We start from the raw sequence: 115,343 nt of genomic DNA, 5'->3' as shown, positions 1-115,343 counted from the left end.
TTTGAATATGCTTTCTGAGATGGGGACAGACGGATTTTAACCATACAGGTTAAAGAACTTTAACTTGGACCTTTAGCTCAGCTGGTTAGAGCAGACGGCTCATAACCGTCCGGTCGTAGGTTCGAGTCCTACAAGGTCCACCATTAGTTTCATATTTTATGGAGGAATACCCAAGTTTGGCTGAAGGGATCGGTCTTGAAAACCGACAGGCGGGTTAAACCGCGCGGGGGTTCGAATCCCTCTTCCTCCGCCATAAATACATTTTATACTTTTTATTATCGCGGGGTGGAGCAGTCCGGTAGCTCGTCGGGCTCATAACCCGAAGGTCGCAGGTTCAAATCCTGCCCCCGCAATCCGGTCTGGTAGTTCAGTTGGTTAGAATGCCTGCCTGTCACGCAGGAGGTCGCGGGTTCGAGTCCCGTCCAGACCGCCACTAAAGTGGCTCAGTAGCTCAGTCGGTAGAGCAAAGGACTGAAAATCCTTGTGTCGGCGGTTCGATTCCGTCCTGAGCCACCTTTATTTTTTAAAAACATCACGGCGGTTGTGGCGAAGTGGTTAACGCATCGGATTGTGGTTCCGACATTCGTGGGTTCGATTCCCATCAGCCGCCCCATTATAATGCGGGTGTAGTTTAGTGGTAAAACCACAGCCTTCCAAGCTGTTGTTGTGGGTTCGATTCCCATCACCCGCTCCATTATGGGCCTATAGCTCAGCTGGTTAGAGCGCACGCCTGATAAGCGTGAGGTCGATGGTTCGAGTCCATTTAGGCCCACCATAGTATTATTCCGCAGTAGCTCAGTGGTAGAGCTATCGGCTGTTAACCGATCGGTCGTAGGTTCGAGTCCTACCTGCGGAGCCATATAGAGAAGTACCCAAGTGGCTCAAGGGGCTCCCCTGCTAAGGGAGTAGGTCGCGTAAGCGGCGCGAGGGTTCGAATCCCTTCTTCTCTGCCATTTGGCCCCTTGGTCAAGCGGTTAAGACACCGCCCTTTCACGGCGGTAACACGGGTTCGAATCCCGTAGGGGTCATACGAAAAAGCTGATGACAATATGTCATCAGCTTTTTTGTTGTTTTTGAACATGCAATTCATTATATTAATATAACCTCTTTGCTATCTCTGCAATGCAATAAAGTGTTGAAATCGCTTGCAAGACTTCAATTTTCCGCAAATAAAGTTATCTATTTTTTCAAAAATTGAATAACTTTTCAAACTACTTTAACAAAAAAATCACAAAAAAACTTAATAGATTCCTGTCGAAACACGAGAGATTTTTTGTCGTATCCTGGTGACAGCTGTCAAAAAACATCTAATAGTGGAGCCATTCCCCGCTTGCTGTCAGAAAAGATAAAAAAGTTTTACAAGGAATATTTGTTATTTGCACTTATAATTGGTTTTTGAAATACATAATTTCAGATGAGGATGAGGAGAGCCATGGCAGTGAATACATTTTTTCCGACTGATTACCAGCTTCACTTATTTCACGAGGGAAATCTTTTTCAAAGTCATCAGCTTTTTGGCGCTCATATCTTTAAGGATTCCGCAGAGACTTATACACGATTTTGCGTTTGGGCTCCGAATGCCCTCCAAGTAAGGCTTGTGGGGGATTTTAATCACTGGAATGGTGATGGATATGAATTACAAAAAGTAAATGGTGAGGGTGTATGGATTATTGTCATCAAGCAAAATCTAGATGGCTGCAATTATAAATATGAAATCACCACAAAATCAAAGAAACGATTGTTAAAAGCAGATCCCTATGCTTTTTACTCAGAATTAAGGCCAAATACAGCCTCTGTCGTTTATTCGCTTGAGGGCTATAAATGGCAGGACACTCAATGGATGAACCGCAAAGCACAATCGAACTTCCTGGCGGAACCAGCCGTCATTTATGAGGTTCATGCGGGCTCATGGAAGACCAAGGATAATGGTGATTTTTTAACCTATCGAGAACTGGCGGAAGAACTTGTCCCTTATGTATTGGAGCTTGGCTTTACGCATATTGAGCTGCTGCCGCTGGTTGAACATCCACTTGACGCTTCTTGGGGATACCAAGGGACTGGGTACTTCTCCGTAACATCGCGGTACGGGACTCCGGATGATTTCCGCTATTTCGTCGAACAGTGCCATCAGCATGGCATAGGGGTCATCCTTGACTGGGTACCCGGGCATTTCTGCAAGGACGCTCATGGGTTATACAATTTTGACGGTACACATCTTTATTCCTATTCCCATCTAAATGATAGGGAAAACCACATCTGGGGCACAGCCAATTTTGACCTTGGAAAAGGAGAGGTGCAAAGTTTCCTCATTTCAAACGCCCTATTTTGGATGGAACATTATCATGTCGATGGCTTCAGAATGGATGCTGTTGCCAATATCATTTATTGGCCGAATGCCTCAAATAGACAAAGTGAAAACCCCTTCGGTATTGCTTTCTTAAAAAAACTTAATCAAGCAATAAACGACTATAATCCATATTTTTTAATGATAGGGGAAGACTCCACCGATTTTTCGAAGGTAACGACCCCAGTCCGTTATGGCGGTCTTGGATTTGATTACAAATGGAATATGGGTTGGATGAATGACATGCTTGAATACATGGAAACGCCGCCGTTTGCAAGGTCACAGGCCCATTCAAAGGTCACTTTTTCACTTTTATATGCGTTTTCAGAAAACTTTATGCTCCCGTTTTCACATGATGAGGTTGTCCACGGGAAAAAATCATTATTGGATAAGATGCCCGGTGATTATTGGGAAAAATTTGCCCAGCTAAGGCTTTTACTGGGCTATATGTTTGCCCATCCCGGGAAGAAGCTGCTATTTATGGGATTTGAACTGGGGCAGTTCGCGGAATGGAAAGATAAAGAACAGCTAGATTGGCATCTTTTGGACTACGAGCTTCACCGAAAACTGAATGCCTATGTGAAAGTCTTAACGAAAGTTTACAAACGCACCAAAGCCCTCTACGAACTCGATCATCTGTGGGATGGATTTGAATGGATGGATGTTAATAATAACGAGCAGTCGATGTTTTCCTTTGTTCGAAAAGGGAAGAAGGAAGAGGATGCGATCATCATCATTTGCAATTTTACGGGCATTAGCTATCAGGATTATCAGATAGGTGTGCCTAACCCTGGTGAATACCGTGAAATTCTTAATAATGACGACCTAGAATTTGGTGGTGCCGGCCACATTAATAAGCACACCATTCCGGCTTCAGATGAGCCGTTCCACGGAAGACCATATTCTATCAAGCTCACAATTGCCCCGTATGGGTTTCAGATGATAAGACAAGTGAAAAAACGGAAGGAGAGAAAAGGCAATGGAAAAGAAAAGGTGCGTAGCCATGCTGCTGGCAGGAGGGAAAGGGAGCAGGCTTAATGCTCTTACAAAGGACCTTGCAAAACCTGCTGTGCCATTCGGAGGGAAGTATCGGATCATAGATTTTACCTTAAGCAATTGTGCAAATTCCGGAATTGATACTGTCGGCGTCTTAACGCAATATCAGCCGCTCTTGTTAAATTCATATATTGGAATAGGCAGTGCATGGGATCTTGACAGTAAAAATGGCGGGGTTACCGTGTTACCCCCTTACAGTGAATCCTCAGAAGTGAAGTGGTACACCGGTACGGCAAGCGCGATCTATCAAAACCTTAATTACTTAAAGCAGTACCAGCCGGACTACGTTTTAATCCTTTCTGGTGACCATATTTATAAAATGAATTACGAATCCATGCTGGAATACCATATTGAAAAACGAGCAGATGTAACGATCTCCCTAATCGAGGTACCTTGGGCGGAAGCCAGCCGGTTTGGGATTATGAATACAAACGATGAACTAAGAATCCTGGAATTTGAGGAAAAGCCAAGTGAGCCTAAAAATAATCTTGCTTCGATGGGCATATATATTTTTAGTTGGAATATATTGAAAGAATATTTGGAAATGGATGCACGCAATCCGGACTCCAGTCACGATTTTGGGAAAGATGTCATTCCAAGGCTTCTTGAAGAAAATAAAAAATTATATGCCTATCCGTTCAAAGGCTATTGGAAGGACGTTGGCACTGTAAGAAGCCTTTGGGAGGCCAATATGGATTTATTGGAGGAAGATTGCGAATTAGATTTATTTGACCATGACTGGAGAATTTATTCTGTTAATCCTAATCGTCCTCCGCAATATATTTCCCCGGATGCCATAGTAATGGAATCACTCATTAATGAAGGATGTACAATTGAAGGGGAAATTGAGAAATCAGTACTCTTCCAGGGTGTAACAGTAGGGAAGGATTCCACTGTTAAGGAGTCTGTGATCATGCCGGATGCAACAATTGGCAGCAATTGTTTTATTGAAAAAGCGATTGTGCCTTGTGACGTGAAAATACCGGACGGAACGGTCATTCGTTCCTTCGATGATGAAATCATCCTAGTCACAGAGGAAATGTTAAAAGCATTGTACTCTGCCTATTAAAAATAGAATAAAAGCCCAGTCGGACTGGGTGTTACAGATATTAGGTGATAAGAAACTGGAGGGGACTTTGGCGTGAAAAGAAAGCTTTTAGGTATTATTGATGCAACTACCTATCATGAGGATTTGGATGACCTATTAACACATCGTTCTTTGGCGGCGCTGCCTTATGCAGGCCGTTATCGTATTATTGATTTTGTCCTTTCAAATATGGTCAATTCCGGCATTCGCAGTGTCGCAATTTTTCCAAAAATGCAGTACCGTTCCTTGATGGACCACTTAGGGTCAGGGAAGAATTGGGATCTAAATCGAAAAAGGGATGGCCTTTTCTTTTTTCCTTCTCCAGTCGTAGGCAGCAATCCTAAAGGAATAGGTTCCTTTGATCTTTTCGCGGCAAATATGGATTATTTTTATCGCAGCACTCAGGAATATGCGATTATCTCAAATTGTTACACTATTTTAAATATGAATTTTAAACCCATGCTAGAATGGCATATGCATGCAAACTGCGATATTACCGAAATCCATCATCAGGATGGAAGATCATTAGAAATGTATTTAATCAAAACCTCTCTGTTGATGAAGCTGATTGAAACTAGATTTGAGACTGGGTACAGCTGTATGAAAGATGTCGTCAGCGATATTCATAATGATTACACTGTTTGCCAATATGATTATGATGGATATGCCGTCAAGATAGATTCAATTGAGAATTATTACTCGACCAGCATGAATTTGCTAAAGCCTAACGTTTGGAAAAATCTTTTTAATAATGACCAGCCTATTTTGACAAAGGTTAAGGATGAGCCGCCTGCTAAGTATTTAAAAGGATCATCCGTAAAAAATTCAATGATTGCAAACGGCTGTTTAATTAGCGGCACTGTTGAAAACAGTATTGTCTCGCGCGGAGTAAAAATAGGAAAAGGTACAGTTATTAAGAACTGTGTCATCATGCAAAAATGCCAAATTGAGGACAATTGTTACTTGGATTCGGTTATTTTGGATAAAGATGTCCGGGTTGAATCAGGGACACATTTAACCGGCACAGCGGGGGCACCGTTTGTAATCAGAAAAGGTACAAAGCAAGGAGCGTTGATGAATTCGTGAAAGTATTATTTGCAGTGTCAGAGTGTGGACCATTCGCAAAGTCGGGAGGCCTTGCTGATGTAGCCGGATCTCTACCAAAAGAATTAAAAAGTCTGGGTACGGATGTAAGGGTCATTCTTCCCAAATATGGAACCATTTCGGACGAATATAAAAAAAGAATGAAGAAGATAAAGGAATTTTCCGTTTCTGTCGGCTGGAGAAAGCAGTATTGCGGGATTGAGGAACTAGTCCATCAAGGTGTTACGTTTTATTTTGTTGATAACGAATATTATTTTAAACGTGAAGGATTTTACGGTTATTACGATGATGGAGAAAGATTTGCCTTTTTTAACCGTGCGGTGCTAGAGGTCATCGAAGAGTTGAACTTTTATCCCGACGTACTGCATTGCCATGATTGGCATACGGCGATGATTCCCTACCTGCTTCGAAAAGAATATTACAAGAAAACAGGTTATGGTCAGATAAAAACTGTATTTACCATTCATAATCTGCAATTTCAAGGGGTTTTTTCAAAAGAGGTTTTGAGAGACCTGTTCGATCTTGATGAACAATCCTTCCATTCTGGACATTTAGAGTTTTTCGGAAATGTCAATTTCATGAAGGGTGCGCTTGTTGCGGCGGACACCATCACAACCGTGAGTCCAACCTATCGAAATGAAATTCAAACAGTGAACTACGGAGAAAAGCTTGAGGGCTTGTTGAAGGCAAGAGATGAAGATCTTTTGGGAATTTTAAACGGAATTGATGATGAATTTTATAACCCTGAACATGATCCATTTCTTTTGCAAACTTATTCAAGCCAAGAAATTAAGAAGAAATCCATTAATAAAAAGGAAATTCAAAAGCAATTTGGCCTAAAGCAAACTGCTGCTGCTCCGTTAATGGTGATGATTTCAAGGTTGACTAGACAAAAGGGACTTGATCTCATCAAATGTGTCCTTCGGGAGATTTTACAGGAGGATATCCAAGTTATTATCCTTGGAACCGGGGATTATGAATATGAAGAATATTTACGGCAGGCAGCCCGGATTTATCCGGAAAAATTGAAGGTTCATACCGGCTTTGATGAGGGACTTGCGCATCGATTATACGCAGCGGCAGACCTATTCTTGATGCCATCCCTATTTGAACCGTGCGGCCTTTCCCAGTTGATAGCCATGAAATATGGAGCCATCCCAATTGTTCGGGAAACGGGCGGTTTAAATGATACGGTGAAGGCATGGAATGAGTTCACAAAGAAGGGAAATGGGTTTTCCTTCAGTAACTTCAATGCTCACGATATGCTTTATACGATCCAGCGGGCAATTAACTTCTATCATGATAAAAAAACATGGGGATCAATTGTAAAACAGGCAATGGAAATGGATTATAGCTGGGCTCAATCCGCTTTCCGCTATAACCAGCTGTATGCTGAACTCACCACAAGGAGTGAAACCCATGTTTTCTAATAAAGAACGGTTTAAGGCAGACTTTTTAAAAAGGCTTGAGATGCTCTGCGGGAAAAGCTTTTCAGAAAGCACTCCAAGGGATCATTACCAAACCCTCGGCAACATGATCAGAGAATTTGTTAGTAATGATTGGATTGCCACCAATGAACGTTACATGGCAGTTAGAGAGAAACAGGTATATTATTTATCGATTGAATATTTGCTAGGCAAGCTGCTCCGGCAGAATCTGCTTAATCTAGGCGTGGAGGAAATCGTTGCGGAAGGCCTAAGTGACCTAGGTATTGAATTGGCGGACCTTGAAGACTTGGAACCGGATGCAGGCTTAGGAAATGGCGGCTTAGGCAGACTAGCCGCCTGCTTTTTGGACTCACTTGCCTCCACTGACCTGCCGGGTCATGGCCATGGAATCCGATATAAACATGGGTTATTTGAACAGAAGATAGTCGACGGCTATCAGGTTGAACTGCCGGAGCAATGGCTAAGAAGCGGCAATGTTTGGGAAATACGCAAGGCCGATTTGGCGGTCAGTATCCCGTTTTGGGGGAAAGTTGAAACCCGGCAGGAAAATGGAAGGCTTGTTTTTCAACATATAAACACGGAGGTAGTTACTGCTGTTCCATACGATATGCCTGTTGTCGGCTTTCAGACAAAGACAGTTAATACCTTAAGGCTTTGGAGTTCAGAGCCCGCACAGTTTCCTGTTCATAAAGATATTTTACAATATAAGCGGAGGACAGAAGCCATTTCCGAATTCCTTTATCCGGACGATACCCATGATGAAGGCAAGACGCTAAGGCTAAAGCAGCAATACTTTTTAGTGTCGGCAAGCCTCCAGTCAATTTTAAGATCCTATAAAAAACAGCATGGCAGCCTTGAAGAGCTGAATCATCATGTTTGTATTCATATTAATGATACCCATCCTGTTCTAGCCATTCCGGAACTGATGAGGATTCTGATGGATGAGGAAGGCTTTTCTTGGGAACAAGCATGGGAGATTACTACTAATACAATCTCTTATACCAATCATACCACCTTATCAGAAGCCTTGGAGAAATGGCCGATTCATATCTTCCAGCCGCTCCTGCCGAGAATTTACATGATTGTTGAGGAAATAAATGAAAGATTCTGCAAGGAACGTTGGGAAGAGACCCCAGGCGATTGGGAGCGAATTGCGGGACTAGCCATAATAGCCGATGGCTATGTCAAAATGGCCCATTTAGCGATTGTTGGCAGCTTTAGTGTAAACGGTGTGGCAAGATTACATACCGAAATCTTAAAGGAACGTGAGATGCGGCCCTTCTTTCAGCTTTTTCCAGAGAAATTCAACAATAAGACGAACGGCATTGCCCACCGCCGCTGGCTGTTAAAAGCAAACCCCAAATTGTCTTCGCTCCTAAGCGAAACAATCGGGGATGGGTGGACTCACTCCGCACATGAACTGATGCAGTTCCTTAAATATCAAGACGATCACTCGATTTTAGGGGAATTAGCGGCAATCAAGCAGGAGAATAAGCAAAATATGGCTGAGGTGATTTATAAGCACAATGGTATTTCCGTCAATCCTAATGCCATCTTTGATGTCCAGGTGAAGAGGCTGCACGCTTATAAAAGACAGCTTCTAAATGTTCTGCATATCATGCACCTATATAATCGAATTTTGGAAGATTCTAGTTTTTCCATGGTGCCGAGGGTATTTATTTTTGGAGCAAAAGCATCTCCTGGATATTATTACGCGAAGAAGATTATTAAATTAATCAATACAGTAGCTGAGAAAGTTAACCATGACCCAAAAGTCGGCGATAAGATGAAGGTTGTGTTTTTGGAGAACTACCGTGTTTCATTGGCGGAGAAAATATTTCCTGCTGCAGATATAAGCGAGCAGATCTCAACGGCCAGCAAGGAAGCATCAGGTACGGGGAATATGAAGTTTATGATTAATGGGGCATTGACGTTAGGGACTTTGGATGGGGCAAATGTAGAAATTCATGAAAGGGTAGGGGACGATAATATTTTTATCTTCGGTCTAACGGCCGAGGAGGTTCTTCATTATTATCGGCACGGCGGATATGAATCCGTAGAATACTATCATCATGATAACCGGATTCAACAGGCTGTTAATCAGCTGGTGAACGGATTTTTCCCGGGCGTCCATAACGAATTTGAACCAATCTTTGACTCGCTGCTTGAAGAAAACGATCAATATTTTGTCTTAAAGGATTTCGCTTCCTATGCAGATACCCAGCGGAGGGTAGGAGAAGCCTATGCGGATTCACTAAAATGGCAGAAAATGTGCCTGACTAACATCGCCCATGCAGGCTACTTCTCGAGCGACCGAACAATAAAAGAATACGCCAAAGATATATGGGGAATCCATCCAGTAAAATAATATTTAAAAAAGCTTCTGCTCTCGGCAGAAGCTTTTTAAATATTATTTAAGAAAAAAAGTAACCGGCGAAAATCCCAATAGCCAGTAAGAAGCCGAAGATGGTGTTCGTTTGGGCCGTAGCTTTCATCGCTGGTGCCATTTGAATTGGCACTGTTCCCTTAATAAAGCCTTTAACTGATTTAATCGGTTTCGGTGTGCTTATTAATACGAGCGCCGTCCAAATTGGGGCAATATCCGCAATTATCAGCCCCAAAATCCAGACATACGAAAAAGCAAACATCCCGGCCAATAGGAAGATGGCCTTTTCTTTGCCTAGAAGAATGGCCAATGTTTTCCGGCCAAATTCTTTGTCGCCGTCAAGGTCGCGGATGTTATTGGACAAAAGAATTCCGCCGACCAAAATAAAACTTGGCACTGATACAAGAATACTTGTGCTGTCCACTGTCCCTGTTTGGATAAAGAATGAGATTAAAATAATCATCATCCCCATAAAGAAACCGGCAAACAATTCTCCGAAAGGTGTGTAGGCGATTGGCAGCGGCCCGCCTGTATATAAATATCCAATCAACATACAAATCAAGCCCACTAAAGCTAACCACCAACTGCTGTTTGCACATATATAAACTCCCAATAATAAAGCAATTCCATAGAGTCCTAATGCCAGCTGCATCACAGTCTTTGGCTTAATTCCGTCGCGGACAATACTTCCGCCAATCCCGACAGAGTCCTCTGTATCGAGTCCTCGTTTAAAATCATAATATTCATTAAACATATTTGTAGCGGCTTGGATTAACAGGCTTGCAATCAGCATGGCGAAGAAAAGACCGAAATGAATTTTCCCATGCCGAAGTGCCAGTGCAGTGCCTAGCAATACAGGAACAAACGCTGCTGTTAAAGTATGGGGGCGGGTCATCTGCCACCAAACCTGGAAGCCGCGGTTTGAGTCAACAACAGGTTTAGAACCTTCCCGTAAATTTGGCTGCATATTTTTTTCTCCTCCCTTTTAAATGCATCTATCTGTACAAAACGAATTTTAAAGAATGGTTATTACCCAAACCTAAGTGTAGGAAATATCAAGTGGAGTGTCAATTAAATTTTACTTTCAAAACTAGAAGATAATCCCTTCTCGAGTAATATCCATATTTAGTGGAAAAATGAGTGTATCGAAGCCTTTTGCAACCGATTTTCAGAAATTTGACATATAATAAGGAAATGAAGCAGGAGAAGTAGTGACAACCATTATTGACTTCTTTACAATGGGAGTAGTATCTTTAAAAAGGCTTAAAATGAATGGAGACAGCCCTATTTGGCTGTTTTGGAGGGATTTGCTTGATTACCATTCAGGAAATCGAAACGAAGGAAAGAAGTCTTTTGGCGATGAAGCGCGCAAAAGAACTTGGCCGTCCCATTTTAATGAGTGAAGTTGAAAAAATGAATCATATCGACCCCCTTTTATTCTTTTCTAGTGGGAATGATCACTATTCAGGCGAACGGTTTTTTTGGAAGGATCCAAAGGACGAATTTATTTTCGCGGGACTGGGAATTTCTAAGCAATTTCAAATAGATCAGTCAGATGACCGGTTTGGCCTTATTGAAAGAAAATGGAAGGAATTTTTAAAGGACAGCCTTATTTCTAATCCATTTTCCGAAATTGGAATAGGCCCGCTGATATTTGGAGGATTTTCTTTTGATCCATCCAAAGAGAAGACAGTGCTTTGGTCTAAATTTGATGATTCTTTATTTTATCTGCCAAAATATCTTTTGAGTGTTATTAAGGGACAAATCTTTTTGACAACTAATTTTATCTTTACACCGAACGATGATGAATTGTTATATAAACATATAATCGATGAACGGAATAAACTTTTTCAGTCTCTTCAGAAACACCACCACACAGCTCTGCCTGCCCTTCTGGAAACAAAGGAAATTTCACCTGAGAAGTGGAAAAATACAGTTGATGCAATGGTAAAGGAATTAAACAGAGGCCCGCTTAAAAAAGTAGTTCTTGCTAGGGAACTTCGGTTAAATTTTAATGACATTGTTGCTTCAGAGGCAGTCCTGCAACATTTAAATGAACAACAGCATGAAAGCTTTATCTTTGCTCTTGAATCGAATGGCGATTGTTTTCTTGGAGCATCTCCAGAGAGACTGGTGAAAAAGAATGGCACCGAACTTTTCTCTACCTGCCTTGCTGGTTCCAGCTCACGGGGACATAACCCGGAGGAGGATCGATTACTGGGAGAAAAATTGCTTTCTGACCAGAAAAACTTGCTTGAGCATCAATATGTTGTGGAAATGATAAAAGAAGCACTAGAGGAATCATGTGAAGAAATCATCCTTCCTGATAAACCTCAGCTAATGAAAATCAGGGACATACAGCATTTGTATACGCCAGTCATCGGAAAATGCAGTGGTGACAGTTCACTATTGCATTTGGTCGAAAGATTGCATCCAACCCCTGCTCTTGGCGGACTTCCGAAGAAAGAAGCGGTTGAAAAAATCCGTCAAGTTGAGGAGCTTGACCGCGGCTTTTATGCTGCACCTGTAGGTTGGCTGGATTATGAAGGAAATGGGGAATTTGCAGTAGCCATTCGCTCGGGTCTCTTACAAGGCAAGGAAGCATCGTTATTTGCCGGATGCGGCGTTGTAGCTGATTCTGATTCCGAAAGTGAATATTTAGAGACAAGCTTGAAGTTTAGGCCAATGCTTCGGGCACTTGGGGGAAAATAGTATGAATCATCAAGAATCGTTAACTGCTTATATCGCGGCATTTGTTGGGGAGCTGGTTCTTTCCGGGATTACCGATGTGGTGGTCAGTCCCGGGTCAAGATCCACCCCAATGGCATTGGTTATGGCAGAACATCCGGATTTAAACGTCCATATCCATGTGGATGAGCGCTCTGCCGCCTTTTTTGCATTGGGAATTGCCAAGGCGACAAATCGAACCGTTGCTATTCTTTGCACATCAGGTACCGCTGCAGCCAATTACTTTCCGGCTATTGTCGAAGCGCGTTATTCGCGAGTCCCATTGCTGGTTTTGACAGCAGACCGGCCTCATGAGTTGCGAGAGGTAGGGGCACCGCAGGCGATTGACCAAATTCATTTGTACGGGAAACACGTCAAGTGGTTTGCAGAAATGGCACTGCCTGAGAAAAATGATGAGATGATCCGCTACGCGCGGACAGTCTGCTCCCGTGCTGCCGCATATGCAGCCAGCGCTCCAGCTGGTCCGGTTCATTTGAACTTTCCTTTTAGAGAACCACTTATTCCTAAAATGGATGAGGAACTCTTTGCAGTGAGTGAGCGACAGGAAGGATATGTGCAGGTACATAATGGTGAACTAAACATAAACGAAATGGAGTATCAAGAAATCGCCGGGCGGTTGGCTGGCAAAGCGAAGGGGATCATTGTTTGCGGAAATGTTGCCGATGAACGTTTCGCAATTGCTGTAACAAAGCTCGCTAATCAATTAAAGTATCCAATCTTAGCAGACCCACTATCACAACTTAGAAGTGGGCAGCATGCAAATGATCAAATTATTGATACTTACGACACATTCTTACGAAATGAAGATGCGAAATCTTACCTTAAACCGGAAGTGATTATCCGCATTGGTTCGATGCCGGTGTCTAAAGCGTTAACCATTTTTATCAAAGGAAATCCGAATGCAGATCAATTTGTGGTCGATGGCGGAGGCGGCTGGCGAGATCCTGCTATCTTGTCGACCGATATGATTTTTTGTAATGAAGCAATTTTTTGTGAAAAACTTTCAGCGTATTCCAAACCTCGGGTGGAGACGGGATATTTAGACGCTTGGAAAAAAGTAAATGACCTTACAAAAGAAAATATGTCTCCAATCCGGGATATTCCAGAATTAAGTGAAGGAAAGCTTTTTTATCAGCTTGCTGAGATGCTGCCGGATGGTGCCGCATTATTTGTTGGAAACAGTATGCCAATTCGTGATTTGGACAGCTTTTTCTTAACAAATGGCAAGTCAATTAAGATTATGGCTAACAGGGGTGCGAACGGCATAGACGGGACCGTATCCACAGCCTTGGGTGCGGCGATGTACTCAAAGCCGTTATATTTGATCCTTGGAGACTTAACCTTTTTCCATGATTTAAATGGACTTTGGGCAGCTATGAAGCATCAAATTAATATAAACATTATCCTTATAAACAATAATGGCGGCGGGATTTTCTCCTTCCTTCCGCAATCGGAACATCCGAAGCATTTCGAGCTTCTTTTCGGTACACCATTAAACATTGAATTTGAACATGCCGTCAAAATGTTTAACGGACAATTTACGAAAATTAAGGATTGGGATCATTTCCAAATCGAAATGGAAAAATCAAGAGATGCAGCAGGCATAAATGTCTTTGAAATTGTCACAAACAGAGACAAAAATCGAGACGAGCACCGCGAATTTTGGCATGTGGTTTCCCAGGAAATATCAAATTTTGTCAAAGGGGAGCAAAAATGAGGATAGTTACCGGCGGAATCCGCTATCATGTCGAGATATGCGGGAAGGGATTCCCCCTCGTTATGCTTCATGGATTTACGGGAGATTCATCAACGTGGACTACTTTTTGCGAACGACTGGGAAAACACTCGCGGTTGATTATTCCTGATATCATCGGGCATGGGAAAACAGAATCTCCTGAGGCTGCGGGCCGATACCGGATGGAGGAGGCAGCTAAAGATTTAATTTCCATTCTTGATGAACTCCAGATTGAGCAAATTGATTTATTAGGTTATTCAATGGGGGGCAGGCTTGCCCTTTCATTTGCCTGTCTATATCCCGAAAGGGTTCGAAAACTGATTTTGGAAAGCGCTTCGCCTGGTCTTGAATCAGAGGACGAAAGAAAACAGCGCCGTATGAAAGATACCGAATTAGCTCAATTTATTAAGGATAAAGAAATAAAGGAGTTTGTTGAATACTGGGAGAATATCCCCTTATTTTCAACCATGAAGAGGCTGCCGGAGAAAGTACAAGGAAAAGTAAGGGAACAGCGTTTAAACAATTCTCCTATTGGTCTTGCCAATAGCTTGCTAGGTATGGGGACGGGTTCTCAGCCCTCTTGGTGGGGGCAATTAAATAAGCTATCCTGTGAAGTTTTGCTGCTCACCGGTGAGGAAGATTTGAAGTTCTGCAGGATTGCTGAAAAAATGCACAAGGAGCTGAAAAATAGTTCTTTGGTAACGATTGCACAATGCGGTCATGCAATTCATGTGGAAGAACCCGAAAAGTTTGGTACAATAGTAAGTGACTTTTTGTCAATTACAAACAAAGGAGGAATTTATAGTGGCAGTTGAATGGATTCCAGTTCGTAAATACGATGAAATTATTTATGAAACCTATAACGGAATAGCCAAAATCACGATTAACCGTCCCCATGTACATAATGCTTTCACACCAAAAACAGTGATGGAATTAATCGATGCTTTTGCCTATGCCCGTGATGATTCCGAAGTTGGCGTTATTGTTTTAACAGGTGCAGGAGACAAGGCATTCTGTTCCGGCGGCGACCAAAGCGTCCGCGGACATGGCGGCTATGTTGGTGAGGACCAAATTCCGCGCCTAAACGTACTTGATTTGCAGCGTCTGATTCGTGTTATTCCAAAACCGGTTGTGGCAATGGTTAAAGGCTATGCAATCGGCGGAGGTCATGTTCTGCATGTAGTCTGTGATTTAACGATTGCAGCTGACAATGCTGTTTTTGGACAAACAGGTCCTAAGGTAGGCAGTTTTGATGCCGGCTACGGTTCAGGTTATCTTGCCCGTATTATTGGTCATAAAAAGGCACGTGAAATCTGGTATTTATGCCGCCAATACAATGCTCAAGAGGCGCTCGATATGGGCTTAGTCAATACCGTTGTTCCGCTTGAACAGGTAGAAGAAGAAACAATCAAATGGTGCGAGGAGATGCTTGAAAAGAGCCCAACCGCACTTCGTTTCATCAAAGCTGCCATGAATGCAGATACCGATGGATTGGCTGGACTTCAGCAATTTGCTGGTGACGCAACGCTGTTGTATTATACAACCGACGAAGCGAAAGAAGGACGCGATGCCTTTAAGGAAAAGCGCAAGCCAGACTTCGGCCAATTCCCTCGTTTCCCTTGATGAAAAAACGTTACAACAGCTTGATGGTCTCCATCAGGCTGTTTTTTATAAAGGATGATAAATATGAATAACGAAACAATGCCAAATTTTTTGATGAAAAGAGCCTTTCTAACACCGGATCGGACTGCAGTTTATTTTCAGGATAAAGCTTTAACATTTAAAGAGCTTTATAATGATTCACTTTATGTAGCAGGGCAACTTCAAGGGCATGGCGTTCGAAAGGATGATTTTGTAGGTGTTCTGTTGAAAAATCATCTAGATACTATCATTATATTTTTTGCTCTTCAACTTTTGGGAGTCAGATCAGTCATTTTAAATAATCGCTTAACACCATCGGAGCTTGTTTGGCAACTAGAGGACTCAACATCCTCTTTATTGATACTAGAGGATTCATTTACTGATATTAAAATGGTCATTAATCAACAGCTTGCATCTCTTGCCACAATTACAAAGAGTGATCTGTTTGCAAAAAAAGAAAATGAATACGCTGATATTCAAGAAGAAATCAACCTATCAGATATATGTACGATCATGTATACCTCAGGAACTACCGGTCATCCAAAGGGTGTCTTGCAAACCTATGGCAACCACTGGTGGAGCGCAACTGGCTCGGCGTTAAATTTAGGCTTCGTAGAAAGTGACTGCTGGCTTTGTTCAGTGCCGCTGTTCCATATCAGCGGATTCTCTATTTTAATGCGGAGCGTCATTTATGGAATGCCGATTGTCCTTCATGAAAAATTTGACGTGCAGAAGACGATTGAAGATATTAGTGATAAAAAGGTTACGATTATGTCAGTTGTGGGTACGATGCTTACAAGTATTGTTGATGCTTTGACAGTTCGCGGACTGCCGGAACATTTTCGCTGTTTTCTGTTAGGCGGCGGCCCAGCCCCGCTGCCATTGCTAGAGGCGTGTGTTAAAAAGAATTTGCCTGTGTTCCAAAGTTATGGAATGACGGAAACTTCATCGCAAATTGTTACCCTTTCTCCGGAATATAGCCTAAGCAAGCTTGGTTCGGCAGGAAAACCGTTATTTCCATCCCAGCTTAGAATTGAAATGGATGACCACACGGCGGCACCGTCCCAACATGCAGGAGAAATTGTAGTGAAGGGACCAAATGTAACCACAGGATACTTGAACAGGCCGGATGCAACCAAAGAGAAGATCCGTGAAGGATGGCTTCATACAGGTGATATCGGGTACGTTGATGAAGAAGGTTTTTTATATGTATTGGACCGGCGCTCCGATTTAATTATTTCAGGCGGTGAGAATATTTATCCTGCAGAAATTGAATCCGTTTTGCTCTCACACCCGGATGTAGCAGATGTCGGGGTTATTGGAGTGGATGATGTTAAATGGGGACAAGTGCCGATTGCTTTTATAGTGCAAAGGGAAAGTGCGGCATTGCCACAGAAGGAACTCCAACAATTTTGTCAAACACGGCTTGCCAAATATAAAGTGCCGAAACAATTCTATTTCACAGAACAGCTGCCGAGAAATGCAGCAAAGAAACTTCTAAGAAGAAATCTACGTGAAATGATAAACGAAAAATAAAGAACCAGCCATCGACTGGTTCTTTATCTTTTATAGTTCGCTCGCTTCAAATGTTTGACAATCAGTTTCTTTGCTTGTATCAGCCTTTTTCCCAGTGTGGCTGACAACGTAAATTTGGTCTGCACTGCACTTGTTTCCCTTTGCCCAAAATGTACAGTTATTGACCTCGCATAAAACATCCTGTGCCATGTGTATCACTCCTTGACGTATTTGGTAATACAGGTATAGCATTTGATGATTGTGTGATATGCATGTCAGTAAGTAATTGGGTGAAAACGTAAATTATTGGCCGGAAATCCAAATTGTTTCAATTAATTATTTAATGCTGTTTCCAATGTTTTTAAGTTTTTATCCATTAATGAAAAATAGGTTTCCTTATTTTTGATGTCGTCCTTTGTCAAAATCGCCAAGTTATGAATTGGCAGCGCACGTGCGCCAATTTCTTTTTGCACGACCTTGCCGAGCTTGGATTTGACATTTTGTTCAAACAGCATATAGTGAAGGCCTTCATGGTCAGCCATGGAAATGATTTTCTCTAATTCTTTTTGGCTTGGTTCGTTGGTTGTGGATAGTCCAGAAATGCTGATTTGTTCTATTCCATAGCGAGTTTCCCAATAGCTGAAGGCCGCATGGGTGACAATGATTTTTTTATGCTTTGCCTGCGAAAGCGTATTGGCGAAATTTGTGTCTAACTCGTCAAGCTCGTCAGCAAGCTTTTGGTAGTTTTCATCAAAGTAAGCCTTTCTCTGTGGGAGTTTTTTCGCTAATTGGTCGCGGATTACTGCTGCCATTTCCTTTGAATAAACAGGGTCAAGCCAAACATGAGGATTAACCCCAGCATGATCTTCATGATCTTCCTCTTCAGATGAATGGTGGTCTTTTGGCAGTTTCAGCCCTTCCGCAGCAGGTACTAAGGTAACATTTTCATCTTTTAAGGTACCTTTGGCTTTTTCCACAAATCCCTCAAGACCAAGGCCGATATAGAAAAATAAGTCTGAATCAGCCAAATTCATCATATCCTTTTGCGAAGGCTCAAAGGTATGTTCATCAGCGCCTGGCGGGTAGATTGTAGCCACCTTTACATATTTTCCGCCAATCCGTTCCGTAAAATATTGCAGTGGAAAAACGGTCGTATATATCGTCAATAGATTTTTCTTTTTTGGAGTTTTTTCGGTATTATTTCCACATGCTGATAAAAACAAGCTTAACGGCAGTAGAAAAGAAACAAAAAGAATTAGTTTTTTCATAAAAGCTCCTTTTTAAATCGTATTTATTCCGATTTAACAACTAAAAAATTTTAAATATTATGAAACTAATACGTAACAATTCCGATTTACTTATGTATCTTACAAAAAATTTGCCGTTTCTGCAAGTGAAAAAATTGTATATTCGAATGAATTTTATGTATCCTTAAAAAAGAGATACCTAAAGGGGAGTGAATAAATGGATAGTTCATCATTATTAAATGATATTCTTGACTTCAATAAAAAATTTGTGGAAGAGCGCGAGTATGAAAAGTATGAGACAACTAAATATCCGAATAAAAAAGCGGTAATCCTGACTTGTATGGACACAAGACTGCTGGAGCTTTTGCCAAAGGCCTTGAATTTAGGGAATGGGGACGTAAAACTGATTAAAAATGCCGGGGCGATTGTGTCTCATCCGTTTGGAAGTATTATGCGGAGCATTTTAATTGCCCTTTATCAGCTTCAGGCAAAAGAGGTTTTTGTGATTGCACATCATGATTGCGGGATGAGTGGATTGAAAGCAGAACCAGTCGTGGCAGAGATGAAGGAACGGGGTGTCAGTCAGGAAACACTTGATACACTAGCCTATTCCGGAGTTGATTTTAATCAATGGCTGCATGGCTTTGATAGTGTAACTGAGAGTGTAAAGCATAGTGTCGAGATGATTAAAAAGCATCCGCTTATGCCGGGGGGTGTGCCTGTTCACGGACTCGTTATTGATCCTAGGACGGGAAAGCTCGACTTAGTGGTTAACGGTAATCAGGATTAATGTTTTTTGTGGGCCTGCCATTTTTCAGGAACAGGATCGACTCCTCCTGGGTGAAAGGGATGGCATTTCAAAATCCTTTTAATAGCCAAATATCCGCCTTTAATAGCCCCGAAACGCTGAACAGCCTCAAGACCATAATGAGAACAGGTTGGATAAAATCGGCAGGAAGGCGGTTTTAAAGGCGAGATAGCTATTTGATAAAACCGGATAAGAGCGATGAATAATTTCTTTAACATATAGAGCTGCTCCTTTAATATTATTTCCTTCAAGATATCACAAATCCAATAAAACGTCTAAATTGGTAATTAATACGTTGCAGAAAAAACACGGAATTTATAGTATGATAGAGAATAGATTTATAGAGGAGATGATTAGGATGCCTTCAGTAGAGAGCTTTGATTTAGATCATAATGCCGTGAAAGCTCCTTATGTCAGACACTGTGGTGTCCATAAGGTAGGTTCTGACGGTGTTGTTAATAAATATGATATCCGCTTCTGCCAGCCAAATAAAGAGGCGATGAAGCCGGATGCTATTCATAGTCTTGAGCACATGCTTGCCTACACTATCCGCAAGCATGCAGAGAAGTATGACCACTTTGATATAATTGATATTTCTCCAATGGGCTGCCAAACGGGTTTTTATCTAGTCGTTAGCGGAGAGCCGACAGTGGAGGAAGTCATTGACCTTCTTGAGGATACCATGAAGGATGCTTTGGGACTTACCGAGGTTCCTGCGGGAAATGAAAGGCAGTGCGGCCAGGCAAATTTGCATACTTTAGAAGGGGCAAAGCGCCTAATGCGCTATTGGCTTGAGCAGGACAAGGAAGAGCTAAAGCAGATATTTGCATAAAAGAAAAAATTCCTATTCAACATGAATAGGAATTTTTTTATGCGTTCTTTGGCTCATCATCTTTTTCATTTGCATCGTTTAAATGTGGATTGTTTTCCAACGGGTCAACCGTATGCTTGTAGGTGTATGCTTTTGATGTTGTAATGACTGCTAAGAAAAGAACGACAAAAACAATAATGATTGATACGATCATCACAATAGACAAAGATTTCTCCCCCTTTTTCCCCTCTATTGTAACATGTTTTTTATTTTTTAGTTGTAAATAAAAAGGAAACTGATGAATTCAGCTTCCTTTTTGCCATTATGTAGAAATCAATGAATATTTCGAGGATAGTAAGTATGAGTCCGCTGTCCGCCGTATTGTTCCTGAGCAAACTTCCCCTTTAAGCTTTCAATGAGGTAAAGGCCCATCAAATCGTATAGTTCCTGCTTATCCATGTCATGTATTAAAGCAATCAAGTCCTCGTGTGACATTTCTTCTAAAAAAGCAAAGGCAAGCATATCAATGTCCTCTTCATCGCCGGTCAGTTTGTTCCGGTACATTTCATACAATTCATCGACAAGTTTCATTTCCAGCACCTCCTATGTGCATTCAAAAATTTTCTTCTTACTTAATCCATTCCCATTCAAAGCTAAAACAATCCATATTTCCAATTGTTTAAATTAACAGAAAACTCTGTCATTTTTTATTAGGATTATTATAACGTATTCATTTATAAAAAATAAATCGAATTTTGTAATCGAATAAATTTTTTATTTTTGTGGATTACTAAAGATTAAAAGGGGATGAAATGATGAGTGAACAAAAGAAAACCTATTATATAGATATTGGAACAGGTGAGATTTCACAAAGTGCGACTTCGTCAACTTGGAGCTATCAAATTCAAGCGAATGATGAAGAAATTACTCAGCTGCGTGAGTTATTCGATCAAAATTATTCGACAGAGTGGAAAAACTTTTTTCGAGCACATACACCATATGTTCAATATCATTATGACCGTGAGAATGATGATTATGACAACACCATGCAGCAAATTTACGGAATGATTCATAAGCTTGGTGACGAGGAAGCAAAAAAGCATATTGAAAGCATGAACATCTTACCCAACTCATAAACAACGAAAGGAAAATCCCTGCCTTTAGGATTTTCCTTTTTTCATTTATACTTAAATCAAAACATAAAGCGGGGAAGAGGTATGATTCAGTTTTTGGATGATCATGGAAATACCGTGGAAATGGCCTTTAAGAAAGATGCCTTTCCAGATGAAGTAAAACATGTTCTTGTCATAAGTCAGTTTGGTGATGAGTGGATTTTAACGAACCATAAAAAAAGAGGACTCGAATTTCCAGGCGGCAAAAGGGAACCGGGCGAAACTTTGGAGGAAGCAGCTAAACGTGAAGCATATGAAGAAGCCGGAATATTTTTTTCAGATCTAATGTATCTGGCTGAGTATAAGGTGTATGAGGAAAATGGTTCATTTGTTAAAGCTGTTTTCTGGGGGAAAGTCAAAAGGATGGAGGAGACTGGCAGCTATCACGAGACATACGGACCTGTCAGGATCATAGGAGACCTCCTTAAGAAGCGGTATGGTAAGGAATATAGCTTTATCATGAAGGATCGAGTTGTAGAGGAATGCCTGAAATTCATTGAGGCATATAAAAACGAAAAAGAATAGAAGAATGCCCTGATGCAATCCCCTATTCTTTGATAAGTTTTTTTTCAAGAAAATCAACAAGCTGATACATAATCGTGGCGAACACGGCAATAACCAATAGCGATAAAAATACAAGGGTAAAATTAAAGACCTGGAAACCGTAAATAATCATATAGCCAAGCCCTTTAGAGGAAACGAGGAATTCCCCTACAATGACGCCAACCCATGAAAGTCCGACATTGACCTTTAAGGTAGAAATGATAGTTGGAAAGCAGGCGGGAATAATGGCTTCCTTAAAGCATTGAAATCTGGTCGCTCCAAAGGTCTGCAGCACCTTTAAATAATTGGGATCTACTTCTTTAAAGGCTGTGTATACTACGATGGTTGTGATAATGACAGAAATAATTGCACCCATCGCGATGATGGACGGGTACCCCGGGCTCAAAGCAACAATCAGAACGGGCCCAAGCGCCACTTTTGGCATCGCATTTAGGATAACTAGATAGGGGTCAAGGATTTTGGAAACCATCGGTGACCACCACAGGATTGCGGCCAGCAGCACACCTAGAAAGGTTCCCAAGATAAAACCAAATACCGTTTCAGTTAAGGTCACACCCAAATTCGTTAACAGTGAACCATCCTGTAATTTATTAATAAACAGAATCCAAATTTTCGATGGAGAGCTGAAAATGAGCGGGTCAATCCACTGTTTTGCGCTAAAAAGCTCCCAGCTTGAGAAAAAGACCAGGAAAATGATGGCTTGGTAAAACCGTATCCACCTTTTTTCAACCTTTAATGAGCGAATATAATTTTTATGGAGGAGTTCCACCTTATCCGTTTCCTTGTTCAAGAGACTCCAACTCCTTCCATATCGTTTGAAATAAACCTGGATATGCTTCATGATTTCTGGCATTAAATGGGGATAATATTTTCAGTTCCTCAGGCATTTCAAACGTTTTGTGAATTCTTCCGGGGCGGGATGACAGTAAGTAAACACGGTCGCTCATGGCAATGGCTTCCCCGATATCATGTGTGACCAAAATAGCTGTCTTTCCAAACTCATCCAATGTTTGCGAAACAAGATCCTCAAGCTTAAGCTTCGTTTGATAATCGAGTGCGGAAAAAGGCTCATCAAGCATCAAAAGCTTTGGCTCAGTTGCCAGCGTCCTTACAAGGGCAACTCGCTGCCTCATGCCGCCGGACAGTTGTTTTGGCAGTTGCTTTTCAACATCGCCCAAGCCCATCTGCTGGAGCAGGCTTAAGGCGGCTGACTTGTTTTTTTCAGTCAGCTGTTTTGATAATTTAAGGCCTAAAAGGATATTTTCTTCGATTGTTTTCCACGGAAATAGATAGTCCTGTTGAAGCATGTAGCCAATATCGTTATTTGCGGTGGATACCGGCTTATTTTCCAGCAAAACAGTCCCCTGAGTTGGTTTAATCAAGCTTGAAATAATGGAGAGCAAAGTCGTCTTTCCACAGCCGCTAGGGCCGAGGATGGAGACAAATTCTCCCTCCTCAACCGTAAGCGAAATATCGGAGAGGGCCGTGGTTCTAGAGTCTTTGGTAAAATACGTGTGTTGCATATTTTGAACCTTTAAGAAGCTCATGTGCCGGCCACCCTTTCGGAGTTATTTTTTCATGACTTGTTCGGCAATCTCTGTATTAACGAGCGTGTCATGTTTTACTTCTTTTGGAAGCTCTCCGGCTTCCTTCATGATGTTTTGCAGATTATTCCATTCTTCTTCATCAAGAATTGGATTAGTGGCAAAGGATCCCTGGCTCTTATAACGATCGACAACAGTTTTCATAATTTCAGGGTTTGTATCAGGGAAGAATGGTTCTACTGCTTTAGCAATTTCCTCAGCACTGTGGGACTTTACCCATTGCTGAGCTTTATAGACTGCTCTTGTGAATTTTTCGATAACGTCCTTGTTATCTTTTATATAGCTCTGTTTAGCCATGAAGGTTGTATACGGTACATGCCCAGATTCCTTTCCGAAGGAGGCAACAATAAAACCTTTACCCTCTTTTTCAAAAATGCTGGCAGTTGGTTCAAATAATTGAACAAATTCTCCACTTCCTGAGGCAAAAGCGTTGGCGATGTTTGCGAAGTCAATATTTTGGATTAGGTTTAAATCCTTATGCGGGTCAATTCCATGCTTCTTTAACACGAATTCACCAACCATTTGCGGCATGCCGCCTTTACGCTGGCCAAGGAAGGTCGTACCTTTTAATTGATCCCATGAGAAATTGTCAATTTTCTCTCTTGAAACAAGGAAGGTGCCGTCAGTTTGGGTGAGCTGGGCAAAATTGATGACCGGATCGTTTGCCCCTTGAGCATATACATAAATGGAAGTTTCCGAGCCGACCAGAGCCACATCGGCGCCGCCCGAGATGAGGGCAGTCATTGTCTTGTCACCGCCGGGTGTTGTCGTTAATGTGACATCAAGACCTTCATCCTTGAAGAATCCCTTTGATAAAGCAACATATTGAGGGGCATAGAAGATTGACCTGGTAACTTCTGCAATACGGACTTTTTCCAGTTTCTTCGGTTCTTTAGCGGTATCTTTATTACAAGCAATTAGGGAAAACATAAGTATACTGATGAGGAGAAAGGAGAAACTGATTTTTGACCATTTTTTCATAAAATTAACCTCCTTATCTGGGCTGATTGCCTAGAATATCGTATGAAAAAGAAAAAAATGTGTGAATGCCCAGTTCCAGAAATTTTTTAAAAGGATTAGATACAAATGAACGAATTTAACGGAAAGATTATTGAAATGAAGCGGTTTCCATCCCCAAATCCAAACGTTGATTTGAAGGAGATTACCTATCTTTCAAATGGATTAAGCGTGAAGGGGATGCTGGCAGAACCGGTAAATCAACAGGTACATGACGGATTTCTTTATTTGCGGGGAGGAATCAAAAGTGTCGGAAAGGTGAGGCCGGCGCGGATTGCCCAGTTTGCTCAGGAAGGTTTTATCGTTTTCGCTCCTTACTATCGTGGAAACCAAGGCGGGGAGGGGAATGAAGATTTTGCTGGGGAGGACCGTGCGGACGCCTATGCGGCCTACGACCTGCTAAAATCACTTCCTAATGTAAAAAGGATACATATCTTTGGTTTTTCCCGCGGCGGAGTAATGGCGCTTTTGACGGGAATTGAATTCCCAGATGCATCTTCCTTAGTCACCTGGGGCGGTGTCAGTGACATGAGCTTGACCTACTATGAGCGGAAGGATTTACGAAGGATGATGAAACGGGTCATCGGCGGGACACCGGAGAAATTCCCGGACCGATATCAAGATAGAACACCTTTATTCGAGCTTGAAAGGCTGGCTGCCCCCGTCCTGATTATTCACGGTGTAAACGACAAAAATGTATCTGTCGAACACGCCTATCGTCTTGAAAGAAGGCTGCGAAGTCTGGACAAGCCAGTCGAACGCTGGTATTTTGATCATTTCACACATTATTTTCCGCCGGCAATTAACCGAAAAGTAGTGGAAGATTTGACGAAGTGGATGAAAATGCAAAACAAATAATGGTAATATAAAGATATAAATAGCAGAGGAGCGGATATGTTATGGGTATGCCTCTTGAATTAAATACTTTAATCGTCACAAAAGGGAATGAAAAAAGGATTGGAGAAAATCTGTTTGTACTTGTGAAAGAAGGATACAGATTATACCCGATTGAAATCCCTGTGGATGTCAGAAAAACACTGGACACAAACTCAAATGGTACAGCTTTAATAAAAAAAGTTGAATGGGAAAACAGCCGCACAACACTAACATATCAATTAATATCCTTAAACTCAACGAACTAGCAGGTGTTATCACCTGCTTTTTTTCTTTTGGAAAAGTGTAAGATTTGCCAAACAATAGCGTCTTATATAGAGATTAACAAATAGAGAGGGGGGGTAAGGTTGGAAGGAATTCAGCAAATAGAGAAATGGTTTATTCATTATGAGAAGGACGTTACCAATTTTCTTGTTTATTATACCGGAACGACAGATGTTGAGGATTTGGTACAGGAAACTTTTCTCCGTGCACTTCAAGCCTTTTCCCGGTTTAAAAATGAAGCAAGTCCCAAAACCTGGCTTATTTCCATTGCAAGAAATACAGCCATTGATTTATATCGAAAAAAATCGGTATGGCAAAAGCTGAAGGAACGATTAAACCGAGAATCACCTGATCAAAAAGAACTTCGTACTGAAGAGAAAATCTTAAAAAAGCAGGAGTATGCCCGCTTATATGAAGCGATTAACGAATTAAAGCCAAATTATCGGGATGTAATTTTGCTTAAGGGCATTGCCGAGCTTTCTTCACAGGAAACTGGCAACATTCTTGGCTGGTCGGAAAATAAAGTGAATGTTACCTTTTTTCGGGCCATGAAAAAACTAAATGAGCAATTAAAGGAGGGTGAATATTTTGAGCAATTTATCGGATAAAGAGCTGCTAGAAATGATGGCGGATTTTCCGAAACATGAGCTTTCCACAAAACAGAGAACGGACATGTTAAAAAGGATTAGTGAAGCAGGCACAGTCAAGCCAAGAAAGGTGTTTAACATCCAAAGACTGGGGGCTGTGGCAGCATTGTTCATACTTGCTCTTATTGCCCCGATTTTCTATTTTACGAATACAGCAGAGGAAAAGAGTCCCGGCAGCAGTAGTTCCGTTATAACAAAAGCCCAAGAGGGTGATTATTTTGCATTAAAGAATGAAGAGGGGAAACCTATTTATGCAGATAGTAATTTTGGTATCCCAAACAAGGTGAGCCTGCTTGCACCTCAGGACTGGATTGCAAAAGATAAAGGCACCGTTGCTAAGATGATGATTTTTTTATGGGGAAACTATGATTATTCGAAATCTCTCAAGGTCAATGCGGTCCACGTTAAAACAGGAGTCAAAGAGCACCTTGCTGAAACTCCTTTATCTGGAGGAATCTACGGAACGGATGCTCACACTGTAACAACCTTCAAACCATTGCCTTTTTCAGGAGTTTGGAATCTTCAATTCACAGTTGGTGATAAGAAGGTTGGTGCATTTTCCATTTATGTAAAGGAGCCGTATATCACAATTGGCAAATCAACATTAATGATTTCTGCGGAGGATCTTTACGCCGGCTTTTATGAACACGAGTTTATTGAAGTAGAGGGAAGCAATCTTCCCGATGAAATAGAATTGGAGATATTTCAATTAGAAACCGCTGAGGCATCGAAATTTACTTTTAAGAAGGTTGCAGACTATACAACAACGGATGGAAAGCATATTACGGAGTATGGCGGCGGGTTTACCATCAAAAAAAGCGGTAAATATCGTTTTACTGTTCTCCAGCAATCGGAGGAGGTCGAAGTAAGGAAACCAGTTGACGGGAAATAGAAAAAAAGAGGCTGATTTTGGAGGTCAGCCTCTTTTTTCTACTGTTTAAACGATTGGTCCGCCTTTTTCTTCAATCTCGACGGCAACGTTAGCGAATTTCTTAAAGTTCTCACGGAATTGCTCTGCCAATTCTTTTGCCTTTTTTTCATAAGCATTAGGATCTGCCCATGTTTTCATTGGCTGAAGCACTTCATCAGGGACCCCAGCAATATGGAGCGGGATATTTAGGCCAAAGAATGTATCCTTAACGGTTTCTACGTGATTTAGTTCTCCTTCAAGAGCTGCCTGCACCATTGCTCTTGTATATGAGAGTTTCATACGATTGCCAACGCCGTATTCTCCGCCAGTCCAGCCTGTATTGACCAAAAACACATTAACGTTATGCTCAAGTATTTTTTCTCCTAGCATATCGGCATAGCGTGTAGCCGGCAGCGGCAGGAATGGTGCACCAAAACAGGTTGAGAAGGTTGCCTGCGGTGAAGTAATGCCACGCTCTGTGCCAGCAAGCTTTGATGTAAATCCGCTTAAGAAATGGTACATTGCTTGTTCCCTTGTTAATTTAGCAATTGGCGGAAGAACACCAAATGCATCTGCAGTTAAAAACACAATGGTATTCGGATGCCCGGCAATGCTAGGCTGGACAATATTATCAATGGCCTCCATTGGATATGCGGCCCGAGTGTTTTCTGTTAATGTTCCATCATCGTAATCCGGAATTCTCGATTCCTGGTTAATCACAACATTTTCAAGAACGGTCCCGAAACGGATGGCATCAAAGATTTGCGGTTCTTTTTCACGGGATAGATTTATACATTTTGCATAGCAGCCGCCTTCAATATTAAAGACGCCATTTGATGACCAGCCGTGCTCATCATCGCCGATTAGACGGCGATTAGGGTCTGCGGAAAGAGTTGTTTTTCCAGTTCCGGATAAACCGAAGAATAATGCAACATCCCCTTCAATGCCGACATTCGCTGAACAGTGCATAGAGAAAATATTGTTTTCAGGCAGTAAATAGTTCATGACAGAGAAAATTGATTTTTTCATTTCCCCCGCATATTCAGTTCCTCCAATTAGAACTACGCGGCGTTCAAATGATATAATAATGAAGGTTTCAGAATTCGTACCGTCGACTGCCGGGTCTGCTTTGAAATTAGGGGCAGCAATTACTGTAAATTCAGCTTTATGAGTCAGAAGTTCATCTTCCGAAGGCCGAATGAACAACTGGTGGGCAAAAAGATTATGCCAAGCAAATTCATTTATGACTTGAATCGGCAGTTGTGATTTCTTATCAGCACCAGCAAAGCCTTTAAATACATAAACTTCTTCTTGCTGTTTTAAGTATTCTAATACCTTATTATAAAGATGATCGAAAGTCTCTTGTGAGATTGGCTGATTTAAAGAACCCCAGGCAATTTTATCTTTGGTTGACTCCTCCAAAACAGTGAATTTGTCTTCTGGAGACCGCCCAGTATATTTTCCTGTTGAAACACGAACCGCTCCGGTGGAAGTGAGTGTCCCTTCTTTTCTGCTGAGGATTTTTTCAACTAGCTGCGGCACAGATAATTGGACTTGGACATTACTTTCATTAAGTAATTCCTTTAATTCATTTGGGATATGAACAGAATTCATTTAATGAACCTTCCTTTTTATGGTTTTTTTAATTTGATATATTAATATTGATTAGTATAACACAATTAAAATAATAGTCTATACTAATTGACGAAATTATGCTGTATTTTATACCTTATTCTAAAGGTGATTAAAAAGTCATGAAAAAAACAGTTTAAGCATATTTTGTATCATACTCCATTGTATATTTTGGTTAATGTTGCTAAAAAATACATTGACATACTTTAAGAATCTGGGGTATGATTTAACCTTGAACGGATACTCTCTTATCCCGAGCTGGTGGAGGGACAGGCCCTATGAAACCCAGCAACCTGCAACTAGGAAAATGTCTATTTTTAGTCGTTTTTCGGGCAAAGGTGCTCAACCTGATGCAAGGCTTGTCCTTGAACGATAAGAGTGAAAGGCACGCAAAATGTTTGCATTCAACCTTTCCTCATGGAAAGGTTTTTTTGTCTATTGGGCAAACACACGTGCTGTTTGAATCGCTTTACTAATCTTCTAAAGAATTTCGGTTGGGTTTTTTCGGTAGTATTTCATAAAAACCTGATGTTTATTTCATACTATTAGGGATGAGTTCCGTATCAAAATGGAGGTTATTTGGAAAGGGTGTTAACCTTTGAAAAAAGCAGCCTCATTATTTCATTATTATAGGAGGAATTCAGATGTCACTAAAACGCCATTTGTTCACTTCTGAATCAGTAACTGAAGGTCATCCTGATAAGATTTGTGACCAGATTTCTGATTCTATTTTAGACGCCATTCTAGCAAAGGATGCAAATGCCCGCGTAGCTGCTGAAACATCAGTAACGACCGGCTTAGTTCTAGTTGCCGGCGAAATCACTACCTCTACATATGTAGATATCCCAAAAATTGTTCGTGAGACGATCAAAGAAATTGGCTACGTTCGTGCGAAATATGGCTTTGATTCGGAAACATGTGCAGTGTTAACCTCTATTGATGAACAGTCTCCGGACATTGCCATGGGTGTCAATCAAGCACTTGAAGCTCGTGAAGGTCAAATGTCAGATAAAGAAATTGAAGCAATTGGTGCAGGTGACCAAGGCTTAATGTTCGGCTTCGCCTGTAACGAAACGAAAGAGCTGATGCCTCTTCCAATATCTTTAGCCCATAAGCTTGCCCGCCGGTTAACAGAGGTTCGTAAAGAGGATATCCTTCCATACCTTCGTCCGGACGGAAAAACACAAGTAACGGTCGAATACGATGAGAACAACAAACCGGTTCGGATTGATACAATTGTTATTTCCACCCAGCACCATCCGGAAATTGGACTAGAGCAAATCCAGCGCAATGTTAAGGAACATGTCATTAATCCGGTTGTACCAAAAGAATTAATCGATGAAAATACAAAATATTTTATAAACCCAACCGGCCGCTTTGTAATCGGCGGACCGCAGGGGGATGCAGGACTGACTGGCCGCAAAATTATCGTGGATACTTACGGAGGCTATGCCCGTCACGGCGGCGGCGCTTTTTCCGGTAAGGACCCGACAAAGGTTGACCGTTCTGCCGCTTATGCTGCACGCTATGTTGCAAAAAATATTGTCGCAGCAGGTTTAGCTGATAAATGTGAAGTCCAGCTTGCTTATGCGATTGGTGTAGCAAGACCGGTATCGATTTCCATCGATACTTTTGGCACAGGCAAAGTCAGCGAAGAGGTATTGGTTGACTTAGTAAGTAAAAACTTTGACCTGCGCCCTGCAGGAATCATTAAAATGCTGGATTTACGCCGCCCCATCTATAAGCAAACAGCAGCTTACGGACATTTTGGCCGTACGGATGTTGATCTTCCTTGGGAACGCACTGATAAGGCAGATGCATTACGTGAGCAGGCAGAAGGAAAATAATATGGAGTGGGAGTTGCATTAAGGTGTAACTCCCATTTTTCATTAAACGTCTATTTTCTTGTTCAGTGTTTTAAAAATTGGAATAAAATGTTTAAGTAGGACTATTGAAGTGAAAAATGATGATACATGATTTTCCTTTTGTTCACAGTGCCATTTTTGAAAAAAAAGTGGTAGTATTAGAGAGTATGTTTTTACAAAAGGATATTTTGAAATAGAGTAGGTGAGGTACATAATGTGCGGTTTTATCGGTTGTGTACATGACAAAACGCAAAATTATCGTGACGAAGAAAAGCAGCTTTTTAAAAATATGAACGATATTATAACCCATCGTGGACCAGATGATGCTGGTTATTATTATGATGATCATATTCAATTTGGTTTTCGCCGGTTAAGTATCATTGATATTGAATCCGGGCACCAGCCGCTAACGTATGAAAACGAAAGATACTGGATTATTTTTAACGGTGAAATTTATAACTATGTCGAGCTTCGTGAAGAGTTACTCAAAGAAGGACTAACTTTTTCCACAAGCTCTGATACAGAGGTTATCATTGCACTCTACAGCCAGCTAAAAGAAAAAGCAGTTGAACGCTTGCGCGGGATGTTTGCTTTTGTTATCTGGGATAAGCAGGAACAAATACTTTATGGGGCACGAGATCCGTTTGGAATTAAACCATTCTTTTATATGGAGGATGGTGACAGAACCTTCTTTGCTTCTGAGAAAAAGAGCATTTTGCTGGCTCTTAAAAATGATGTGCTAGATTATGATTCCTTGCAGCATTATTTAACCTATCAGTTTGTTCCAGAACCTGATACCCTATCTGAAGGAATTAAAAAGCTTGAACCAGGCCATTATTTTACAAAAAAAATCGGCTCGAAGATGGAAATGAACCGCTACTGGAAGGCACATTTTCACCCAGTACTAAAATCGGAAGATGATTTCGTAAAGGAAATCCGTGATATTCTGTTTGATTCGGTTGAAAAGCATATGCGCAGTGATGTTCCGGTTGGTTCCTTCTTATCAGGTGGGATTGACTCTTCCATCATCGCCTCGATTGCAAAGCAATTCCATCCGGCTATTAAAACGTTTTCCGTCGGATTTGAGCACAATGGCTTCAGCGAAATTGATGTCGCCAAGGAAACAGCTGAAAAGCTTGGCGTAGAAAACATCAGTTATATCATTACGCCTGAGGAATATATGAAAGAAGTTCCGAAAATTATTTGGCATATGGATGACCCGCTTGCCGACCCAGCCTGTGTTCCATTATATTTTGTCGCCCGTGAAGCGAGAAAGCATGTTACGGTTGTTCTTTCAGGCGAAGGCGCTGATGAATTGTTTGGCGGTTATAATATTTACCGCGAACCTGGCGATTTGGAGATTTTCAATAAAATTCCTAGAGTCGGAAAGGTCCTTCTAAAAGGAATTGCCGATATGCTTCCGGAAGGGATGAAAGGAAAGAGCTTTATTGAACGCGGGGTGACACCGATGGAGCAGCGCTACATTGGTAACGCCAAGATGTTTGACGAAGCGGAAAAACGTGAGCTTTTGAGTGTCTATCGTGAAGGCTTAAACTATACCGATATCACCAAACCTCTTTATGAGGAATCAAGAGGCTATGATCCGGTTGACCGGATGCAATATATTGATATCCATACTTGGATGCGCGGCGATATTTTACTAAAGGCTGATAAAATGACGATGGCTCATTCATTGGAACTACGCGTGCCGTTCTTAGATAAGGCAGTATTTGAAGTGGCCTCGAAAATCCCAACTAGCTTGAAAACAGCTAACGGCACTACTAAGTACGTTTTGCGTAAGGCTGCCGAAGGGGTCGTTCCTGACCATGTTCTAAACAGGAAGAAGCTTGGCTTCCCTGTTCCTATCCGCCATTGGCTAAAGGCTGAGATGAATGATTGGGCAAAAAATATCATTCGTGAAAGCCAGACGGACCATTTAATCAATAAGACGTACCTGTTAAAGCTTCTTGATGACCATTGTCAGGATAAAGCTGACAACAGCCGAAAGATTTGGACTGTTCTTATGTTTATGGTTTGGCATCAGGTGTATGTTGAAGGAGTATACTCCTTTCAAAGCGAGTATAAAAAAGATATAGTATTAGCGAGTAGATAAATGGAAAAGTAAAGGCACCCATCGTTAAGATTGGGTGCCTTTTTGTAGGGATTTATAAAATTGCCCTTTTTCTGCATATTCTCTTGTGATTCTTTCCATTTCCTTAATGTCTTCAGGAGTGATTTCTCTAATAACTTTAGCTGGTCTTCCAAATGCTAATGTATTAGGAGGAATTTTTTTGCCTTGCGGAACAAGACTGCCAGCACCAATAAAGGCACCTTCGCCAATTTCCGCCTGGTCCAAAATAATCGATCCCATTCCAATAAGTGCACCTTTTCGGATGATGCAGCTATGTAATATGACCTGATGGCCAACGGTCACTTCATCCTCTAAAATAAGTGGGTTATTTGGGCTTTGATGCAGGACGGAATTGTCCTGGATGTTTACTTTGTTACCGATTCTTGTTGGCGCTACATCGCCTCTGATAACGGAATTAAACCAGACGCTGGATTCATCGCCGATTTCAACATCTCCTGTAATGGTTACATAATCTGCAATATAGGCAGTTTCGGAAATAACAGGGTATTTATCTTTAAAAGGGTAAATCATCATGCTCGCTCCTTTTTGAATGATAATTCTATTTTAACGAATCAAGCCAGGGAATGACAAAAAATATCGCAATTAAAAAATTCATTTAGATTCTTATTAGTCTTTCCTATATGGTAAAATACAAAAAATGATAACGTTTTAGGGGGATCAGTTATGTGGAAGTGGGAAGCAGAAGGGGAAGCGAAGGCTGTTATTGTCATGGTTCACGGCGCCATGGAGCACCATCGCCGCTACGGATGGCTGATTGAGATGTGGCGCACGTCCGGTTTTCATGTCATTATGGCAGACCTTCCCGGGCAGGGAATGACAACACGATCGCGCCGCGGACATATCGATTCCTTTGATGAATACATATTTGAAGTAAAGGATTGGGTTCAAGCAGCCTATCGATATGAATTGCCTGTTTTTTTGCTGGGCCATAGTATGGGCGGGTTGATTACTATTCGACTCCTTCAAGAAGAAAGAGTAAACATTGCTGGCGTGATTTTGTCCTCTCCATGTTTAGGCTTAATCAAGCCGCCATCCAAATTGTTAAACTTTCTTTCCTATGCCTTAAATGTGGTTTTTCCGTCCTTTAGAATGAATTCAGGGCTGACAGTACAAATGGCAACGAGGAATGAGGATGTCAGGGAAGCTGATTCGAATGATACTCTTTACGTGACAAAGGTTTCGGTAAGATGGTATCGTGAACTTGCGGATGCCATCAAACAAGCTTTCCTTAACCTCGGAAAAACACGTGATGTACCCATGCTGGTAATGCAGGCCGGGGATGACAAAATTGTGAATAAAGGCAGCGTGAAAGAATGGTTTAATCATGCTCCATTATCGGAAAAAAGATTTAAAGAATGGCCCAAATGTTACCACGAAATTTTTAATGAACCCGAACGGGAAGAAGTATTTGAATATGCTAAGGATTTTGTTTACAGCCAGTTAAAAGCCATCGGTTATATCGTATAGAATGGGGGGACTTTTCCATGAAGCCAATCACCCTTATGTCGAGGGTTTATCGCAAAATCATTCCGACTGTCCATCAAGAATTGGCGTATTGGAAAAATCGCGCCGAAAAAATTCCTAATCCGGAACTCAGGAAGCAGGCACTTGCCAGCATCGAGCATAAGACATTTCATTGTGAAGGCGGTGCCATAATGGCATTGACTGCTCAGGAGCACTATAAAAAAGCGGTCAAGTTTATTGTCGCCTACCAAACAATTAGCGATTACTTGGACAATCTTTGTGACCGGAGCACATCACTTGATCCAAATGATTTTGCGGCTCTTCATGAATCAATGTCAGATGCCCTTGTATTACATGCGGATCGGAAAAACTATTACCGTCTTCGCGAGGACCAGGATGACGGCGGTTATTTAAATGATTTGTCAGAGACATGCCGCAGTGTTTTAAGGGAATTGAAACATTATGAATTTATAAAAGAATTTCTGCTTGAACTTTGCGAATACTATTGTGATTTGCAAATTCACAAGCATGTAAAAAAGGAAGAACGGGTGCCTAGGCTTGAAAATTGGTTTCAACGCCATCAAAACCACTTGCCGAAAATGGAATGGTACGAGTTCTCAGCCTGCTCGGGTTCGACATTAGGAATATTTTGTCTAGTGTCTTACGCGATGCGGGATGATTTTACAGCCAGCGATGCTGAAAATATCCGTAATGGCTATTTCCCTTACATACAAGGTCTGCATATTCTTTTGGATTATTTTATTGACCAAGAGGAGGATATGGCCGGAGGCGACCTAAATTTCTGCTTTTATTACGAAAACCAGGAAACGCTGTTTAATCGCTTAAAGCATTTTGTCATGGAAGCGGACAGGCATACCGAGTTTCTTCCTCACAAAGGATTTCATCAGCTTATTAATCGCGGCTTGCTTGGCATCTATTTATCCGATTCCAAGGTCCGTAAGCAGAGGGATGTCAGGAAGCTGGCCAAAAAAGTCATCAAAGCAGGCGGCTGGATCAGCTATTTCTTTTATTTCAATGGACTAATGTACCGTTCTTTGCAAAAAGCGATGCCATCATTTGTGACTCGGCTGCTTATGAAAATGTAATAATAAAAAACCAGGCACCCGCCTGGTTTTTGCTATTTTTTTTCAATCGCCACAATAAATGGCGGATTGTTTTTTTGATTGATGAATTGATGTTGCAGGACATGGGCTATATTTTGGTCCAGGCTGCGGCAGTATTTCAAAAGGCCATCGCGCTCAATCGCGCCTCCTTCATGGCCATGGTAAATAACAAGAACAATGATTCCTTCAGGTGCCATCAGTTCAAGCAATTGTTCGATCGCGGTGACGGTTGTTTCGGGCCGAGTGACAATCGTTTTGTCGCTGCCAGGCAAGTAGCCGAGGTTAAAAACAGCACCCGTAATCTTACTGTGATAAACAGCTGGTATAAGCTCGGCGGATTTTTCATGACCGGCGTGAAAAAGAGTGGCCCTTTCTGACAGCCCTTGCTTTTTTAATCGTTCTTGAGCAGCCTGGACAGCCTGTTCCTGAACATCGAAACCGAAAACATGGCCACTTTCACCAACCAGGTCAGCGAGAAATACAGTATCATGCCCATTCCCTAATGTGGCATCCACAACTATATCACCTTGGCTAACTGCTTTTTGAAGTAGTTCTCTGGCATACGGAAGAATCCTTTCCAGTTTCATCGGTCAACAAACCCCTTTTGAAAAAACTTACCTTGCCAGCTGTCCCGTCTTTTTAATTCCGCATCAATACTGTTCAAGACTTCCCACTTATTAACGCTCCACATCGGTCCAACCATTAAATCAATCGGTCCGTCACCGGTAATTCGGTGAACAATCATTTCCGGCGGTAAAATTTCCAATTGGTCACATACTAAGTTTACATAGTCTTCCTTTGATAAAAACTCGAGCATGCCTTTTTCGTATTGCTTTACCATTGGTGTTCCTTTTAACAGATGCAGAAGGTGGATTTTAATGCCCTGCACATCCAACTTTGCGACCTCTCGCGCGGTTTCCATCATCATGTCATAGGTTTCAAGCGGGAGTCCGTTAATAATGTGGGTGCAAATTCTAATGGCATGCTTTCTTAATTTGGCCACACCGTCGACATAACACTGAAAATCATGGGCACGATTGATGAGCCCAGCGGTTCGTTCATGAACAGTCTGCAAGCCAAGCTCAACCCACAAATAAGTTCTTTCATTTAGTTCGGCCAAGTATTCCACAACATCATCTGGAAGACAGTCAGGCCGGGTGGCAATCGACAAACCTACCACTCCTTCCTGCTTAAGAACCGTTTCGTATTTTTCACGAAGAACCTCGACTGGAGCATGGGTGTTGGTGAATGCTTGGAAGTAGGCCATATATTTGCCGTCTTTCCATTTCGTGTGCATTTTTGTTTTTATATCGTTGAATTGTTTCTCCAAGCTTTCGATCCGGTTTCCGGCAAAATCGCCTGAACCTGCGGCGCTGCAAAACGTACAGCCGCCGTGGGCAACGGTACCGTCACGGTTCGGGCAGTCAAAGCCGCCGTCTAAGGCTACTTTAAATACCTTGTGCCCAAATTGCTGGCGCAGGTGATAGTTCCATGTATGGTAACGCTTATCATCAGTTGCATATAGAAAAGGTTTTGTCTGAAGCATTCAGGAAAACTCCTTTATATTTTTTAGCATAAAGTAAATTTTATCATGAAGATAATGCTTATCCAACTGTATTTATCACTGCCAGGATTTATCAATTCAATCGTGTAATAGGAAAAAGAATGAGGAACAAAATAAGAAATGAAGCTGTGCGCTTCAATTGAATGATTTTAGGTCGGGCCATATCAAGAAGGGGGTTCTTACATGGCTACTCGCGAATCAATGGAAAACTTAACGCAGCAGGTGGAGGATTGTCTTCGCTGCGCCGAGGAGCAGTATAAGCAAAGCAGTCTTCAGGAACATTACAATGATAATGATTATACGACGGCGCTGCAAAATCTTGAGCAGACGTATCAGGATATCTGTACGATGGCTCATAGCGCTAATGGGCAGCAGCGGGAACAGCTGCACAGAATGAGATTGCAGGTTCAGCAGCTGCAAAATAGTTTGATTTTACAAGGGACCCGAGGAGGAGAACAGTTTTGAAAAAACGTTCAAAACAGCAAAACCCTGAACAAAAAACGCGAAACGGAATTAACAATCAGGACATTGAGTTTGGAAAAGATGCAGACATCATTAAACAAGCTAAAAAGAAGTATGAACAAACTGGCGGCCAGCCTGTAAAATCGAAATTCCACCAGGAAAATAATTAATCTTCATAAATTTAGCAAAATCTCTCAACGTATTGTTGAGGGATTTTTTCCATTTACAAAACCTCAACGAAACAATTTTTTCATAATCTCTTCCATGCGAAAAATGATAATCAAAAAGGATTGCGCTTCTACTAAAAAAGGGCTAAAATACCATGGATATCGAAATATTTTTTATCAAAGGAGCGTTTTTCATGCCACGTGCCTTATGGCTTTTAATCATTGGGATGGCAGTGAATGTAATAGGCTCTTCTTTTTTATGGCCTTTAAATACAATCTATATTCACGATTATTTAGGTAAGTCCCTATCGGTAGCAGGAATCGTCCTGATGTTAAATGCAGGAGCCACCGTAATCGGAAATCTGTTTGGTGGAAATTTATATGATAAACTAGGCGGTTATAAATCGATTCTGCTGGGAATTGGAATTTCACTTCTAGCCTTGGTGGGATTAACCATCTGGCATAGCTGGCCATCCTACGTTGTCTTTTTAACTATTGTTGGTTTTGGAACAGGTATTATTTTTCCTTCGATGTATGCCATGGCAGGATCGGTTTGGCGAGAAGGCGGTCGGAAATCCTTTAATGCCCTCTATGTTGCACAAAACCTCGGGGTTGCTGTTGGTACTGCTTTAGGAGGCATTGTTGCCGACTATTCCTTCCAGCTAATCTTCCTAGCTAATACTATCATGTATGTAATCTTTTTATTTATCGCAGTTTTCGGATATAAAGGAATTGTGGTTGACTCAGCTAAGCGTGAAACTAACACCAAAACTGCTCCAACCATAAAAAGCAAAGCCAACCTGCAAGCTTTACTTATTATTAGTACGGGATATTTACTATGCTGGGTTGCGTATGTCCAGTGGACCACAACAATTGCTTCCTATACGCAGGAAATCAACATCACCCTCACACAATATAGCCTGCTCTGGACGATAAACGGGGCATTAATCGTATTGGGGCAGCCTGTTTTAAATGGTATTTTAAAACATCTTAGTGCTTCCCTTAAGGTGCAAATTCTGATCGGAATCGCCATCTTTATCATATCATTTATAGTTGCTGGAAATGCGGGGGCTTTTACCGGCTTCCTAGCCGCAATGATTATTTTAACAATTGGGGAAATGTTCGTTTGGCCGGCGGTGCCAACCTTAGCCTTCGCCCTTGCTCCTAAGGGCCGCGAAGGATTTTATCAAGGAATTGTTAACAGTACAGCAACCGGCGGAAGAATGATTGGACCGCTCCTTGGCGGCGTCATTGTTGATTTGTACAGCATGTCTGCTTTATTCACAATCTTAATCGGATTATTTATCATTGCGATTGTTACAACGCTAATATATGACCGTCATTTGAAAACGCAAGAGCAGGTAACTGTAAAAGCTTTATAAATACTTTCCGCAACCAAAACCACAGCTGATTGACTGTGGTTTTGATGTTTAAAATCAAGTATCCCTGTCAACCATGAAAATAGGCTCAAGTTTACTTGCATACTGTTAGAAAATTTAATACAATTACGTTATATTTATATTTTAATAACAGTGAGTAGGAGTAGTAGTGATTTAAGTCCCGTATTTAGAGAGTTGACGGCAGGTGCAAGTCAACCGGGAGGGTCATGAACTCGCCTAGGAGTTGCAGGCATGAATGAAAAGTAATGTTTGCCGTTTTCCGCGTTAAGGATTAATGAAGCGAGTGCATTGCACTAATGTGGGTGGTACCGCGGGAAGATACATACAGTCCTCTCGTCCCTGTTGGGGATGAGAGGTTTTTTATTTTTTAAGGAGGATTACAGATATGAGTTTCGATCATCAACAAATCGAAAAGAAGTGGCAAAAGAAATGGGAAGAAGAAAAAACATTTAAAACAAGCGAAGATCCGGGCAAACGGAAATTCTACGCTTTAGATATGTTCCCATATCCGTCAGGGGCCGGACTGCATGTGGGGCATCCGGAAGGTTATACTGCAACGGATATCCTTTCACGGATGAAACGGATGCAGGGCTATAATGTTCTTCACCCAATGGGCTGGGATGCATTCGGGCTGCCTGCTGAACAATACGCTCTAGATACAGGCAATGACCCTGCTGAATTTACTGCGAAAAACATTGACACATTTCGCAGACAAATTAAATCTCTTGGTTTTTCCTATGACTGGGATCGCGAAGTCAATACGACTGACCCTGAGTACTACAAATGGACACAATGGATTTTCTTGAAGCTATGGGAAAAAGGCCTCGCCTATGTTGATGAAGTACCGGTCAACTGGTGTCCAGCGCTTGGAACTGTTTTAGCCAACGAAGAAGTCATTGATGGAAAAAGTGAACGCGGGGGCCATCCGGTTGAACGCCGTCCAATGAGACAGTGGATTTTAAAAATTACGGCTTATGCCGATCGTCTACTTGAAGATCTAGAAGAACTGGACTGGCCGGAAAGCTTGAAGGAAATGCAGCGGAACTGGATTGGCCGTTCCGAGGGTGCGGAAGTGACATTTCAAATCGATGGACACAATGAAACCTTCACGGTATTTACGACCCGCCCTGATACATTATTTGGTGCTACTTATGCCGTGCTTGCTCCAGAGCATGCTTTGGTGGATAAAATTACAACAGCTGAGCAGCGGGAGGCGGTTGACGCTTATTTAGATAAAGTAAAATCAAAGAGTGACCTCGAGCGTACAGACCTTGCAAAAGAAAAAAATGGGGTGTTCACTGGAGCATACGCCATCAATCCTGCAAATGGTGAGAAAATGCCAATTTGGATTGCCGACTATGTATTAGTCAGCTATGGTACTGGAGCAATTATGGCCGTTCCTGCACACGATGAACGCGACTATGAATTTGCGAGAAAATTTGAACTGCCAATTAAGGAAGTTGTTGCCGGCGGCGATGTCGAGAAAGAAGCCTATACCGGCGATGGCGAACACGTCAATTCCGATTTCTTAAATGGTCTAAACAAAGTAGATGCGATTAAAAAAATGATTTCCTGGCTTGAGGAAAAGGGTATTGGTACGAAGAAGGTAACATTCCGTCTCCGCGACTGGCTGTTTAGCCGCCAGCGTTATTGGGGTGAACCGATTCCAATTATTCAATGGGAAGACGGCACCATGACAGCCGTACCTGAAGAAGAGCTTCCATTAATGCTGCCAAAAACAACCGAAATCAGACCGTCCGGGACAGGTGAATCACCGCTAGCCAATATTAAGGATTGGGTAAATGTGGTTGACCCTGTTACAGGCAAAAAGGGCCGCCGTGAAACCAACACGATGCCGCAGTGGGCTGGCAGCTGCTGGTACTTCTTGCGCTATATTGATCCGAACAATAAGGAAGCTTTAGCTTCACCGGAAAAATTAAAGCAATGGCTTCCAGTTGATATTTATGTTGGCGGTGCCGAGCATGCCGTACTTCATTTGCTATATTCACGTTTCTGGCATAAATTCTTGTATGATATCGGCGTTGTGTCTACCAAGGAACCATTCCAAAAGCTGTTTAACCAAGGAATGATTCTTGGTGAAAACAATGAGAAAATGAGTAAATCAAAAGGCAACGTCGTCAATCCGGATGACATCGTCAATACCCACGGTGCAGATACGCTGCGCCTATACGAAATGTTTATGGGACCGCTTGATGCTTCAATCGCTTGGTCCACAAACGGCTTAGATGGATCCCGCCGCTTCCTCGACCGTATCTGGCGTTTGCTGGTGGAGGAAAACGGTGAATTGAATCCAAAAATTCAGCCGAACGAAGAAGCTTCCAATCTGGAAAAAGCCTACCATCAAACCGTAAAGAAAGTAACTGAGGATTACGAAGGAATGCGCTTCAACACTGCCATTTCTCAGATGATGGTATTCATTAATGAAGCTTATAAAGCAACTGTTCTTCCAAAGCATTTCATCGAAGGCTTTGTTAAGCTTCTTTCACCAGTGGCACCGCATATCGCTGAGGAACTTTGGGAAAAACTAGGGCATAATGATACAATTTCCTATGAAGCTTGGCCTGCATATGATGAAGCAAAGCTAGTCGATAACGAAGTTGAAATCGTGATTCAGGTCAACGGCAAAGTAAAAGCGAAGCTATTGGTTCCGACTGATGCAAGTAAAGAAGCACTTGAAGGAATTGCAATGGATGATGACCGGGTTAAGGAACAAATCGAAGGGAAAACTGTTCGCAAAGTGATCACTGTTCCAGGAAAACTTGTAAACATTGTCGCTAACTAATATTATAGGAGGCTGTCCTTGGGGCAGCCTCTTTTGAAGGGGATGGATAAAATGGAAGAAATCAAAACAATCACTACTGAGGAATTGAAAAAGAAGCTTGAAGCAGGAGAAAAACCTGAAATGGTGGATGTCAGGGAAGACCACGAGGTTGCTATGGGCATGATTCCAGGTGCCATGCATATCAAAATGGGCGATATCCCGGTTCATCTCGATTATTTTGATAAAGACAAAGAATATATATTTATCTGCCGTTCCAGCGGCCGCAGCGGTAATGTCTGCCATTACCTGCAGGAGCAAGGATATAAGGTTCGCAACATGGTGGGCGGCATGCTTGAGTGGACGGGTGAAACAGAATAACCGATTCCAATTTTAACAGGTTTACTTGTGAGGTGCAAAACGGTAAATCACAACCCTAACCACAAATCACATAATTTTTCACAACACAAATCACAGTATATTGCACAGTCCATAAGGCTTTGAGATGAAAATATCTCTAAGCCTTATTTTTATTTATCTGACAAAAGCAACCGTAAGTTGTACAAGTTTATTAGACAGAGTTTGATAAATAAGAGGAGAAATTTCCCTTAATTAGCAAATAAGATTAAGAATAACTTAAATAGGCGTAGAAATTTCCCCTATTGACTCAAAAAACTTCAGTATTGGGGATTTTGCTTTGTTTAAGCGAAAAACCTTCCCTTATTTACGCCGGAATGAGCCCTATTCTCCATTTAGCGGAAAAATCTTCGCTTATTTTATTATCACTAGTTACTCAATTAAGGATAAGACTTCTTATGTCTCAAAAAAATCACCTCTAAAGTAAACCCGTTATTCGAATTTGGAATCGGTTTTTTTATAAGTGTGAAGCATCAAGTTCCTTTTTCCCCTTTAATAGCAAAATCCCCAAAAACATAAATGGAAGAAGGTTTACAGCTGCTACAATAATCCCTTGAAAATCTGAACCCATCATAAGTCCATGCATGGTTGTAAAAATATATAGAATAGGGTTTAAAGCATGTACTTTCCGGAAAGCCTGATAGCCGATTGCTTTCCGGACCTTTGATGTTACTATGGTTAAAATCAAGAAGTAGAGGGCAAGTATGCCTAGTGCCATTGGGATTGGCTGATAGTCTGTTTGAAATGGAATCAGCACTTCGAACCACTGAAATGACATATACTGATCAATAAGTGTAATGACGACATGTCCTAAAGTAAGGATAAAAGCCCAGTTCGACAACGACTCATGCCAGATTAAAGGTACAGCAATTTTTTGTTTTCGTTTTTTTTGTACTTGTGTGTAAAGACCAATCATGACAGACAAGTAAAGCAATACATAGGCAATAATTCCTGTCGTACGTATTAGGTACCACTCAAACATTTCCAAATAAATTTCCTCCTTTCCAGATGCCGCAGTTTTGATTGATTAAAACGGCTCCAAGTCCTTTTTCCAAAACCTTTCCCGGTCCGTCCTTTTCCCCAATTAAAAGGATGATTTTAGCCCAAACATCCGCTTCTATAGCAGTCGGGGCGGTGATAGTGGCGGAAATAATGGAACTTTCGGATGAATGACCTGTTCTCGTATCAATTAAATGGTGCTTTAATTCTCCATTTACAAACCACTTTCGCTTTGCCGAAGTGGATGTGGCAACAGCCCCTGCCTGAACCTGAACTGATGAAATCATATTCGATAGATTCATTGGATGTTCAATCCCGATGTTAAGCGGTCGGGGCAGTGTTCCAAAAATTCGCATGTCGCCCCCAACATTGATGAATCCATAGCCATATTTTTCGAGCATTTCAGCGGCACAGTCAATCACCCATCCCTTGGCAATGCCGCCAAGGTCGATTTTCGTGTGCAGCGTAACTGCCTGCCGGCCCCGGTTTAACTTAAATGGCTGGGATGTTACCCCAACAGCATCTAGAGGCAGGTCCATATTTTGACCTCTGACAAATTCAATAGATTGATTATATCCACTTGTTTCAAGAGCAGATAAAATTCCTGGATTGAAGATTCCGTTTGACTCCCAGAAAAATTTATCCGCTTCCGTTAAAATCGAAAACATTTCATGTGAGACAATGGCCTCCTTTTCAATTTGCCTGTTTAAAAGGGACAACTCACTATCGCTTCTAAAGCGGCTGCAGGTTTTTTCAATTAATTCAAACAGCTGATAGATTAAGCTCAAATCATGGTTAGAAATTTCATAGCTAAAGGCAATTTTAACGGTAGTACTCATCGAGTTAAATTGATAGTAAAACATCAGGTGCCACCTGTCGTCGTGTCAAAGCTCCCATGATGTCCAAATCCAGAGTCGCTATTTGAAAATTGATTTTGCCCGTTGTCATCTTGAGAGAACCCACTGCTGGAGTCAAAGGAGCCATTATCTCCGTTTGTTTGTCCGGAATAATCCCCGCCAAAATGGTCATGGCCATGCCGGAATCCAAAGCTTCCTTGCCCATCTTGGGATTGGGAGCCAAAGCTGTCCTCTCCCTGCCCAGATTGGGTTCCAAATTGCTGTGGCTGGTTTCCAGACCCATTCTGCTGCAGCAAGGCAGCCCCCTGATTCGCGGTAAATGAATTGCCGCCGTTGGAAAATCCTAGATATGACATCATTCCTGCTACTAATGCTATACTCCCAAAGCTAACTCCCCAGGAGATCTTTTGTTTTTTATCCAAGTGAATCTCTCCTTTCTGAACTAACAACCTACAAAAAGAAGTGTATAGGCTTAACCTTAACTTCATCTTAATTTTTAGCGGAAGTTAATTTTTAAAATTTTGAAAAAATGGTCATAATGATAGAAAAAAAGAAAGGGAGAGCCCAATGATTCAGGTAAAGCTGTTTGACCGCGAGCATGAGAAGGATTTGGAGAAAGAAATGAATAGCTTTTTAAGAGGTTTGGATGATAAGAGTCTCTTGGATATTAAATATAATGTTGCGGCATTTCAGGAAGATGAGGAGGAAGATCAGATTTATTGTTTTTCGGCGATGATTATTTACCGGGCCTGATATAAAGAATCAGGCCCATTGTTTTTTGGCAGAGAGGGCAGCGTTGGTCCCTGCTAGTCTCCCGGTCACAAGTGCAGAGGTAATATTATATCCACCTGTATATCCGTGGATATCAAGGATTTCTCCGCAAAAATATAAACCATCCATAAGTTTCGATCCCATTGTTTTTGGGTCTATTTGTTTGACAGAGACCCCGCCGCCGGTGACAAATGCCTTTTCGATTGAGAGCGTTCCATTCACTTTAAATTCGAACTGCTTACAGTTCTTAGCGAAACTGCGGATTTTTTCATGCGCAATCGTTCCGCCCTGTGCCGAAGTATCAATCTCGTTTTGTTCGAGCAGAAATAACAGGTACCGTTCAGGCAATAGTCCTTTAAACGTATTTTTGATGCTTTTTTTCGGTTCGGCTTTTACAAGCTTCATCATCTCTTGAAAAATCTCTTCCTCGTTGCGGTCAGGGAGAGCATCAAGACTCATTGTTACCTGTGTTAAATTCCACTTTTTCATCGCCTTGACAATAAACTGGCTGCAGCGCAGAACGGCCGGCCCGCTGATTCCGAAATGGGTAAAAATCATGTCCATGCGGTGGGAAATCAAGGGTTTCCCTTTTGGGTTCAATACACTTAATTCAATATCCCGGAGTGACAAACCTTGAAGAGTTTTATTTTTAATAAAAGACTCAGCGGAAGTTACTGGCACTTCGGTAGGGAACAAATCTGTAATATTATGGCCAGCTTTCTCTGCCCAGGCATAGCCATCCCCGGTTGACCCTGTATGCGGAACGGATTTGCCCCCGACTGCAATTACAACCGATTTCGCGGCAATCGTTTGTCCGTCCCTTAACAGGACTCCCGCGGTTTGTCCGTTTTCATATAAGACCTCGGCGACAGCGCAATTTTTAAAAATTTTGACCTGTAATTTTTCTAATTGAGATAACAGTGCATCGACGACTGATTGGGCTTTGTCTGTTACCGGAAACATCCGCCCATGGTCTTCTTCCTTTAAGGTAATTCCCAACCCTTCAAAGAAACCAATGATATCTTCATTATTAAATATCGAAAAGGCACTATATAAAAACTTGCCGTTTCCGGGAATATGCTTAATAATTTCTTCAACAGGCAGGCGGTTTGTGACATTGCAGCGGCCGCCTCCGGAAATGGCCAGCTTTCGGCCAAGCTTGTCCCCTTTATCAATTAACAGCACCTTAGCGCCTTTTTCCCCTGCGGCGATGGCTGCCATTAGTCCGGATGGCCCGCCGCCTATGACTATACAATCAAATTCCATATATACACCAACTTAAAATATATTCACTTCATTATAAGCATAACATAAGGAAAATAAACGACTTTTCATAAATTTGCTTTGGTTGTGAGTAGCATCGAGGGAGAAGAAGTTGTAAACTATCAATAGTGTGCAAAAAAAGTCGAATTTTTTTCTAAACGAATGCGCACGTATTTCTGCAAGCAGGAAGGGATTCTATGCAATCTAAGCTATTAAGAGGAACCTTTATATTAACGGTTGGAACGATTCTTTCAAAAATTCTCGGACTTATTTATGTTATTCCATTCTTTCAAATAGTTGGCCGGGAAGGGACAGTTCTTTACCAATTTTCGTATGTCCCATATACCATTTTTATCAGTATTGCAACGGCAGGAGTTCCGCTGGCTGTTTCTAAATTTATTTCCAAATATAATGCACTCGAAGAGTATGCGGTTGGCAGGAAGCTGTTTAAATCCGGCTTAGTGATCATGCTGGCAACTGGTTTTGCCGCCTTCTTGGTAATGTATATTGCTGCACCCGTTTTAGCGGAAATGAGTATAGGTGATGAAAAAGCAAATATAGGAAATGTTACCACTGTCATGCGAGCAGTCAGCTTTGCCTTAATAGTGGTTCCATTTATGAGTCTCATTAGAGGCTATTTTCAGGGCCATCAATCAATGGGGCCTTCGGCTCTTTCTCAGGTAATCGAACAAATCGTCAGGATTACCTTTACGCTTTTGGGAGCCTATATCGTCCTTCAAGTTTTTCATGGAAAAATGGTTACCGCCGTCAGTGTTGCAACCTTTGCCGCCTTTACCGGGGCTATCGGAGGCTTGCTCGTTTTATTTTGGTATTGGTATAAACGAAAGCCATATTTGGACGAACTTCTAACCCATGACAAAGGCACAATAGATATATCACTAAAGGAAATTTACAAGGAAATCTTTATTTCTGCTTTCCCGTTTGTGCTGGTTGGAATTGCTAATCCATTGTTTCAAGCAATTGATCAATTTACCTTTACGAAGGCCATGGCTGCCATCGGAAAGGCAAAAGTGGCGGAAGATTATTTTTCTATTTTGAATTTTGAATCGCATAAAATCGTCATTATCCCTGTTTCGTTAGCTATAGGCTTTTCTTTAGCGCTTGTCCCAAGCATCACAAAGGCGTTTGTGGAGGGGAATGGAAAAAGTTTAAATCATCAGTTGAACCAAACCTTTCAAGTGCTTTTGTTTTTGACGTTGCCGGCAGCAATCGGGCTTTCTTTGCTGGCTGAGCCTGTCTATACGGCGTTTTATGAACATAATTTATTGGGCGCGGGAGTTTTAAGCACATATGCTCCTGTTGCGATATTGTTTTCGCTTTACTCTGTAACAGCCGCAATCCTGCAGGGAATCAATGAACAGCGTTTTACGATATTGAGTTTGCTTGTCGGCTTATTAATCAAATTAACCTTAAATATACCCCTGATTGAGCTGATGGAAATAAAAGGGGCGGTGTTGGCAACGACACTTGGCTACACAGCCTCCATAATCATTAATATCATTATCATTAAGAAATTTGCCAAATATCCGTTCCGGCTGGTTTGGCGGAGAAGCTTATTGATTGCCATTTTTGCCGGACTGATGTGGGTTGGCACAGAGGTTGTTTATCGATTTTTATTGTTATTTTTATCACCGGAATCAAAGCTTCAATCTGTGGCCATTATTTTAATAAGTGCAGGGGTTGGCGCTGGTATTTATTTTTACCTTGGAGTAAAAACGGGTCTGGCCCGCCGCTTATTTGGAAATAGAGTAGACCGTTTACTATCCAAATTAAAATTATTTGGAAGGAGAAAAGCTGTTGAGAATTGATAAAATGCTTGCCAACCTTGGCTTTGGCAGCCGTAAGGAAGTTAAACAGCTTCTGAAAAATGGTGCTGTTAAAGTAGATGATGTTGTCATCAAGGATGCCAAGCAGCATGTGGATCCAAATACACAAACCGTGACATTAAACGGGGAAGTGATTGAATACAAAGAATTTATCTATTTAATGATGAACAAGCCTCCAGGAGTAATTTCTGCAACAGAGGATAACGTAGATGAAACCGTCATTGATTTACTGGAGATGGAGGATCAGGTGTATGAACCGTTTCCTGTCGGCCGCCTCGACAAGGACACAGAGGGCTTGCTGTTGATTACGAATGATGGTCAATTGGCGCATCGACTTCTATCACCGAAAAAGCATGTTCCGAAAACCTATTTTGCTGTTATTGATCGTGAAGTAACAGAGGACGATGTGAAAGCCTTCGCAAAAGGTGTTGTCCTAGATGATGGCTATTTGACCAAGCCTGGTGAGCTGAAAATCATAAAATCCGGTATCCGCTCAGATATCGAGCTGACTATTACCGAAGGGAAATTTCATCAAGTGAAAAGAATGTTCGAAGCTGTGGGCAAAAGAGTCGTCTATTTACAGCGGATATCGATGGGACCATTGCAGCTGGATGAAACGCTCGAACTCGGAGAATATCGGGAATTGTCAGATGAAGAACTAGAGTTATTAAAAAATTATCAAATAACATGAAAAAAAGCAGCCTGAAATTCGGACTGCTTTTTTGATGCAAGGGGACGGTTCTTATGCATCAAAATATGTGATTAAGCACCTAAAAAGGCTTTTAACATCCAGTTATGTTTCTCAAGTTTGCCTTTCAGTCCCAAGAACATGTCGCTGGTTACTTCGTCATTGTTTTGTTCAGCTGTTTCCATTCCAGCTTGTAATTCAGCGATGATTTGTGTGAAGTCCTTTACAATGGACTGGACCATTTCCTCAGCCTTCAAAGTATCTGTAGTTTCCTTGATTGTTGCGATTTCCAAATATTCCTTCAAGGTTGAGACTGGGCTGCCGCCGATGGTAAGTAATTGCTCAGCAAATTCATCAATGGTTGCTGCGGCTTCCTCATATAATTCCTCAAATTTAGCATGTAATGTAAAGAAGTGAGGTCCCTTTACATACCAGTGAAAACGGTGAAGCTTTGTATATAATACATTCCAGTTTGCAATTTGTTGGTTAAGAACTTTCTCTAGTGTCATTTAGCATTCCTCCTATTTTTCTATCTATTTAAATTATAACATATATAATATTATAATCAATATTAAATTATAATAATTATAAAAAAGGATATTCACTCAAAAAAATCATAGCCCACGACGTTTTGGATCCATACCTTTGCGTTTTTACCATCAGGGTCTGAAATCCATAAGTCTCTTGTTGTCATGGCTATATCCTGATATCGCAGCCAAGTTATTTTACCAGCTGCTGGAAGATATATGGGATCGTAATCTCCATAGTCCTTTGGCGGAAAGGTAATTTGTTTCTGTAATGAATCGCCGATTTTTATAAAAAATAACGATGGGTCAGGCCGCTGTTTTGGGTTATTTGACCATTCACTTTCTTTTACCCTTGAGACAAAAAGAGAATGGTCATCCTTCCAAGAGAAGCCTAATTCTGCAAAATGGGCTGGTGTCAGGCTGGTGGTTTGAAAGGCAGGCAGGTCCGTGACCTTCATATCTTTGTTCGTAAAGCCGGAGACAATTCTCCCGCCTCCCGCGATATATCCAATCCGATTTTGCTGAAACGCCCATTTGGGTGCCCCCACTTCCCAAATAATTTCGTCTAAAACTTCAAACGTTTGCCCATCAGACGAGATAACACAAACCAAATTGCTGTCCATTGACCAAGAGGCAGTAGGGCTAACCATAAAGGAAATCCATTTTCCATCAGGAGAAAATTTAAAATCGGTCGCATCAATTGCTAACAAACTGACGTCCCCTTTTTTCAATTCACTGGGAATCGTATAAAACTTGTTCACATTCTTAGTGAGGCTAGTGATTTTGTCTAAATTCCTTTCAAGCCCAATCTTGTAGAGAATAGGATTGGTCCATCCATCAGGCCTTAGGGAAGCCCCCGAGCTTGTGATGAAAGACCGTCCATCCGGAAACCAATTGTAGTCTCCCACACCAAGGGCAATATTATAAAAAGATTCAAGATTCGAGACATTTAAGACACCGCCGCTTTTAAACGCAACAAGGTTTTCCACGGGGGACCATTTCGGATTAGATCCATCTAGAGTTATTCTTTTATGTTTTTTCGTTTCTAGATTGTATACCCAAATCTCCGTCTGGAATTCTACATTGGGGCTAAGCTTCTCTTTAGGTTCGACTTGATACACAATCCATTTGCCATCATGGGACCAATGGGGTGGATATGGATATTTTGCCGGCTCTTTTGTAATTTTTTCTTCCTTACCATTTATCTTTGTCCAGAGGAACCCATCCCTTACAAAGGCAACCATCACCTTGTTGCTGCTTCTTGGCTCTGCTCTCGTAAGGTTCGGCATTAGTAATAGGAATATCAATACTATTAAAAACCTTTTTTTCATTTCTTCACCTCATTGTCAATCCTTCAATTATTTTCCTCCGAAATTTGAAAAAAATTAAGGTTTTCTTCAAAAAAATAAAACAGTGGCAACACTCTGCACCTGTTTCTAAATGATAATTCCCATAAAAATGACGATTAATGGGTAAATTAATATTATTTATAAGCGAAAAAGGTCTTTAGGGGGAAGTGAAATGAAATTAACACATCAACAACGTATCGAATTACACGGCTTTAATAACTTGACGAAATCATTAAGTTTTAATATGTATGATATTTGTTTTACAAGAACGAGAGAAGAGAGGGAAGCATATTTAAAATATATCGATGAGCAATACAGTGCAGAGCGGTTAACTAGGATATTAAAGGATGTAGCAGACATTATAGGAGCACATGTATTAAACATCGCCAGTCAGGATTTCGAGCCTGCGGGAGCAAGTGTCACTATCTTAGTATCGGAAGGACCGGTTGAAAATGCACCGTCTGAAATCTTTGAGGAATCACCTGGTCCGTTGATGGAATCTGTAGTCCTCCAATTAGATAAAAGTCACATTACCGTTCATACATACCCTGAATATCATCCTGACGAGGGAATCAGCACATTTCGAGCAGACATAGATGTTTCTACATGCGGAGAGATTTCGCCTCTTAAGGCGCTCCATTATTTAATCCGTTCCTTTGAAACGGACGTGATGACAATTGATTATCGTGTTCGAGGCTTTACGCGTGATAAGGATGGATATAAGCTGTTCATTGATCATGAAATTAGCTCCATCCAAAACTATATTCCTGAGGACGTCGGTGAAATGTTTGATATGATTGACGTGAATGTCTATCAAGAGAACATTTTTCACACCAAATGTAAGTTGAGGGAATTTGACCTTAATCATTATTTATTTGGCTATACAAAAGATAGATTGTCACCTGATGAGGTTATTGAAATAACAGAGAGAATTAAGTTTGAAATGGACGAAATCTTTTATGGGAAAAATATTATCTAAAACGGAAAAACGGTCACGTAGAAAGTCATAAAAAGAAAAAGCGCAGCCCCAATTGAGTCGCCATTCAACGACCCTTTTGGGGCTGCCTTTTAAAATGTGCTAGATGGCTTTATGTTTAGATTAGTTCCTTTGTTTTGTGTAAAAAATGAAAGGATAACTAATACTCCAACAGTAATTACACAAACACTTGACCCAATTAAATTGTTAGGGTTAAGCAAAAACATAATAAAGATGGTGCTTAAGGAAATAACAGCGAAAATGGTAGTGTACGGGAACCATTTTACTAGAAATCTCGGTTTTTCGTTATAATATGGGCGGAGCTTTAATTGCGCAAGGCAAATACTAATCCAAATTAACATGATTGTAAATCCGGGGATGGTCATTAGATAACTGATGACCTGGCTGGGGGTTAAATAGGCAAGATAAACCCCCGCTGCAATAAAAACACTTGTAATGGAGATCCCTGCAATAGGAATTCCGTTTGCAGATGTCTTGGCTAGTCCTTTCGGTGCTACACCACTTTGGGCCATTGAAAACAGTGTCCTTGAAGTTGCATAAATGCCAGAATTGGCAGCAGACAAAACAGCTGTTAACAATACAAAATTCATGATGTGGGCCGCACCCGGCAGTCCGGCGCTGCTGAATACCTGAACGAAGGGGCTATCCTCGCCGGTTACCTTATTCCAAGGCATAATTCCGCAAATAACAAGGATTGGAAAAATGTAAAAAATGATTACACGGAAAATGGCACCTTTAATAATTTGCGGCAGAACACGCTCACTGTCTTTCGTTTCTGTAACGGCAACTCCAATTAGCTCTGCGCCTCCATATGAAAACATAACAACCAAAAAGGCGCTCATGATGCCGCCAATACCATTAGGGAAAAATCCACCGTTTCCTGTATAATTTGATACCGGGTCATGTACGGTGCTTGGAATAAATCCAAATATTAGTAACGCTCCTAATATAATAAAAGCCACTAAGGCAAGGATTTTGATTCCGGCAAACCAAAATTCAAGTTCACCATAATATTTTACTTGAAAAAGATTGATCCCAACTATTACCGCTGCGCATATAAAACTTAGTAGCCATAGCGGGGCAGTCGGAAACCAAAATTGCAAGAAGCTTCCTGCGGCCAGGAGTTCCACGATGGTGACGAGAATCCAGTTAATCCAATAAAGCCAACCGACGATAAAGGAAAAGCGGAATCCAAAGGCTTTATGGACAAGATGCTGGACGTTGTAATTGGGGTTTGCTAGCGCCATCTCTCCCAATGCCGCCATAACGATAAACAATAACAGTCCGCCGATTAAATAGGTGATAATGACACTCGGACCGGCAATATGCAACGTATCTGAGCTTCCTTTAAAAATACCTGTTCCAATCATTCCTGCTAATGCCATAAACTGTACATGTCTCGGCAATAGCCCTTTTTTTAAATCCTGTTGACCTTTTTTCACAATAATCCGACCTACTTTTTCTTTTTTACTTAAACGCTTTTAAGTGCTAAAGTATTTTATACTAATATACCATTTTTTCTTCGTTTGTCAAAGAAAATATTATACTAGTAATATTAATTTGCGACGATTCTAAGCCGATTATGTTCATTTACTCTAATATCCCATGAGGAATGTGAGAGATGAAATTTTTCATTAATAGATTTCCGGTTTTTTCTCATCCACCTGACGGCAAATTGGTTTGCGTCTTTTTCAACCCATTGTTGGCTGTAGGGTCCTGAATTTAATGAATATGAGTGAAACTGCTGTTTATTAAGGGAAAACTGCTGATGGTGACGGATTTCATGAAATAAACAATAGGCACCATGGAGTTTGACTAAATGCTTATCTTTATAAGGTAAATTAAAAAGGTAAATAAATATTATATTATGTTTAAAGTTAAAAGTTGAAAAAACTCCTTTTTGAATAATAGATTTTAATAGACTGTAGCGTTCAAACAGGCTGGCGTGAGCACCTATTAATGAAACTACAGATTGGCAATTTTCGAAAAGATAAATATCAGGAAGAAGTTCTAAATTATTTGGCAATAGATTAAGAAGGAATTTCACATCTCCTTCAGTCAGAATAGAAGAGTCGCTATAAATAGTCATGATAAATTCCGCCTTTTAGATTGTTTACCTATTTATAATATTCTGCCAAAAGGGGTGATTCCCTTGTTAAACAAAACAAAACAGCACAGGTAAATTTTCCCTGTGCTGTTTTTATGTTCAAATGAAATTTTAGTTGATAATTTAAGATGACATCTTCACTTTCTTTTCTGTTGTTGTCCATTTTCCGCGGCTTGGGCTGATTACCAAGTCATTGTAGGCTAAGACATTTAAATCTCGTTGTATGGTGCGAGGAGTGATACCAAATTCCTCTACAAGTTCCTGCGTTGTTACAGTGCCGTTATTGCGGATAAACATGTAGATACATTTGATGCGGTTTAACATCCGGTTAGTTGAAGGTTTCAAAGAACCACTCCCTATCCTTTTTTCAAACCTATGGCTTAATCCCTCTACCGACAGCCTCTTTGAAGAAGATTCTTCAACATATGTAGTTTTCTTTTCCGCGCAGACATCTCCTTTTTTGGAATCATTGAAGTGGTACTTAGATGTCATACATCTAACCATATTGTACCCATAATTTCAGAAAATTTCTACCACAATAGTAAAGTTTACGTAAAAATGCATACAAGGTTTCAAATTTTTGAGATTTTCTGCCTCCTTTTTTATTTTTATACTATAAGGTATGGGGATACATGTTTGGATTATGATAATTTTTTGAATTTTTAGTAAAAATAACTCTGTTTAAACTTTAAATAAAGGTAAACAGAATGTCCGTGACTACGTTTTTTACGAAAATATTGGTAAAATAGTATTAAAAGCAGACAAAAAGGAGTATTGGATATGAATTTTGTCATTTTAAACGGTACGATGATAGACCGATCAGAAGCTATGGTCGACATTGAAGACCGCGGCTATCAATTTGGTGATGGAGTATATGAGGTCATTCGCGTCTATAACGGAAAAATGTTTACCATTAATGAGCATTTGGATCGCTTTGTAAAAAGTTCAGAAAGTATTGGCATAACGCTACCATACTCTACAGAACAATTATCAGAAATGTTGGAGGAATTGGTTGGTAAGAATAAGCTGCATACCGGCATCGTTTATATGCAGGTTACTAGGGGTGTTGCGCCTCGTAATCATTCTTTTCCGGCAAAAGAAGTGGTACCGGCCCTGACGGCCTATACGAAGGAGCTTCCTAGGCCGGCTGCGAATTTGAAAAATGGTGTGAAAACGATACTTACAGAGGATATCCGCTGGCTTCGCTGTGACATAAAAAGCTTAAATTTGCTCGGCAGTATCCTTGCCAAACAACAGGCCGCTGAGAAGGGCTGCTTTGAAGCAATCCTGCATCGTGGACAGGATGTGACCGAAGGAAGCTCTACTAATATTTTTATTGTGAAAAATGGCGTGGTCATCACGCATCAATCGGATAACTTGATTTTAAAAGGGATTACCAAGGACGTTGTTTTACAGGTCTGTGCTGCCAACAATATCTCGGTTAAGGAGCGGACATTTACGCTGGATGAATTGGCTGCTGCTGATGAAGTGTTCTTATCAAGTACAACAGGTGAGGTTATGCCAATCATTGAAGTTGCGGGCAAAAAGGTTAGAAACGGGGGTCCCGGCCCGTTAACAAGCAGATTACAGGATTTATTTACTCAAGAAATTGAAAAACAATGCGGATCGTTATAAGGGAAAAGACGTGGATTAGGGTCCACGTCTTTTTATATTAGAGAATAATCGGCTTTCGAGAGTAAATTTTATTTATCCGAGAGTAAACTGAGCGTATTCGAGAGTAAACCGGGCGTATCCGAGAGTAAATCAGGTTTATGCGAGAGTAAACCAAACTTATCCGAGAATAAACCAGGTTGTCCAATCATGAGGCCCTATGGATTAAAACTGAAACAAATCACTCGATAAATACCGTTCTCCTGTATCACAGGCGATGCAGATAACGATTTCATCAGGAGATAAACGCTTGGCAACCTGTAGAGCGGCAAAGCAAGCTCCGCCTGATGACGGGCCTACGAGTATTCCTTCCTCCGTCGCTAATCTACGCGCAATATCGTAGGCATCTTCATCGCTAATTTGATGAATTTCATCATAAACATCCTGATTCAGAATCTCCGGAATAAATCCCGGGCTTGTTCCGACAAGCTTGTGCTTTCCGGGTTTGCCCCCTGATAGAACAGGTGATCCCTTTGGTTCGACGACGTGGACGGTTATATTCGCATAATGCTCCTTTAACACTTCACCAGTCCCGGTAATTGTACCACCTGTTCCCGCTGTTGCAACAAACGCTCCAAGCGGCTTGCCAATTTCTTTAACAGCCTCGACAATCTCCAAAGCCGTGGAAGTCCGATGTGCATTGGGATTTGCTTCATTTTCAAACTGCATTGGAATAAAACTGTTTGGTATTTCAGCGGCAAGTTCCTGCGCCTTCCTAATGGCACCTGGCATTTTTTCATCTCCTGGGGTAAGCACAACCTCAGCCCCGTAAGCTTTTAAGATATTAATGCGTTCCTGGGTCATTGTATCAGGCATGATAATAATGGCTTTATATCCGCGGGCCGCTGCATTCATGGCTAGCCCGATTCCTGTGTTGCCGCTTGTCGGCTCAATGATTGTTGCGCCGGGAGTTAGCTTTCCTGCCTTCTCTGCTTCTGCAATCATATTAAAAGCAGCTCGGTCCTTTACACTTTTACTTGGATTAAAATATTCCAGCTTCAAATAAACTGAGGCCCCGTCTCTAGGAGCAATCCGATTGAGTTTGACTAAAGGTGTTTCTCCAATTAAATCTGCAATATTACTGACAACTTTCACTATTGGGACCTACCTTTCCTTTACTTCTACTTTCTATAATAAATAAAAATAATTTCAATGTAAAAAATATCGGATAATCTTTGTTGCAAAATAGATATAATGAGAAGAAAAAATACTAAAATGGAAATAAAGGAATGAAAAAAGCCGGTGGAACATCAAACTCATTTTTTCTATGCTATAAGAATTCCTGAAGAAACGAAAGGAATTCTAAAAAATCATATCGAACAATTAAGGACAGCGCTTCCTTTCCAGCGCTGGGTGCACCATCTGGACCTGCACATCACATTGGCGTTCCTTGGGTCTGCACCAGCTGAAAAGCTTGAAGCTTCCGTAAACAATGTCAAATCAGCCATAAAATCTGAACAAGCATTTACACTTAAAATTAATGACCTGGGGATATTCGGTGCGAAGGATTCACCGCGAGTGTTTTGGGCGGACACAGAAGAAAGCCCCGAGTTGCAAGCCCTTCGGAAAAAGGTATTCCAAGCATGCGAGGGAGCAGGATTTGCACTCGAAAAGAGGCCGTTTCGCCCACATATCACAATGGCAAGAAAATGGCGTGGAGACGTTCCCTTCCAAAATGAGCAGCTCACAATTTGGGAAGAGCTTCAGCCCGAACCGCTCCCATTTCTAGCTGGAGAAGTGGTGTTATATCAAACCCATCTTAATCAAACGCCGAAATATGAAGCCATTAAACTTTTTCCTTTACAAACATAAAAAAGGTTGGTTATATGAAAGAATTATACTTTGTGATAAATCCTAAAGCCGGCAATGGCCATTGTTATAAAATTTGGAGAAAAATTGAGCTGGAGTTGAAGGCAGAGGAAATTTCTTATTTGGCTTTTTTTACGGAGTATTCTGGACATGCTAGAAAACTGGCTGCGCAAATTGCGGTCCAGAATAACCATTCTAAAATCGTCGTCGCCGTCGGAGGTGACGGGACACTTCATGAAGTGGTGAATGGAATCATTAACCATCCAACTATTACGTTAGGATTTATACCGGGCGGATCAGGAAATGATTTTTCTAGAGGATTTCAAATTCCATCGGACCCAGCTGCCGCCCTAAAAGTGATGCTCCGTCTGATGAAAAGTGATGCTCCATTGCTGGATGCTGGGAAAATTACGATGCAGGACAAGTCCGAACAATATTTTATTAATAATATGGGAGCCGGATTTGATGCATTGATAGCATATCAGGTCAATCATTCGCGGGTAAAAGCCCTGCTAAACAAATTCTCTTTGGGCCGTCTGGTTTATGTTTACTTTCTTCTGAAAGAACTATTTTGTTATAAAACTTCAACAATTGATTTATCAATTGACGGTAAAGAGCATAAATTTAAACAAACATGGTTTGTGACTGTCTCCAACCAGCCTTACTATGGGGGCGGAATGAAAATTGCACCTGCTGCTGAACCGCAGGATGGTTTACTTGATATTACAGTGGTTCATGAGTTATCAAGATTGAAGCTTTTAATTGTTTTTATCAGTGTTTTTTGGGGGAAGCATATTTATTTCAAAGAGGTAAAATCATTTCAAGGAAGAGCAATAACAATTCGTTCAGATGTGAAGCTCTATGTTCATGGAGACGGGGAGCATGCTGGACATATTCCATTAAAGGCAGAGATTATTCCAAAAGCCTTACAAGTGTTAACGCGAATGCGCTATGAGGACGAAGTTGATTTGAAAGAGAGGGACTCGAATGGAATCCACTAAAAGGATCTTTCAGGCCTATTTGGATGAAATAACTATTATTACGATACTTCTTCCCCTTTCCTACCACAATGGCCAGTCATCTTCATTTTCTTTAATCTGCGGTGCGGAAAAGAGTCCTTTGAACATCATCGATAAAATTCCTATAGAAAATTATCTGAAATACACTTGCCGGTTAGCTGATGAGATTTGTTTTGGCAAAGAATATGTGATTGCTGATGACCATGGCGGCAGGACGGACCTTCAAATAGGGGCAGTTATTCGGACAGAAGCGTTTGATAATAAGTTTCTTTATGAAGGAAATGACTTGGGGGTAACGTATCAACGTAATAGGTCCCAAATTAAATTATGGGCTCCGACTGCCACGCAAGTGAAATTAAAATTGCGCCACCCCGCCACCCAGTATGCGGAAATCATAAAAATGAAGCTTGGGGATCGAGGCGTATGGTGTTTAGATATTAACCGCGACTTAGAATTGTATCAATATAGCTTCCTGGTACAGGTTAACAAAACATGGCGGGAAGCGGTGGATCCGTATGCTAAGGCGGTATCAGCCAATGGGGAGCATGGAGTTATTGTTAGTTTAGAGAAAACAGCACGGCCAAAGGTAGAACTGCCGCCGATGACCAGTCCAGTAGAGGCAATCATTTATGAAGCCCATGTCCGCGACTTTACGATTCATCCGGAAAGCGGTGTGAAAAATAAAGGACTATATCTTGGTGCTGGTGAACTAAATACCAAAGGTGTGGATGGAGAACCCACAGGCCTATCCTATGTAAAGGGATTGGGCATTACCCATCTTGAACTCCTTCCTTTCCACGATTTTGCAGGAGTCGATGAATGGAATCCAAACAAAGAGTATAACTGGGGTTATAACCCGCTCCATTTTAATGCTCCGGAAGGCAGCTATTCCACCAATCCCTCTGACCCGTATTCCCGGATATCCGAATTAAAAGATCTAATTGACCAAATTCACCGAGTCGGCCTCAGGGTCATTATGGATGTTGTTTATAATCATGTCTATATCCGTGAAGAATCCTCTTTTGAAAAAATTGTTCCCGGTTACTACTTCCGGCATAACGAAATAGGCCTTCCTGCCAATGGAACAGGTGTGGGAAATGACATTGCCTCAGAGAGGAAAATGGTCCGAAAATTTATTGTTGACTCCATCCGCTACTGGCTGGAGGAATATCATATTGACGGTTTCCGCTTTGATTTAATGGGAATCCTGGATATTGAAACAATGAACGAGGTCAGAAAGGTATGTGATAGCCTGTCAAAGGGTATTATCATCCTCGGTGAGGGCTGGAACTTAAATACACCGCTTCCTTTTCAGAAAAAGGCAATTATCGCCAATCAGGCAAAGCTGCCCGATATTGCCCAGTTTAATGACCAGTTTCGCGATACCATCAAGGGGAGTACCTTTAATATATTGGATAAAGGATATGCTTTAGGGAATAAACAATATCTCGAGGCGGCCTTTGAAATGATTACTGGAAGTATTGGGTTGAGGACCAAAGGGGCAGGAATCTTTAATGAACCAGTCCAATCCATCAATTATGTGGAATGCCATGATAATCATACCCTATGGGATAAGCTGCAATCTTGTCTGCCGGATGTCGATGATGCTGTTAAAATGAGGTATCATCGTCTTGCGACAGGGATCGTTCTTCTCGCGCAGGGAATTCCTTTCCTTCACAGCGGTCAGGAATTTTTTCGAACAAAACAAGGTGAAGGTAACAGCTACCGATCTCCAGATTCCATAAACCAACTGGATTGGAATCGCAAAAGTCAATTTAAAGAAAATGTGGATTATATAAAAGGGCTTATTCAAATCAGAAAAGAATACCCTTGTTTCCGGTTTAGAACCGCAGCAGAAATTCGCAATCAAGTAAGCAGGTTGCCACTTCCATCGCCAATTTTGGGATGCTCTTTTCAACAGGGAGATTCTGTCGTTATTTTAATCACTAATCCTTCCTTAACTTCTCATAAGGTTAATATTCCAAACGGAGAATGGAGCATTTTAGCCGACAAAGATTCTGCCTGTATTTTTGCAAAAAAAGTTTTTCAAGGCGCAGAAATTCAGGTAGAACCTATATCGTTAAATGTTTTAGTGAAAAAATAGTTTTCCAGGATTACTTGACGAAAAATAGCAATAGGAGATAAAATTTATTATGATGGCTATTGTATGCTATTATTCAATAGCTTTTTTTTATTAATAAAACAATTCGTAAAACCTTCGCACGTCTTGGTTTTACTTCTGATTTAGATGAGGGCCCCAACCTCAAAGAACGGCATAAGTTGAAGGTGAACAGTTTTGGAACATATATTAGGACAAGAGTGGGAAATTATTCCTGCCGGCGGGGCCACCGGAGAGGCCTTTTATGCGAGGCATGAAGACCAACGGCTTTTTTTGAAGCGAAATTCGTCTCCATTCCTTGCAGTACTTTCGGCAGAGGGAATTGTCCCAAAGCTTGTTTGGACAAAACGATTGGAAAATGGAGATGTCATTACAGCCCAGCAATGGCTTGAAGGTAGGGAACTGAAATCGACGGAAATGAATCAAGAGGTTGTTGCCAAACTTCTAAAGAAAATTCATCGTTCTGAGCCTATGCTTGGAATGCTGAGCAGACTGGAAAAATCACCATTGCAGCCTGAAACAATCTTTCAATCGGTGGTCTCTGGATTGGATGAAGAGCTATTTATCCTTCCGGAAGTTCAAGAAACACTCAGCTTTTTAAAAAAAGAGGCGAAAAACGTTTATTGTGAGGAAAAGGTCGTTTGCCACGGTGACGTCAATCATAATAACTGGCTTTGGACTGATGACAATCAGTTGTACCTCATTGATTGGGATGGGGCGATGATTGCGGACCCTGCCATTGACTTAGGAATGCTCCTTTATTGGTACATTCCTGAAGAAAATTGGCAGGATTGGCTGAAAATGTACGGGGAAAACTTAACCGATGATTTGAAACTTAGAATGCAATGGTATGTGGCATTGCAGACCCTATCTTCGATCCAATTTTATAAAAATAAACATCGTATGGATGAGATGAATAAGTGGATTCAATTCTTAAGGGACATACTTTAAGAAAATTGCCCAATATCATCTACCCATTGTGACAGGTTTTCTTGATGGGCTGTAATATGCCCGTCTAAATCTGCGGTTTGCGCTCCTGCCTGGCTGTAATGGTAAACTTCCTGTAAGATAGATTTGACATTTTGATCAACCTGAGTGTTTACCATCAAGGATTTGATTAATCGTTCCAATTGTTCACATTCGGCAACGGACCCGCAGCAATCTGTTTGATGATTGCTTAATATATCTTTGAGCAAGGTTACTTGGTCATGATGACTTAATGGCATAAAAAGCACACCCTTTCAAGTGGGAATGAAAAAAGAATTCACAGTTAGGTTGTGAATTCTTTTTTTATTTATTCACACCAGCATCACGGTTTTACTTGCAAGACAAAAATGAGCATGCTATGTATTAAACGATAATATTTTTTAGGAGTGGCAAATAAATGAGACTCAGAAATAAGCCTTGGGCAAAGGATAAAATAGAGGAGTATCCGCAATATGCAGTCCCAAATCCGGAATTAAACAAAGGAAAATGGGATGAAGTGTTTGGAAATAACAACCCGCTTCATATAGAAGTTGGCACTGGCAAAGGGCGGTTCATAACTGAAATGGCTAAAGCCCATCCGGACATTAATTATATGGGAATTGAGCTATATGACAGCGTGATTGTGGCGGCTTTGGATCGCTTGATTGAAGCGGAATTGCCTAATGTAAAGCTTCTTAATGTCAATGCTGCGGAATTAGAAAAATACTTCGCCAAGAATGATGTGGATCGGGTTTATTTGAATTTCTCCGACCCATGGCCAAAGACCCGTCATGAAAAAAGAAGATTAACCTACAAGGATTTTCTTAAATCCTATGAGAATATCCTCGTCGATGGCGGAGAGATTCATTTCAAAACGGATAATCAAGGTCTGTTTGAGTATTCCTTAATGAGTTTTTCTGAATATGGTTTGTTATTAAAGTTCCTTAGCCTAGATCTTCACAAAAGTGATTTTGAAGGAAATATCATGACCGAGTATGAACAGAAATTTTCCGAAATGGGCAATCTGATTTACCGTTGTGAAGTGAAATATACTAACGATTCCAAGGGGCAGTCTTAAAAAGACTGTCCTCTTTTAATTTTCATACAATTCCGGTAATGGTAAACTATAGAAAAGGGAAGGAGAGGAAACATGCAATCATTAAAAATTGGTACTGTTACTTTGACTTGGGTTTCAGGAGGGGTTACGAATTTGGATGGCGGGGCCATGTTTGGTGTGGTCCCAAAACCGTTATGGTCAAGAAAATACCCGGCGAATGAGAATAACCAAATTGAATTGCCAACAGATCCAATCTTAATTCAATTTGAAGGAAAAAATCTGCTGGTGGAGTCGGGGCTTGGCAGCGGCAAGTTGACTGAAAAGCAATTAAGGAACTTTGGCGTCACAAAGGAATCCGAACTTGAAGCCTCTTTAGAAAAAATAGGCCTAACTCCGAAAGACATCGATTATGTGTTAATGACCCATCTTCACTTTGATCATGCAGGCGGTTTGACTAAGCTTGTCAACGGGGAGTATGTATCAACATTTCCGAATGCCCAGATCATTGCTTCGAAGATTGAATGGGATGAAATGAGACAACCCAATATTCGTTCAAAAAATACATACTGGAAGGAAAATTGGGAGGCGGTGCAAACGCAGGTTGTTACCTTTGAGGAGACGTGGAGCTTTGGGCCAATTCAAATGTTTCACACCGGAGGGCACAGCAACGGGCATTCGATCCTTATCATTGAGGATGGAGGCGAAACAGCCATTCACATGGCTGACTTAATGGCTACCCACGCCCATCAAAATGCTCTATGGGTAATGGCCTATGATGATTATCCAATGGACTCCATCCGGGCGAAGGAAAAATGGCTTCCATATGCACTCGAGAAAAATGCCTGGTTTACCTTTTACCATGATGCATTTTACCGGGCTGTTAAGTGGGGACCGGATCATAAAATAGCGGAAAGCATTAAAAGGGAAGTTTAAAGCTTAATGAAAAATAGCCGTATCATTAAGATGCGGCTATTTTTCATTAAGACACCAAGTTTTCAGATAGCTTTCGGATATCCAAAATCGTTCCGGTTAAGGCATCGGCGATAAATTCATATTGTTCGTTGTTTCCATCATTATTTTTTGAGATACCGCCCTTATAAACTTGATATTGCACCTGATGCTGTTCATAAGGCTCCACTTTCATATGTATCCAGGACCCATTGATTGGTCCGTTTTGTTTAAATTGTTCCTTCACATGCTCTAACACCTTTTCAGGTGAGACCTTGGTTTTTTGAGAAATAATCTGTTTCGCCGCATATCCCCCAACCATACCAACCGATACTCCGATTAAAAAAGACTTCCAGTTCATCACAAAGCCCCCTTTTCTTCAAAAAAATGCCAGAAATTTTTCTCCTTTCAGTATATCGTATTTTAAAATAAGAAGATAATAATACCTATAGAAAAATGAAATATTGGAAAGCTGTTTATAACTTCTGTAAAATAAAAATGATACATAGTATGAGATAAAAAGACTAAAGGAGTTTTCTACATATGAATGAACAAACCTTGAAGCTTTTTCAAACATTAACCGAGCTGCCTGGGGCTCCCGGTAATGAACATTTAGTCCGCAAATTTATGAAAGAACAGCTTTCGCAATATGCCGATGAAATAGTTCAGGATAAGCTTGGCAGTGTTTTCGGCGTGAAAAGAGGGAATGAAGCCGGCCCAACAATCATGGTCGCAGGGCATATGGATGAAGTTGGTTTTATGGTTACGGCCATCACCGAGAATGGAATGATCCGTTTCCAGACGCTTGGCGGTTGGTGGAGCCAGGTACTTCTCGCCCAGCGCGTCCAAGTCATGACAAAAAACGGGCCGGTCATCGGTGTTGTAGGATCCATCCCGCCGCATCTGTTGGATGAATCAAAGAAAAACAAACCGATGGAAATTAAGAATATGCTGATTGATATTGGGGCGGATAACCGTGAAGACGCTGAAAGAATCGGCATTAAGCCAGGGCAGGCCATCCTGCCGATTTGTCCGTTCACTCCAATGGCAAATGAAAAGAAAATTTTAGCGAAGGCATGGGACAACCGCTATGGCTGCGGTTTGGCGATTGAACTGCTTCAGGAGCTAAAAGATGAAACATTGCCTAATATTCTTTATTCGGGGGCAACGGTTCAAGAGGAAGTAGGACTGCGCGGTGCTCAGACTGCCTCTAACATGATTAAGCCGGATCTCTTCTTTGCGCTTGATGCCAGCCCGGCCAATGATATGACTGGGGATAAAAATGAATTTGGTCAATTGGGCAAGGGAACATTATTGCGTATCCTTGATAAGTCAATGGTAACACACCGCGGGATGAGGGAATTTGTTCTCGATATGGCCGAGACGCACAAGATTCCGTATCAATACTTTGTTTCACAAGGTGGAACAGATGCCGGCCGTGTTCACCTGTCAAATGAAGGGGTACCAAGCGCTGTTATCGGAATTTGCTCCCGTTACATCCATACCCACGCCTCCATCGTCCATGTCGATGACTACGCAGCGGCTAAGGAATTATTGGTTAAGCTAGTAAAGGCATGTGACAAAACAACTGTGGAAACAATTAAATCAAACAGCTAATTTAGCGGGGGCGTGATGTCACATCATGCCTCCTTTGCTGTATTTCTAAAAAGGAGCAACGAGCATGAAAATTATTATTGGATCAAAAAATCCTACCAAAATTACGGCGGTCAAAAATAGCTTTCAACACCTGGAGGCAGAATTTATATCCTTAGACGTACAATCAGGGGTTAGCGAGCAGCCCTTCTCCGACGAAGAAACAATAACAGGGGCGATCAACAGGGCAAAAGGCGCGCTTGAACAAGGAATTGGCGATATCGGCATCGGACTTGAGGGAGGCGTCCATGAAACTAGTCACGGACTGTTGCTTTGCAATTGGGGAGCGCTTGCCACCCTCGATATGGAGCCGATTGTAGCTGGCGGCGCAAGATTTTTACTGCCTGAGGAAGTGGCGGTAAGGTTAAGGGCTGGTGAAGAGCTTGGCCCGGTTATGGAGGATTACGCGAAAAAGAAAAACGTCAGCAAGCAGGAAGGTGCTGTCGGGGTCTTTACGAATGGAATGGTCAATCGGGCCGAGATGTTTACGCATGTTATGAAGCTTTTAGTAGGGCAATTTACCTATCAGCAAAAATTAAAAGTAAAATAAGGTATATTTTTCGACACTATTTTTCGACAAAGTCTTGTCATTTGAATATTCTGGCAGTTATTATGGAGATAGAATATTGTTTTTATAAGGGGGAGAGCAGTCTGAGACTCTTTAAAATCATAACGATCTTCATAATATCGCTGGGATTATTAACTGCATGTGGAAATGCATCATATAAAGAGGAAAGTAAAGCAACTATTAAAACTGTGAATACAACGTTTCATGAGAAGGCAAAAAAGCCTTCGAAGAAAAGTGAAAAAATTCATTTTTACCTTCCGTTCGGATATGAAATTAATGACACCACACCGAATAATATCATTTTAAAAAATGGCTCGAAAACTTATATTTTGTTTGTGAATCCCCAAGAAGGCCCTTCCAGTGAAGTGGTGTATAAAACGACAGTTGAACAGTATAAAAAACTGGATACAAATGAGAAATTTACAGACGATAAAATGTTCGGTTATTTGACCATTAAAAAGCTAAAAGATGATATGAATGAAATGACCGTTGGTGTAGGTGGCGCGAAAATAACCACTCAGGTGAAAACTTCAAGCCTTGAAGAAGAAGCGAAAGCAATGACGCAAATAGTCCATTCGGTTACATACAAATAAAAAAACGAAGGTAATCCCTTCGTTTTTTGTTTGGCATGGTTGGTTAAGATAATAGGGGATGTCCGATTGCATATTATTGGACTGACAAGCGGATGGATTGTTATGATTGAAAAAACATTCTTTCAATACGGGGGTCGTTAATAATGAAACATTTAGAGTCCATGGAGCAATTTGAGCAATTGCGTGACCAGGGAAAAACGATTTTTATGTTCTCAGCTAATTGGTGTGGGGACTGCCGGTTTATTGAACCAGTCTTGCCAGAGATTGAGTCCAAATTCACGGAATATACCTTTATCCATGTAGACCGTGATCAATATATCGATTTATGCCAGCAGCTCGATGTTTTCGGGATCCCAAGTTTTATTGCCTTCGAAAACGGTAAAGAACTGGGCCGCTTTGTTAGTAAAGACCGTAAAACACAAGAGGAAATCGAAAAATTTATTACAGGTTTAAAATAAATTAGCACAAGGCTCCATCTCCTTTTGGAGAAGGAGCCTTTTTATCTAAAAAAGAAAACTACTCCTTTTAATATCGGAGGGATATAAATGAAAATGGACAGTAAAAAGATGAGGCGAGAACTAGAATCGCGTTTAGATAATGAAGATAGAGTAGTAACCTATGATCGTGATAAAGATCAGCTGCGTATTGAAAGCAAACGAACTGGAAAAGGGATTACGGTTGCTCTAGCAGGGATTGTGGCTAAATGGCACGATGAGAAGGATAAAGCGATCGACGAGGTTGTTTATTATGTGGAAGAAGGGCTTCGGGCCATGGAGGAAACCGTCCAGTTAACCGACCATGAGAAAAAAATCTTCCCGGTTATCCGCTCGACCTCTTTTCCGAAGGAAGCCGAAGAAGGGGTTCCTTTCCTGACTGACGATCATACTGCGGAAACAAAAATCTATTATGCCTATGATATGGGGAAAACCTACCGATTAATTGATTCCCGCATTATGCAAAAAGAAGGATGGGATCCATCACGGATTAAGGAAATTGCCTTATTTAACGCAAGATCGCTTTCCACATCTGTAAAGGAGGATCATGTCGCTGGAAATATTTTTTATTTCCTTAACACCAATGATGGCTATGATGCAAGCCGGATTTTAAACAAGGGATTCCTGATTGATATGGAAAAACGGATTACCGGGACAATGGTAGTGGCCGTTCCCCATCAGGATGTCTTAATTATCGCGGATATCCGCAATGACAGAGGCTATGATGTGATGGCACAAATGGCGATGAGCTTTTTCGCAAGCGGCCGCGTACCTATCACCGCCTTGTCGTTTTTATATGAAAATGGAGAATTAGAGCCGATATTTATTTTAGGGAAAAATAAATAATAAACTGGGATCACTTGATGAAGGTGATCCTGTTTTTCTGTGTCTCAAGAACGAAATTTCATATATTTTGGCTGTTTCTAAAGAATAGTGTCGAAAAAATAAAAAATGCTGATAAAATAGAGTGACAAGAAGTGAAATAGAAAGAGTGATAGTTTTGAGCTGGATCCAAAACTTTTTTCAAAAATTAAAAAAAGATGAGGAAGGGGAATTTGACAAGCAGCCCTTACATAATGATAAATCGGAAGTTCCTTCATTTGCTTTTCAAAGTGAAAGCACTAAGGATTTGGATGCAAGAGTTTCTTATCAATATCCAAAAAACAAATTAAAGGCACCCTTACCTTTGGAATCAATAAAACCCCTAGAAGGAAAGCGGCGGAAAAAGAAAATTGGAAGAGAGACAGAGAATCTCCCACAAACGGTTAAAGAACGGCAAAAAGTAATTCAAAAAGAACCAATTAAGGCAAAAAAAGAACCGTTAAAAAAAGCCCGGGGGCCGTTTCACCCAACCGAAATTCCTTCCCCAGTATTTGGGTTCAATCGGCCGAGAAAAACAGACTCGGTAGTTGAACATGAATTATGTCATTTTTTCGAGGAAGAAAAATTAAGCCAGTCCGCTCCGCTGCTGACGGAAGAAAATCCCACAATGACAATATCAAATTTTGTCCATAAGAGTTTGGAAACAGAAACTGAAATTAAAGAGAATGTGGCCCTTGATGAAGTCACTCCAGTGGACAATACATACTCCGAAGAGACAGATAACAGCTCTGTTCTGATTGAAGATGTTCAAGAACCTGAAGGCAAGGTTGGTGAACTGCTACTTCGTATCCAGGAATCCACGATACCACTAGGTGTTGAAGATAACCAGAGCGATGAATCCAAACCACCACTTCGTATTGAAGATAACCAAAACGAGGAATCCGAATTACCACTTCGTATCGAAGAGGACCAATTCGAGGAATCTGAACCTCCTAAGCCTAAGCGTTCTCATCTTCCTTTCAACGTCATGATGTTAAAGCAGGATCGGGAAAAATGGGAAGTAAAGAAAAGAAGACTCGACGAAGAACGGCAAAAGCAGGCTTTAATTGCCGCTTCTCAACAAGAGCAAGTCGTGGAAAACAACAGCCTGCTTAAAGTGAAAGAGGAACCGCAAAAGCAGGAATCAGATAATACACAGCAAAAAGAAATAATCGTTGAAACCAATAGCCGTCATGAAGAGCAAAAAGACCACCATATCCAAGAGATTGCCGCAGCAGGCGAATATCAATTCCCAATGGCGGATTTGCTCCATCCCCCGGTTTCCGAAATTATCGATACAAAATGGATGCTTTATCAAGAGGAATTGCTAAACCAAGCCTTGCAAAACTTTAATGTTGGCGCAAATGTGGTAAATGTAACGCAAGGTCCGTCTGTGACCCGTTTTGAAGTACAGCCTGAACCTGGTGTCAAAGTGAACAAGATTACCAATCTAAGCGATGATATCAAATTAAGCCTTGCTGCCAGGGATATCCGGATTGAAGCACCAATTCCGGGGAAACACACGATTGGAATTGAAGTGCCGAACCAACAATCAAGGCCGGTGAGAATCAGCGAAATTATCGGCAGCGGCGTTTTCAGTGATACAGCATCCCCGTTAACGGTGGTGCTTGGCCTCGATATTGCCGGCAAGCCGATTGTGACAGATTTAAAGAAAATGCCCCACGGTCTGATTGCCGGGGCAACAGGATCCGGAAAAAGTGTCTGCATTAATTCGATTTTAGTTAGCTTATTATATAAAGCCAGACCTGAAGATGTTAAGCTCATGCTAATTGACCCGAAAATGGTGGAGCTTGCACCATATAATCGGATTCCTCACCTGGTCAGCCCGGTTATTACCGATGTTAAGGCAGCAACCGCTGCGTTAAAATGGGCAGTCGATGAAATGGAACGACGCTATGAGCTATTTGCCCATACCGGCGTCCGCGATATCAGCCGCTTTAATGAACTGGCTATGGAGCATAAAAGATATTCCGACAAGCTCCCATATATCGTCATTATTATTGATGAGCTGGCTGATTTAATGATGATGTCACCGGCTGATGTAGAGGAAGCCATTTGCCGGATAGCCCAAAAGGCAAGAGCGTGCGGTATCCATTTAATTATCGCAACGCAACGGCCGTCTGTGGATGTCATCACTGGTTTAATAAAAGCAAACGTCCCAACAAGGATTGCCTTTTCGGTCTCATCCCAAGTGGATTCGCGTACCATCATTGATATCAGCGGTGCTGAAAAGCTGCTTGGCCGCGGCGATATGCTCTTTTTGGAAAATGGTTCATCAAAGCCGGTCCGCTTGCAGGGCACATTTGTAACCGATGAAGAAATTGATGTGGTTGTCGCCCATGTTAGAGAACAGCGTGAGCCGGAATATTTATTTGTGCAGGAAGAACTTTTAAAAAAGGCCCAAATAACGGAGGAGGAGGACGAGTTGTTTTATGATGCCTGTGAATTTATCATCGAACAAGGAGCAGCCTCAACTTCCAGCCTGCAGCGCCGCTTTAAAATTGGCTATAACCGGGCTGCACGCTTAATGGATATGCTGGAGCAGCAGGGTTATATTTCAGGTGCAAACGGAAGCAAGCCGCGGGAAGTGTTAATCAACGAAGCGGATTTGGAATCCATCCAGGATGCAAGTCTAAATATGTAAATATAGACAAATAATAAATGAAAACTCAGCGATTGGCGAGTCCGATAGGACGAAGACAGAGGTGTAGTTGAATTTATGCGTTCAGAATTTACGATAGTAAATTCTGATTAGCGAAATGAAAACTCAGTGATTGGCGAGTCCGATAGGACGAGTCATGAGTGGTAGTTGAACTTATGCGTTCAAATTTACAACAGTAAATTCTGATTAGCGAATAGTACCATTGGAGCAATTCGGGTTCGAAAATAGTTTTTACGGATAAACAGTGATATAATATTGAAATATGTTCAGGAAAAGCAGGTGTGCCATTCTCCCTGCTTTTTCAGATTAGCAAATACAGACAGATGTCATATACTGTTTTACAGATAGACGTTGGTTGGAGGTTCTTCTATGACAATTTACCATTTTGTCGGTATAAAGGGGTCTGGTATGAGCGCACTTGCACAAGTGCTCCACGATATGAAATTTCAGGTCCAAGGCTCCGATGTCGAAAAGCGCTTTTTTACTCAACTGGCCCTTGAACAATCGGGGATTAAAATACTCCCGTTCCAAAAAGAAAATATCGAGCCAGGGATGACAATCATTGCCGGGAACGCATTTCCTGATACGCATGAGGAAATTCAAGAGGCCATGAAACTAGGGCTTCCTATTATACGTTACCATCGCTTTTTAGGCGACTTTATGCAAAATTTCACTAGCATAGCCATCACAGGTGCCCATGGCAAAACATCCACCACGGGTCTGCTTTCGCATGTAATTGCAGGCGCGAAGCCTACTTCCTTTTTAATTGGTGACGGTACCGGTAAAGGAGAAGAAGGTGCGGAGTATTTTGTTTTTGAGGCATGTGAGTATAGACGGCATTTTCTTTCCTACTTCCCTGATTATGCCATAATGACTAATATTGACTTTGATCATCCTGATTATTTTGCCAATATCGATGATGTTTTTTCGGCTTTTCAGGAGTTGGCCTTCCAAGTGAAAAAAGGGATATTTGCTTATGGTGATGATGAGCAGCTTCAAAAAATTCAGGCTAAGGTTCCTGTCTTGTTTTATGGATTTGCGGAGGAAAATGATTATCAGGCCGCAAATATTGTGAAAACGACAGAAGGAACAAGCTTTGATGTATTTATTCGCAATACGTATTATGACACCTTTTCCATTCCAACATTCGGTGACCATAGTGTTCTAAATGCTCTAGCTGTCATTGGCGTTTGCCATTATGAAGATATTAATGTGGAAGTAGTGAAAGAACTTTTAACGACCTTCCAGGGAGTTAAGCGAAGATTTACGGAAAAAAGGATGGGCAGCCAAATTTTAATTGACGATTATGCCCACCATCCGACAGAAATCAAAGCAACCATCGATGCAGCCATGCAAAAATATCCTGATCGTGAAATTGTGGCCGTGTTCCAGCCGCATACCTTTACAAGGACGCAGGCCTTTTTAGAAGATTTTGCTGAGAGCCTAAGGCTGGCGGATAAAACTTATTTGTGTGAAATTTTTGGGTCAGCTCGTGAAAAACAAGGAAAGCTTTCTATTCACGACCTTGAGGAAAAAATCCCTGGTGCTGAAATTCTCACTGAAGAGACCACATATTTATTAGGGAACCATGATAATGGTGTCATCCTCTTTATGGGGGCTGGAGACATTCAGAAATTCCAGGAATCTTATGAAAAACAAATTGCTAAATAAGAAAAGGATTCCGCCAAGTGCGGCATCCTTTTTTCATATCAATAATATAAGGAATTTTTTTTAACAAATTGCAGGAAAACAAGACAAATCACTGGAAGTAGTATAAGATATGAACGAGGTTTAAACCATAGTTTGAACGGTAATACATAATTAATAGGATATATCGGAGGTTTTATGATGATCTTGATTTTATACATAAGCGTAGCCTTGATTGCAGTAGCTTTTTTAGTGCTGGTTTTCTATTTATCAGCGACACTTAAATCCCTGAAAATTACCCTTACGAGTGTTTCGGACACTTTAAAGGGACTCGAAAAACAAGTTGAAGGTGTCACAAGTGAAACAACACAGCTCTTACAAAAAACAAATGCCCTTGCCGAAGATTTGAAAGATAAATCAGTGCGCTTAAATAGTGTCGTCGATTCTGTTAAAGAGGTTGGAACCTCAGTCAGGAAATTTAATGGAACCTTAAAGAATATTACGAATACGATTGATGAGCAAGTCGAAGAGAGCAAGGAAAAAGTTTCGCAAATTATTCAGTGGAGCAATGTATTTTTTGAATTAAAAGACATGTGGCAGGCGCGTAAGGAAGCCAAAAATGAAGAAACCATTTATGAAAGGCAAAAGGAACGTTCACATTAAAAAAGAGGAGTGAAGGGATTATGACAAAAAGAGAGTATGAATCACGTGAAACCAATCAAGTTCGAAGCGACGAATCTGGCAGCAGCAGTTTTCTGCTGGGCGTTATCGTTGGCGGTCTGGCGGGTGCTGCAGCGGCGCTGCTCCTAGGTACAAAAAAAGGCCAGGAATTTCGCCACACACTTTCTGACCAAACGGGATCTCTTCTCGATAAATCTTCACCGCTAAGGGAAAATGTAAAGTCCAAAACTATCTCACTTACCCAGGGGCTTGCCCAGCAATCCTCTAATCTAATGAATAAAGTGAAAGGGAAAACAGATACCACTTTTGAGCAGCATGAGGATTCCGAAACCACCTATATTTCGATTCAAGGTTCAAACGAAAAAACGGCATCAACAAAAGCTTCTGCAAATAGCGATGAAATTCGAAAAAAATTAGAGGAAGCTCAAAAAGCACTAGAGGAAGAAGAAAGCAAGGTTAGGATTTAAAAGGAATATAAGTCATACAGTTTGTGAAACATTACGGTGAAGTGTTAAAATTACTTCACCGTTTATTATTATCTGGAGGTAAAATTATGCTGAAAAAAATTGATTCAATTGAAGAGTTTACGGAATTACTAAATAACGAAAATTCATTTTATCTATTAAAGCACAGCTTAACTTGCCCAATCAGCCAAGCAGCCTACAAAGAATACGAGAAATTTTCGAATGAACATGAAAATATCCCAACTTATTACTTGGCAGTTCAAGATTCCCGCCCATTATCAAACGAAATCGCTGAGCAATTTCAAATTAAGCACGAATCTCCACAAGCCATTCTTTTTGCTGATGGGAAACCATCGTGGAATGCTTCACACTGGAAAATAACGAATCGTTCTTTGGCACAAGCTATTCCCGTTCAGGAATAAAAAATAGTTCCATATTGCCGCATAACAGTCACCATTTTTCAAAAAACACATATATTACTTTAATATATATCAAAAAATGCTTTAATACTTAAAAGCTTAAAAGCGTTTAATCGTTAAAGAAAAAAGTGATGACAAAGAAATTTATTTCGGCTATAATAACCCTAATTATAAAAAAGTTTATAATTTTTAAAAATCTTTGATTGTGAGGCAGTAAACTTAATCCTATTTAAAAAAGATAACTTTACTTAGGAATAAATGCCGACAAAAGAAAGGACGGGGACGAAAAGATGGGCAATAATGAATTGGATCAGTTAAGAGACCGTGTAGATGAGTTAAACTTGGAATTGTTGAGGTTAATAAATGAAAGAGCTCGACTCGTCCAAGAGATCGGGCAGGTAAAAGGAAGTCAAGGCGTTTTCCGCTTCGATCCAGTCCGTGAAAGAATGATGCTCGATAAAATTAAAGAGAATAATGATGGTCCATTTGAAAATTCAACAATTGATCACCTGTTTAAGGAAATTTTCAAAGCGGGGCTTGACCTCCAAAAGGACGACCATAAGAAAGCTTTGTTAGTTTCAAGAAAGAAACAGCCAGAAAATACAATCGTAGACTTAAAAGGCGAAAAAATTGGCGATGGCAAGCAGCATTTTGTCTTCGGTCCATGTGCGGTTGAATCCTATGAGCAAGTGGCAACTGTTGCTAAAGCTATGAAGGAAAAAGGCTTAAAGCTTTTGCGCGGTGGTGCTTACAAGCCAAGAACGTCTCCATATGATTTCCAAGGATTAGGTGTAGAAGGACTGAAAATATTAAAACGTGTTGCAAATGAATTTGATATGGCCGTCATTAGTGAAATTGTCAGTCCTGCCGATATTGAAATGGCTATTGATTACATCGATGTTATCCAAATTGGTGCACGTAATATGCAAAACTTCGAATTATTAAAGGCTGCTGGTGCAGTGAATAAACCTGTTCTATTAAAGCGAGGGTTAGCTGCAACCATCGAGGAATTCATCAATGCTGCCGAATATATCATGGCGCAAGGAAATGGACAAATTATCCTTTGCGAGCGTGGAATTCGGACCTATGAGAAGGCAACTAGAAATACCTTAGACATTTCCGCTGTTCCTATATTAAAGCAAGAAACACATTTACCGGTTATGGTAGATGTTACTCACTCAACTGGAAGAAGAGATTTACTGCTTCCATGCGCGAAGGCTGCAATTGCAATTGGGGCAGACGGCGTTATGGCTGAAGTACACCCAGACCCTGCTGTAGCACTTTCTGATGCACAGCAGCAAATGAACCTTGAGCAATTTGATCACTTCTACAATGAACTCCTTGCATCCAACTTTGTAAGAGTATAATCAACAAGAACCTTCTGCCATGATAGCAGGAGGTTTTTTCCTGCTTTTAAAAAAATATTGACAATATAATTGCGGCTTTTTTCTTCTTGTCGTATCATAAGTACATACTTAAAGATTGTTTACTTTATCACATAAGCAATAATGACTAGATTTTAGCTAAATGCTATAAAATAAAGAAAACAATGTACGTTTTAGGAGAGTGTTACAAGTGAATAATATTACAATTTATGACGTAGCTCGTGAAGCGAATGTTTCCATGGCCACAGTATCCCGTGTTGTTAACGGGAATCCTAATGTAAAGCCGGTTACGCGGAAAAAGGTCCAAGAGGTAATCGAAAGATTAGGATACCGTCCAAATGCGGTTGCCAGAGGATTGGCAAGTAAGAAAACAACTACAGTAGGAGTTATCATCCCTGATATCTCCAATATCTTCTTTGCAGAGCTTGCACGCGGGATTGAAGATATTGCCACCATGTATAAGTACAATATTATCTTAAGTAATTCAGATCAAAACAAAGAAAAGGAACTACATTTATTTAACACAATGTTAGGTAAACAGGTAGACGGGATTGTCTTCATGGGAGGACACATTACTCCTGAGCATGTCGATGAGTTTGAAAGGTCTCCAGTTCCAGTTGTGCTAGCGGGATCTATCGAAGAATCTGAAAAAATTCCTTCTGTTAACATTGATTATGAACAGGCTGCCTACGATTCAGTAAAAGAGTTTATCGGTAGAGGGCATAAACATATTGCTTTTGTTATTGGACCGCTTTATGAACCGGATATCACCGTTAAAAAGCTAAATGGCTATAAGAGAGCCTTGGAAGATGCAAATATCCCTTTTAATGAAGAGCTAATTATTGAAGGAGATTATACGTACGATTCCGGAATTGAAGCATTTGAAAAAATGCTGGAACTATCTGAAAAACCAACGGCCATTTTGGTTGGTGCGGATGAAATGGCACTTGGCGTCGTCCATGGTGCTGAGGATAAGGGCTACAGTATTCCAGAGGATTTTGAGGTTATTACTTCTGACAATACGAGACTGTCGCTGATGGTTCGTCCGCAGCTTACGACGATTGTTCAACCTCTTTATGATATTGGGGCTGTTGCAATGCGCTTGTTAACCAAATTAATGAACAAAGAAAAAGTAAGTGAACAAAAAGTGGTTCTTCCACATCGAATTGAACATCGTCAATCAACAAGGGAATAGTAAAAAAGGCGGTTAAATATCCGCCTTTTTTATTTTGTCTAACCCCTGCAAACAGGCCTGTTGATTTCCGCTCCTGGCACTCGCTTTCCGCGGGGAGGTCCTGGAGCTTCCTCAGCGCTATGGCGCCTGCGGGGTCTCCAGTGACCTCTCTATCCCGCAGGACACTGAAAATCTCCCTTGAATCGGCCCACGCACGAAGGAAATGCGATAGCATTTTCGAGGAGTCGAGTGCCCTCCGCTCCAATCAACAGGGAGGCAACTAACCTAAAGTATTGCAACACACATTTTCTCCACCTGGTAAGTGTGCTTCTTTATGAGGACATTTTCATCCAGGAAGTGTCCGAACCTGCGCAACCTTCGGACAAAATCGACTGCAAAAGAGGAGGAAGTGTCCGAACCTGCGCAACCTTCGGACAAAATCGACTGAAAAAGAGGAGGAAGTGTCCGAACCTGTGCAACCTTCGGACAAAACCGGTTGAAAAAGAGATGGAAGTGTCCGAACCCGGGTAACCTTCGGACAAAACCGATTGAAAAAGAGATGGAAGTGTCCGAACCCGAGCAACCTTCGGACAAAACCGATTGAAAAAGAGGAGGAAGTGTCCGAACCTCGCGGAAATCGAAGCGCCTGGGGCGCAAATCAACAAACATGTTAAAAATGCTTTGTATTAATATTTTTATAAATAAATCAACGTGGTAAATCGATAAAGTTAACGAGGTAAAATAAAAGGCTATCGAAAGGTATTCGATAGCCTGAGGGGGCTAAATAGCCGCCTTTTCCTATTATCTAGATTCACTTTTTTGATGATTACGAATTGGATAAAGTGCTTTTTCAAGTGTGATTAAGTTCTTTTCTGTTATTTCTGCTTTTCTTGGGATTGGAGGATAAATATCCTCTGAATCATCCCACTCCCTTGGCAGTGTCACCGGGGACTCCTTTTGCCACTGCTCTATCCAGTCTTCAGGCAAGCTGCCAAAACAATTGGGGTTTTCAGTCATCTCCATCCAAATAAATGCCCAAGCCCTTGGGACAACACGCCAAATGTCATATCCGCCGCCGCCCACGGCAATCCATTTGCCGCCGCAATATTGATGCGCAATTTCATGGGCAAGTTTTGGGATTTCCCGATATATTTTCATCGTTGCCGACAAATGGGTTAATGGGTCATAATAATGCGAGTCTGCTCCGTTTTGCGTCAAGATCACATCAGGCTTAAAAAACTCGGCCACATCCCTGATTGCATTTTTATAGGCATGCAGCCACGAATCATCTTCTGTAAAGGCATCAACAGGGATGTTGAATGAGTAGCCATAACCCGCCCCTTGTCCTCTTTCGTTAATATTGCCTGTACCCGGAAACAGATATCGGCCTGTCTCATGAATCGATAGTGTACAGACATTCGGGTCATCGTAAAAGGACCATTGAACTCCGTCACCATGATGGGCGTCTGTATCAACGTATAAAACGCGGGCATTATATTTTTGCTGTATATATTTAATCGCAACAGAACTATCATTGTAAATGCAAAATCCGGAGGCTTTTCCCCGAAATCCGTGATGCAGACCGCCTCCAAGGTGCAGGGCATGAAGTGTTTTTCCAGTCATTACCTCATCGACAGCCGTTAAGGTACCCCCCACCATCAAAGAACTAGCCTCATGCATATTAGCGAAAATAGGGGTATCTTCAGTACCTAAACCATAGTTTTCAGCTATTTCTTTGGGAAGAAGCCCCTGGCCGGCCTTTTTTACTGCTTCTACGTAGCTTGGGTCATGGATTAAGGTTAACTCCTCTTCAGTCGCCATTCTTGGCTTAACAATCTGATTGGGGTCTAAGGCATTTATTCTATTTAATAAATCTACTGTGAGTTTAAGCCGGAATTGATTGAAAGGATGATGGCTGTTGAATCGATAATTCAGAAGGTCTTCTGAGTAAATAAAGGAACAGCGGTCATTCATATAGACATCCCCGGCAAATTTGGCCATAACACCTGGTGGCCAGCTTCTTTAAGGTCTTGAATCAATCCGGTAGGGTTCATTAATTGAACTCTGATAACAAGTATTTTAAATTGCTCATCCTGTTTATCTGGGTAAACCAGTACACTTAAGATGTTTGCCTTCCGTTTTCGGATAATTTCTGCGATTTCACTGAGAATTCCGGAGATATTCGGCACTTTTATTTCTATTTGCGAGCCAGGCTGATGAACACCTGTTAACTCAATCATTGTTCTTAATAAGTCGGTTTCCGTCACAATTCCCACTAATTTTCGATTATTGATGACCGGAAGGCAGCTTATTTTATGTTCATAGAAAAGAGCGGCGATCTCTTCAACAAAATCCAGGGGATGGCTTGTGATGACGTTTTTTTCCATTATCGTATCTAGGGGTTTTTTCAAAATTTCCGGGTGTTCATTTGCATGAAAAATGGACGGTGTAGCCTCTCTTATTTTAGCAACGGTAACAAGACCAACCAGGTGCCCATCTTTATCAATAATTGGGATGTGGCGAATTTTCCTTAATTCCATTAATGCCATGGCGTCTGCAATGGTATCAGTGGGAGAGAGGGCAGCTACATCCGATTGCATAATTTCTTCCACGATCATAGGATTTCCCCCAATTCTCTAAAGTTCAATCATGTTTAGTACATAAACCGATTCATAAAACGCAGCCGGTCAAATCGTTGGACGGATTCATTATCGATTCGTTTACCCATTTTGGCCATCAAGCAGTTGGCTGGGTGGGAGCAGATTTCCGGGTCATCAGTCGCATACCATTCCAATCCGCCGGCATTCATCATTTTCTCCATGATCTTTCGATATTCCCAAACATTGAGTTTGGTTCCTTTTAAATCCCAATGCCAATAATACTCGGTGGTGATGATAATATAGTCTTCCATGGCATCATCCATCATCGAAACAATCAGGAGGTTTTTACCGACGGCACAGCCTCTAAATTGAGGGATCACCTCGATAGCGCCCAATTCTATTAAATTATCCATCTTTCCTTCCGACCAGCGTTCGAGAGGGTCCGGGTATAAATAGGTAACATAACCGACGATTGTATTTTGATGCCGCGCAATAATAATTCTTCCTTCCGGTAAATCGGCGATCCCGATTAATGCTTCGTGCTGCTGGGCAGGGGGGCGAAACGCAACGAGGTCTTCATGAAAATCATAGCCTGCTAATTTTTCTGCAGTGACAGGGCCTTCAATAATTAATTTGCCTTGAGGAGTTTTTAATTCCTTAGCATTATAGGTTTTTTTGTGCTCCATTTGGTCACCCCTGGAAAAAATCTAGGTACTTCAATTCTATTATACATGAAATTAATATCTTTAAAGATTTTTCACTAAATTTTCGAAAAATTAAACACTAGGTTTATATTTTTTTGAAAAAATGTTTTTTTAAAATTGTGAATAGTTATTATTTGTACTATAATTATCTCAAATACTTCAGAGGGGGAGATAGGAATGAAAGTGGAAGCGCTGCCAGTAGTCCAAGGGGATTTCAATTTGCGAAACTATGAAGAAACATATAAGAATTTTGACTGGAAAGATACAGAAAAGGAATTCTCTTGGAGTGAGACAGGCCTTGTTAATATGGCTTACGAGGCGATTGACCGCCACGCGGGTACGTATAGAAAAAATAAGGTGGCATTATATTATCGTGATGCTTCGAGAAATGAAAAATATACTTTTAAGGAAATGAAGGAGCTTTCCAATAAAGCAGGGAATGTGCTGAAAAATTACGGCGATGTCGAAAAAGGCGACCGTGTCTTTATTTTCATGCCGCGTTCTCCAGAACTATATTTTACTGTTTTAGGAGCAATTAAGCTTGGTGCGATTGTTGGCCCATTGTTTGAAGCCTTCATGGAAGGGGCTGTCAGGGATCGTCTGCAAGACAGTGAAGCAAAAGTATTAGTAACTACACCAGAATTATTAAGCCGTGTACCTGTGCAGGATTTACCGGCATTAAAGCATATTTTCCTCGTTGGAAAAAATGTGGAGGAACAAGGGAATTGCATTAACTTTTTAGAAAAATTTGAGACTGCCAGCAAAGAGCTGAAGATTGAATGGGTTGAGCGGACAGATGGATTAATCCTGCATTACACATCTGGATCCACTGGAAAGCCAAAGGGCGTACTGCATGTGCATAATGCGATGATTCAGCATTATCAAACAGCTAAATGGGTTCTTGATTTAAAAGAGGATGATGTTTACTGGTGTACAGCAGACCCAGGCTGGGTGACAGGAACTTCGTACGGTATCTTTGGCCCATGGCTGACTGGTACTTCGAATGTTATTGTCGGCGGACGTTTCAGCCCAGAAGCCTGGTATCAAATGATTGAAGACTTCGGTGTTACGGTTTGGTACAGTGCACCAACAGCATTCCGGATGCTGATGGGAGCGGGGGACGAGCTGGTTAAGAAATTTAATTTAAGCAGTCTTCGCCATGTCTTGAGTGTTGGTGAGCCATTAAACCCAGAAGTGGTTAAATGGGGTGCTAAGGTATTCAATAAGAGAATTCATGATAACTGGTGGATGACTGAAACCGGTGCCCAGTTAATCAGTAACTATCCTTGCATGGAAATCAAGCCTGGTTCGATGGGTAAGCCGATCCCTGGCGTTGAGGCGGCGATTGTTGATAATCAAGGTAACGAGCTTCCGCCATACAGAATGGGGAACCTTGCAATTAAAAAAGGCTGGCCTTCGATGATGCATACAATCTGGAACAATCCTGAGAAATATGAGTCATATTTCATGCCAGGTGACTGGTATGTCTCTGGAGACTCTGCGTACATGGATGAGGATGGCTACTTCTGGTTCCAAGGCCGCGTCGATGACGTCATCATGACATCAGGAGAGCGTGTAGGTCCATTTGAAGTGGAAAGCAAGCTTGTTGAACACCCAGCAGTTGCTGAAGCAGGGGTTATCGGAAAACCGGATCCTGTGCGAGGGGAAATTATTAAAGCCTTCATCGCGTTAAGGGATGGTTATGTGGCAACTGAAGAGCTTAAAGAGGAAATTAGACAGTTCGTCAAAAAAGGTCTGGCAGCACATGCCGCACCTCGTGAAATTGATTTCCGTGACAAGCTGCCAAAAACACGAAGCGGCAAGATCATGAGACGTGTTCTGAAAGCATGGGAGTTAAATTTGCCGACTGGTGATTTATCGACGATGGAAGATTAATTTTTAAAGATATAAAGATAGAGGCTGAATCCAATTGATGACTGGAGCAGCCTCTTTTTTTGTTGGTATTAAATCCTTTTTTTGGATTCGCTGATATATTGGAGAATTCGCTGATAAATTTGAAAATCCGCTAATATGTATCAGGAATTCGCTGATATATTTAGAAATCCGCTGATAAATGGAAAAAATTCGCTGATATATGCTAATTCCGTTTGCGTTCGGCCCAGCCAATTCCCTTTCGATAGCCGAATCCCAAGATTAGATAGATTACCAAAACAATGACTCCCGTGACCAATCTTTCCCGCATGCTTCCATCTGCCATAAGAACAGGTCCAAGGCCAAAAAACGTAACCAAGCCAATGAGAAGGATAAAAACAGCGTGTACTAAAATTCTCACTACTTTCACCTCCAAATTTCCTTTTTATATATTGACGTTGAAAAGAAAGAAGCTGTTACAAATAAAAAGGACTTTGGGTTGCAGTCCCAAAGCCCCTTTATACCAATTAATATTTAATTAACGTATATTTCTTTTTCCCTCTTCGGACAATCGTAAACTGGCCTTCAATTTTGTCAGTTTCCTGAAGAGTATAAGAGGTATCAGTTACCTTTTCTCCATTAATGGCAATGGCACCATTTGAAATATCTTCACGAGCCTGGCGCTTGGAAGGAGAGATCTTTGCCGCTACTAATAGCTCAACCAAATTATTTTCCTCTTCATTTTGCAGCGCGTAAGACGGTACATCTTTAAAGCCCTGCTTGATTTCGGCAGCCGATAAACTGCGAACGTCTCCGCTAAATAGTGCTTCGGAAATCTTGATGGCCTGCTTTAGTGCATCCTCTCCGTGAATCAGACGTGTCATCTCTTCCGCCAGTGCCTTTTGGCCTTTACGGAGATGCGGCTCTTCTTGGACACAGACTTCCAATTGTTCAATTTCCTCACGAGAAAGGTAGGTAAACAGCTTCAAGTATTTCACCACATCGGCATCGGCTGTGTTAATCCAGAACTGGTAGAACTCGTAAGGAGTGGTTTTTTCCGGGTCGAGCCAGATAGCGCCGCCTTCTGATTTTCCAAACTTGGTACCGTCGGATTTGGTTACAAGCGGAATCGTCAGCCCAAAGGCTTTCGTCTCTTCGTTATGCATTTTCCGAATTAACTCAAGACCTGAGGTAATGTTCCCCCACTGGTCACTGCCGCCAACCTGTAATTTGCAGTTATAATGATCATATAAATGGTTGAAATCCATCGCCTGTAAAATCGTGTAGGTGAACTCGGTAAACGAGATCCCTGTTTCAAGCCTAGAGGCAATCGTATCCTTTGCCAACAAGTAGTTGACACCGATATGCTTGCCGATATCACGCAGGAAGGCAATGACACTCATGGGCTCGGTCCAGTCGTAGTTGTTGACCATAACTGCGCCATTTTCTCCTTCAAACTCAAAAATGGCCGCTAATTGCTTTTTAATGCCTTCAACGTTTTTCTGAACCGCTTCGATTGTTTGCAGCTTTCGTTCTTCGCTTTTACCGCTCGGGTCGCCAATCAGCCCAGTTGCGCCTCCGACCAATACAAGCGGACGATGTCCATGCTGCTGGAATCTTCTTAGTGTTAAGAACGGCACCAAATGGCCGATATGAAGACTGTCAGCGGTTGGGTCTGTTCCGCAATAGAGGGAAATTTTTTCGTTATCTAAAAGATTTTGCAACCCTTCTTCATCTGTTTGCTGATAAATAATGCCCCGCCATTTCAAATCCTCTAATAAGTTCATTACTCAAAACCTCCAATAAAAAATAAAAACGCCCCTGCAATTATGCAGGGACGTAAAATATACGCGGTACCACCCAGCTTGAGGAAATTCCTCCAACTTGAAAAAGTAACGGTTTAAACCGTTCTCCGCTACTGTTTCTTCACAGAGAAAGCTCCAGGATGTAATTCACTCTTCTATATGTGGCAGCTTTCACCGGCCGCTGCCTCTCTATTTACAGGGATAGAAGAACTACAATTGATTCCCTTCAAAGCCTTAAATTATAAAAAAATGCTTATTGATTTTTTAACATATATTAAAGATAAAGTCAAACGGTAAAATGGAAATTTCAGAAAAATGTAGAAGCTTGTCAAATTTTATACCACCGATATGCTATAATGGATGTGATTTTATTAGAGGTGATGCTATGAAAGAAAAGTGGCAAATATGGAAGGAAAAAGCTGATTCCCTCCTTAATTTTATTACTCATAAAAAAACCGTCAAAGGTGCCAGGATTACGTATCAGGTTTTCTGGAACCTGTTTCTGCTTTTATTAACGGTTGTAATCCTTGGAGGGGCTTTTGCAACAGGTGTTGGCGCCGGTTATTTTGCCTCGCTCGTCAAGGATGAGCCCGTGCGTTCATACGAAGGTATGAAAAAAGATATTTACAACTATACGGAAACATCGGACTTATATTTTGCTGATAATGTTTATCTGGGAAAACTACGGTCTGACCTGGTCCGTGATGAGGTCAAATTGAATCAGGTCTCTGATAACGTAATCAATGCTGTAATCGCTACGGAGGACGAATATTTTTACGAGCACAAAGGGGTCGTCCCAAAGGCCGTTTTTCGAGCCCTTTTTCAGGAAGTGACCAATTCTCCTATCCAATCGGGCGGAAGCACGCTGACACAGCAATTAATTAAAAACCAAATTCTAACCAATGAGGTTTCCTTCCAAAGAAAAGCAAATGAAATTTTGCTGGCCCTTCGTTTGGAGAAATTTTTCGATAAAAAGGAAATTCTAGAAGCGTACTTAAATGTGGCGACTCTCGGCAGAAATTCATCAGGGCAGAACATCGCCGGTGTCCAGGCTGCAGCAAAAGGGATCTTTGGAAAAAATGCTAGTGAGCTTACATTGCCGGAGGCTGCATTTATTGCCGGACTGCCGCAAAGTCCGTTTGGTTATACCCCATTTACCCGAGAAGGCACAGTGAAGAACAATCTGGAGCCGGGCATAACAAGAATGAAAACAGTTTTAAAAAGAATGTACGATGGCGGATACATTAATGAAAAGCAATACGCAGAAGCATCTGCCTATGACATTACAAAGGATTTTACTCCGTCAGTACCAAATCCGCTTGATAACTATCCTTGGCTGACATTTGAAATTGAGAAACGGGCCATTGATGTTCTGACAACGGGATTGGCTAAGAAAGATGGCCATACAGAAAAAGATTTAAAACAAGATGAAAACCTTTATTACAAGTATAAGACGATGGCCAGCCATGACCTTCGGCAAAATGGCTATCAAATTCATACAACTATTAACAAAGATATATATGATGCCATGCAGGTGGTAAAAGATAACTACAAATATTACGGACCAGATAAACCGGAGGAAAAAGAAGACCCGGAAACCGGTGAAAAGAAAACCGTAATGGAACCTGTTGAGGTCGGTGCAGAACTGATTGAAAATAGTACCGGCAAAATCATCAGCTTTGTTGGCGGCAGAGATTATAATAAACAGCAGCTCAATCACGCTACCAGTGCAGTCCGCCAGAACGGTTCGACGATGAAGCCGCTGCTCGTCTACGGGCCGGCTATTGAACTCGGAAAAGCGGCACCGGGAACCCCGCTGCCGGATGTCGAACTGAGACTGGATAAAAGCAAAAGTACACCATGGCCTCATAACTACGACAAAAGATATAGCGGGCTAGTATCAGCACGGTATGCTTTGGCCAAATCCTATAACGTGCCGGCTGTAAAGCTATACTCTGAAATCGTGGACCAGCGTCCAGCACAGTATCTGGAAAAGATGGGCTTTACCTCGCTAACAAAAGGGGACTACACGAATCTCGCTACCTCTATCGGGTCCTTGGATAACGGCGTAACTGTTGAAGAAAATACAAATGCTTTTAGTACCTTTGCCAATAGCGGGAAATTTATCGATGCTTACCTGATCGATAAAATTGTCGACAAGGACGGTAAAATTATCTATCAGCATGAAGTAAAACCTGTTGATGTCTTTAAACCGCAGACTGCATTCTTGACCATAGATATGATGCGGGATGTAATAAATATGGGTACAGCAGCAGGGGTAAAGAGCAAACTGAATTTCAGTGCTGATTGGGCAGGCAAAACCGGTACTGGTAACAATTATTTTGATTCGTGGTTTGTTGCCTTCAACCCGAATGTAACACTTGGAATTTGGACTGGATATGATACGCAGAAATCTTTAAAAACCAGCGGAATGTCTTACAGTCAACGGACCAATAATCTTTGGGCTGAACTGATGAATGCTGCTTATAAAATTAAACCGGATTTAGTTGCTCCAAAAGAAAGCTTTCAAATGCCTGAAGGGATTGTTAAAACGTCGTATTGTGCCGTTTCTGGCCTGCTTCCGTCAGCGGCCTGTTCAAAGGCAGGTTTGGTTGAAAGTGATTATTTCAATGCGAAAGATGTTCCTACGAAAGTTGATGATAGTTTAATCGAAGGAAATTATGTAACGATCGGAGATAGTAAATATCTGGCTCTTGATTCCACACCAAAAGAGTTTACCCAGTATGGAACAATCTTAAACCCAGACTTTATCAACAGAATGGTAGGCAATGACTTTAAAAATATCAGCCAGCTTATTCCAAACAGGGGCAGATGGGACAATGTGCTTGTCTCAAGTGCTAAAATGGCCGATAACGGCAAGAAACCGGACAGTGTCACCTTGACCGCATCCGGCAATACCCTCACATGGAGCGCACCGGCAGACAATGATATCGTCGGCTACCGTGTCTATCAGGGTGGATTTTTTGGAGCGAAGATCGCAAGCATCAACAGCGGTTCCTCACTATCCTATAATGTTGGAAACGGAAGCTTCTATGTAACGGCAGTTGATATTGCAGGTAATGAATCCGCACCTTCAAATGTAGTGGAAGTAGGAGTTTTAACTCAACAATAACATTTAATGGGGGTCTCAAAATTAGATTTTGGGACTCCTGTTTTTTATTTCCAAATGCATTTTCAAAAAACAATAAAAAAAGCCCCAGAATAGAAATTCTGGGGCTTTACAAATGCTAAATACAAATTAACGAGAGTAGAACTCGACGATAAGAGTTTCGTTAATTTCAGCAGGTAATTCAGAACGCTCTGGTAAGCGAGTGAAAGTACCTTCTAATTTGTCAGCATCGAAAGTTAAATAATCAGGAACGAAGTTAGTTGCTTCGATTGCTTCTTTGATTACATCAAGGTTGCGAGATTTTTCACGAACGCTGATAGTTTGGCCAGCAGCAACGCGGTATGATGGGATATCAACGCGAGCGCCATCAACTAAGATGTGGCCATGGTTAACTAATTGACGAGCCGCACGGCGAGTGCGTGCAAGACCTAAACGATAAACTACGTTATCAAGACGAGACTCAAGAAGAACCATGAAGTTTTCGCCATGAACGCCGCCTAATTTGCCAGCTCTGTCGAATAGGTTGCGGAATTGACGCTCATTAACACCGTACATATGACGAAGCTTTTGCTTCTCTTGTAACTGCAATCCATATTCAGAAAGCTTTTTGCGTTGGTTTGGACCATGTTGTCCAGGAGCGTAAGGACGCTTTTCTAATTCTTTACCTGTGCCGCTTAGAGAGATTCCAAGACGACGGGATAATTTCCAGCTTGGGCCGGTATATCGAGCCATGAATGACTCCTCCTTTAAGTTTTTATTTTGGTAAAATAAAAACCGTAACGAAACATCGATAACAGCCATTTTGTTTTCATGCACCATCGCCCTAGCAGCTAAGGGTTACGCGATGCACCTTCGCAAGAAGCTCTCGCGAGGAACAAAATGGAACAGCTAAAATCGTTTCATAGGCTGCAATATTTTACACAAAGAGTATTATATAATTTTTATTCGTGGTAAGTCAAGCTAATTTTTATTATAACACTGAAGTCATTCAAATAAGGTGATTTTAACAGACCAATCTTATTATACATATACTACAGAGAATTGAAAACGGTTTCAGTCAGGAGGGGACTTGCATTTTGGAAATGAAGAAAGCCCGTTTTGAAACGGAAGTGATTCATGCCGGTTATTGTCCCGAGCAACACCAAGGAAGCTTAGTGCCACCGTTGTATCAAACGTCTACCTTTACATTTGCCGATGCGGAACAAGGAGAAAAGCGGTTTGCCGGTGTGGAAGAGGGTTATGTTTATTCGAGGTTGGGGAATCCGACGGTAAAAGTTCTTGAGGAAAGGATTGCTGCGCTCGAAGGCGGGGAGGCCGGATTGGCCTTTTCTTCAGGAATGGCAGCTGTCAGCGCGGTGTTACTGGCGTTAACAAAGTCCGGCAGTCATATTCTTTGCTCCAAAGGGTTGTATGGCTGCACATTTGGTTTACTGCAATTGATGAAGGAGAAATTTGACATTGATCATCATTTTTCCGAAATGGATTCGGCGGGAACCTTAGAATCCGAGATTCGCCCCAATACTTCCTGCATCTATATCGAAACCCCGATTAACCCGACTATGAAGCTCGTCGACCTGGAATTGGTGGCAGCGGTCGCAAAAGAGAAGGGGATTCCAGTGGTTGTTGATAATACCTTTAGTTCCCCCTATATCCAAACGCCGCTCACCCACGGCTGTGATATCGTCATTCATAGTGCAACAAAATATATATGCGGCCACGGTGACGTTATTGCTGGTTTAGTGGTCGGGAAACAGGAGTTTATTAAGCAGGTTTCCAAGACTGTTCATAAGGACTTTGGCGGAATCATGTCACCGTTTGATGCCTGGCTTCTGCTAAGAGGCATCAAAACCCTGCCAGTTCGAATGGACCGTCATTCTGAAAATGCCCTAAAGCTATTCGAATTTTTGAAAGGTCATCCAAAAGTAAAGGATATATATTTTCCTGGTGACCCGGAACATCCTGATTATTCCATAATGAAAAAGCAGATGAAACAAGCCGGCGGGCTGCTTTCCTTTTCACTTCATGGGACAAAGGAAACAGCGCAGCATTTTATGAATCAATTGGAACTAATTAAAATTGCGGTAAGTTTGGGAGACACGGAAACATTGATCCAGCATCCGGCGACAATGACTCACGCGGTCGTACCAGAAGAAGAACGGCTAAAAATGGGGATTGACAATACATTACTTCGGCTTTCCGTCGGTCTTGAAGCTTGGGAGGACTTAAAAGAGGATTTGGAACAAGCGCTTGATAAAATATAAAACTCGCCAATTTGGCGAGTCATTTTAGAGAAAGGGTATTTTTCTCGGTAATTTATTATTTTGTTCAACCTAAATTACCCAACTTTTATTGTTTATCCCTGCTAATGGGCCTGTGATTTCCGCTCCGGGTACTCGCTTTCCGCGGGGAGGCTCCCGGAACCTCTATCCCTCAGGAGTAGAGTGCCCTCCGCTCCAATCAATAGGTAGGCAAATCAACCTAATTATTGAAACAACATCTTCCAACCTTACTAAGTGTGTTGTAATCTTTTTTGCTCCTATCCGACTGGTCTGTTGATTTTTTTATGGTTGGGGAGCATAGAAAAGCTATGCGACCGTACCGCTGATTATTTCAAAAGTTGGGGGTCATAGGAAGGCTATATGCGACCGTACCGCTGATCATTTCAAAAGTTGGGGCTCATAGGAAGTCTATATGCGACCGAACCGCTGATTTTTCAAAGGGTTGGGGCTCATAGGAAGGCTATATGCGACCGAACCGCTGATTTTTCAAAGGGTTGGGGCTCGTAGGAAGGCTATATGCGACCGAACCGCTGATTATTTCAAAAGTTGGGGCTCATAGGAAGGCTATATGCGACCGAACCACTGATTTTTCAAAGGGTTAGGGCTCAAAGAAAGGCTATATGCGACCGTACCGCTGATCATTTCAAAAGTTGGGGCTCATAGGAAGGCTATATGCGACCGTACCACTGATTTTTTCAAAAGTTTGGGAGCATAGAAAAGCTATACGCAACCGTACCACTGATTTTTTCAATTGTTAGGTCGCATACAATAAAAGAACCTTAGTATAAAACACCTGTTGATTGGCGCGGAAGGCACGAAGACTCCTGTGGGAGTACGGGTCAGGGGAGACCCCGCAGGAGCGCAGCGACGAGGCTCCCCGGCACGCCCACGGAAAGCGAAGTGCCTGGAGTGCTAATCAACAGACTTGTTGAAAAGCCTTGAATTAACGCAGTGGTTTGTTAAAGAAAATGAGTATAATAAAAGGCTGTCGATAGTTTCTCGACAGCCTTTTATTATAAATGATCATTCAGTATGGCAACGAATTCCTCAAGCTTTTCTTGGTCCAACTCATCAAAACGGTTTTTTTCCGGCGAATCAATATCTAGGACACCTATAACCTGATCACCTTTTACAAGTGGAATGACAATCTCTGACTGGGAGGCAGCATCACAGGCGATATGGCCCGGGAATTGATGCACGTCTGCGACCCGAAGCGTCTCTGCTTTCTGGACTGCTGTCCCGCATACACCTTTTCCAACCGGAATACGGACGCAGGCAGGCAGACCTTGAAATGGTCCAAGGACTAGCTCCCCGTCCTCCATCAAATAAAAGCCGACCCAATTAATCCGGTCTAAAAATTGGTTCAACAAGGAGGAAGCATTGCTCAAATTGGCAATTTGATTTTTTTCATCGTGGATGAGGGCATGCAATTGCTTCTTTACTAATTCATAATTTTCTTCACGAGTCCCTTTGTACATTTCGACGTTAAACATCCTTTTTCCCCCTACTTTTTAAAGTTTTATAGTCTATTTTAGCAGATTGAAAAGAAAAAGAGCAGACTTTGTCGATTTTTTCATAGAGGAATCCTTATCAAGAAAAAGAACAATTATATTAGGGGATTTTGTGTTCGAAAAGGGGGAAAAGGGATGAAGAAAAGTTCAAAGGATTCGGTCGTTGCAGCTGCTATTTTGTTGTTCAATTCCAAAGGCTACTCAGGTACGTCGATAAGGGATATCGCTGATGCCGCGAAAGTAAATACGGCCACCATTGCTTACTACTTTGGCAACAAAGAGGGGCTTTTGGAATATTGTTTTACCTATTTTTTTGAACAGTACATCAATAAAATGGAAGCGGCCTTTGCAACCATTGAAAAAGGGGCAGCAATTTGTCTGAAGCGTGTGGTAGCGGATTTGCTCCATTATCAATGGGAAAACATTCAGCTTGCCAGCTTTGTGTACAGGGAAATGTCAATTGATTCGCAAATGGTAAGAGAAATCATGGCCACCTATTCCTTGAAGGAAAAGTACTATTTTCAAAAGATATTTGAAAGAGGCTTTGAGTGGAATGAATTTCGGCCGCATTCGATTCCTTATTTAATTATCCAGCTAAAGGGTCTTTTAATGATGCCGTTTATGAATACTCATTACATGAGAGAAGTGCTGTATGTTTTCCCAAATGAAAAGTTTTTCGAGCAAAAATATTTAAAGGACCTTTATCAATGGATTGACAAAACTCTTTGTTCCGATGTTCAAATAAAAAAAGAAGCGATTATAAAGTAGAGTCCAGGATTTGAATCAAAGCCCTCAGCTGAAAAGCTCCCTCAAAATGATTTAAAAAAAGGTAAAGCACTAGCTGTCATGATGAATTTATACAGCAGAGTGCTTTTTTTGATTTTCTTTTACAAAAAAATTGAAATTACTAGTCAAAAATTGTCGTATACATGGTATCATTAAGGCATCGAATTTAATCATTAACGGATTTTTTAAATAGATGAGAATGACAGCTGTTCGGAACAGGAGGCTTGCAAGTGAAATATATAATAGGGTTATTCATCCTTATCCTTGCGATATTTGTATTAGGGTATCTAATAAAGAAAAAGCATTTTAAAGAAATGGACCATCTCGAGGCCTGGAAAATTGATTTGTTTAATAGACCAATCCCTGATGAAATGGCTAAAGTAAAACAGCTTAATATGACCGGACAAACAGAGGAGCTTTTTGAGCGCTGGCGGAATGAATGGGACGATATTGTGACTGTCAAGCTGCCGGATTTGGAAGAATTGCTGTTTGATGCAGAGGAATACATAGACCGCTATAGATTCAAAAAAGCAAAAGAGGCCCAAAGCAAAATCACGGAAAAATTACAAGAAACTGAAAATCAAGTTAATAAAATTATCGAAGAGCTTCATGAACTGGTCGGCAGCGAGGAAAAAAACCGTGTAGAAATTGAGGAATTGAAGGAACTGTATCGAGAGACAAAGAAAACCTTGCTCGCGCATCGCCATAGCTTTGGCAATTCCGAGAAACATCTGGAAGCGGCGCTTACTGAGGTCATGGGGAAATTTCATGAATTCGATGAAAAAACAGAGCAAGGAAATTACTTGGAGGCACGTGAAGTCGTACTATTCATTCACGATAAACTAACTGGTATAAAGAATAATATGGATTTAATTCCGCAACTTTTAATTGAATGTCAGTCGCTGATTCCAAACCAGTTGGCCGAGGTAAGGTCTGGTTTACGGGAAATGATGGAACAGGGGTACTATTTAGAACATGTCCATGTGGAAACAGAAATAGAGCGTCTCGAGGAAAAAATCAGAGAAAATTTAGCTTTAGTTGAAAAAAGCGAAGTTGATCAGGCTCAGGATGGAAATAAAGAAATAAAACAGCGGGTGGATATTCTTTTGGACCTTTTAGAAAAAGAGGTACATGCCAAGCATTTTGTAAAGAAAAATGAACAGGCAACCAGCAGTCTGCTTGCTGAGGCGGAAGAAGTGAATAAATATCTCGCATCGGAAGTCCTTCATGTACAGGCTACCTACCAATTGGCTGATCAGGATTTGGAAACACTGAACAATTTGGAAAGAGAGCTTGAGGCTGTTTACAAACGCTATGAAATATTATCAGAGAAAATAAAGCAAAACCAAACAGCTCAGTCCATCATGGGTGAAGAGTTAAATGAAATAAAAGAACACTTAGACCTCATACGTGAGGAGCAGCAAACCTTTGCTTTTAAACTTCAAGCCCTTAGGAAGGACGAACTGGAAGCAAGAGATAAAGTCCAAGAATTGGCTAAAAAGGTTGGAGAAACCTTCCGCCTTGTTCAAAAACAAAATGTTCCAGGACTGCCTGAAGAATATCGGTATTTATTGGAGGATACGAACGAGAGCATCCAAAATGTCAGATACCAGCTCGAGGAAAAGCCTCTTAATATAGCGGCACTAAATCAGTATTTAGAGATTGCTGTTCTATCAGTTGATAAATTGGTAAATTCTACTTTGGAATTGATAGAAAATGTTACGCTTGCCGAGAAGGCGATCCAATACGGGAATCGATACCGGAGTCAGTATCCTTCTGTTGCAAATGGATTAAGGAATGCAGAAGAGGCTTTTCGCCGTTATGATTATCAAGAGGCATTAGAGCAGGCTGCTGCTACGATCGAGGGGATTGACCCGGACGCATTGAAAAAAATAAAGACACCTGTAACTATTGATTAGGAAAAACCGATTGTCATATCGGTTTTTTTTCTTTGGCTAATAAGAAAGTATAATTCAACTACGCTTCTGTCTTCATTCTATTGGACTCGCCAATCAGCAATTTTTTATTTGCTTTTTCAAGATAATAATTTATGGTAAGATTTATTTTGGCAGAGGTGTTAAAGGAAGGTTGTAAACCATGATTTATTTTGATAATAGTGCAACAACTAAACCATATAAGGAAGTATTGAACTCATTTCTAACTGTTTCGAGTGAATATTTTGGGAATCCCTCTTCATTGCACAGTTTCGGGGGACAGGCAGAAAAGCTTCTTTCCCAGGCAAGAGAACAAACAGCCAAGCTCATTGGGGTTAAAACGAATGAATTATATTTTACCTCGGGTGGTACAGAGAGCAATAACCTTGCCATTAAAGGGGCAGCTTTAGGTAACCGAAACAGGGGGCGCCACCTGATTACATCAAGTGTGGAGCATCCATCTGTTCTAACTGTAATGGAGCAGCTTGAGCAGGAAGGCTTTGAAATAACCCGCCTCCCTGTTGATAAGGATGGGCGTGTATCTGCTGACGATGTAAAAAGCTCGATTAGAAAAGATACTATTTTGGTTTCTATCATGAAGGTCAATAATGAGGTTGGTACAATTCAGCCCATTAACGAAATAGGGGACATGTTAAAAAGCTACCCATCCGTTATATTCCACGTTGATGCGGTTCAGGGAATTGGCAAGGTTCCTATAAACATATATGAAAGCAGGATAGATTTATTATCCATATCGGCTCATAAAATCCATGGATTAAAGGGGACAGGTGCCCTTTTTGTTCGTGAGGGAGTCAGGATAGCACCGCTTTTTTCCGGAGGAAATCAGGAACGGAAAATCCGCAGTGGTACGGAAAATGTTGCCGGTGCAGTTGCAATGGCCAAAGCACTCAGGATGACACTGGATAAAAGTGCTGAAGTAATGGAGAGCATGATTAAGCTTAAAAACCTGTTAAGAAATAAGTTAAATGAAATGGAACAGATTCAAATCAATACTCCGATAGAAAACTCAGCACCGCATATTTTAAATTTTTCTTTAAAAGGGATCAAATCAGAAGTGTTCATTCATGCACTTGAGCAGAAAAACATTTTTGTATCGACCACGAGTGCATGCTCTTCAAAAAAGAAGGCCCCTAGCAATACTTTGCTTCAAATGGGAGTGCCTGAAGACCTTGCTGAAAGTGCAATAAGAATCAGCCTTTCCTTTGACAATACAGAAGAAGAAGCAAGGAAGGCGATCTTAGCGATAGAGGAAACAGTAAAACATTTAGGAAGGGTAATGAATAAATGAATTATGACCGTATATTAATCCGCTACGGGGAAATATCTACAAAGGGAAGAAATCGCAATAAGTTTGTTGATAAACTTAGAAAAAGTGTGAGAATTGCCCTTACCCCGTTTCCAAATATCAAAATGGAAGCTAGCCGCGATCGGATGTATGTCCTATTAAATGGGGAAAACGGGATAGAAATCATCAAAAAATTAAAGAATATATTTGGGATTCAGTCCTTCAGCCCGGCCATAAAGGTCGAGAGGGAAATGGAGTCCATTAAAGAAGTGTCTTTAACATTAGTAAAGTCTCTCTATAAAGAGGGGAAAACCTTTAAGGTAACAGCTAAAAGATCAGATAAAACCTTTGATCTGAATACAGATGAAATTAATAATGCTATAGGCGGCCATTTATTAACAAACATACCCGGGATTAAGGTGGATGTTCGAAATCCCGATATTAATTTACGGGTAGAGGTACGTAAAGAGGCCGTTTATTTGTCCTGCGAAACGATAAAAGGAGCGGGTGGACTTCCTTCAGAATCAAGCGGTAAAGCCATGTTGATGCTTTCCGGAGGAATTGACAGCCCGGTAGCGGGATATATGGCAATGAAGCGTGGCCTGGAAATTGAAGCAGTTCATTTTTTCAGTCCGCCATTTACTAGTGAACGTGCGAAAGAAAAAGTTATTGACCTTTCAAAAAAACTGGCCGAGATGGCAGGCGGCTCATTAAAGCTTCATATTGTGCCATTTACCGATGTTCAGCAGGCCATCCGCGAACAGGTGCCTGAAAATTATACGATGACTTCAACAAGAAGAATGATGCTCCGCATTACGGATGAAATCCGCATAAAACAAGAGGGGTTGGCCATTGTTACCGGCGAAAGCCTTGGCCAGGTTGCCAGCCAAACACTTGAGAGCATGTATGCGATTAATGAAGTGACAAATACACCGATTTTACGTCCCTTGATTTCAATGGACAAAACGGATATTATTAAAATCGCGAGTGAAATTGATACACTTGAAATTTCCAATCGGCCGTATGAAGATTGCTGCACTATTTTTGTGCCAGCATCACCGAAAACAAAGCCAAAAAGAGAAAAAGTGAATCAATACGAAAGTTATTTCGATTTTGACCCATTAATTCAAGAGGCTGTACAGGAAGTTGAAACGCTTTTAATAAAACCTGACAGTGAGACTCATTCGGAATTCAGTGAATTATTTTAAACGTATTTAAGTATATTTTGTGAACATTTACCAATTCTAATTTTGCATGAAGCTTTAGTGTTCTACACATTCTATACTCACAAGGAGGTGAGTATAGATGGCTAACAACAACTCTAACCAATTACTAGTAAATGGTGCTCAGCAAGCTCTTGATGCAATGAAATATGAAATTGCTCAAGAATTTGGCGTGAACCTTGGTGCAGACACTACTTCACGCGCTAACGGATCTGTTGGTGGTGAAATCACTAAACGTCTAGTAGCTATGGCTGAATCACAATTAGGCGGCGGATTTGCTCGTTAATTAAAAAAGAATATGATGGCTACAGAGAGCGGGATTTTTTCTCGCTCTCTCTTTTTATTTTTCAGAAAAGGGCGTATAATTAGGACTAGGTAATAACATCAAATATAATACATTGTTACCAAGTGGAGGGGATATTAATGAAGCGGGAAGATTTAATTGCACCGGAAAAATACAATCTTGTTGCCGAGGTTGAGCAGTTTGCGAAGGACCCACACAAATTAGCCCTTAAATGGGAAAATGAATCAGGTGAAACAAAAGAAATTACATATGAAAATTTAATGAAGCAAGTAAATCAAGCCTGCAATGTCTTTGCCCAGAATGGGTTACAAAAAGGTGATGTAGTTCTTGTCATAGTCCCGCGGCTGATTGAGGCATACGTTGTCTATCTGGCTGCATTAAAAGCAGGTATGGTTGTAATCCCAAGCTCGGAAATGCTAAGGGAGAAGGACCTTCAGTACCGTATTACCCATGGTGATGTAAAAGCACTCATTAGCTATTATCCATATGTCGACCAATTTAAAGACATTGCAGAAGTACAAAAACTAGTCAAGTTCACAATCGGGGTCGACCTGGAGGGGTGGAAACGATTGGATGCTGAAATGAAAGTAGCATCAGATGTATTTCTTCTTGCGGAAACCAACCGTGATGACATGGCTTTCTTATCCTATACATCGGGTACAACAGGCAACCCTAAAGGGGTTGTTCACACGCATGGATGGGCTTTTGCGCACTTACGGACAGCAGCAGCCAAGTGGCTTTGCATTGAAGAAAGCGATACGGTTTGGGCGACTGCCGGCCCTGGGTGGCAAAAGTGGATTTGGAGTCCGTTCCTGTCGGTATTAGGGTCAGGGGCAACAGGATTCGTTTACAACGGCAAATTTGAGCCGCAAAAATATTTAAGCCTTCTTCAGAAATATGACGTCAATGTATTATGCTGTACACCAACCGAATATCGTTTAATGGCGAAAGTCGATAATTTAGCAGACTATCAGCTGCCAAATCTTCATAGTGCTGTATCGGCTGGCGAACCACTAAATCGTGAGGTTATTGATACATTCCGTAAATATTTCCAATTGGATGTTCGAGATGGCTATGGTCAAACAGAAAATACATTGCTTGTTGGAGTTACAAAAGGTATGGAGTTGAAACCAGGTTCCATGGGCAAACCAACGCCTGGCAATCGCGTTGAAATCATTAATGAAGAAGGTCAAGTTTGCGGCGTTGGTGAAGTAGGCGATATTGCTGTACACGTCGAAACCCCTGCCCTGTTTAAAAACTACTATAAAGATCCTGAAAGAACAGCCATGCAATTCCGCGGTGATTATTATGTCACCGGAGATAAAGCGAAAATGGATGAAGACGGCTATTTCTGGTTTGAAGGACGAGGCGATGATATCATTATCAGCTCCGGCTATACGATTGGACCATTCGAAGTGGAGGATGCCCTTGTTAAGCACCCGTTTGTCAAAGAATGTGCGGTTGTGGCAAGTCCAGATGAAGTCCGTGGAAATATCGTTAAAGCCTTTGTTGTTCTAACAGAGAATGTGAACCAAGCTGACCCTGAATTGACGAAAACCCTTCAGGAGCATGTCAAAACGCTGACAGCGCCATATAAGTATCCAAGAAAAATAGAGTATATCCCAGAACTACCAAAGACCACTTCTGGAAAAATACGAAGAATCGAGCTGCGTCAAAAGGAATTGGAATCAGCCAAAAATCTATAAAATGTTTTTTTTAAGGCACACGGTAAACCGCGTGCCTTTAAGAATAGAATGAAAAATTTGTCAGGCAGAAAAATCCCCAATCATTGCTGTTTCAAGTTATAATAAGGAGTATTTCGAGAATAGAAAGAATTGGGGATGCGGAATTAATGAATAAGAATGAAACGCAGCAAGGGGTTATTTATGCCGCTGTTTCCTATTTGCTTTGGGGATTGCTGCCAATATATTGGAAACTTTTAGGGGATGTGCAAGCGGAAGAAATCCTTGCCAGCCGTGTTGTTTGGTCGTTTGTTTTAATGCTTTTTATACTTATTTTCACGAGGAAAATGGGACTATTTACAGAGACTTTAAGAGGCTTCGCAAAAAATAAAAAACAAATGTACGCATTAATATTGGCGTCCTTATTAATAAGTGTAAACTGGTTTACTTACATTTGGGCGGTCAATAATGGCCATATGATTGAAACAAGCCTCGGATATTATATAAATCCACTGGTCAGTATTTTATTGGGAATGATTGTCCTGAAAGAAAAGCTATCATTTTATCAATATATTTCCTTTGGGCTGGCAGCCATTGGCGTATTAATCATCAGCATCTCTCATGGCACATTCCCGTGGGTTGCCATTGTTTTGGCGCTGACGTTTGGATTATACGGGCTTGTAAAAAAGCTTGTTAACGTTGAATCATCTGTCGGACTGACTTTAGAGACACTAGTGGTTACACCGCTTGCAGTTATTTATTTAGGATATTTGTTTATCAACGGGTCCATGGCGTTTTTGCATAAAGGAATTGGCACGGATTTGCTCTTAATAGGGGCAGGTGTCGCAACTGCAGTACCTCTTTTATATTTTGCAAAGGGCGCGCAAAAAATTCCATTATCATTACTTGGCTTTTTGCAATATATTGCACCGACACTCACCTTACTTTTAGGGATTTTTGTATATAATGAACATTTTTCAAAAGTGCAATTGCTATCCTTCATCTTCATTTGGTCAGCATTAACCATCTACTCCCTATCCAAAACAAAGCTTTTGCCGGGAAAACAGTTTAAATGGAGAAAAGAAAAAAGAGCAATATAATAAAAGGCTGTCGAGAAACTATCGACAGCTTTTTATTATACTCATTTTCGATAAACAGCGTTAATTCGTTATTATATTATTAATATAAGAATTTTCAACAAGTCTGTTGATTGGCGCTCCAGGCACTTCGCTTTCCGCGGGCGTGCCGGGGAGCCTCCTCATCGCTTCGCTCCTGCGGGGTCTCCCCTGCCCCGTACTCCCGCAGGAGTCTTCGTGCCTTCCGCGCCAATCAACAGGTGTATTCAATTTAGTCCTTCAACTCTAATTATATAAATGGTGAAATTAATGTTTAAGCTTAGTTTATTGGGTATTTTTTGGTATTCGGTCTAGAGTGAAAAATAAAAATGAACATTGTCTATCGTTGGTTTTTAAGTTTAAAATTTCATGAACCAGAGTGTAGCACACTTATCAAGGATGGAAAATATGTGTTGAATACTTAAGTTGATTTGCCTCCCTGTTGATTGAAGCGGAGGGCACTCGGCTCCAGGACCTCCCCGCGGAAAGCGAGTGCCCGGAGCGGAAATCAACAGGCCCTTTAGCAGGGACAATCAAAAAATTATAAAAACGTCCTTTTTACCTTTTCAAAGAAGGAGTTGTCCTTTAATTTCAGCGTTTTTAATTTTTTATCACTTAACTGAATTTTGATTTTATCAACATGGCGAATGCTAAGTGCTTCATTATCCATCCCCATGGTCGGGTAATCATTTTCCTCTGAAACAACTTTAAGTGTAAGCGCCCTTTCTCCGCTCAAAATAAACGATGCGCCAAGTGTCCGGTAATTGTTGTTGTTAATTGAAGCAACCTCGCTTACCTGCATGCAGGAGAGAAGCGGATCAACGACCGCACCCCGCACTGACTTATTATAGGCGGTGCTTCCCGTTGGTGTCGCAACAATCAGCCCATCCCCACGGAAGGTTTCGAAATGCACATCATCCACAAAAACATCAATGACAAGAGTTTTAATAATGGACGAGCGGATGCTGAATTCGTTGAGACACGTAAAAGTTCCTTTCCCATCTACAGAAACGTCGATAAGCGGGTAGCGGCGGACCTCCAACTGTTCTTTCAGCATGGCATTAATCATATTTGAGGTTTCGCCAATACGAAAATCACAATACATATTTAAATTGTTTTTTGTGGATATCCCCATATATAGGCAATCTTCCCGAAAACCGGTTTTTCTGACGGCCTGAAGAAAAGCCCCGTCATCCCCGATACTAGCAATGATATTTGCTTTATGATAATCATCGACAATCGTAAAACCATAGCGTTCAGTGGCTTCAAAAAGAGGGGCGGCTTTAATGAGGGTATCGTTATCGTGTTTATAATCATAGTAAATCATTTGCCTTTCTGGCATATATTAGACCTCCTGGAAAAAATTAAAGTATTATAGTCCTGTTAAAATCCAAATTTTGATAAAATAATAGTAATCTCAAATTAGTTTAGCATTTTTTTGAAACAATATGAGAACAGCTAGGGAAATTTAACAGAATCGTTAAAAAGGGGGATATTTATGAGTGGTAAACGCTGGGCCGCACTTGGAATTGCTGCGGCATTATTTATTTTTTCAATTCTAATTAACTTTTTATCAGCATTTGCTTTTAAAGGTATCAAAACAGACTTTAGTGAATTGATGGCCGCAGGGGAAGAACCCTTTACGGAAGAAGTTGTGGATGATGGAAGCGAATTAAAAAAAATAGTCATCCTCGATGTAGATGGGGTCATTCAGGACACAGGAGAAACGGGCTCGCTCTTGCAAAGCTCTGGCTATAATCATCAGGGCTTTATGAAAAAACTGAACCATATTAAAGAGGATGATTCCGTCAAGGGGGTCATTATCAGGGTTAACTCCCCAGGTGGCGGAGTCGTTGAAAGTGCGGAAATTCATGATAAGCTAAAGGAAATTCAGAAAGAAACGAAAAAGCCGGTATATATTTCAATGGGCTCCATGGCGGCTTCAGGAGGCTATTATATTTCAACCGCTGCTAAGAAGATCTATGCGAGTCCTGAGACTTTGACAGGGAGCCTTGGGGTAATCATGGAAGGAATCAATTATAAGGGGCTAGCAGATAAATACGGCGTTGATTTTGTCACGATAAAGAGCGGTAAGTATAAGGATATTATGAGTCCGACAAGAGAAATGACCGAGGAAGAGCGGCAAATCCTACAAAAGATGATTGATAACTCTTATGAAGGATTTGTTAAAGTCATTTCAGATGGCAGGGGGATGACAATCGACCAGGTTAAACAGATTGCTGATGGCCGTGTTTACGACGGACATCAGGCGAAGGAATTGAAGCTGATTGATGGGTTTGGATACCTAGATGATGTTATTTCGGAAATGAAGAAAAATGAAAAGCTAAAAGGTGCAAAAGTAGTCCGTTATACGGATGACCTTGGCTTTGCCTCCATGTTTCAATTTCAAGCACAAAAATGGCTAGGCGACAGTGCGGAAATGGCCGGTTTGATGAAAATCCTTTCCAAACCAAATTCACCGCGTCTCATGTATTTATATGCGGAATAGGGGGAAAGCAGATGGACACGAATGAAGTAAGGCCTGTTCGATACGCAGGTTTTTGGATGCGCTTTTGGGCATTTTTGCTCGACTTGATCGTTGTAGGCAGCATAGAGCGAATATTAATTAATCCTCTTTTCCCCTTATTGGATATATCTTTATCTGAATTTAATATGTTTTCACCTGTTTCTATCTCATCAGCCGTGATCTTTTACTTATATTTTGTATTGATGACCAAGTTTTTTAACCAAACGCTCGGAAAAATGGTATTTGGACTAAAAGTCATAAACCTTGATCAGGAAAGGCTTACATGGGGAACAGTTTTGTTTAGGGAATGGATTGGCCGCTTTATTTCTGCCACGATCGTTATCGGCTATATAATCGTCGCCTTTTTACCTAAAAAACAAGGTTTGCATGACCTTTTTACTGATACGACCGTTATTCATACTGAATCATAATACAGCCTGCCGATTCAATTCGGCAGGTTTATTTTTTTTTCTATGGGAAATAATAGCACGTTGAAAGGTTGTGAAAACTTTGATCTGGCTGTTGGCATCCCTGATAATTCTTTTGCTCTTATTTATTCTCATCCTTTTCACTAAACTAACGATTCTGCTGACTTATTTCCATCACAATGATAATGATGATTTAAAGGTAGAGTTTAGGATCTGGTTTGGACTTATTAGGTATAAGAAAAGCATCCCATTAATCAAGGTAGATGAAGATTCTCCGAGCATTGTTGTTAAAAGCAGCACAGAAACAGGAAAGGCCGAAAGTTCCAAACCGAATTTGACCCAAATTACAAATAAAGACGTGAAGTCCTACTGGAAACGTACCCAGGATCTCTTAAAAAAAGTAAATGGACTCCAAATTATCATCAGGAAATTTTTACGAAAAATAAGTATTAAAGAATTTGAATGGCAGACTTTGATTGGTATAGGTGATGCAGCACATACAGCTATTTTGACAGGAGCTCTTTGGACGTTGAAAGGATCGGTTATCGGGGTTCTCAGTCAATATTTAAACCTAAAAACAACGCCAAAATTAAGCATAACTCCCCAGTTTCAAGGAAGCGTAGTCCAAACTTATTTTCAATGTATTTTTCAGTTTCGAATCGGGTATGCTATTTTGGCAGGATTAAAACTGATTAAATTTTGGAAGGGGGGGAAACCGCCTTTCAAAAACAAATCTAATTTTTCAAATGATAGAACCAATTCAATTTGAAAGAGGAGGAGACTGCTATGTCTGATCATCCAATTCAAGGTTTAATGACGACAGCGATGGAAAGCTTAAAGGAAATGATTGATGTAAACACCATCATCGGAGATCCTGTGGAAACTCCGGATGGAAGTGTCATCCTGACTGTTTCCAGGGTAGGCTTTGGATTTGCAGCGGGAGGCAGCGAGTTCAAAATGGATACATCACAAGGCCAAGGACAAGGCGGTCAAGGGGGCCAAAGCCAGGGCGGGATAAAGCTTCCATTTGGCGGCGGTAGTGGTGCCGGTGTATCGATTACCCCAATTGCCTTTTTAATTGTCAATTCACAAGGGGTTAAGATGCTTCATTTAGACGAAAGCACACACTTATATGAGAAAATCCTAGAGCTTGCCCCTCAGGCAGTTGACAAGATTCAGCAGATGTTTGCGAAAAAAGATGAAGCAAAACAGCAGAGCAGCCCGCAATATCAAAACAACCAGGCAAAACATGATTTTGATATATAAGTTGAAAGGTTAATCTTCCAAACCACTTTAGGAAGGTTAACTTTTTTCATGATGGAGGGTTTAAAAATGTGTTCTTTCTAAAAGTCTTAATAATTGCAAAAATAGTATTGAAAGGATATATTTACTCTGTACATATTCCAAGTGAGCAGGTTTTAGTGCCTGATTTACTTGAACTGACAAAGGAGGATGTAAAGATGGCAAATGTTACATTTAAGGGAAATCCGGTTACTCTATTAGGCAATGAGGTAAAAGTAGGAGACAAAGCTCCTAATTTCACAGTACTTGCCAATGACTTATCAGAAGTTACTTTAGACAACACCAAGGGGCAGGTTCGTTTAATTACTTCCGTTCCATCATTGGATACTGGGGTTTGTGATGCAGAAACACGCCGCTTTAACGAAGAAGCAAACAGTTTAGGTAATGTTAAAATTTTAACTGTAAGCGTGGACCTTCCATTTGCTCAAAAACGCTGGTGTGCAGCAGCTGGCATCGAAAATGTCCAAACCTTATCTGATCACCGTGACCTTTCTTTTGGAGAAGCTTACGGAGTAGCAATCGAAAGCTTAAGATTATTAACTCGTGCTGTATTTGTGGTAGATTCAAGCGATACAGTAACATATGTTGAGTATGTAAGCGAAGCTACGAATCATCCAGATTACGAAGCGGCTCTTGAAGCAGCAAAAAGCGCTAAGTAATAATTAAATGAAGGCCTCCGCGGCAGCGGGGCCTTTTATCGTGAGGTGTAATATGAATATTTCTTCAACTGAAAAATTGTTTACAATGTTTAATGAAACAGCTTTAGTCTTACAGGAAGAATTGGATTGTTCTTTTTTGGAAGCTTTAGCTGAGACCGGCGAGAATCTTTTCCAAGCATCTATCCTTCAGGAAGAACTAAGTGAATTAACGCTAAAAAGACTGAAAAAGCAATATGAAGAGATAGATTTGGAGAAATACTCAAATGAGGATATTCGTAAGGCATTTCAGCTGGTTATTTTAAAAGGCATGAAAGAAAATGTTCAGCCCAACCATCAAATGACTCCTGATTCCGTTGGGATGCTCATTGCGTATTTGGTTGAGCGTTTTATTAAAAAACCATCCTTCCGTTTGCTTGACCCTGCAGTTGGTACCGGGAATTTATTAATGACGATACTAAACCATGTTCATAAAGAAATTGCGGCTGTTGGGGTAGAGATTGATGATCTTTTAATAAAGCTTGCTTATGTAAATGCAAATTTACAAGAAAATCCGGTTCAGTTCTTTAATCAGGATAGCCTTGAACCATTATTTATTGAATCAGTTGATGCTGTAGTGGCGGATTTGCCGATTGGATTTTATCCAAATGATATTCGAGCAGCAGATTACCAGCTACAAGCGAAAGAGGGTCATTCCTATTCGCATCATTTGTTTATTGAGCAAAGCGTCCGCCATACGAAACCGGGGGGCTATTTATTCTTCCTTATCCCTAATGGTCTTTTTGAGAGCCCCCAAGCTGGACAACTCCATGAGTATTTAAAGGAAGAGGTAATCATTCAAGGGCTTATGCAGCTGCCGAACAGCATGTTCCGTGATAAAAATTCCGCGAAAAGCATTTTAATTGTGCAGAAAAAAGGCGAGGAGATAAAGCCGCCAAAACAGGCGTTGCTTGTCAACCTTCCAAGTCTATCCAATCGTCAGGAAATGGATAAAATTTTAGTGAATATCGAAAAATGGTTCCAGGAAAACAAAGGGTGACGTTAAAAGTCACCTCAGATTGTCGAGAAAGGGTATTTTTCTCGGCATTTTTTATTTTGTTTAAATCTAAATTACGGATTTTTTATTAATTGATAATTTCTACAATGGGGCCTGTTAATTTCCGCTCCGGTCACTCGCTTTCCGCGGGGAGGTCCTGGAGCCTCCTCGGCGCTATGGCGCCTGCGGGGTCTCCAGTGACCTCTATATCCCGCAGGAGTCGAGTGCCCTCCGCTCCAATCAACAGGGAGGAAAACAACCTAATTATTGCAACACACATTTTCTTTTTCCAACCAGACTAATTAAGTCGCTAGAATTTGTCGTTCATTTATGATATATGAGAGGGACATTTCCCACTTGGATTCCATCGATTTTGTCCTTCATTGCTCTTCTGGCAAGAATATAATTGCTTCAACATTGTGAGTTGAAGTTTTTATTTATACACCTGTTGATTGGCGCGGAAGGCACGAAGACTCCTGCGGGAGTACGGGGCAGGGGAGACCCCGCAGGAGCGCAGCGACGAGGAGGCTTCCCGGCACGCCCGCGGAAAGCGAAGTGCCTGGAGCGCCAATCAACAGACTTGTTGAGAAACCTTATATTAATAATGTTTTAAGAAAAATGGGAATATAATTATTATTTGCCGAAAACGCTGCCACTTGAAATTGACCTTGAAATGTATGTTCTTCAGTGTTTAAATGTGAAATTGAGGGAGATAAACAAGAACGGTTTGCACAAAATAAAAGTGGGTATATGTATATAGATCGGTTTAAAAAAGGAGCGTTTAGCAAATGGCAAAAATAATCGCAATTAATGCAGGTAGTTCCTCTTTAAAATTTCAATTATTTGAAATGCCGGGAGAGGAAGTCATTACAAAAGGGTTAATTGAACGAATCGGATTGAATGATTCCATTTTCAATATCACTGCTAACGGTGAAAAAATTCAAGAGACACTTGATATCCCAAATCATGAAGTAGCAGTTAAAATGCTGTTAGATAAACTGACATCACTTGGTATTATCCAATCCTTAAACGAAATCGAGGGAATTGGCCATCGCGTCGTCCATGGGGGAGAGGAATTTAACGATTCTGTTATCATTACAGACGAGATATTAAATAAAATAGAAGCATTATCGGAGCTTGCTCCATTACACAATCCGGCGAATGTTACCGGAATTAAGGCATTCAAACAGGCGCTTCCAAATGTTCCGGCAGTGGCGGTGTTTGATACCGCATTTCACCAAACCATGCCTGCGAGCTCTTACCTTTATAGTCTGCCATATGAATATTACAAAAAATATGGCATCCGTAAGTATGGGTTCCATGGAACCAGCCATAAATATGTTTCACAGCGGGCTGCTGAATTATTAGGCCGTCCGATTGAACAACTGCGGTTAATTTCCTGCCACTTGGGAAATGGGGCAAGTATTACAGCCATTCAAGGAGGTAAGTCGATTGATACCTCCATGGGCTTTACACCGCTTGCCGGTGTTACGATGGGGACCCGCTCAGGAAATATTGACCCTGCTCTTATTCCATACATCATGGAGAAAACAGGGAAAACGGCTGAAGAAGTATTGGATGTTTTAAATAAAAAGAGTGGGATGCTGGCAGTGTCCGGTTTTTCAAGTGACCTCCGCGATATAGAAATCGAGGCAAAGCAAGGAAATGAACGGGCGAAGCTTGCGTTGAACGTGTTTTCAAATCGAATTCATAAATACCTAGGCTCCTATGCAGCCCGTATGTACGGTGTCGATGCGATTATTTTTACAGCGGGTATCGGAGAAAATAGCGATGTAATTCGTGAAAATGTTTTAAAAGGTCTGGAGTTTATGGGAGTTTACTGGGACCCTGCTCTTAACAAGGTAAGAGGCAAAGAAGCGTTTATCAACTATCCGCATTCACCGGTTAAAGTATTGGTCATCCCAACTAACGAAGAAGTAATGATAGCTAGGGACGTGCAGCGTTTAGCATCATCTCATTAATTCATAAAAAGGCAAAGGCTAAAATAATGCGGCTTTTGCCTTTTTATCATTGAATTTTAATATGATATACTGAATAAAAAAGGCTTTCAAAGGGTGGGATGGAAGCATGCCATTAACAGACCAGGAAAGAAAAAAATTAGCCGAAATCCGGCAATGGGAAAAAAACTTATTAAGCTATGAAGCAAACGACTTTCAACTAACCTATGAAAAATATTTGGAACGGTCCTTCTCCATTATGCCAGAGAATCTTCAAAGGCAGTTTTTTTCAGGTCTAGACAGCTGGCTGTTTCATTTGCACGGAATTATCCAAGGCTCACAGCTTCAAATGGATGCAAAGGACAGAATCATCACCTCCGCGAGAATTTTTAACAAGGACACAGAAAAAATAGAAGACCTAAGGCAATTGAATTTCGATCAATTGCAATACATAGCTGAACAGCAAATTGCCAAACACCGGCTATATTCGTTTATCCAGGGTGGTTTGGCAGGGACCGGCGGGAAACTTTTGCTTGGGACGGATATTCCAGCCATTGCAGTAATTAATTTAAGAGTCGTTCAATTAATTGCCATGTCCTATGGTTTTGAAGTCAACACTCCCTATGAATTGATGACTTCTTTAAAGGTATTTCATACAGCGACGCTGCCGCCAAGAATGAAAAAAGATGGCTGGGCCACTTTAATGGCTGAATTGGAGCAGAATGAAAATCCTTATTTCTATGAAGGAACAGAAGAGATAATAGATATCACCTGGCTTGAGCAGCCACTTCAGCAGCTGTTTAAAGCGGTGGTCATTACATTATTCAGAAAAAAACTTGTTCAAGGGGTTCCGCTAATCAGTATGGCAATTGGAGCAGGCGCCAATTATCAACTGACGAGGAAGGTGACGGAATTGGCTCAGAAATATTATCAGCTTCGTTATTTAAAAGAAAAAGAGGAGTTTGGCGAATGAGTATTCAAGAACATAGAAAATCAGCCCAGATTCAAGTGAATTGTAAAGTGATTACAGTTAGTGATACACGTGACAAAGAGACGGATAAAAGCGGCGGATTGATGATTGATTTGCTTGAAGAAGCAGGCCACAAGGTTGTTGACTACTGTATTGTAAAGGATGAGGCTCTGCCCATTCAGGAGGAAATACTGAAAGGCTGTGAGCGTGAGGATATTGATGTGATCCTGACAAATGGCGGAACAGGTATTGCCAAACGGGATGTAACAATTGAAACGGTTCAAAGTCTGCTTGAAAAGGAAATGACCGGATTCGGTGAAATCTTTCGCATCCTGAGCTATCTAGAGGATATTGGTTCTGCGGCTATACTTTCAAGGGCAGTTGCAGGCGTTATTAAAAATAAAGCTGTTTTCTCAACACCAGGCTCCTCCGGCGCTGTAAAACTTGCTATGAACAAACTGATTTTGCCCGAAATCGGCCATGTCGTAAAAGAAATTAAAAAAGATTTATAGGATGATAAGGGGCCATTACCTAGCACTGCTTTAATACTCCGTAGCAGTGAGGTTATGGCCCTTAACTTTTTATTGATGAACTTTTCCTGAAACTCTTTGGTCTGCACGGTACCAGAGCCATAAATCATTGATGATGGAAGCCAATTCGGAAATTTCTGTGTTTAATTGACACGAGCGGGGGAAGTCATTTTCATCTGAAAGCTGTGCTTGTTTATGGTTGATTTCCTGTTCCAGTTCCGCAATTCGGTCGGGAATCGAGCCTCGTATCCGTTCCCAATGATAGAGAATAGCTTCTTGATTTGCTTTGCTGTACTGATTCCAATCCGCTCGTAAATCAGGTATATAAATGCCAAGACGTGAGTCGAATGTAAAGTCCTCTTTCATAGAAGCCTCCAAAAATCAATTATAGGTTGATTTTATTTTACTACACATCTATGGTGCATTCACGCAAAAAAGTTCAAAATAAAGCACGAAGCCTATTTAGCTTCGTGCAGTATGTCTTTAATCTATATCTTTTAAGGTACGAACGATGAGAACATCACATGGCGCGTAACGGGTAATATGCTCAGAAACGCTGCCAATAAAGAATCTTTCCACCATATTCATTCCGGTTGCACCGCAAATAATTAAATCTACATTATGCTTCTTAGCCAAATCCCTAGGAATCCTTACTTTAGGAGAACCGAAATCAATTTCATACTGAACATTTGAGAGACCGGCATCCTCTGCCTGCTTTTGGTAGTTTTCAAGCATATCCTTGGCTAGTTTCTCTGCTCTTTCTCCAACAACCGTGTCATAGGCTTCAATTAAGGCAAATGATCTAGTATCAATGACATGAACTAATAGAAGGCTGGAATTGTTCCTTTTTGCGACTTCAATCCCCTTTTTAAAAGCCCAATCTGCTTCCTTTGATCCATCTATCGCGACTAAAATATGTTGATATTTAAGTCCCATGATTATCATCTCCTCACCTTGATTATACAATATTTTACAACGAATAACTGTTGCAATTTTTCGAACAATAATGAAGTAACTAACATAAAAAGGGGTGGGGTAAATGACTAAATTTGATCCGAATAAGCAATATTCATTTGAGTTTGATGAAAATGGGGCAATTGAGGTAAGTGAACAAATTATGAATTCTTATAACAGCGGTTTTATTGGCGAAGGAACGGCAATAGCGACAAATGGAAATTTTTCAGCAGTTGAGGAATAGTTAATGGCGGAGGGGGCTGTTCAAAGAACAGCCCTTATTATTTGTGCATTAGTCTATGAAATTCTTCTGGAATGGGGCATTTACCCAAGAATTTACCTCCGCGTTCGCATATTCTTTAGTGAATTCTGAAAAAGAGGAAAGAGAAAATTAAAAAAATGGGGAGAGATGCAACTTGTATCACGTCATGAATACTATGCCCAGTCATACCATAGTAGATATAAACCATAATATAACAGACCCAAGTGACCCGAGAATTTACCATGGGTTTGGGCACGGAGGATTTCATCATGATGGTTATGGCCATTATGGCGGCTATGGCCATTACGGCGGTTTTGGCACCCCGTTCTTAACTGGGTTGGCCGCAGGAGCCTTGTTATCCCCGTATGGATACGGTTATGGATACCCATACTATGGATATCCGTCTGGCTATTACTATTAAAATATGAATGCCTTGCCGAATATGGCAGGGTATCTTTAACAAATAGATTTGGAGGTATGGAAAATGCGAATTGGAGTACCTAAAGAAGTGAAAAACAATGAAAATCGTGTGGCCATGACTCCAGCAGGAGTAAGCAATTTGGTTAACTACGGCCATGAGGTTTACATTGAAAAAGGAGCCGGAATGGGGTCTGGATTCACCGATGATGATTATTTGTCGGCCGGGGCTAAATTAACTGAATCTGCAGACAAAGCTTGGTCAATGGACATGGTTATGAAGGTGAAAGAACCAATTCCAAGTGAATATAAATATTTTCGGGAAGGTCTGATCCTATTTACATATTTGCATCTAGCGCCTGAACCCGAATTAACAAAGACTTTAATCGAAAACAAAGTGGTTGGTATCGCGTATGAAACGGTCCAGCTTCCAAACGGAAGCCTTCCACTGTTAACACCAATGAGTGAGGTTGCAGGAAGAATGGCGGCCCAAGTTGGTGCGCAATTTTTGGAAAAGGTTTATGGAGGCAAGGGAATCCTTCTCTCAGGTGTACCTGGTGTGCAAAGAGGAACGGTGACAATTATTGGCGGCGGTGTCGCGGGGACAAATGCAGCCAAAATGGCGATTGGTTTGGGAGCAAAAGTGACAATCATTGATTTGAATCCAGACCGCCTTCGCCAATTAGATGATATTTTTGGCTCAGAAGTCACAACGTTAATGTCAAACCCTTATAATATTGCTGAAGCAGTAAAGGAATCGGATTTAGTAATTGGGGCGGTATTAATACCCGGTGCGAGAGCCCCGAGGCTGGTAACGGAAGAAATGATTAAGACAATGAAACCTGGGAGTGTTGTGGTGGACATCGCGATTGACCAAGGCGGGATTTTTGAAACAACCGACAAAATCACCACCCACGATAACCCGACCTATATTAAACATGGTGTTGTCCATTATGCTGTTGCCAACATGCCGGGTGCTGTTCCAAGAACTTCGACCATTGCTTTAACAAATGTAACCGTTCCTTATGCCGTTCAGATTGCCAATAAAGGCTACCGGCAGGCCTGTTTAGAAAATGTAGCATTATTAAAGGGTATCAATACACTAGACGGCTATGTAACCTATAAGGCGGTTGCGGATGCTCAAGGACTGGAATACAGAGAAGCAAAAGGCTTACTTGATCAGTAAGGAACAGGAAAAAAGGGAGGCCGCCAAAGCGGTTCTCCCTTTTGTATTAAAAAAATAAAAACCAGCTTCATATGAAAGCTGGTGAGAAAGACCCAAATTAAAAAGCCGCATTTGCCGTACCTCATATAAGAAAGTTTTAAACCACCACTCCTCAAAGTGGGTGTTTTCAGAAGCTTTTCTGCGTGTCCTCCACGTCATATAGACAGAGGCTTGTCATTCCAGCTTCGATGTTTAAACTCCCTATAACAGCTTAAAGGTTAAAACTTTATTATTGTTACGTACAACGCAGCCTGTATTTGTATGTTACATCAAATCAATCTACATTTCAATGTAAAAAAAATCCAAACAGGTTACTTTATTATTTGTAACTCTTTCGGGAATTTTGTTAATGCTCTTGCTCCATCGGCTGTAATATACACATCATCTTCAATGCGTACGCCTGCAACACCAGGAACGTAGATGCCCGGTTCAATAGTGTATACCATTCCTTCTTGAAGAACAAGCTGGTTTGTTTCCTTTATGGAAGGATATTCATGGATGCTAATTCCCAGTCCATGGCCAAGCCGATGTGGAAAATATTCTCCATAGCCTGCATCCCCGATGATTCTTCTGGCAGTCAAATCAACTTCCGCTGCTGTTACACCTGGTTTGCTTGCCTCTAATGCGGCTAACTGTGCTTTTAATACTGTATCATAGATTTCCTTTTGCTTATCGTTAATATCCCCGTAAGCAACTGTTCTTGTGATATCAGAACAATAGCGGTCGACGACAACACCCAAATCAAATAAGATGAAATCGCCTTTTTTAATTCTGGTCATGCCTGGATTGCCGTGTGGAGAGGCGGCGTTCGCACCAGTTAACACCATAGTTGAAAACGACATTTCTGTTACGCCTTTTTGCTTTAGTGCGTATTCAAGGGCGTTAAGAACATCAAGCTCGGTTTTCCCTTCTTTAATTTCACTGGCTCCAAACTGAACTGCGTAATCTGCAAGGGCGCACGCCTCTTCAATGGCTTTTAATTCTTCTGCATCCTTAATCATGCGGAGAAGTCTTAATTTTTCTTCAACAGAAATGAACGCTGCATTTGGGAATAATTCCGTAAGCTGTTCATAGCGTTCCACATTCATGTGTTCTTTTTCGATTGCTGCTTTTCCAACAGTAATTCCGCGCTTCTTAATCGCATTTACAATCATATCCCATGGATTAACAATGTCGTTAAAGCCAATGATTTCATGCTGCCAGCCGGCATTTTTTGCATTGTAAATCTCCATTTCCGGACAAACCAAAAACGGCTCTTCTTCTTGAAAGACAGCAAGAGCAAGCAATCGTTCATGCGGGTCTGTATAGTAGCCGCTTAAGTAAAATACATTTTCAGATGAAGTAACAAAGCTTACATGAATATCATTTTCCTTCATCCAGCTTTGCAGCTTTTCAATTCGTTGATTCATTATCAGGGTCCTCCCTTTTTAAAAGCATTTCCTATTTGAGAGTATCAATAGAAAAATAAAATGTAAACTATCTGATTTTATGATGTGCTAAAACAGGATTGATATGGGTATATTGTGGAAGGATTTCCGAAACTTTTATGGAAGTAGTTAATATAGTTTTTGAAAGGGGTAATGTAAATGAAAATTTCTTATCACGGTCATTCTGTCGTCCAAATTAACACTAATGGAAAAACGATTTTAATTGATCCGTTTATTACAGGAAATAGCTTAACAGATTTAAAGGCCGAGGAAGTACATGCAGATGTGATTGTTTTAACGCATGGGCATAATGACCATGTCGGTGATACTGTGGCAATCGCGAAAAGATGCGGATCGCTTGTTGTTGCTAATGCCGATCTGACTACATATCTTAGCTGGCAAGGCGTTGAAACACATGGAATGAATATCGGCGGCGCGTGTCATTTTGATTTTGGAACAGTTAAACTGACCCAGGCCTTTCATGGTTCAGGCTACGCAACACACAACAATGAAATCATTTATTGCGGCATGCCGACAGGGGTTTTATTTAGCAGTGAAGGCAAAACCATTTACCATGCAGGCGATACTGGATTGTTTTCAGACATGAAGTTGATTGGCGAACGTCATCCAATTGATGTGGCCTTCCTTCCAATTGGCGATAATTTTACAATGGGGCCAGAGGATGCTGCCTATGCGGCTAAGCTATTGCAGGCAAAAACAGTGGTGCCAATTCACTACAATACATTCCCGCCAATCAAGCAGGATCCTAATCGATTCATTGAATTACTTGAAGAGAAAAACGGAAAAGTGTTAAACCCGGGTGAAGCAATCGAAATTTAACTACTTTTTTTCCTCCTTATAGCATAAAAATAAAACAAGCATTCTGTTAAGGAGGAAGGAAGATGAAAAAGAATAGATATTTACTATGTATTTTACTTGCAGCACTTATGCTGTATTTTGCGGTTCCTAGGCTTTCGGTAACGGCTGAGGGGACGCAAGGAATTTTTTCAATCGCTTGGCTAGGATTTGCTCTAGTGGTCATTGCCGGAAATCTTACCGCGCTTCTTTATACACCAAAAAAGCAAATCTCAAAGCAGCAATTGGGGCAATTAAAGAAGAAATCCCGCTCTTTTCATTAAGGAGCGGGATTTCTTTATAAGAAACCGCATTGAATCAAGACTTTTTTAACTTTATAATGAAATTGGAGACATTTTCGGATACGGATAGATTGGAATTTGATTATAAAGGGTGAAGGTCTTGGCGACAAAGCATGAACAAATTTTAGAATATATTGATGGACTGCCGATTGGGGAGAAAATCTCTGTCAGGCAAATTGCCAAAGCAATGAGTGTCAGCGAAGGAACTGCCTATCGTGCCATTAAAGAAGCCGAGAATAAAGGCTACGTCAGTACGATAGAACGGGTTGGCACGATTCGGATTGAACGGAAGAAAAAAGAAAATATTGAAAAGCTTACCTTTGCGGAAGTGGTCAACATTGTCGACGGTCAAGTATTGGGCGGAAGAACGGGACTGCATAAAACGCTCAATAAATTTGTGATCGGTGCTATGAAATTGGAAGCCATGATGCGCTACACTGAGGCAGGAAATCTGTTAATCGTCGGAAATCGGACACAGGCCCATGAGCTTGCGTTGAAAGCTGGAGCAGCCGTACTCGTTACCGGAGGCTTTGATACGGAGGAGCAAGTTAAACGATTAGCAGACGAACTTGAGCTTCCGGTTATCTCTTCAAGCTACGACACTTTTACTGTCGCTACGATGATAAATCGGGCGATTTACGACCAATTAATTAAAAAAGAAATTATTTTAGTAGAAGATATCTTAACACCCTTATCGGAGACTTATTATTTAAAAACAACCGATAAGGTTTCAAGATGGCATGAATTAAACCAGCAAACTACACATAGCCGCTACCCTGTTGTTGACCATAACATGAGAATCCAGGGGATGGTAACAAGTAAAGATGTTTTGGGTCAGGATATGGATATAACGATTGATAAAATAATGACAAGACAGCCTATGACTGTAAACGGTAAAACAAGTATTGCTTCAACGGCGCATATGATGGTCTGGGAAGGTATTGAAGTACTTCCTGTAGCGGACGACTCCAATCACTTAGACGGGCTGATCAGCAGGCAGGATGTCCTGAAGGCACTGCAAATGAACCAGCGGCAGCCGCAGGTGGGGGTAACTCTTGATGATATTGTCACCAATCAGATAGGAATTTTACAGGGGAAAGATAAAGGAGAAGATGCTTTTACCTGTGAAGTGACCCCGCAAATGACAAATCACCTTGGGACCATTTCCTATGGTGTATTTACGACCATCGTCTCCGATGCCGCCAACCGAGTGCTGAAAAGCTATAAAAAAGGTGATCTTGTCGTCGAAAATATGACAATTTACTTTATTAAACCGGTTCAAATGGAAAGCACATTGGAAATCTATCCAAGAGTGCTGGAAGTAGGGCGAAAGTTTGGAAAGGTAGACGTGGAAGTATTTAATGAAGGCGTTCTTGTCGGAAAAGCAATGATGATGTGCCAATTGATTGACAGATAACATGACAAATAGCCGCTTCCTTCGTATTCAGGGAGCGGCTATAGTTATGTTATTTTTCTGCCTCAAGCATTTCAGCTTCTTCAATGGCAAACCGATGGTAATGCTTATATTTTTTGAATCCTACCCAACTAAATAAGACTCCATATATAATGAATATGGCTGCAACGATATAAGCCGCAGTTGAGGTGGAAAGGAAGATGGTATTAATCCCAAACATAAGGACAAAAAGCCCGAGGGCAATATTGGACTTAGCAGAAAGCCATTTCTTTTCAACAGGACGATTGCTCCGGATGTATTTTGTTTTATAAAATAAATAAAAAGCAAATAAAATAACGATAAGAAAAACCAAACCTAGCATCTAATGTTCCTCCAATTTTAAAAATCACCTAATATTTTACCTGTATTTGAAGGAAAATGCTACAATGTTCATAAAAGGATGGTTGAAAAGGAGAATATATGAAAGAGAAAATACTGGAAACAATCAAACAATATGACACGATTATTATCCATCGCCACGTTCGTCCTGATCCTGATGCCTATGGTTCACAGGGCGGATTGGCAGCTATCTTAAAGGCGTCTTTTCCGGAAAAGAATATTTATGCAGTTGGGCAGGAGGAGCCGACCCTCCACTTTATGAGAAGGCTGGATGAAGTCGCAGACGAAGTTTATGAGGGCGCACTGGTGATAGTCTGCGATACGGCCAATCAAGAAAGGATTGACGATAAGCGCTACACTAAGGGGGATATGCTGATTAAAATCGATCATCACCCAAATGAAGATCCGTATGGCGATTTATTGTGGGTCGATACGACTGCAAGCTCCTGCAGCGAAATGATTTATGAATTTTATTTAGATGGAAAAGAAAAAGGGCTAAAAATAAATGATGAAGCAGCAAGACTGTTATTCGGCGGCATTGTCGGGGATACTGGAAGATTTCTGTTTCCGAGTACAACGGACAAGACATTTGCTTATGCGGGAGAGTTGATCCACTTTAATTTCTCGCGTACGGAGTTGTTTGACAGAATGTATGAACTAGAACCAAATATTATTAAGTTAAATGGGTACATATTGCAGAACTTTGATATGCAAGAAAACGGCGTTGCAGCAGTTAGACTGACAAAGGAACTGCTTGAGGAATACCATGCAAGACCTGCAGAAGCGTCATTGTTAGTCAGTACCTTA

General features: G+C 41.2%; 113 protein-coding genes, 11 tRNA genes, 1 other RNA gene, 1 riboswitch and 2 other annotated features (1 of these 128 running past the window's edge). Of the genes, 87 read left to right on the top strand and 38 right to left on the bottom strand.

What is annotated here, in order from left to right; translation table 11 throughout:
• Positions 1-66: 66 nt before the first annotated feature.
• From V5M37_RS23625 to V5M37_RS23550, 16 genes are all read left to right on the top strand, one after another.
• Positions 67-143, top strand: a tRNA-Ile gene (locus V5M37_RS23625).
• A 17-nt stretch (positions 144-160) separates the two neighbouring features.
• Positions 161-253, top strand: a tRNA-Ser gene (locus tag V5M37_RS23620).
• A 26-nt stretch (positions 254-279) separates the two neighbouring features.
• Positions 280-353, top strand: a tRNA-Met gene (locus tag V5M37_RS23615).
• A gap of 3 nt (positions 354-356) precedes the next feature.
• A tRNA-Asp gene (locus tag V5M37_RS23610) sits at positions 357-433 on the top strand.
• A 7-nt stretch (positions 434-440) separates the two neighbouring features.
• A tRNA-Phe gene (locus V5M37_RS23605) sits at positions 441-513 on the top strand.
• A gap of 24 nt (positions 514-537) precedes the next feature.
• A tRNA-His gene (locus V5M37_RS23600) sits at positions 538-613 on the top strand.
• Positions 614-620: 7 nt separating this feature from the next.
• A tRNA-Gly gene (locus V5M37_RS23595) sits at positions 621-694 on the top strand.
• Between the two features lie 4 nt (positions 695-698).
• A tRNA-Ile gene (locus tag V5M37_RS23590) sits at positions 699-775 on the top strand.
• Positions 776-784: 9 nt separating this feature from the next.
• Positions 785-859 (top strand) — tRNA-Asn (locus V5M37_RS23585).
• A 3-nt stretch (positions 860-862) separates the two neighbouring features.
• Positions 863-953: transfer RNA gene (locus V5M37_RS23580), tRNA-Ser, on the top strand.
• 3 nt (positions 954-956) lie between these two features.
• Positions 957-1,028: transfer RNA gene (locus V5M37_RS23575), tRNA-Glu, on the top strand.
• Between the two features lie 404 nt (positions 1,029-1,432).
• Positions 1,433-3,382, top strand: coding sequence for a 1,4-alpha-glucan branching protein GlgB (gene glgB, locus V5M37_RS23570; RefSeq protein ID WP_423799381.1), 1,950 nt, complete (start codon positions 1,433-1,435; stop codon positions 3,380-3,382).
• Positions 3,324-4,469 (top strand): glucose-1-phosphate adenylyltransferase, encoded by a 1,146-nt coding sequence (locus V5M37_RS23565; protein ID WP_423799380.1) that lies wholly within the window; start codon positions 3,324-3,326, stop codon positions 4,467-4,469. The genes glgB and V5M37_RS23565 overlap by 59 nt, the downstream gene beginning before the upstream one ends.
• Positions 4,470-4,541: 72 nt before the next feature.
• Positions 4,542-5,573 carry a sugar phosphate nucleotidyltransferase gene (locus V5M37_RS23560; protein ID WP_378584387.1) on the top strand — a complete coding sequence of 344 codons (1,032 nt, stop codon included), beginning with the start codon at positions 4,542-4,544 and terminating at the stop codon, positions 5,571-5,573.
• Complete coding sequence (glgA, locus tag V5M37_RS23555; RefSeq protein ID WP_423799379.1) at positions 5,570-7,021, top strand: glycogen synthase GlgA; 1,452 nt, start codon at positions 5,570-5,572, stop codon at positions 7,019-7,021. Before V5M37_RS23560 ends, glgA begins: the two co-directional genes overlap by 4 nt.
• Positions 7,011-9,407, top strand: coding sequence for a glycogen/starch/alpha-glucan phosphorylase (locus tag V5M37_RS23550; protein ID WP_423799378.1), 2,397 nt, complete (start codon positions 7,011-7,013; stop codon positions 9,405-9,407). Before glgA ends, V5M37_RS23550 begins: the two co-directional genes overlap by 11 nt.
• A gap of 46 nt (positions 9,408-9,453) precedes the next feature.
• Here V5M37_RS23550 and V5M37_RS23545 read toward each other — a convergent pair whose 3' ends face one another.
• The gene (locus V5M37_RS23545; RefSeq protein ID WP_423799377.1) at positions 9,454-10,392 is read right to left on the bottom strand and encodes a 1,4-dihydroxy-2-naphthoate polyprenyltransferase; all 939 of its coding nucleotides are present in this window, start codon (positions 10,390-10,392) and stop codon (positions 9,454-9,456) included.
• 344 nt (positions 10,393-10,736) lie between these two features.
• Here V5M37_RS23545 and V5M37_RS23540 point away from each other — a divergent pair, with 344 nt between their 5' ends.
• The 5 genes from V5M37_RS23540 to V5M37_RS23520 all read left to right on the top strand — a co-directional run bounded on the left by V5M37_RS23540 (position 10,737) and on the right by V5M37_RS23520 (position 17,085).
• Positions 10,737-12,137: an isochorismate synthase gene (locus V5M37_RS23540; RefSeq protein WP_423799376.1), complete on the top strand. Its 1,401-nt coding sequence runs from the start codon at positions 10,737-10,739 to the stop codon at positions 12,135-12,137.
• A gap of 1 nt (position 12,138) precedes the next feature.
• Positions 12,139-13,890, top strand: coding sequence for a 2-succinyl-5-enolpyruvyl-6-hydroxy-3-cyclohexene-1-carboxylic-acid synthase (menD, locus tag V5M37_RS23535; protein WP_423799375.1), 1,752 nt, complete (start codon positions 12,139-12,141; stop codon positions 13,888-13,890).
• Positions 13,887-14,723 (top strand): 2-succinyl-6-hydroxy-2,4-cyclohexadiene-1-carboxylate synthase, encoded by an 837-nt coding sequence (gene menH, locus V5M37_RS23530; RefSeq protein WP_423799374.1) that lies wholly within the window; start codon positions 13,887-13,889, stop codon positions 14,721-14,723. Before menD ends, menH begins: the two co-directional genes overlap by 4 nt.
• Complete coding sequence (gene menB / locus V5M37_RS23525) at positions 14,713-15,531, top strand: 1,4-dihydroxy-2-naphthoyl-CoA synthase (protein ID WP_213144523.1); 819 nt, start codon at positions 14,713-14,715, stop codon at positions 15,529-15,531. The genes menH and menB overlap by 11 nt, the downstream gene beginning before the upstream one ends.
• A 63-nt stretch (positions 15,532-15,594) precedes the next feature.
• Positions 15,595-17,085 carry an o-succinylbenzoate--CoA ligase gene (locus V5M37_RS23520; protein ID WP_423799373.1) on the top strand — a complete coding sequence of 497 codons (1,491 nt, stop codon included), beginning with the start codon at positions 15,595-15,597 and terminating at the stop codon, positions 17,083-17,085.
• Between the two features lie 30 nt (positions 17,086-17,115).
• Here the strand turns inward: V5M37_RS23520 and V5M37_RS23515 are convergent, their stop codons facing one another.
• On the bottom strand, positions 17,116-17,274 hold the full coding sequence (locus V5M37_RS23515; RefSeq protein ID WP_213144525.1) for a DUF1540 domain-containing protein: 159 nt from the start codon (positions 17,272-17,274) through the stop codon (positions 17,116-17,118).
• Positions 17,275-17,396: 122 nt separating this feature from the next.
• Positions 17,397-18,332, bottom strand: coding sequence for a metal ABC transporter solute-binding protein, Zn/Mn family (locus V5M37_RS23510; RefSeq protein WP_423799372.1), 936 nt, complete (start codon positions 18,330-18,332; stop codon positions 17,397-17,399).
• A 196-nt stretch (positions 18,333-18,528) separates the two neighbouring features.
• Here V5M37_RS23510 and V5M37_RS23505 point away from each other — a divergent pair, with 196 nt between their 5' ends.
• Positions 18,529-19,101 carry a beta-class carbonic anhydrase gene (locus V5M37_RS23505; protein WP_423799371.1) on the top strand — a complete coding sequence of 191 codons (573 nt, stop codon included), beginning with the start codon at positions 18,529-18,531 and terminating at the stop codon, positions 19,099-19,101.
• Here V5M37_RS23505 and yidD read toward each other — a convergent pair.
• Entirely contained in the window at positions 19,098-19,337 is a 240-nt protein-coding gene (gene yidD / locus V5M37_RS23500; protein WP_423799370.1) for a membrane protein insertion efficiency factor YidD, read from the bottom strand. The genes V5M37_RS23505 and yidD overlap by 4 nt on opposite strands.
• A 140-nt stretch (positions 19,338-19,477) precedes the next feature.
• Here yidD and V5M37_RS23495 point away from each other — a divergent pair, with 140 nt between their 5' ends.
• A complete protein-coding gene (locus V5M37_RS23495; protein ID WP_423799369.1) occupies positions 19,478-19,951 on the top strand; it encodes an S-ribosylhomocysteine lyase in 474 nt (157 codons plus the stop codon).
• A 37-nt stretch (positions 19,952-19,988) separates the two neighbouring features.
• On the opposite strand, the gene ytzI is transcribed toward V5M37_RS23495, so the two are convergent.
• Both ytzI and V5M37_RS23485 read right to left on the bottom strand, forming a co-directional pair.
• On the bottom strand, positions 19,989-20,156 hold the full coding sequence (gene ytzI, locus V5M37_RS23490) for a YtzI protein (protein ID WP_423799368.1): 168 nt from the start codon (positions 20,154-20,156) through the stop codon (positions 19,989-19,991).
• 107 nt (positions 20,157-20,263) lie between these two features.
• On the bottom strand, positions 20,264-20,521 hold the full coding sequence (locus V5M37_RS23485; protein WP_213119825.1) for a DUF6154 family protein: 258 nt from the start codon (positions 20,519-20,521) through the stop codon (positions 20,264-20,266).
• A gap of 221 nt (positions 20,522-20,742) precedes the next feature.
• Here V5M37_RS23485 and V5M37_RS23480 point away from each other — a divergent pair, with 221 nt between their 5' ends.
• Together V5M37_RS23480 and ytkD are read left to right on the top strand one after the other, a co-directional pair.
• Positions 20,743-21,066 carry a hydrolase gene (locus V5M37_RS23480; protein WP_423799367.1) on the top strand — a complete coding sequence of 108 codons (324 nt, stop codon included), beginning with the start codon at positions 20,743-20,745 and terminating at the stop codon, positions 21,064-21,066.
• 81 nt (positions 21,067-21,147) lie between these two features.
• Complete coding sequence (gene ytkD, locus V5M37_RS23475) at positions 21,148-21,627, top strand: RNA deprotection pyrophosphohydrolase (RefSeq protein ID WP_213144532.1); 480 nt, start codon at positions 21,148-21,150, stop codon at positions 21,625-21,627.
• Between the two features lie 22 nt (positions 21,628-21,649).
• Here the strand turns inward: ytkD and V5M37_RS23470 are convergent, their stop codons facing one another.
• From V5M37_RS23470 to V5M37_RS23460, 3 genes are read right to left on the bottom strand one after another with little or no spacing between them, the layout of a single operon-like run.
• Positions 21,650-22,456 (bottom strand): ABC transporter permease, encoded by an 807-nt coding sequence (locus V5M37_RS23470; protein WP_378584374.1) that lies wholly within the window; start codon positions 22,454-22,456, stop codon positions 21,650-21,652.
• Entirely contained in the window at positions 22,437-23,213 is a 777-nt protein-coding gene (locus tag V5M37_RS23465; protein ID WP_423799366.1) for an ABC transporter ATP-binding protein, read from the bottom strand. The genes V5M37_RS23470 and V5M37_RS23465 overlap by 20 nt, the downstream gene beginning before the upstream one ends.
• A 21-nt stretch (positions 23,214-23,234) precedes the next feature.
• The gene (locus V5M37_RS23460; protein ID WP_423799365.1) at positions 23,235-24,251 is read right to left on the bottom strand and encodes an ABC transporter substrate-binding protein; all 1,017 of its coding nucleotides are present in this window, start codon (positions 24,249-24,251) and stop codon (positions 23,235-23,237) included.
• A gap of 105 nt (positions 24,252-24,356) precedes the next feature.
• Here V5M37_RS23460 and V5M37_RS23455 point away from each other — a divergent pair, with 105 nt between their 5' ends.
• From V5M37_RS23455 to V5M37_RS23440, 4 genes are all read left to right on the top strand, one after another.
• Positions 24,357-25,145, top strand: a complete 789-nt coding sequence (locus V5M37_RS23455; RefSeq protein ID WP_423799364.1) for an alpha/beta hydrolase family protein — start codon at positions 24,357-24,359, stop codon at positions 25,143-25,145.
• 41 nt (positions 25,146-25,186) lie between these two features.
• Positions 25,187-25,429 carry a DUF2584 domain-containing protein gene (locus V5M37_RS23450; protein ID WP_213144537.1) on the top strand — a complete coding sequence of 81 codons (243 nt, stop codon included), beginning with the start codon at positions 25,187-25,189 and terminating at the stop codon, positions 25,427-25,429.
• A gap of 99 nt (positions 25,430-25,528) precedes the next feature.
• Positions 25,529-26,053, top strand: a complete 525-nt coding sequence (locus V5M37_RS23445) for an RNA polymerase sigma factor (protein ID WP_423799363.1) — start codon at positions 25,529-25,531, stop codon at positions 26,051-26,053.
• Positions 26,034-26,984 carry a hypothetical protein gene (locus V5M37_RS23440; RefSeq protein WP_423799362.1) on the top strand — a complete coding sequence of 317 codons (951 nt, stop codon included), beginning with the start codon at positions 26,034-26,036 and terminating at the stop codon, positions 26,982-26,984. Before V5M37_RS23445 ends, V5M37_RS23440 begins: the two co-directional genes overlap by 20 nt.
• 45 nt (positions 26,985-27,029) lie before the next feature.
• On the opposite strand, the gene pckA is transcribed toward V5M37_RS23440, so the two are convergent.
• A complete protein-coding gene (gene pckA, locus V5M37_RS23435; protein ID WP_423799361.1) occupies positions 27,030-28,616 on the bottom strand; it encodes a phosphoenolpyruvate carboxykinase (ATP) in 1,587 nt (528 codons plus the stop codon).
• A gap of 263 nt (positions 28,617-28,879) precedes the next feature.
• A riboswitch (SAM riboswitch) is annotated at positions 28,880-29,013 on the top strand.
• Positions 29,014-29,278: 265 nt separating this feature from the next.
• Here pckA and metK point away from each other — a divergent pair.
• Both metK and asnB read left to right on the top strand, forming a co-directional pair.
• Complete coding sequence (gene metK / locus V5M37_RS23430; RefSeq protein ID WP_423799360.1) at positions 29,279-30,481, top strand: methionine adenosyltransferase; 1,203 nt, start codon at positions 29,279-29,281, stop codon at positions 30,479-30,481.
• A 232-nt stretch (positions 30,482-30,713) separates the two neighbouring features.
• Positions 30,714-32,612, top strand: a complete 1,899-nt coding sequence (gene asnB, locus V5M37_RS23425; RefSeq protein ID WP_423799359.1) for an asparagine synthase (glutamine-hydrolyzing) — start codon at positions 30,714-30,716, stop codon at positions 32,610-32,612.
• Positions 32,613-32,636: 24 nt separating this feature from the next.
• On the opposite strand, the gene V5M37_RS23420 is transcribed toward asnB, so the two are convergent.
• Positions 32,637-33,161: a gamma carbonic anhydrase family protein gene (locus tag V5M37_RS23420; RefSeq protein WP_423799358.1), complete on the bottom strand. Its 525-nt coding sequence runs from the start codon at positions 33,159-33,161 to the stop codon at positions 32,637-32,639.
• Between the two features lie 153 nt (positions 33,162-33,314).
• Between V5M37_RS23420 and V5M37_RS23415 the strand changes: the two genes are divergently transcribed.
• Both V5M37_RS23415 and V5M37_RS23410 read left to right on the top strand, forming a co-directional pair.
• Positions 33,315-34,118 (top strand): lysophospholipase, encoded by an 804-nt coding sequence (locus tag V5M37_RS23415; RefSeq protein WP_423799357.1) that lies wholly within the window; start codon positions 33,315-33,317, stop codon positions 34,116-34,118.
• 17 nt (positions 34,119-34,135) lie between these two features.
• Entirely contained in the window at positions 34,136-35,221 is a 1,086-nt protein-coding gene (locus tag V5M37_RS23410) for a tetraprenyl-beta-curcumene synthase family protein (protein WP_423799356.1), read from the top strand.
• A gap of 32 nt (positions 35,222-35,253) precedes the next feature.
• On the opposite strand, the gene V5M37_RS23405 is transcribed toward V5M37_RS23410, so the two are convergent.
• The gene (locus V5M37_RS23405; RefSeq protein ID WP_423799355.1) at positions 35,254-35,826 is read right to left on the bottom strand and encodes a class I SAM-dependent methyltransferase; all 573 of its coding nucleotides are present in this window, start codon (positions 35,824-35,826) and stop codon (positions 35,254-35,256) included.
• Positions 35,823-36,785, bottom strand: coding sequence for a TIGR01212 family radical SAM protein (locus V5M37_RS23400; protein WP_423799354.1), 963 nt, complete (start codon positions 36,783-36,785; stop codon positions 35,823-35,825). Before V5M37_RS23400 ends, V5M37_RS23405 begins: the two co-directional genes overlap by 4 nt.
• Before the next feature lie 201 nt (positions 36,786-36,986).
• Here V5M37_RS23400 and V5M37_RS23395 point away from each other — a divergent pair, with 201 nt between their 5' ends.
• The 5 genes from V5M37_RS23395 to V5M37_RS23375 all read left to right on the top strand — a co-directional run bounded on the left by V5M37_RS23395 (position 36,987) and on the right by V5M37_RS23375 (position 41,992).
• On the top strand, positions 36,987-37,268 hold the full coding sequence (locus tag V5M37_RS23395; RefSeq protein WP_213144547.1) for a YtzC family protein: 282 nt from the start codon (positions 36,987-36,989) through the stop codon (positions 37,266-37,268).
• A complete protein-coding gene (locus V5M37_RS23390; protein WP_423799353.1) occupies positions 37,265-37,435 on the top strand; it encodes a glycogen biosynthesis protein GlgD in 171 nt (56 codons plus the stop codon). Before V5M37_RS23395 ends, V5M37_RS23390 begins: the two co-directional genes overlap by 4 nt.
• 191 nt (positions 37,436-37,626) lie before the next feature.
• Complete coding sequence (locus tag V5M37_RS23385; protein ID WP_423799352.1) at positions 37,627-38,814, top strand: MDR family MFS transporter; 1,188 nt, start codon at positions 37,627-37,629, stop codon at positions 38,812-38,814.
• A gap of 141 nt (positions 38,815-38,955) precedes the next feature.
• Positions 38,956-39,176 (top strand) — a binding site (T-box leader).
• Between the two features lie 41 nt (positions 39,177-39,217).
• Positions 39,218-41,635 (top strand): leucine--tRNA ligase, encoded by a 2,418-nt coding sequence (gene leuS, locus V5M37_RS23380; protein ID WP_423799351.1) that lies wholly within the window; start codon positions 39,218-39,220, stop codon positions 41,633-41,635.
• 51 nt (positions 41,636-41,686) lie between these two features.
• On the top strand, positions 41,687-41,992 hold the full coding sequence (locus V5M37_RS23375) for a rhodanese-like domain-containing protein (protein ID WP_423799350.1): 306 nt from the start codon (positions 41,687-41,689) through the stop codon (positions 41,990-41,992).
• 493 nt (positions 41,993-42,485) lie between these two features.
• On the opposite strand, the gene V5M37_RS23370 is transcribed toward V5M37_RS23375, so the two are convergent.
• The 3 genes from V5M37_RS23370 to V5M37_RS23360 are packed head-to-tail and all read right to left on the bottom strand — an operon-like array spanning position 42,486 to position 44,306.
• Positions 42,486-43,010: a ferric reductase-like transmembrane domain-containing protein gene (locus V5M37_RS23370; RefSeq protein ID WP_423802676.1), complete on the bottom strand. Its 525-nt coding sequence runs from the start codon at positions 43,008-43,010 to the stop codon at positions 42,486-42,488.
• Entirely contained in the window at positions 43,003-43,890 is an 888-nt protein-coding gene (locus tag V5M37_RS23365; protein WP_423799349.1) for an FAD:protein FMN transferase, read from the bottom strand. The genes V5M37_RS23370 and V5M37_RS23365 overlap by 8 nt, the downstream gene beginning before the upstream one ends.
• Entirely contained in the window at positions 43,890-44,306 is a 417-nt protein-coding gene (locus V5M37_RS23360) for a hypothetical protein (RefSeq protein WP_423799348.1), read from the bottom strand. Before V5M37_RS23360 ends, V5M37_RS23365 begins: the two co-directional genes overlap by 1 nt.
• 145 nt (positions 44,307-44,451) lie before the next feature.
• Here V5M37_RS23360 and V5M37_RS23355 point away from each other — a divergent pair, with 145 nt between their 5' ends.
• On the top strand, positions 44,452-44,637 hold the full coding sequence (locus V5M37_RS23355) for a sporulation protein Cse60 (protein ID WP_213144558.1): 186 nt from the start codon (positions 44,452-44,454) through the stop codon (positions 44,635-44,637).
• A 9-nt stretch (positions 44,638-44,646) separates the two neighbouring features.
• Here the strand turns inward: V5M37_RS23355 and V5M37_RS23350 are convergent, their stop codons facing one another.
• A complete protein-coding gene (locus V5M37_RS23350) occupies positions 44,647-45,921 on the bottom strand; it encodes an NAD(P)/FAD-dependent oxidoreductase (RefSeq protein WP_423799347.1) in 1,275 nt (424 codons plus the stop codon).
• Between the two features lie 194 nt (positions 45,922-46,115).
• On the opposite strand from V5M37_RS23350, the gene V5M37_RS23345 reads away from it, so the two are divergent.
• Positions 46,116-47,747, top strand: a complete 1,632-nt coding sequence (locus V5M37_RS23345) for a putative polysaccharide biosynthesis protein (protein ID WP_423799346.1) — start codon at positions 46,116-46,118, stop codon at positions 47,745-47,747.
• Complete coding sequence (locus V5M37_RS23340; RefSeq protein ID WP_378584342.1) at positions 47,737-48,456, top strand: pseudouridine synthase; 720 nt, start codon at positions 47,737-47,739, stop codon at positions 48,454-48,456. Before V5M37_RS23345 ends, V5M37_RS23340 begins: the two co-directional genes overlap by 11 nt.
• A 71-nt stretch (positions 48,457-48,527) precedes the next feature.
• Here V5M37_RS23340 and V5M37_RS23335 read toward each other — a convergent pair whose 3' ends face one another.
• Positions 48,528-48,962: a Dps family protein gene (locus tag V5M37_RS23335; protein ID WP_423799345.1), complete on the bottom strand. Its 435-nt coding sequence runs from the start codon at positions 48,960-48,962 to the stop codon at positions 48,528-48,530.
• Positions 48,963-49,054: 92 nt separating this feature from the next.
• Positions 49,055-50,311: a TolB family protein gene (locus tag V5M37_RS23330; RefSeq protein ID WP_423799344.1), complete on the bottom strand. Its 1,257-nt coding sequence runs from the start codon at positions 50,309-50,311 to the stop codon at positions 49,055-49,057.
• A 190-nt stretch (positions 50,312-50,501) separates the two neighbouring features.
• Here V5M37_RS23330 and speD point away from each other — a divergent pair, with 190 nt between their 5' ends.
• Positions 50,502-51,308 carry an adenosylmethionine decarboxylase gene (gene speD / locus V5M37_RS23325; protein ID WP_423799343.1) on the top strand — a complete coding sequence of 269 codons (807 nt, stop codon included), beginning with the start codon at positions 50,502-50,504 and terminating at the stop codon, positions 51,306-51,308.
• An 89-nt stretch (positions 51,309-51,397) separates the two neighbouring features.
• Here the strand turns inward: speD and V5M37_RS23320 are convergent, their stop codons facing one another.
• The 3 genes from V5M37_RS23320 to V5M37_RS23310 all read right to left on the bottom strand — a co-directional run bounded on the left by V5M37_RS23320 (position 51,398) and on the right by V5M37_RS23310 (position 53,778).
• On the bottom strand, positions 51,398-52,768 hold the full coding sequence (locus V5M37_RS23320; protein WP_423799342.1) for an amino acid permease: 1,371 nt from the start codon (positions 52,766-52,768) through the stop codon (positions 51,398-51,400).
• Positions 52,769-52,881: 113 nt separating this feature from the next.
• On the bottom strand, positions 52,882-53,415 hold the full coding sequence (locus V5M37_RS23315; RefSeq protein WP_423799341.1) for a hypothetical protein: 534 nt from the start codon (positions 53,413-53,415) through the stop codon (positions 52,882-52,884).
• A 141-nt stretch (positions 53,416-53,556) separates the two neighbouring features.
• Complete coding sequence (locus V5M37_RS23310) at positions 53,557-53,778, bottom strand: DeoR family transcriptional regulator (RefSeq protein ID WP_173058944.1); 222 nt, start codon at positions 53,776-53,778, stop codon at positions 53,557-53,559.
• A 435-nt stretch (positions 53,779-54,213) separates the two neighbouring features.
• On the opposite strand from V5M37_RS23310, the gene dat reads away from it, so the two are divergent.
• Entirely contained in the window at positions 54,214-55,068 is an 855-nt protein-coding gene (dat, locus tag V5M37_RS23305; protein ID WP_423799340.1) for a D-amino-acid transaminase, read from the top strand.
• A gap of 201 nt (positions 55,069-55,269) precedes the next feature.
• Here the strand turns inward: dat and cysK are convergent, their stop codons facing one another.
• A complete protein-coding gene (cysK, locus tag V5M37_RS23300) occupies positions 55,270-56,199 on the bottom strand; it encodes a cysteine synthase A (protein WP_423799339.1) in 930 nt (309 codons plus the stop codon).
• 147 nt (positions 56,200-56,346) lie between these two features.
• Between cysK and thpR the strand changes: the two genes are divergently transcribed.
• From thpR to V5M37_RS23280, 4 genes are all read left to right on the top strand, one after another.
• Positions 56,347-56,916, top strand: a complete 570-nt coding sequence (thpR, locus tag V5M37_RS23295; RefSeq protein WP_423799338.1) for an RNA 2',3'-cyclic phosphodiesterase — start codon at positions 56,347-56,349, stop codon at positions 56,914-56,916.
• 14 nt (positions 56,917-56,930) lie between these two features.
• Positions 56,931-57,914, top strand: a complete 984-nt coding sequence (locus V5M37_RS23290) for a diacylglycerol/lipid kinase family protein (RefSeq protein WP_423799337.1) — start codon at positions 56,931-56,933, stop codon at positions 57,912-57,914.
• Positions 57,901-60,036 (top strand): type I pullulanase, encoded by a 2,136-nt coding sequence (gene pulA / locus V5M37_RS23285; RefSeq protein WP_423799336.1) that lies wholly within the window; start codon positions 57,901-57,903, stop codon positions 60,034-60,036. Before V5M37_RS23290 ends, pulA begins: the two co-directional genes overlap by 14 nt.
• Before the next feature lie 192 nt (positions 60,037-60,228).
• Entirely contained in the window at positions 60,229-61,002 is a 774-nt protein-coding gene (locus V5M37_RS23280; protein WP_423799335.1) for a phosphotransferase, read from the top strand.
• On the opposite strand, the gene V5M37_RS23275 is transcribed toward V5M37_RS23280, so the two are convergent.
• Positions 60,999-61,277 carry a YtzH-like family protein gene (locus V5M37_RS23275; protein WP_423799334.1) on the bottom strand — a complete coding sequence of 93 codons (279 nt, stop codon included), beginning with the start codon at positions 61,275-61,277 and terminating at the stop codon, positions 60,999-61,001. The genes V5M37_RS23280 and V5M37_RS23275 overlap by 4 nt on opposite strands.
• A 158-nt stretch (positions 61,278-61,435) precedes the next feature.
• Between V5M37_RS23275 and trmB the strand changes: the two genes are divergently transcribed.
• A complete protein-coding gene (trmB, locus tag V5M37_RS23270) occupies positions 61,436-62,095 on the top strand; it encodes a tRNA (guanosine(46)-N7)-methyltransferase TrmB (RefSeq protein WP_423799333.1) in 660 nt (219 codons plus the stop codon).
• Between the two features lie 72 nt (positions 62,096-62,167).
• Entirely contained in the window at positions 62,168-63,007 is an 840-nt protein-coding gene (locus V5M37_RS23265; RefSeq protein WP_423799332.1) for a YtnP family quorum-quenching lactonase, read from the top strand.
• Between the two features lie 46 nt (positions 63,008-63,053).
• Here the strand turns inward: V5M37_RS23265 and V5M37_RS23260 are convergent, their stop codons facing one another.
• A complete protein-coding gene (locus tag V5M37_RS23260) occupies positions 63,054-63,383 on the bottom strand; it encodes a PepSY domain-containing protein (protein WP_423799331.1) in 330 nt (109 codons plus the stop codon).
• 182 nt (positions 63,384-63,565) lie between these two features.
• Here V5M37_RS23260 and V5M37_RS23255 point away from each other — a divergent pair, with 182 nt between their 5' ends.
• From V5M37_RS23255 to ccpA, 12 genes are all read left to right on the top strand, one after another.
• On the top strand, positions 63,566-64,639 hold the full coding sequence (locus V5M37_RS23255) for a M42 family metallopeptidase (RefSeq protein ID WP_213144577.1): 1,074 nt from the start codon (positions 63,566-63,568) through the stop codon (positions 64,637-64,639).
• A 64-nt stretch (positions 64,640-64,703) separates the two neighbouring features.
• Positions 64,704-65,225, top strand: a complete 522-nt coding sequence (locus V5M37_RS23250) for a DUF84 family protein (protein ID WP_423799330.1) — start codon at positions 64,704-64,706, stop codon at positions 65,223-65,225.
• Between the two features lie 41 nt (positions 65,226-65,266).
• A complete protein-coding gene (locus V5M37_RS23245; RefSeq protein WP_423799329.1) occupies positions 65,267-65,836 on the top strand; it encodes a hypothetical protein in 570 nt (189 codons plus the stop codon).
• Positions 65,837-65,979: 143 nt separating this feature from the next.
• Entirely contained in the window at positions 65,980-66,294 is a 315-nt protein-coding gene (locus tag V5M37_RS23240; protein WP_213119873.1) for a thioredoxin family protein, read from the top strand.
• 87 nt (positions 66,295-66,381) lie between these two features.
• A complete protein-coding gene (locus tag V5M37_RS23235) occupies positions 66,382-67,176 on the top strand; it encodes a DUF1444 domain-containing protein (protein WP_423799328.1) in 795 nt (264 codons plus the stop codon).
• Positions 67,177-67,321: 145 nt separating this feature from the next.
• The gene (locus V5M37_RS23230) at positions 67,322-69,856 is read left to right on the top strand and encodes a DNA translocase FtsK (protein WP_423799327.1); all 2,535 of its coding nucleotides are present in this window, start codon (positions 67,322-67,324) and stop codon (positions 69,854-69,856) included.
• 387 nt (positions 69,857-70,243) lie between these two features.
• Positions 70,244-71,545: a UDP-N-acetylmuramate--L-alanine ligase gene (gene murC / locus V5M37_RS23225; RefSeq protein WP_423799326.1), complete on the top strand. Its 1,302-nt coding sequence runs from the start codon at positions 70,244-70,246 to the stop codon at positions 71,543-71,545.
• Positions 71,546-71,722: 177 nt separating this feature from the next.
• Entirely contained in the window at positions 71,723-72,184 is a 462-nt protein-coding gene (locus V5M37_RS23220) for a DUF948 domain-containing protein (protein ID WP_423799325.1), read from the top strand.
• 20 nt (positions 72,185-72,204) lie between these two features.
• A complete protein-coding gene (locus V5M37_RS23215; RefSeq protein ID WP_213144582.1) occupies positions 72,205-72,669 on the top strand; it encodes a YtxH domain-containing protein in 465 nt (154 codons plus the stop codon).
• Between the two features lie 86 nt (positions 72,670-72,755).
• Positions 72,756-73,088, top strand: coding sequence for a bacillithiol system redox-active protein YtxJ (gene ytxJ, locus V5M37_RS23210; protein ID WP_213144583.1), 333 nt, complete (start codon positions 72,756-72,758; stop codon positions 73,086-73,088).
• Between the two features lie 287 nt (positions 73,089-73,375).
• On the top strand, positions 73,376-74,452 hold the full coding sequence (locus V5M37_RS23205; protein ID WP_213144584.1) for a bifunctional 3-deoxy-7-phosphoheptulonate synthase/chorismate mutase: 1,077 nt from the start codon (positions 73,376-73,378) through the stop codon (positions 74,450-74,452).
• Positions 74,453-74,660: 208 nt separating this feature from the next.
• Positions 74,661-75,665, top strand: a complete 1,005-nt coding sequence (gene ccpA / locus V5M37_RS23200; RefSeq protein WP_213144585.1) for a catabolite control protein A — start codon at positions 74,661-74,663, stop codon at positions 75,663-75,665.
• A 780-nt stretch (positions 75,666-76,445) separates the two neighbouring features.
• On the opposite strand, the gene V5M37_RS23195 is transcribed toward ccpA, so the two are convergent.
• From V5M37_RS23195 to V5M37_RS23185, 3 genes are read right to left on the bottom strand one after another with little or no spacing between them, the layout of a single operon-like run.
• Positions 76,446-77,618 (bottom strand): acetoin utilization protein AcuC, encoded by a 1,173-nt coding sequence (locus tag V5M37_RS23195; RefSeq protein WP_423799324.1) that lies wholly within the window; start codon positions 77,616-77,618, stop codon positions 76,446-76,448.
• A complete protein-coding gene (locus V5M37_RS23190; protein WP_423799323.1) occupies positions 77,615-78,262 on the bottom strand; it encodes an acetoin utilization AcuB family protein in 648 nt (215 codons plus the stop codon). The genes V5M37_RS23195 and V5M37_RS23190 overlap by 4 nt, the downstream gene beginning before the upstream one ends.
• Before the next feature lie 35 nt (positions 78,263-78,297).
• On the bottom strand, positions 78,298-78,930 hold the full coding sequence (locus tag V5M37_RS23185) for a GNAT family N-acetyltransferase (protein ID WP_423799322.1): 633 nt from the start codon (positions 78,928-78,930) through the stop codon (positions 78,298-78,300).
• 195 nt (positions 78,931-79,125) lie between these two features.
• Between V5M37_RS23185 and acsA the strand changes: the two genes are divergently transcribed.
• Positions 79,126-80,844, top strand: a complete 1,719-nt coding sequence (acsA, locus tag V5M37_RS23180; protein ID WP_423799321.1) for an acetate--CoA ligase — start codon at positions 79,126-79,128, stop codon at positions 80,842-80,844.
• Between the two features lie 202 nt (positions 80,845-81,046).
• Here acsA and V5M37_RS23175 read toward each other — a convergent pair whose 3' ends face one another.
• Entirely contained in the window at positions 81,047-81,241 is a 195-nt protein-coding gene (locus tag V5M37_RS23175; protein WP_423799320.1) for a DUF6954 family protein, read from the bottom strand.
• A gap of 106 nt (positions 81,242-81,347) precedes the next feature.
• A complete protein-coding gene (tyrS, locus tag V5M37_RS23170) occupies positions 81,348-82,607 on the bottom strand; it encodes a tyrosine--tRNA ligase (protein ID WP_423799319.1) in 1,260 nt (419 codons plus the stop codon).
• 43 nt (positions 82,608-82,650) lie between these two features.
• Positions 82,651-82,864, bottom strand: a binding site (T-box leader).
• A 146-nt stretch (positions 82,865-83,010) separates the two neighbouring features.
• Between tyrS and V5M37_RS23165 the strand changes: the two genes are divergently transcribed.
• A complete protein-coding gene (locus V5M37_RS23165; protein ID WP_423799318.1) occupies positions 83,011-85,758 on the top strand; it encodes a transglycosylase domain-containing protein in 2,748 nt (915 codons plus the stop codon).
• 126 nt (positions 85,759-85,884) lie between these two features.
• Here the strand turns inward: V5M37_RS23165 and rpsD are convergent, their stop codons facing one another.
• A complete protein-coding gene (rpsD, locus tag V5M37_RS23160) occupies positions 85,885-86,487 on the bottom strand; it encodes a 30S ribosomal protein S4 (protein WP_423802675.1) in 603 nt (200 codons plus the stop codon).
• Between the two features lie 350 nt (positions 86,488-86,837).
• Between rpsD and megL the strand changes: the two genes are divergently transcribed.
• Positions 86,838-88,016 carry a methionine gamma-lyase gene (gene megL, locus V5M37_RS23155; protein WP_423802674.1) on the top strand — a complete coding sequence of 393 codons (1,179 nt, stop codon included), beginning with the start codon at positions 86,838-86,840 and terminating at the stop codon, positions 88,014-88,016.
• A gap of 1,031 nt (positions 88,017-89,047) precedes the next feature.
• Here megL and V5M37_RS23150 read toward each other — a convergent pair.
• Positions 89,048-89,527: a GAF domain-containing protein gene (locus V5M37_RS23150; protein WP_423799317.1), complete on the bottom strand. Its 480-nt coding sequence runs from the start codon at positions 89,525-89,527 to the stop codon at positions 89,048-89,050.
• Positions 89,528-89,680: 153 nt separating this feature from the next.
• Here V5M37_RS23150 and refZ point away from each other — a divergent pair, with 153 nt between their 5' ends.
• The 7 genes from refZ (at position 89,681) to rarD (ending at position 97,880) form a co-directional block, all read left to right on the top strand.
• Positions 89,681-90,313, top strand: a complete 633-nt coding sequence (gene refZ, locus V5M37_RS23145; protein WP_213144594.1) for a forespore capture DNA-binding protein RefZ — start codon at positions 89,681-89,683, stop codon at positions 90,311-90,313.
• 248 nt (positions 90,314-90,561) lie between these two features.
• Positions 90,562-92,250, top strand: a complete 1,689-nt coding sequence (gene ezrA, locus V5M37_RS23140) for a septation ring formation regulator EzrA (RefSeq protein WP_423799316.1) — start codon at positions 90,562-90,564, stop codon at positions 92,248-92,250.
• A gap of 178 nt (positions 92,251-92,428) precedes the next feature.
• Positions 92,429-93,574, top strand: coding sequence for a cysteine desulfurase family protein (locus V5M37_RS23135; RefSeq protein WP_423799315.1), 1,146 nt, complete (start codon positions 92,429-92,431; stop codon positions 93,572-93,574).
• Complete coding sequence (gene thiI / locus V5M37_RS23130) at positions 93,571-94,779, top strand: tRNA uracil 4-sulfurtransferase ThiI (protein WP_423799314.1); 1,209 nt, start codon at positions 93,571-93,573, stop codon at positions 94,777-94,779. The genes V5M37_RS23135 and thiI overlap by 4 nt, the downstream gene beginning before the upstream one ends.
• A gap of 97 nt (positions 94,780-94,876) precedes the next feature.
• Positions 94,877-95,080 (top strand): small, acid-soluble spore protein, alpha/beta type, encoded by a 204-nt coding sequence (locus V5M37_RS23125; protein ID WP_423799313.1) that lies wholly within the window; start codon positions 94,877-94,879, stop codon positions 95,078-95,080.
• Between the two features lie 137 nt (positions 95,081-95,217).
• Positions 95,218-96,804, top strand: a complete 1,587-nt coding sequence (gene mbcS / locus V5M37_RS23120) for an acyl-CoA synthetase MbcS (protein ID WP_423799312.1) — start codon at positions 95,218-95,220, stop codon at positions 96,802-96,804.
• 146 nt (positions 96,805-96,950) lie between these two features.
• Positions 96,951-97,880: an EamA family transporter RarD gene (rarD, locus tag V5M37_RS23115; protein WP_423799311.1), complete on the top strand. Its 930-nt coding sequence runs from the start codon at positions 96,951-96,953 to the stop codon at positions 97,878-97,880.
• Positions 97,881-98,436: 556 nt separating this feature from the next.
• Here rarD and V5M37_RS23110 read toward each other — a convergent pair.
• Complete coding sequence (locus tag V5M37_RS23110; RefSeq protein WP_423799310.1) at positions 98,437-99,237, bottom strand: NAD kinase; 801 nt, start codon at positions 99,235-99,237, stop codon at positions 98,437-98,439.
• 156 nt (positions 99,238-99,393) lie between these two features.
• On the opposite strand from V5M37_RS23110, the gene sppA reads away from it, so the two are divergent.
• The 9 genes from sppA (at position 99,394) to V5M37_RS23065 (ending at position 107,284) form a co-directional block, all read left to right on the top strand.
• Entirely contained in the window at positions 99,394-100,404 is a 1,011-nt protein-coding gene (gene sppA / locus V5M37_RS23105; RefSeq protein ID WP_423799309.1) for a signal peptide peptidase SppA, read from the top strand.
• A gap of 11 nt (positions 100,405-100,415) precedes the next feature.
• A complete protein-coding gene (locus tag V5M37_RS23100; RefSeq protein ID WP_423799308.1) occupies positions 100,416-100,853 on the top strand; it encodes an RDD family protein in 438 nt (145 codons plus the stop codon).
• Between the two features lie 70 nt (positions 100,854-100,923).
• Positions 100,924-101,619, top strand: coding sequence for a DUF2953 domain-containing protein (locus tag V5M37_RS23095; protein ID WP_423799307.1), 696 nt, complete (start codon positions 100,924-100,926; stop codon positions 101,617-101,619).
• A gap of 17 nt (positions 101,620-101,636) precedes the next feature.
• Complete coding sequence (gene ytfJ, locus V5M37_RS23090) at positions 101,637-102,116, top strand: GerW family sporulation protein (RefSeq protein WP_213144604.1); 480 nt, start codon at positions 101,637-101,639, stop codon at positions 102,114-102,116.
• Positions 102,117-102,310: 194 nt separating this feature from the next.
• A complete protein-coding gene (gene tpx / locus V5M37_RS23085; protein WP_423802673.1) occupies positions 102,311-102,811 on the top strand; it encodes a thiol peroxidase in 501 nt (166 codons plus the stop codon).
• Between the two features lie 52 nt (positions 102,812-102,863).
• Positions 102,864-103,847, top strand: coding sequence for a class I SAM-dependent methyltransferase (locus tag V5M37_RS23080; RefSeq protein WP_423799306.1), 984 nt, complete (start codon positions 102,864-102,866; stop codon positions 103,845-103,847).
• A 785-nt stretch (positions 103,848-104,632) separates the two neighbouring features.
• Complete coding sequence (locus V5M37_RS23075) at positions 104,633-105,826, top strand: acetate kinase (RefSeq protein WP_423799305.1); 1,194 nt, start codon at positions 104,633-104,635, stop codon at positions 105,824-105,826.
• A gap of 106 nt (positions 105,827-105,932) precedes the next feature.
• The gene (locus V5M37_RS23070; RefSeq protein ID WP_423799304.1) at positions 105,933-106,775 is read left to right on the top strand and encodes an EcsC family protein; all 843 of its coding nucleotides are present in this window, start codon (positions 105,933-105,935) and stop codon (positions 106,773-106,775) included.
• Complete coding sequence (locus V5M37_RS23065; protein WP_423799303.1) at positions 106,772-107,284, top strand: MogA/MoaB family molybdenum cofactor biosynthesis protein; 513 nt, start codon at positions 106,772-106,774, stop codon at positions 107,282-107,284. Before V5M37_RS23070 ends, V5M37_RS23065 begins: the two co-directional genes overlap by 4 nt.
• Before the next feature lie 69 nt (positions 107,285-107,353).
• Here the strand turns inward: V5M37_RS23065 and V5M37_RS23060 are convergent, their stop codons facing one another.
• On the bottom strand, positions 107,354-107,668 hold the full coding sequence (locus tag V5M37_RS23060) for a hypothetical protein (protein ID WP_423799302.1): 315 nt from the start codon (positions 107,666-107,668) through the stop codon (positions 107,354-107,356).
• Positions 107,669-107,785: 117 nt separating this feature from the next.
• Positions 107,786-108,238: a universal stress protein gene (locus tag V5M37_RS23055; protein WP_423799301.1), complete on the bottom strand. Its 453-nt coding sequence runs from the start codon at positions 108,236-108,238 to the stop codon at positions 107,786-107,788.
• Between the two features lie 103 nt (positions 108,239-108,341).
• Here V5M37_RS23055 and V5M37_RS23050 point away from each other — a divergent pair, with 103 nt between their 5' ends.
• The 3 genes from V5M37_RS23050 to ald all read left to right on the top strand — a co-directional run bounded on the left by V5M37_RS23050 (position 108,342) and on the right by ald (position 110,121).
• Positions 108,342-108,500 carry a hypothetical protein gene (locus V5M37_RS23050; protein WP_423799300.1) on the top strand — a complete coding sequence of 53 codons (159 nt, stop codon included), beginning with the start codon at positions 108,342-108,344 and terminating at the stop codon, positions 108,498-108,500.
• A gap of 253 nt (positions 108,501-108,753) precedes the next feature.
• Positions 108,754-108,939, top strand: a complete 186-nt coding sequence (locus tag V5M37_RS23045) for a hypothetical protein (protein WP_423802672.1) — start codon at positions 108,754-108,756, stop codon at positions 108,937-108,939.
• A gap of 63 nt (positions 108,940-109,002) precedes the next feature.
• Positions 109,003-110,121 (top strand): alanine dehydrogenase, encoded by a 1,119-nt coding sequence (gene ald / locus V5M37_RS23040; protein WP_423799299.1) that lies wholly within the window; start codon positions 109,003-109,005, stop codon positions 110,119-110,121.
• A 98-nt stretch (positions 110,122-110,219) separates the two neighbouring features.
• Here the strand turns inward: ald and ssrS are convergent.
• Both ssrS and V5M37_RS23030 read right to left on the bottom strand, forming a co-directional pair.
• Positions 110,220-110,416, bottom strand: a non-coding RNA gene (gene ssrS, locus V5M37_RS23035) — 6S RNA.
• A 55-nt stretch (positions 110,417-110,471) separates the two neighbouring features.
• A complete protein-coding gene (locus V5M37_RS23030) occupies positions 110,472-111,569 on the bottom strand; it encodes a M24 family metallopeptidase (protein ID WP_423799298.1) in 1,098 nt (365 codons plus the stop codon).
• A 177-nt stretch (positions 111,570-111,746) separates the two neighbouring features.
• On the opposite strand from V5M37_RS23030, the gene V5M37_RS23025 reads away from it, so the two are divergent.
• The 3 genes from V5M37_RS23025 (at position 111,747) to V5M37_RS23015 (ending at position 114,161) form a co-directional block, all read left to right on the top strand.
• Complete coding sequence (locus V5M37_RS23025; protein ID WP_378584295.1) at positions 111,747-112,427, top strand: metal-dependent hydrolase; 681 nt, start codon at positions 111,747-111,749, stop codon at positions 112,425-112,427.
• A 62-nt stretch (positions 112,428-112,489) separates the two neighbouring features.
• Entirely contained in the window at positions 112,490-112,726 is a 237-nt protein-coding gene (locus V5M37_RS23020) for a hypothetical protein (protein ID WP_423799297.1), read from the top strand.
• 118 nt (positions 112,727-112,844) lie between these two features.
• The gene (locus tag V5M37_RS23015; RefSeq protein WP_423799296.1) at positions 112,845-114,161 is read left to right on the top strand and encodes a DRTGG domain-containing protein; all 1,317 of its coding nucleotides are present in this window, start codon (positions 112,845-112,847) and stop codon (positions 114,159-114,161) included.
• Between the two features lie 49 nt (positions 114,162-114,210).
• Here V5M37_RS23015 and V5M37_RS23010 read toward each other — a convergent pair whose 3' ends face one another.
• Positions 114,211-114,519, bottom strand: a complete 309-nt coding sequence (locus tag V5M37_RS23010) for a YtpI family protein (protein WP_213144618.1) — start codon at positions 114,517-114,519, stop codon at positions 114,211-114,213.
• Positions 114,520-114,617: 98 nt separating this feature from the next.
• On the opposite strand from V5M37_RS23010, the gene V5M37_RS23005 reads away from it, so the two are divergent.
• Positions 114,618-115,343, top strand: partial view of a DHH family phosphoesterase gene (locus V5M37_RS23005; protein ID WP_423799295.1) — the 5' portion only. 207 nt of this gene lie beyond the right edge of the window; the window shows 726 of its 933 coding nt (coding positions 1-726); its start codon is at positions 114,618-114,620; its stop codon lies off the right edge, out of view.

It is taken from the genome of Neobacillus sp. SAB-20_R2A (assembly GCF_049568635.1).
Lineage (GTDB): Bacteria > Bacillota > Bacilli > Bacillales > Cytobacillaceae > Neobacillus > Neobacillus citreus.
This window is presented reverse-complemented; position numbering and strand designations above follow the sequence as displayed.

What these genes read in the sequence shown, in the direction of transcription:
- glgB (WP_423799381.1), top strand. Translation starts at nt 1,433, where the DNA reads ATGGCAGTGAATACATTTTTTCCGACTGATTACCAGCTTCACTTATTT.
- V5M37_RS23565 (WP_423799380.1), top strand. Translation starts at nt 3,324, where the DNA reads ATGGAAAAGAAAAGGTGCGTAGCCATGCTGCTGGCAGGAGGGAAAGGG.
- V5M37_RS23550 (WP_423799378.1), top strand. Translation starts at nt 7,011, where the DNA reads ATGTTTTCTAATAAAGAACGGTTTAAGGCAGACTTTTTAAAAAGGCTT.
- V5M37_RS23545 (WP_423799377.1), bottom strand. Translation starts at nt 10,392, where the DNA reads ATGCAGCCAAATTTACGGGAAGGTTCTAAACCTGTTGTTGACTCAAAC.
- menD (WP_423799375.1), top strand. Translation starts at nt 12,139, where the DNA reads ATGAATCATCAAGAATCGTTAACTGCTTATATCGCGGCATTTGTTGGG.
- menH (WP_423799374.1), top strand. Translation starts at nt 13,887, where the DNA reads ATGAGGATAGTTACCGGCGGAATCCGCTATCATGTCGAGATATGCGGG.
- V5M37_RS23520 (WP_423799373.1), top strand. Translation starts at nt 15,595, where the DNA reads ATGAATAACGAAACAATGCCAAATTTTTTGATGAAAAGAGCCTTTCTA.
- V5M37_RS23515 (WP_213144525.1), bottom strand. Translation starts at nt 17,274, where the DNA reads ATGGCACAGGATGTTTTATGCGAGGTCAATAACTGTACATTTTGGGCA.
- V5M37_RS23510 (WP_423799372.1), bottom strand. Translation starts at nt 18,332, where the DNA reads ATGAAAAAACTAATTCTTTTTGTTTCTTTTCTACTGCCGTTAAGCTTG.
- V5M37_RS23505 (WP_423799371.1), top strand. Translation starts at nt 18,529, where the DNA reads ATGGATAGTTCATCATTATTAAATGATATTCTTGACTTCAATAAAAAA.
- yidD (WP_423799370.1), bottom strand. Translation starts at nt 19,337, where the DNA reads ATGTTAAAGAAATTATTCATCGCTCTTATCCGGTTTTATCAAATAGCT.
- V5M37_RS23495 (WP_423799369.1), top strand. Translation starts at nt 19,478, where the DNA reads ATGCCTTCAGTAGAGAGCTTTGATTTAGATCATAATGCCGTGAAAGCT.
- V5M37_RS23485 (WP_213119825.1), bottom strand. Translation starts at nt 20,521, where the DNA reads ATGAAACTTGTCGATGAATTGTATGAAATGTACCGGAACAAACTGACC.
- V5M37_RS23480 (WP_423799367.1), top strand. Translation starts at nt 20,743, where the DNA reads ATGATGAGTGAACAAAAGAAAACCTATTATATAGATATTGGAACAGGT.
- ytkD (WP_213144532.1), top strand. Translation starts at nt 21,148, where the DNA reads ATGATTCAGTTTTTGGATGATCATGGAAATACCGTGGAAATGGCCTTT.
- V5M37_RS23465 (WP_423799366.1), bottom strand. Translation starts at nt 23,213, where the DNA reads ATGAGCTTCTTAAAGGTTCAAAATATGCAACACACGTATTTTACCAAA.
- V5M37_RS23460 (WP_423799365.1), bottom strand. Translation starts at nt 24,251, where the DNA reads ATGAAAAAATGGTCAAAAATCAGTTTCTCCTTTCTCCTCATCAGTATA.
- V5M37_RS23455 (WP_423799364.1), top strand. Translation starts at nt 24,357, where the DNA reads ATGAACGAATTTAACGGAAAGATTATTGAAATGAAGCGGTTTCCATCC.
- V5M37_RS23450 (WP_213144537.1), top strand. Translation starts at nt 25,187, where the DNA reads ATGGGTATGCCTCTTGAATTAAATACTTTAATCGTCACAAAAGGGAAT.
- pckA (WP_423799361.1), bottom strand. Translation starts at nt 28,616, where the DNA reads ATGAATTCTGTTCATATCCCAAATGAATTAAAGGAATTACTTAATGAA.
- metK (WP_423799360.1), top strand. Translation starts at nt 29,279, where the DNA reads ATGTCACTAAAACGCCATTTGTTCACTTCTGAATCAGTAACTGAAGGT.
- asnB (WP_423799359.1), top strand. Translation starts at nt 30,714, where the DNA reads ATGTGCGGTTTTATCGGTTGTGTACATGACAAAACGCAAAATTATCGT.
- V5M37_RS23420 (WP_423799358.1), bottom strand. Translation starts at nt 33,161, where the DNA reads ATGATTTACCCTTTTAAAGATAAATACCCTGTTATTTCCGAAACTGCC.
- V5M37_RS23415 (WP_423799357.1), top strand. Translation starts at nt 33,315, where the DNA reads ATGTGGAAGTGGGAAGCAGAAGGGGAAGCGAAGGCTGTTATTGTCATG.
- V5M37_RS23410 (WP_423799356.1), top strand. Translation starts at nt 34,136, where the DNA reads ATGAAGCCAATCACCCTTATGTCGAGGGTTTATCGCAAAATCATTCCG.
- V5M37_RS23405 (WP_423799355.1), bottom strand. Translation starts at nt 35,826, where the DNA reads ATGAAACTGGAAAGGATTCTTCCGTATGCCAGAGAACTACTTCAAAAA.
- V5M37_RS23400 (WP_423799354.1), bottom strand. Translation starts at nt 36,785, where the DNA reads ATGCTTCAGACAAAACCTTTTCTATATGCAACTGATGATAAGCGTTAC.
- V5M37_RS23395 (WP_213144547.1), top strand. Translation starts at nt 36,987, where the DNA reads ATGGCTACTCGCGAATCAATGGAAAACTTAACGCAGCAGGTGGAGGAT.
- V5M37_RS23385 (WP_423799352.1), top strand. Translation starts at nt 37,627, where the DNA reads ATGCCACGTGCCTTATGGCTTTTAATCATTGGGATGGCAGTGAATGTA.
- leuS (WP_423799351.1), top strand. Translation starts at nt 39,218, where the DNA reads ATGAGTTTCGATCATCAACAAATCGAAAAGAAGTGGCAAAAGAAATGG.
- V5M37_RS23375 (WP_423799350.1), top strand. Translation starts at nt 41,687, where the DNA reads ATGGAAGAAATCAAAACAATCACTACTGAGGAATTGAAAAAGAAGCTT.
- V5M37_RS23370 (WP_423802676.1), bottom strand. Translation starts at nt 43,010, where the DNA reads ATGTTTGAGTGGTACCTAATACGTACGACAGGAATTATTGCCTATGTA.
- V5M37_RS23365 (WP_423799349.1), bottom strand. Translation starts at nt 43,890, where the DNA reads ATGTTTTACTATCAATTTAACTCGATGAGTACTACCGTTAAAATTGCC.
- V5M37_RS23355 (WP_213144558.1), top strand. Translation starts at nt 44,452, where the DNA reads ATGATTCAGGTAAAGCTGTTTGACCGCGAGCATGAGAAGGATTTGGAG.
- V5M37_RS23350 (WP_423799347.1), bottom strand. Translation starts at nt 45,921, where the DNA reads ATGGAATTTGATTGTATAGTCATAGGCGGCGGGCCATCCGGACTAATG.
- V5M37_RS23345 (WP_423799346.1), top strand. Translation starts at nt 46,116, where the DNA reads ATGCAATCTAAGCTATTAAGAGGAACCTTTATATTAACGGTTGGAACG.
- V5M37_RS23335 (WP_423799345.1), bottom strand. Translation starts at nt 48,962, where the DNA reads ATGACACTAGAGAAAGTTCTTAACCAACAAATTGCAAACTGGAATGTA.
- V5M37_RS23330 (WP_423799344.1), bottom strand. Translation starts at nt 50,311, where the DNA reads ATGAAAAAAAGGTTTTTAATAGTATTGATATTCCTATTACTAATGCCG.
- speD (WP_423799343.1), top strand. Translation starts at nt 50,502, where the DNA reads ATGAAATTAACACATCAACAACGTATCGAATTACACGGCTTTAATAAC.
- V5M37_RS23315 (WP_423799341.1), bottom strand. Translation starts at nt 53,415, where the DNA reads ATGACTATTTATAGCGACTCTTCTATTCTGACTGAAGGAGATGTGAAA.
- dat (WP_423799340.1), top strand. Translation starts at nt 54,214, where the DNA reads ATGAATTTTGTCATTTTAAACGGTACGATGATAGACCGATCAGAAGCT.
- V5M37_RS23290 (WP_423799337.1), top strand. Translation starts at nt 56,931, where the DNA reads ATGAAAGAATTATACTTTGTGATAAATCCTAAAGCCGGCAATGGCCAT.
- pulA (WP_423799336.1), top strand. Translation starts at nt 57,901, where the DNA reads ATGGAATCCACTAAAAGGATCTTTCAGGCCTATTTGGATGAAATAACT.
- V5M37_RS23275 (WP_423799334.1), bottom strand. Translation starts at nt 61,277, where the DNA reads ATGCCATTAAGTCATCATGACCAAGTAACCTTGCTCAAAGATATATTA.
- trmB (WP_423799333.1), top strand. Translation starts at nt 61,436, where the DNA reads ATGAGACTCAGAAATAAGCCTTGGGCAAAGGATAAAATAGAGGAGTAT.
- V5M37_RS23265 (WP_423799332.1), top strand. Translation starts at nt 62,168, where the DNA reads ATGCAATCATTAAAAATTGGTACTGTTACTTTGACTTGGGTTTCAGGA.
- V5M37_RS23260 (WP_423799331.1), bottom strand. Translation starts at nt 63,383, where the DNA reads ATGAACTGGAAGTCTTTTTTAATCGGAGTATCGGTTGGTATGGTTGGG.
- V5M37_RS23255 (WP_213144577.1), top strand. Translation starts at nt 63,566, where the DNA reads ATGAATGAACAAACCTTGAAGCTTTTTCAAACATTAACCGAGCTGCCT.
- V5M37_RS23250 (WP_423799330.1), top strand. Translation starts at nt 64,704, where the DNA reads ATGAAAATTATTATTGGATCAAAAAATCCTACCAAAATTACGGCGGTC.
- V5M37_RS23240 (WP_213119873.1), top strand. Translation starts at nt 65,980, where the DNA reads ATGAAACATTTAGAGTCCATGGAGCAATTTGAGCAATTGCGTGACCAG.
- V5M37_RS23235 (WP_423799328.1), top strand. Translation starts at nt 66,382, where the DNA reads ATGAAAATGGACAGTAAAAAGATGAGGCGAGAACTAGAATCGCGTTTA.
- murC (WP_423799326.1), top strand. Translation starts at nt 70,244, where the DNA reads ATGACAATTTACCATTTTGTCGGTATAAAGGGGTCTGGTATGAGCGCA.
- V5M37_RS23220 (WP_423799325.1), top strand. Translation starts at nt 71,723, where the DNA reads ATGATCTTGATTTTATACATAAGCGTAGCCTTGATTGCAGTAGCTTTT.
- V5M37_RS23215 (WP_213144582.1), top strand. Translation starts at nt 72,205, where the DNA reads ATGACAAAAAGAGAGTATGAATCACGTGAAACCAATCAAGTTCGAAGC.
- ytxJ (WP_213144583.1), top strand. Translation starts at nt 72,756, where the DNA reads ATGCTGAAAAAAATTGATTCAATTGAAGAGTTTACGGAATTACTAAAT.
- V5M37_RS23205 (WP_213144584.1), top strand. Translation starts at nt 73,376, where the DNA reads ATGGGCAATAATGAATTGGATCAGTTAAGAGACCGTGTAGATGAGTTA.
- V5M37_RS23195 (WP_423799324.1), bottom strand. Translation starts at nt 77,618, where the DNA reads ATGAATGACCGCTGTTCCTTTATTTACTCAGAAGACCTTCTGAATTAT.
- V5M37_RS23190 (WP_423799323.1), bottom strand. Translation starts at nt 78,262, where the DNA reads ATGATCGTGGAAGAAATTATGCAATCGGATGTAGCTGCCCTCTCTCCC.
- V5M37_RS23185 (WP_423799322.1), bottom strand. Translation starts at nt 78,930, where the DNA reads ATGGAGCACAAAAAAACCTATAATGCTAAGGAATTAAAAACTCCTCAA.
- acsA (WP_423799321.1), top strand. Translation starts at nt 79,126, where the DNA reads ATGAAAGTGGAAGCGCTGCCAGTAGTCCAAGGGGATTTCAATTTGCGA.
- tyrS (WP_423799319.1), bottom strand. Translation starts at nt 82,607, where the DNA reads ATGAACTTATTAGAGGATTTGAAATGGCGGGGCATTATTTATCAGCAA.
- V5M37_RS23165 (WP_423799318.1), top strand. Translation starts at nt 83,011, where the DNA reads ATGAAAGAAAAGTGGCAAATATGGAAGGAAAAAGCTGATTCCCTCCTT.
- rpsD (WP_423802675.1), bottom strand. Translation starts at nt 86,487, where the DNA reads ATGGCTCGATATACCGGCCCAAGCTGGAAATTATCCCGTCGTCTTGGA.
- megL (WP_423802674.1), top strand. Translation starts at nt 86,838, where the DNA reads ATGAAGAAAGCCCGTTTTGAAACGGAAGTGATTCATGCCGGTTATTGT.
- V5M37_RS23150 (WP_423799317.1), bottom strand. Translation starts at nt 89,527, where the DNA reads ATGTTTAACGTCGAAATGTACAAAGGGACTCGTGAAGAAAATTATGAA.
- refZ (WP_213144594.1), top strand. Translation starts at nt 89,681, where the DNA reads ATGAAGAAAAGTTCAAAGGATTCGGTCGTTGCAGCTGCTATTTTGTTG.
- V5M37_RS23135 (WP_423799315.1), top strand. Translation starts at nt 92,429, where the DNA reads ATGATTTATTTTGATAATAGTGCAACAACTAAACCATATAAGGAAGTA.
- thiI (WP_423799314.1), top strand. Translation starts at nt 93,571, where the DNA reads ATGAATTATGACCGTATATTAATCCGCTACGGGGAAATATCTACAAAG.
- V5M37_RS23125 (WP_423799313.1), top strand. Translation starts at nt 94,877, where the DNA reads ATGGCTAACAACAACTCTAACCAATTACTAGTAAATGGTGCTCAGCAA.
- mbcS (WP_423799312.1), top strand. Translation starts at nt 95,218, where the DNA reads ATGAAGCGGGAAGATTTAATTGCACCGGAAAAATACAATCTTGTTGCC.
- rarD (WP_423799311.1), top strand. Translation starts at nt 96,951, where the DNA reads ATGAATAAGAATGAAACGCAGCAAGGGGTTATTTATGCCGCTGTTTCC.
- V5M37_RS23110 (WP_423799310.1), bottom strand. Translation starts at nt 99,237, where the DNA reads ATGCCAGAAAGGCAAATGATTTACTATGATTATAAACACGATAACGAT.
- sppA (WP_423799309.1), top strand. Translation starts at nt 99,394, where the DNA reads ATGAGTGGTAAACGCTGGGCCGCACTTGGAATTGCTGCGGCATTATTT.
- V5M37_RS23100 (WP_423799308.1), top strand. Translation starts at nt 100,416, where the DNA reads ATGGACACGAATGAAGTAAGGCCTGTTCGATACGCAGGTTTTTGGATG.
- ytfJ (WP_213144604.1), top strand. Translation starts at nt 101,637, where the DNA reads ATGTCTGATCATCCAATTCAAGGTTTAATGACGACAGCGATGGAAAGC.
- tpx (WP_423802673.1), top strand. Translation starts at nt 102,311, where the DNA reads ATGGCAAATGTTACATTTAAGGGAAATCCGGTTACTCTATTAGGCAAT.
- V5M37_RS23080 (WP_423799306.1), top strand. Translation starts at nt 102,864, where the DNA reads ATGAATATTTCTTCAACTGAAAAATTGTTTACAATGTTTAATGAAACA.
- V5M37_RS23075 (WP_423799305.1), top strand. Translation starts at nt 104,633, where the DNA reads ATGGCAAAAATAATCGCAATTAATGCAGGTAGTTCCTCTTTAAAATTT.
- V5M37_RS23070 (WP_423799304.1), top strand. Translation starts at nt 105,933, where the DNA reads ATGCCATTAACAGACCAGGAAAGAAAAAAATTAGCCGAAATCCGGCAA.
- V5M37_RS23065 (WP_423799303.1), top strand. Translation starts at nt 106,772, where the DNA reads ATGAGTATTCAAGAACATAGAAAATCAGCCCAGATTCAAGTGAATTGT.
- V5M37_RS23060 (WP_423799302.1), bottom strand. Translation starts at nt 107,668, where the DNA reads ATGAAAGAGGACTTTACATTCGACTCACGTCTTGGCATTTATATACCT.
- V5M37_RS23055 (WP_423799301.1), bottom strand. Translation starts at nt 108,238, where the DNA reads ATGGGACTTAAATATCAACATATTTTAGTCGCGATAGATGGATCAAAG.
- V5M37_RS23050 (WP_423799300.1), top strand. Translation starts at nt 108,342, where the DNA reads ATGACTAAATTTGATCCGAATAAGCAATATTCATTTGAGTTTGATGAA.
- ald (WP_423799299.1), top strand. Translation starts at nt 109,003, where the DNA reads ATGCGAATTGGAGTACCTAAAGAAGTGAAAAACAATGAAAATCGTGTG.
- V5M37_RS23030 (WP_423799298.1), bottom strand. Translation starts at nt 111,569, where the DNA reads ATGAATCAACGAATTGAAAAGCTGCAAAGCTGGATGAAGGAAAATGAT.
- V5M37_RS23025 (WP_378584295.1), top strand. Translation starts at nt 111,747, where the DNA reads ATGAAAATTTCTTATCACGGTCATTCTGTCGTCCAAATTAACACTAAT.
- V5M37_RS23020 (WP_423799297.1), top strand. Translation starts at nt 112,490, where the DNA reads ATGAAAAAGAATAGATATTTACTATGTATTTTACTTGCAGCACTTATG.
- V5M37_RS23010 (WP_213144618.1), bottom strand. Translation starts at nt 114,519, where the DNA reads ATGCTAGGTTTGGTTTTTCTTATCGTTATTTTATTTGCTTTTTATTTA.